Origin of the sequence: Specibacter sp. NPDC078709 (assembly GCF_040686795.1) — a bacterium.
GTDB lineage: Bacteria > Actinomycetota > Actinomycetes > Actinomycetales > Micrococcaceae > Specibacter.
This window is the reverse complement of record NZ_JBFBLU010000001.1, coordinates 170,813-286,155: the sequence shown is the minus strand read 5'-3', so window position 1 is coordinate 286,155 and position 115,343 is coordinate 170,813. Positions and strand designations below refer to the sequence as shown.

The 115,343-nt window shown below is 62.1% G+C and carries 89 protein-coding genes, 1 pseudogene and 1 riboswitch (1 of these 91 cut by a window edge); of the genes and pseudogenes, 54 read left to right on the top strand and 36 right to left on the bottom strand.

The window, feature by feature from the left end; genetic code table 11:
* Positions 1-198, top strand: the 3' portion of a protein-coding gene (locus AB0P14_RS01260; RefSeq protein WP_363836729.1) for a type II toxin-antitoxin system Phd/YefM family antitoxin. Its footprint begins 69 nt before the window's first position; 198 of the gene's 267 nt are visible here — the last part of the coding sequence; the start codon falls outside the window, past its left edge; the stop codon is at positions 196-198.
* Positions 191-454 (top strand): type II toxin-antitoxin system RelE/ParE family toxin, encoded by a 264-nt coding sequence (locus tag AB0P14_RS01255; protein ID WP_363836727.1) that lies wholly within the window; start codon positions 191-193, stop codon positions 452-454. Before AB0P14_RS01260 ends, AB0P14_RS01255 begins: the two co-directional genes overlap by 8 nt.
* A 17-nt stretch (positions 455-471) precedes the next feature.
* On the opposite strand, the gene AB0P14_RS01250 is transcribed toward AB0P14_RS01255, so the two are convergent.
* The 3 genes from AB0P14_RS01250 to AB0P14_RS01240 all read right to left on the bottom strand — a co-directional run bounded on the left by AB0P14_RS01250 (position 472) and on the right by AB0P14_RS01240 (position 3,674).
* On the bottom strand, positions 472-882 hold the full coding sequence (locus tag AB0P14_RS01250) for a DUF779 domain-containing protein (RefSeq protein WP_363836726.1): 411 nt from the start codon (positions 880-882) through the stop codon (positions 472-474).
* Between the two features lie 74 nt (positions 883-956).
* Positions 957-1,967 carry an alcohol dehydrogenase AdhP gene (gene adhP / locus AB0P14_RS01245; RefSeq protein WP_363838111.1) on the bottom strand — a complete coding sequence of 337 codons (1,011 nt, stop codon included), beginning with the start codon at positions 1,965-1,967 and terminating at the stop codon, positions 957-959.
* 183 nt (positions 1,968-2,150) lie between these two features.
* A complete protein-coding gene (locus tag AB0P14_RS01240; RefSeq protein WP_363836724.1) occupies positions 2,151-3,674 on the bottom strand; it encodes an aldehyde dehydrogenase family protein in 1,524 nt (507 codons plus the stop codon).
* Positions 3,675-3,830: 156 nt separating this feature from the next.
* Between AB0P14_RS01240 and AB0P14_RS01235 the strand changes: the two genes are divergently transcribed.
* Both AB0P14_RS01235 and AB0P14_RS01230 read left to right on the top strand, forming a co-directional pair.
* A complete protein-coding gene (locus AB0P14_RS01235; RefSeq protein WP_363836722.1) occupies positions 3,831-4,217 on the top strand; it encodes a hypothetical protein in 387 nt (128 codons plus the stop codon).
* 9 nt (positions 4,218-4,226) lie between these two features.
* Positions 4,227-4,820, top strand: a complete 594-nt coding sequence (locus AB0P14_RS01230) for a hypothetical protein (protein ID WP_363836720.1) — start codon at positions 4,227-4,229, stop codon at positions 4,818-4,820.
* 38 nt (positions 4,821-4,858) lie between these two features.
* Here AB0P14_RS01230 and AB0P14_RS01225 read toward each other — a convergent pair whose 3' ends face one another.
* The 8 genes from AB0P14_RS01225 to AB0P14_RS01190 all read right to left on the bottom strand — a co-directional run bounded on the left by AB0P14_RS01225 (position 4,859) and on the right by AB0P14_RS01190 (position 15,493).
* Positions 4,859-6,151, bottom strand: a complete 1,293-nt coding sequence (locus tag AB0P14_RS01225) for a transcriptional regulator (RefSeq protein WP_363836718.1) — start codon at positions 6,149-6,151, stop codon at positions 4,859-4,861.
* A 211-nt stretch (positions 6,152-6,362) separates the two neighbouring features.
* The gene (locus AB0P14_RS01220; protein ID WP_363836717.1) at positions 6,363-9,029 is read right to left on the bottom strand and encodes an MMPL family transporter; all 2,667 of its coding nucleotides are present in this window, start codon (positions 9,027-9,029) and stop codon (positions 6,363-6,365) included.
* Between the two features lie 53 nt (positions 9,030-9,082).
* Complete coding sequence (locus tag AB0P14_RS01215; protein WP_363836715.1) at positions 9,083-9,727, bottom strand: TetR/AcrR family transcriptional regulator; 645 nt, start codon at positions 9,725-9,727, stop codon at positions 9,083-9,085.
* Between the two features lie 93 nt (positions 9,728-9,820).
* Positions 9,821-10,201, bottom strand: coding sequence for a YbjQ family protein (locus AB0P14_RS01210; protein WP_363836713.1), 381 nt, complete (start codon positions 10,199-10,201; stop codon positions 9,821-9,823).
* A gap of 175 nt (positions 10,202-10,376) precedes the next feature.
* Positions 10,377-11,801, bottom strand: coding sequence for a dicarboxylate/amino acid:cation symporter (locus AB0P14_RS01205; RefSeq protein WP_363836712.1), 1,425 nt, complete (start codon positions 11,799-11,801; stop codon positions 10,377-10,379).
* Positions 11,802-11,904: 103 nt separating this feature from the next.
* Positions 11,905-13,629 carry a DUF885 domain-containing protein gene (locus AB0P14_RS01200; RefSeq protein WP_363836710.1) on the bottom strand — a complete coding sequence of 575 codons (1,725 nt, stop codon included), beginning with the start codon at positions 13,627-13,629 and terminating at the stop codon, positions 11,905-11,907.
* A 56-nt stretch (positions 13,630-13,685) separates the two neighbouring features.
* Positions 13,686-13,913: an acyl-CoA carboxylase subunit epsilon gene (locus AB0P14_RS01195; RefSeq protein WP_363836708.1), complete on the bottom strand. Its 228-nt coding sequence runs from the start codon at positions 13,911-13,913 to the stop codon at positions 13,686-13,688.
* Entirely contained in the window at positions 13,910-15,493 is a 1,584-nt protein-coding gene (locus tag AB0P14_RS01190) for an acyl-CoA carboxylase subunit beta (RefSeq protein ID WP_363836707.1), read from the bottom strand. The genes AB0P14_RS01195 and AB0P14_RS01190 overlap by 4 nt, the downstream gene beginning before the upstream one ends.
* A 721-nt stretch (positions 15,494-16,214) precedes the next feature.
* Between AB0P14_RS01190 and AB0P14_RS01185 the strand changes: the two genes are divergently transcribed.
* The 18 genes from AB0P14_RS01185 to AB0P14_RS01100 all read left to right on the top strand — a co-directional run bounded on the left by AB0P14_RS01185 (position 16,215) and on the right by AB0P14_RS01100 (position 54,281).
* Positions 16,215-17,117: a biotin--[acetyl-CoA-carboxylase] ligase gene (locus tag AB0P14_RS01185; protein WP_363836705.1), complete on the top strand. Its 903-nt coding sequence runs from the start codon at positions 16,215-16,217 to the stop codon at positions 17,115-17,117.
* Positions 17,110-17,721 carry a PH domain-containing protein gene (locus AB0P14_RS01180; RefSeq protein WP_363836703.1) on the top strand — a complete coding sequence of 204 codons (612 nt, stop codon included), beginning with the start codon at positions 17,110-17,112 and terminating at the stop codon, positions 17,719-17,721. Before AB0P14_RS01185 ends, AB0P14_RS01180 begins: the two co-directional genes overlap by 8 nt.
* Complete coding sequence (locus tag AB0P14_RS01175; protein WP_363836701.1) at positions 17,705-18,784, top strand: adenylate/guanylate cyclase domain-containing protein; 1,080 nt, start codon at positions 17,705-17,707, stop codon at positions 18,782-18,784. The genes AB0P14_RS01180 and AB0P14_RS01175 overlap by 17 nt, the downstream gene beginning before the upstream one ends.
* Before the next feature lie 433 nt (positions 18,785-19,217).
* Positions 19,218-25,340, top strand: coding sequence for an Ig-like domain-containing protein (locus AB0P14_RS01170; protein ID WP_363836700.1), 6,123 nt, complete (start codon positions 19,218-19,220; stop codon positions 25,338-25,340).
* Positions 25,341-25,601: 261 nt separating this feature from the next.
* Positions 25,602-31,838 (top strand): Ig-like domain-containing protein, encoded by a 6,237-nt coding sequence (locus tag AB0P14_RS01165; RefSeq protein ID WP_363836698.1) that lies wholly within the window; start codon positions 25,602-25,604, stop codon positions 31,836-31,838.
* Positions 31,839-32,036: 198 nt separating this feature from the next.
* Complete coding sequence (locus tag AB0P14_RS01160; RefSeq protein WP_363836696.1) at positions 32,037-33,008, top strand: MoxR family ATPase; 972 nt, start codon at positions 32,037-32,039, stop codon at positions 33,006-33,008.
* Positions 33,009-33,107: 99 nt separating this feature from the next.
* Positions 33,108-34,439, top strand: coding sequence for a DUF58 domain-containing protein (locus AB0P14_RS01155; RefSeq protein WP_363836694.1), 1,332 nt, complete (start codon positions 33,108-33,110; stop codon positions 34,437-34,439).
* Positions 34,436-37,078 carry a transglutaminaseTgpA domain-containing protein gene (locus AB0P14_RS01150; protein ID WP_363836692.1) on the top strand — a complete coding sequence of 881 codons (2,643 nt, stop codon included), beginning with the start codon at positions 34,436-34,438 and terminating at the stop codon, positions 37,076-37,078. Before AB0P14_RS01155 ends, AB0P14_RS01150 begins: the two co-directional genes overlap by 4 nt.
* A gap of 104 nt (positions 37,079-37,182) precedes the next feature.
* Positions 37,183-39,003: an RDD family protein gene (locus tag AB0P14_RS01145; RefSeq protein ID WP_363836691.1), complete on the top strand. Its 1,821-nt coding sequence runs from the start codon at positions 37,183-37,185 to the stop codon at positions 39,001-39,003.
* A complete protein-coding gene (locus AB0P14_RS01140; RefSeq protein WP_363836689.1) occupies positions 39,000-40,064 on the top strand; it encodes a protein phosphatase 2C domain-containing protein in 1,065 nt (354 codons plus the stop codon). Before AB0P14_RS01145 ends, AB0P14_RS01140 begins: the two co-directional genes overlap by 4 nt.
* Positions 40,057-42,096: an FHA domain-containing protein gene (locus tag AB0P14_RS01135; protein WP_363836687.1), complete on the top strand. Its 2,040-nt coding sequence runs from the start codon at positions 40,057-40,059 to the stop codon at positions 42,094-42,096. Before AB0P14_RS01140 ends, AB0P14_RS01135 begins: the two co-directional genes overlap by 8 nt.
* Entirely contained in the window at positions 42,093-43,901 is a 1,809-nt protein-coding gene (locus AB0P14_RS01130) for a serine/threonine-protein kinase (protein ID WP_363836685.1), read from the top strand. The genes AB0P14_RS01135 and AB0P14_RS01130 overlap by 4 nt, the downstream gene beginning before the upstream one ends.
* Before the next feature lie 30 nt (positions 43,902-43,931).
* Positions 43,932-44,636 carry a hypothetical protein gene (locus AB0P14_RS01125; protein ID WP_363836684.1) on the top strand — a complete coding sequence of 235 codons (705 nt, stop codon included), beginning with the start codon at positions 43,932-43,934 and terminating at the stop codon, positions 44,634-44,636.
* Positions 44,633-49,069 (top strand): FtsK/SpoIIIE domain-containing protein, encoded by a 4,437-nt coding sequence (locus tag AB0P14_RS01120; protein WP_363836682.1) that lies wholly within the window; start codon positions 44,633-44,635, stop codon positions 49,067-49,069. Before AB0P14_RS01125 ends, AB0P14_RS01120 begins: the two co-directional genes overlap by 4 nt.
* Before the next feature lie 142 nt (positions 49,070-49,211).
* On the top strand, positions 49,212-49,475 hold the full coding sequence (locus AB0P14_RS01115) for a hypothetical protein (RefSeq protein ID WP_363836680.1): 264 nt from the start codon (positions 49,212-49,214) through the stop codon (positions 49,473-49,475).
* A 158-nt stretch (positions 49,476-49,633) separates the two neighbouring features.
* The gene (ligA, locus tag AB0P14_RS01110; RefSeq protein ID WP_363836679.1) at positions 49,634-51,940 is read left to right on the top strand and encodes an NAD-dependent DNA ligase LigA; all 2,307 of its coding nucleotides are present in this window, start codon (positions 49,634-49,636) and stop codon (positions 51,938-51,940) included.
* Between the two features lie 12 nt (positions 51,941-51,952).
* Positions 51,953-52,795 (top strand): inositol monophosphatase family protein, encoded by an 843-nt coding sequence (locus AB0P14_RS01105; RefSeq protein WP_363836677.1) that lies wholly within the window; start codon positions 51,953-51,955, stop codon positions 52,793-52,795.
* 175 nt (positions 52,796-52,970) lie between these two features.
* On the top strand, positions 52,971-54,281 hold the full coding sequence (locus AB0P14_RS01100) for a CoA transferase (RefSeq protein WP_363836675.1): 1,311 nt from the start codon (positions 52,971-52,973) through the stop codon (positions 54,279-54,281).
* 184 nt (positions 54,282-54,465) lie between these two features.
* Here AB0P14_RS01100 and AB0P14_RS01095 read toward each other — a convergent pair whose 3' ends face one another.
* On the bottom strand, positions 54,466-55,176 hold the full coding sequence (locus AB0P14_RS01095) for a hypothetical protein (RefSeq protein WP_363836674.1): 711 nt from the start codon (positions 55,174-55,176) through the stop codon (positions 54,466-54,468).
* A 515-nt stretch (positions 55,177-55,691) separates the two neighbouring features.
* Between AB0P14_RS01095 and AB0P14_RS01090 the strand changes: the two genes are divergently transcribed.
* From AB0P14_RS01090 to gatB, 6 genes are all read left to right on the top strand, one after another.
* Positions 55,692-56,189, top strand: a complete 498-nt coding sequence (locus tag AB0P14_RS01090) for a GNAT family N-acetyltransferase (protein ID WP_363836672.1) — start codon at positions 55,692-55,694, stop codon at positions 56,187-56,189.
* A gap of 65 nt (positions 56,190-56,254) precedes the next feature.
* Positions 56,255-57,577, top strand: a complete 1,323-nt coding sequence (locus tag AB0P14_RS01085) for an LssY C-terminal domain-containing protein (protein ID WP_363836671.1) — start codon at positions 56,255-56,257, stop codon at positions 57,575-57,577.
* A gap of 131 nt (positions 57,578-57,708) precedes the next feature.
* Positions 57,709-58,086: a RidA family protein gene (locus tag AB0P14_RS01080; RefSeq protein ID WP_363836669.1), complete on the top strand. Its 378-nt coding sequence runs from the start codon at positions 57,709-57,711 to the stop codon at positions 58,084-58,086.
* A 196-nt stretch (positions 58,087-58,282) separates the two neighbouring features.
* On the top strand, positions 58,283-58,579 hold the full coding sequence (gene gatC, locus AB0P14_RS01075; protein ID WP_363836668.1) for an Asp-tRNA(Asn)/Glu-tRNA(Gln) amidotransferase subunit GatC: 297 nt from the start codon (positions 58,283-58,285) through the stop codon (positions 58,577-58,579).
* 3 nt (positions 58,580-58,582) lie between these two features.
* Entirely contained in the window at positions 58,583-60,127 is a 1,545-nt protein-coding gene (gene gatA, locus AB0P14_RS01070) for an Asp-tRNA(Asn)/Glu-tRNA(Gln) amidotransferase subunit GatA (protein ID WP_363836666.1), read from the top strand.
* Complete coding sequence (gene gatB, locus AB0P14_RS01065) at positions 60,127-61,635, top strand: Asp-tRNA(Asn)/Glu-tRNA(Gln) amidotransferase subunit GatB (RefSeq protein WP_363836664.1); 1,509 nt, start codon at positions 60,127-60,129, stop codon at positions 61,633-61,635. The genes gatA and gatB overlap by 1 nt, the downstream gene beginning before the upstream one ends.
* A gap of 206 nt (positions 61,636-61,841) precedes the next feature.
* Here gatB and AB0P14_RS01060 read toward each other — a convergent pair whose 3' ends face one another.
* Positions 61,842-62,804 (bottom strand): LysR family transcriptional regulator, encoded by a 963-nt coding sequence (locus AB0P14_RS01060; RefSeq protein ID WP_363836663.1) that lies wholly within the window; start codon positions 62,802-62,804, stop codon positions 61,842-61,844.
* 178 nt (positions 62,805-62,982) lie between these two features.
* Here AB0P14_RS01060 and tdh point away from each other — a divergent pair, with 178 nt between their 5' ends.
* From tdh to AB0P14_RS01040, 4 genes are all read left to right on the top strand, one after another.
* Complete coding sequence (gene tdh, locus AB0P14_RS01055) at positions 62,983-64,032, top strand: L-threonine 3-dehydrogenase (protein WP_363836661.1); 1,050 nt, start codon at positions 62,983-62,985, stop codon at positions 64,030-64,032.
* Between the two features lie 107 nt (positions 64,033-64,139).
* Positions 64,140-65,351, top strand: a complete 1,212-nt coding sequence (locus AB0P14_RS01050) for a glycine C-acetyltransferase (RefSeq protein ID WP_363836660.1) — start codon at positions 64,140-64,142, stop codon at positions 65,349-65,351.
* A gap of 146 nt (positions 65,352-65,497) precedes the next feature.
* Complete coding sequence (locus tag AB0P14_RS01045; protein ID WP_363836658.1) at positions 65,498-66,316, top strand: hypothetical protein; 819 nt, start codon at positions 65,498-65,500, stop codon at positions 66,314-66,316.
* Complete coding sequence (locus AB0P14_RS01040) at positions 66,313-67,302, top strand: hypothetical protein (RefSeq protein WP_363836656.1); 990 nt, start codon at positions 66,313-66,315, stop codon at positions 67,300-67,302. The genes AB0P14_RS01045 and AB0P14_RS01040 overlap by 4 nt, the downstream gene beginning before the upstream one ends.
* Positions 67,303-67,346: 44 nt before the next feature.
* On the opposite strand, the gene AB0P14_RS01035 is transcribed toward AB0P14_RS01040, so the two are convergent.
* Positions 67,347-68,369, bottom strand: a complete 1,023-nt coding sequence (locus tag AB0P14_RS01035) for a formylglycine-generating enzyme family protein (RefSeq protein WP_363836654.1) — start codon at positions 68,367-68,369, stop codon at positions 67,347-67,349.
* A 133-nt stretch (positions 68,370-68,502) separates the two neighbouring features.
* Here AB0P14_RS01035 and AB0P14_RS01030 point away from each other — a divergent pair, with 133 nt between their 5' ends.
* From AB0P14_RS01030 to AB0P14_RS01020, 3 genes are read left to right on the top strand one after another with little or no spacing between them, the layout of a single operon-like run.
* The gene (locus AB0P14_RS01030; protein WP_363836653.1) at positions 68,503-69,051 is read left to right on the top strand and encodes a GNAT family protein; all 549 of its coding nucleotides are present in this window, start codon (positions 68,503-68,505) and stop codon (positions 69,049-69,051) included.
* Positions 69,052-69,097: 46 nt separating this feature from the next.
* Positions 69,098-69,349 (top strand): hypothetical protein, encoded by a 252-nt coding sequence (locus AB0P14_RS01025; protein WP_363836652.1) that lies wholly within the window; start codon positions 69,098-69,100, stop codon positions 69,347-69,349.
* A gap of 31 nt (positions 69,350-69,380) precedes the next feature.
* Complete coding sequence (locus AB0P14_RS01020; RefSeq protein WP_363836651.1) at positions 69,381-69,965, top strand: DinB family protein; 585 nt, start codon at positions 69,381-69,383, stop codon at positions 69,963-69,965.
* Positions 69,966-70,023: 58 nt separating this feature from the next.
* Here the strand turns inward: AB0P14_RS01020 and AB0P14_RS01015 are convergent, their stop codons facing one another.
* Together AB0P14_RS01015 and AB0P14_RS01010 are read right to left on the bottom strand one after the other, a co-directional pair.
* Positions 70,024-70,512, bottom strand: coding sequence for a GNAT family N-acetyltransferase (locus tag AB0P14_RS01015; protein ID WP_363836650.1), 489 nt, complete (start codon positions 70,510-70,512; stop codon positions 70,024-70,026).
* A gap of 54 nt (positions 70,513-70,566) precedes the next feature.
* Entirely contained in the window at positions 70,567-71,190 is a 624-nt protein-coding gene (locus tag AB0P14_RS01010; protein ID WP_363836649.1) for a maleylpyruvate isomerase family mycothiol-dependent enzyme, read from the bottom strand.
* 198 nt (positions 71,191-71,388) lie between these two features.
* Here AB0P14_RS01010 and AB0P14_RS01005 point away from each other — a divergent pair, with 198 nt between their 5' ends.
* Both AB0P14_RS01005 and AB0P14_RS01000 read left to right on the top strand, forming a co-directional pair.
* Positions 71,389-71,562 carry a hypothetical protein gene (locus AB0P14_RS01005; protein ID WP_363836648.1) on the top strand — a complete coding sequence of 58 codons (174 nt, stop codon included), beginning with the start codon at positions 71,389-71,391 and terminating at the stop codon, positions 71,560-71,562.
* Between the two features lie 304 nt (positions 71,563-71,866).
* The gene (locus tag AB0P14_RS01000; RefSeq protein ID WP_363836647.1) at positions 71,867-72,955 is read left to right on the top strand and encodes an FAD-dependent oxidoreductase; all 1,089 of its coding nucleotides are present in this window, start codon (positions 71,867-71,869) and stop codon (positions 72,953-72,955) included.
* 35 nt (positions 72,956-72,990) lie between these two features.
* On the opposite strand, the gene AB0P14_RS00995 is transcribed toward AB0P14_RS01000, so the two are convergent.
* Positions 72,991-73,635 (bottom strand): LysE family translocator, encoded by a 645-nt coding sequence (locus AB0P14_RS00995; RefSeq protein ID WP_363836646.1) that lies wholly within the window; start codon positions 73,633-73,635, stop codon positions 72,991-72,993.
* Positions 73,636-73,760: 125 nt separating this feature from the next.
* On the opposite strand from AB0P14_RS00995, the gene AB0P14_RS00990 reads away from it, so the two are divergent.
* On the top strand, positions 73,761-74,984 hold the full coding sequence (locus tag AB0P14_RS00990; RefSeq protein ID WP_363836645.1) for an amidohydrolase family protein: 1,224 nt from the start codon (positions 73,761-73,763) through the stop codon (positions 74,982-74,984).
* A gap of 282 nt (positions 74,985-75,266) precedes the next feature.
* Here the strand turns inward: AB0P14_RS00990 and AB0P14_RS00985 are convergent.
* Positions 75,267-75,479: pseudogene (locus tag AB0P14_RS00985) on the bottom strand (hypothetical protein); the annotation flags it as partial.
* A 148-nt stretch (positions 75,480-75,627) separates the two neighbouring features.
* On the opposite strand from AB0P14_RS00985, the gene AB0P14_RS00980 reads away from it, so the two are divergent.
* The 5 genes from AB0P14_RS00980 (at position 75,628) to AB0P14_RS00960 (ending at position 80,350) form a co-directional block, all read left to right on the top strand.
* Positions 75,628-76,533 (top strand): SIS domain-containing protein, encoded by a 906-nt coding sequence (locus tag AB0P14_RS00980; RefSeq protein WP_363836644.1) that lies wholly within the window; start codon positions 75,628-75,630, stop codon positions 76,531-76,533.
* Between the two features lie 172 nt (positions 76,534-76,705).
* Complete coding sequence (locus AB0P14_RS00975; RefSeq protein ID WP_363836643.1) at positions 76,706-77,677, top strand: ROK family protein; 972 nt, start codon at positions 76,706-76,708, stop codon at positions 77,675-77,677.
* Positions 77,674-78,654, top strand: coding sequence for a hexose kinase (locus AB0P14_RS00970; RefSeq protein ID WP_363836642.1), 981 nt, complete (start codon positions 77,674-77,676; stop codon positions 78,652-78,654). Before AB0P14_RS00975 ends, AB0P14_RS00970 begins: the two co-directional genes overlap by 4 nt.
* A 12-nt stretch (positions 78,655-78,666) precedes the next feature.
* Complete coding sequence (locus tag AB0P14_RS00965; protein ID WP_363836641.1) at positions 78,667-79,518, top strand: class II fructose-bisphosphate aldolase; 852 nt, start codon at positions 78,667-78,669, stop codon at positions 79,516-79,518.
* A 34-nt stretch (positions 79,519-79,552) separates the two neighbouring features.
* The gene (locus AB0P14_RS00960; RefSeq protein WP_363836640.1) at positions 79,553-80,350 is read left to right on the top strand and encodes a DeoR/GlpR family DNA-binding transcription regulator; all 798 of its coding nucleotides are present in this window, start codon (positions 79,553-79,555) and stop codon (positions 80,348-80,350) included.
* A gap of 64 nt (positions 80,351-80,414) precedes the next feature.
* Here AB0P14_RS00960 and AB0P14_RS00955 read toward each other — a convergent pair whose 3' ends face one another.
* On the bottom strand, positions 80,415-81,116 hold the full coding sequence (locus tag AB0P14_RS00955) for a response regulator (protein WP_363836639.1): 702 nt from the start codon (positions 81,114-81,116) through the stop codon (positions 80,415-80,417).
* Positions 81,113-82,798 (bottom strand): ATP-binding protein, encoded by a 1,686-nt coding sequence (locus tag AB0P14_RS00950; RefSeq protein ID WP_363836638.1) that lies wholly within the window; start codon positions 82,796-82,798, stop codon positions 81,113-81,115. Before AB0P14_RS00950 ends, AB0P14_RS00955 begins: the two co-directional genes overlap by 4 nt.
* A 155-nt stretch (positions 82,799-82,953) precedes the next feature.
* On the opposite strand from AB0P14_RS00950, the gene AB0P14_RS00945 reads away from it, so the two are divergent.
* Complete coding sequence (locus tag AB0P14_RS00945) at positions 82,954-84,357, top strand: cation:dicarboxylase symporter family transporter (RefSeq protein ID WP_363836637.1); 1,404 nt, start codon at positions 82,954-82,956, stop codon at positions 84,355-84,357.
* 113 nt (positions 84,358-84,470) lie between these two features.
* Here the strand turns inward: AB0P14_RS00945 and efeB are convergent, their stop codons facing one another.
* The 4 genes from efeB to AB0P14_RS00925 form a co-directional block, all read right to left on the bottom strand.
* Entirely contained in the window at positions 84,471-85,760 is a 1,290-nt protein-coding gene (gene efeB / locus AB0P14_RS00940; RefSeq protein WP_363836636.1) for an iron uptake transporter deferrochelatase/peroxidase subunit, read from the bottom strand.
* On the bottom strand, positions 85,761-86,996 hold the full coding sequence (gene efeO, locus AB0P14_RS00935; RefSeq protein WP_363836635.1) for an iron uptake system protein EfeO: 1,236 nt from the start codon (positions 86,994-86,996) through the stop codon (positions 85,761-85,763).
* 107 nt (positions 86,997-87,103) lie between these two features.
* Complete coding sequence (efeU, locus tag AB0P14_RS00930; protein ID WP_363836633.1) at positions 87,104-88,708, bottom strand: iron uptake transporter permease EfeU; 1,605 nt, start codon at positions 88,706-88,708, stop codon at positions 87,104-87,106.
* Between the two features lie 170 nt (positions 88,709-88,878).
* Entirely contained in the window at positions 88,879-89,556 is a 678-nt protein-coding gene (locus tag AB0P14_RS00925) for a phosphoglycerate mutase family protein (RefSeq protein ID WP_363836631.1), read from the bottom strand.
* A gap of 289 nt (positions 89,557-89,845) precedes the next feature.
* On the opposite strand from AB0P14_RS00925, the gene AB0P14_RS00920 reads away from it, so the two are divergent.
* Positions 89,846-90,562 carry a type II CAAX endopeptidase family protein gene (locus tag AB0P14_RS00920; protein ID WP_363838109.1) on the top strand — a complete coding sequence of 239 codons (717 nt, stop codon included), beginning with the start codon at positions 89,846-89,848 and terminating at the stop codon, positions 90,560-90,562.
* A gap of 146 nt (positions 90,563-90,708) precedes the next feature.
* On the opposite strand, the gene AB0P14_RS00915 is transcribed toward AB0P14_RS00920, so the two are convergent.
* Positions 90,709-91,347, bottom strand: a complete 639-nt coding sequence (locus AB0P14_RS00915) for a VOC family protein (protein WP_363836630.1) — start codon at positions 91,345-91,347, stop codon at positions 90,709-90,711.
* A 129-nt stretch (positions 91,348-91,476) separates the two neighbouring features.
* On the opposite strand from AB0P14_RS00915, the gene AB0P14_RS00910 reads away from it, so the two are divergent.
* From AB0P14_RS00910 to AB0P14_RS00900, 3 genes are all read left to right on the top strand, one after another.
* Positions 91,477-94,023: a Tex family protein gene (locus AB0P14_RS00910; protein WP_363838106.1), complete on the top strand. Its 2,547-nt coding sequence runs from the start codon at positions 91,477-91,479 to the stop codon at positions 94,021-94,023.
* A 356-nt stretch (positions 94,024-94,379) separates the two neighbouring features.
* Positions 94,380-94,496, top strand: a riboswitch (SAM riboswitch).
* Between the two features lie 77 nt (positions 94,497-94,573).
* Positions 94,574-95,890, top strand: coding sequence for a bifunctional o-acetylhomoserine/o-acetylserine sulfhydrylase (locus AB0P14_RS00905; protein WP_363836628.1), 1,317 nt, complete (start codon positions 94,574-94,576; stop codon positions 95,888-95,890).
* Positions 95,891-96,000: 110 nt separating this feature from the next.
* A complete protein-coding gene (locus AB0P14_RS00900; RefSeq protein ID WP_363838103.1) occupies positions 96,001-97,086 on the top strand; it encodes a homoserine O-acetyltransferase in 1,086 nt (361 codons plus the stop codon).
* A 98-nt stretch (positions 97,087-97,184) separates the two neighbouring features.
* Here the strand turns inward: AB0P14_RS00900 and AB0P14_RS00895 are convergent, their stop codons facing one another.
* Positions 97,185-97,616 carry a hypothetical protein gene (locus tag AB0P14_RS00895; RefSeq protein ID WP_363836627.1) on the bottom strand — a complete coding sequence of 144 codons (432 nt, stop codon included), beginning with the start codon at positions 97,614-97,616 and terminating at the stop codon, positions 97,185-97,187.
* A 139-nt stretch (positions 97,617-97,755) separates the two neighbouring features.
* On the bottom strand, positions 97,756-98,604 hold the full coding sequence (locus AB0P14_RS00890; protein ID WP_363836625.1) for an SGNH/GDSL hydrolase family protein: 849 nt from the start codon (positions 98,602-98,604) through the stop codon (positions 97,756-97,758).
* 117 nt (positions 98,605-98,721) lie between these two features.
* Here AB0P14_RS00890 and AB0P14_RS00885 point away from each other — a divergent pair, with 117 nt between their 5' ends.
* Entirely contained in the window at positions 98,722-99,372 is a 651-nt protein-coding gene (locus AB0P14_RS00885) for a phospholipase (RefSeq protein WP_363836623.1), read from the top strand.
* A 74-nt stretch (positions 99,373-99,446) separates the two neighbouring features.
* On the opposite strand, the gene AB0P14_RS00880 is transcribed toward AB0P14_RS00885, so the two are convergent.
* The 3 genes from AB0P14_RS00880 to AB0P14_RS00870 form a co-directional block, all read right to left on the bottom strand.
* Entirely contained in the window at positions 99,447-99,677 is a 231-nt protein-coding gene (locus AB0P14_RS00880; protein WP_363836622.1) for an RNA-binding S4 domain-containing protein, read from the bottom strand.
* 174 nt (positions 99,678-99,851) lie between these two features.
* The gene (locus AB0P14_RS00875) at positions 99,852-100,382 is read right to left on the bottom strand and encodes a DUF1700 domain-containing protein (protein ID WP_363836620.1); all 531 of its coding nucleotides are present in this window, start codon (positions 100,380-100,382) and stop codon (positions 99,852-99,854) included.
* Entirely contained in the window at positions 100,379-100,726 is a 348-nt protein-coding gene (locus tag AB0P14_RS00870) for a PadR family transcriptional regulator (protein WP_363836618.1), read from the bottom strand. The genes AB0P14_RS00875 and AB0P14_RS00870 overlap by 4 nt, the downstream gene beginning before the upstream one ends.
* A gap of 113 nt (positions 100,727-100,839) precedes the next feature.
* On the opposite strand from AB0P14_RS00870, the gene AB0P14_RS00865 reads away from it, so the two are divergent.
* From AB0P14_RS00865 to AB0P14_RS00850, 4 genes are all read left to right on the top strand, one after another.
* Positions 100,840-101,925 carry a beta-propeller fold lactonase family protein gene (locus AB0P14_RS00865; RefSeq protein WP_363836616.1) on the top strand — a complete coding sequence of 362 codons (1,086 nt, stop codon included), beginning with the start codon at positions 100,840-100,842 and terminating at the stop codon, positions 101,923-101,925.
* A gap of 330 nt (positions 101,926-102,255) precedes the next feature.
* Positions 102,256-103,641, top strand: coding sequence for a glycine--tRNA ligase (locus AB0P14_RS00860; RefSeq protein WP_363836614.1), 1,386 nt, complete (start codon positions 102,256-102,258; stop codon positions 103,639-103,641).
* 2 nt (positions 103,642-103,643) lie between these two features.
* The gene (locus tag AB0P14_RS00855; RefSeq protein ID WP_363836612.1) at positions 103,644-104,633 is read left to right on the top strand and encodes a GNAT family N-acetyltransferase; all 990 of its coding nucleotides are present in this window, start codon (positions 103,644-103,646) and stop codon (positions 104,631-104,633) included.
* A 275-nt stretch (positions 104,634-104,908) separates the two neighbouring features.
* Positions 104,909-106,225, top strand: coding sequence for a YibE/F family protein (locus AB0P14_RS00850; protein ID WP_363836611.1), 1,317 nt, complete (start codon positions 104,909-104,911; stop codon positions 106,223-106,225).
* On the opposite strand, the gene AB0P14_RS00845 is transcribed toward AB0P14_RS00850, so the two are convergent.
* Genes AB0P14_RS00845 through AB0P14_RS00835 form a run of 3 tightly spaced genes read right to left on the bottom strand, consistent with a single transcriptional unit; the run spans position 106,169 to position 109,284 of the window.
* Positions 106,169-107,350 (bottom strand): NAD(P)/FAD-dependent oxidoreductase, encoded by a 1,182-nt coding sequence (locus AB0P14_RS00845; RefSeq protein WP_363836609.1) that lies wholly within the window; start codon positions 107,348-107,350, stop codon positions 106,169-106,171. The two genes, AB0P14_RS00850 and AB0P14_RS00845, sit on opposite strands and share 57 nt — an antisense overlap.
* The gene (locus AB0P14_RS00840) at positions 107,343-108,077 is read right to left on the bottom strand and encodes a class I SAM-dependent methyltransferase (RefSeq protein ID WP_363836608.1); all 735 of its coding nucleotides are present in this window, start codon (positions 108,075-108,077) and stop codon (positions 107,343-107,345) included. Before AB0P14_RS00840 ends, AB0P14_RS00845 begins: the two co-directional genes overlap by 8 nt.
* On the bottom strand, positions 108,070-109,284 hold the full coding sequence (locus AB0P14_RS00835; protein WP_363836606.1) for a type III polyketide synthase: 1,215 nt from the start codon (positions 109,282-109,284) through the stop codon (positions 108,070-108,072). Before AB0P14_RS00835 ends, AB0P14_RS00840 begins: the two co-directional genes overlap by 8 nt.
* Positions 109,285-109,901: 617 nt before the next feature.
* Between AB0P14_RS00835 and mgtE the strand changes: the two genes are divergently transcribed.
* Complete coding sequence (gene mgtE / locus AB0P14_RS00830) at positions 109,902-111,260, top strand: magnesium transporter (protein WP_363836604.1); 1,359 nt, start codon at positions 109,902-109,904, stop codon at positions 111,258-111,260.
* Positions 111,261-111,354: 94 nt separating this feature from the next.
* Here the strand turns inward: mgtE and AB0P14_RS00825 are convergent, their stop codons facing one another.
* From AB0P14_RS00825 to AB0P14_RS00815, 3 genes are all read right to left on the bottom strand, one after another.
* Positions 111,355-111,927, bottom strand: coding sequence for a TetR/AcrR family transcriptional regulator (locus AB0P14_RS00825; protein ID WP_363836603.1), 573 nt, complete (start codon positions 111,925-111,927; stop codon positions 111,355-111,357).
* A gap of 100 nt (positions 111,928-112,027) precedes the next feature.
* Positions 112,028-114,376 carry a YhgE/Pip domain-containing protein gene (locus tag AB0P14_RS00820; RefSeq protein WP_363836601.1) on the bottom strand — a complete coding sequence of 783 codons (2,349 nt, stop codon included), beginning with the start codon at positions 114,374-114,376 and terminating at the stop codon, positions 112,028-112,030.
* Positions 114,377-115,153 carry an ATP-binding cassette domain-containing protein gene (locus AB0P14_RS00815; protein WP_363836599.1) on the bottom strand — a complete coding sequence of 259 codons (777 nt, stop codon included), beginning with the start codon at positions 115,151-115,153 and terminating at the stop codon, positions 114,377-114,379.
* Between the last annotated feature and the right edge of the window lie 190 nt (positions 115,154-115,343).

Below are 115,343 nucleotides of genomic sequence, written 5' to 3'. Positions count from 1 at the left end.
CCGGTGAGCATCACGAGCCATGGCCGAACCATCGCGGTTGTCATGGATCCGGACCTTGCCCAACGAGCGCTCGATGCCCTCGAGGAGCTGGAGGACATGGCCGACGCAGATGCTGCCCTGACAGACGTGGCAAATGGCGGCCGAACATATACGTTGGCGGAAGTCGCTGCAGAGCTCGGCATTTCACTAAATGTCTGAGAAATATCTGGTCGAGTTGACGTCTGCCGCGCGAAAACAACTGCAGAAGTTGGACGGGCGAACACAGGAACTGATTCTCGGTTCCCTTGAAATGCTGGCGGAAGTGCCACGGCCTCCTGGAGCAAAAAACCTCTCAGCCAGACCGGGGCAGTTCAGGGTGCGGGTCAGGGACTTCCGCATCATTTATTCTGTTGACGACGGCAGGCTGCTTGTCCTAGTGATCAAGATCGGACACCGGCGGCACGTGTACAAATAATCTGGCCGCCGGAGTGGCTAGTCGCGTTCAAAGCCCTCCACCAGGCGTGATCGGATCAAGAATCGTTTTCCTTCGGGTGCTTCCACGGAGAAGCCGCTGCCGCGCCCGTCGACTACGTCCACCGTCAAATGGGTGTGCGACCAGTAGTTGAACTGCTCCTTCGACATCCAAAACTCCAGCGGCCCGCAGTCAGGTAGTTCAAACAGTCCCAACAAGATGTCCGCCTCAGCCGTAATGAACTCGCCCGCGGGATAGCACATGGGGGAGGAGCCGTCGCAGCAGCCGCCCGACTGGTGGAACATCAGCGGCCCGTGCCGCTCCCACATTTTCTGGAGCAGTTCAACGGCCGTGCCGGATAGGGCAACACGTGATGCGGTCTCACCCTCGATGGTGATGGCGGCATCCAGAACCTTGGGAATGGCGTCCATGAAACTGCTCCTTGTATAGGGGGTGGATCCCGGATCCGGGCCGAAAGGGAGGACGGCCCGGATCCGGGGAGTATTTAGTACTTGATGACGACGCGGCCGTCGATCTTGCCGGCGCGCATTTCGTCGAGGACCTCATTGATTTCGCCCAGGCTGCGGGTGGCGACCGTGGGGTGGATCAGGCCGCGGGCGTAGAAGTCGATTGCCTCCTCCATGTCCTGGCGGGTGCCCACAATGGATCCGCGGATGGTCAGGCCCTTGAGCACTACCTCGAAGATCGGTGCGGGGAAGTCGCCCGGGGGCAGGCCGTTGAACACGATGGTGCCGCCGCGGCGGGTCATGCCGATGGCCTGGCCGAATGCTGCCGGGTGCACGGCGGTGACGAGCACGCCGTGGACGCCGCCGGTTTCGCGCTGAATGGCCTCCACCGGATCCTCGTCGCGAGCGTTGACGGTAATTTCCGCGCCATGCTTGCGGGCCAAGGCCAGCTTGTCGTCCGCAATGTCGACGGCGGCCACGCGCAGTCCCATGGCCACGGCGTACTGGACCGCGATGTGGCCCAGACCGCCGATACCGGAAATGACAACCCACTGGCCGGGGCGCGCCTCGGTCATCTTCAGGCCCTTGTAGACGGTGACACCGGCGCAAAGCACGGGTGCGATCTCCACCGGGTCGAGGCCGTCGGGGATGCGTGGGGCAAACTCGGCATCCACGAGCATGTACTCGCCAAAGGAGCCGTCCACACTGTAACCGCCGTTTTTCTGGGACTCGCACAACGTCTCCCAGCCGGTGCGGCAATATTCGCAATCACCGCACGCGGTCCACAGCCAGGCGTTACCCACCCGGTCTCCCACGGCGAGGGAGGTGACGCCTTCGCCGATGGCCACCACGTCGCCCACGCCTTCGTGGCCAGGCACGAACGGCGGGGAAGGCTGGACGGGCCAGTCGCCCTCGGCTGCGTGGAGGTCGGTGTGGCAGACGCCGCTGGAAATCAACTTGACCAGGGCCTGTCCCGGGCCGGGTGTGGGAATCGGGTATTCCTCAACGGTGAGGGCGGTGCCGAATTCCTTTACTACTGCTGCTTGCATCGTTGTCATGAAGTTCTCCTTTGAACTGATTGACTGCGTAGAGTGCGCCGGGCACCCAGGGTGAGTGCCCGGCGTCGACCATTGAAGCTAGGGGGATAGCGATCCCCCGAATCACGCCATTGCTGCGCTAGCGTCGAGAAGAAAGCCGCCATTGCTGCGCTAGCGTCGAGAGGTGGGGAGGGCTTAGAAGAAGTCGAGCTTGTCCTCGCTGTAGCTGACCAGCAGGTTCTTGGTCTGCTGGTAGTGATCGAGCATCATGGCGTGGTTTTCACGGCCGATGCCCGAGGACTTGTAGCCGCCAAACGCAGCACCGGCAGGGTAGGCGTGGTAGTTGTTGACCCACACGCGACCGGCCTGGATTTCGCGGCCGGCACGGTAGGCGACGTTGCCGTTGCGGGACCAGACGCCAGCGCCCAGACCGTAGAGGGTGTCGTTGGCAATGTGGAGGGCGTCGGCGTAGTCGTCGAACTTCGTCACCGCGAGGACGGGGCCGAAGATTTCCTCCTGGAAGATGCGCATGTCATTGGTGCCCTCGAAGATGGTCGGCTTGACGTAGTAACCGCCGGCCAGATCCCCGGGGAGGATGTTGCGCTCGCCGCCGGTGAGCAGCTTTGCGCCTTCCTGCTTGCCAATGTCCATGTAGGACAGGATTTTTTCCATCTGGTCATTTGAAGCCTGCGCCCCAATCTGGGTGTCGGTGTCGAGCGGATTGCCTTGGATGATGGCTTCGGTGCGGGCAATGGCGTCCGCCATGAAGGAGTCGTAAATCCCAGCTTGCACCACGGCGCGCGACGGGCACGTGCACACCTCGCCCTGGTTGAAGGCGTAGAGCGTGAAGCCCTCCAGTGCCTTGTCGTAGAAGGCATCGTCCTGATCGGCGACGTCATTGAAGAAGATATTCGGGCTCTTGCCGCCCAGCTCCAGCGTGACCGGAATCAGGTTCTGGCTGGCGTATTGGCTGATCAAACGGCCCGTGGTGGTCTCACCGGTGAATGCGATCTTGCGGATGCGCTTGGATGAGGCGAGTGGCTTGCCCGCCTCGATGCCGAAGCCGTTCACCACGTTGATGACACCGGCCGGCAGGATGTCGGCGAGCAGTTCCATGAGGACCAGAATGGAGGCCGGCGTCTGTTCCGCTGGTTTAAGCACGACGGCGTTTCCCGCAGCGAGTGCCGGTGCCAGTTTCCAGACGGCCATCAAAATGGGGAAGTTCCACGGAATGATCTGCCCCACCACGCCGAGCGGCTCGTGGTAGTGGTAGGCGGTGGTGTTCTCGTCGATCTGGGTCAGGCTGCCTTCCTGGGCGCGGACCACGGAGGCGAAGTAGCGGAAGTGATCTGCTGCGAGCGGGATATCAGCGTTGAGAGTTTCGCGGATGGCCTTGCCGTTGTCCCAGGTTTCGGCGACGGCGAGCAGCTCCACATTCTCATCGATGCGGTCTGCAATCTTGTTCAGCACGGCTGCGCGTTCCGTGGCCGAGGTTGCGCCCCAGCTCGGCGCTACCTTGTGTGCGGCATCTAGCGCTAGTTCAATATCCTCGGCCGTACCGCGGGCCACTTCGCAGAAAACCTTGCCGGTGACGGGAGTGATGTTCTCAAAATATTCGCCCTTGACGGGGGCAACCCATTCGCCGCCGATCCAGTTTTCGTAACGGTCCTTGAAGGTGACCTTGGATCCATCGGTACCGGGTTGTGCGTAAACAGCCATTGTTCAAACTCCATTGCGGTCGGGGCCAGTGGTGCGGGACATCTGCGTCCTTGTTCGCAACAGTACGGTTAGCAACGTTGCAAGCACGTTGCATGATGCAGATCACACTATTGGTGCTGCGTGGGGTCTTAGGATGCTGCGCCGTAGGGTTGAACCATGGGGGATGATATGTGGTTCTTTGGACTGTTCGTTCTGGTGGCGATTCTGACCGGCGGGATCCTGGTGATCGGCGTCCTGCTGCTGCGGGCTATGCCGGGTGTGCGCGGCTGGAATCTTTACCTGGCTGCGGTGGCGGTGACAGTCCTTGGACTGCTGTGGGCCGGCGTAGAGATGAACCTGCGCTGGGAGCTTGCTGGCATGCAATCAACGGACGGTATCCCGCTCAGCGATGAGGCAGAACTCCGAATCAGCCCCTACCTCATGGCCCCCTTCGTCTGCGCGTTGGGTGTGTTTGTCGGGGGCTTGCTGCTGTTTTTCCTAGGCCGGACCGCTGCAACGGACCGAGCCGCGCAAAGCGCCGCTGCACAAGACCGAGGCGCATAGGATGGTGGCTTGGAACTTATAGTTATAGCACTCCTGATCGTGGCCGCCATTTTGCTCATTTGGGGGCAGTTGCTCAAGTCCCGACGCCTCAATCGCCAGCGCCAACTCAACGGCTACCAGCCCGTGAAATCAACCTACGAGCCAACCTTCGAGGATCCCGCTGCAACTGCGGGACCGTCACAAGGCGCGGCCGCAGCGCCTGAAACCGCAGCGCCTGAGACCGCAGCGCCTGGATCCGCAGCGCCTGAATCTGTGGAAGATGAAGCCCGGGAAGCCGCCGAACGGATGGCGCGCGACTTGTCCGCACTTCTGCAGTCCAAGACTGCTGGCAGCGTCAGTTACGAAACGACCGTCACCACCACAACAAGCGCCCCAGCCCAGTGGGCAACGACCACGAGCCACACAGACTTCACAGCCCCGCCCCGGAATGGCACCACCTACACGGAGCGGTCCATCTCTCTGACGGAGGAAACGGCCAGTCGCGTCAAAGCCCTGGCCCTAGCGGGAAAGCGGGGCGAGGCTCTGGAGCTGCTCGCCGCCGAAACCGGTATGGACGGCAAGGGTGCGTTCATGATGCTGGAGATGATTGTGGAGCAGTATTAGGCGCCCTGTCCACCGTTTTCTGCCCACCGCCCCTGACGTTATCCCTCCAGCGCCTCCACATGGGCCACGACGGCGGACCTCCTGGGTGAGCGCGGCGGCAGGAGGCGCAGTGCTGTGCGCCAGGCTTCGACGTCGTCCGCTGCCTCGGGAAGGCGCAGGTAGGCGAGCAGCACGTCCGGGCTGGCGTCATTGAGGATTGCCTCGCGCAGCTGGACGGCCACGCGGTTGCGGATGGTTTCGATGGCGGGGGCCAGCGAGCGGGGCATAACAGCGCCTCGGTAAATGTTCAGGGCCAGCCGGTGCGCGCCGCGGTCCAGGTAGTTGCGGACCTGCTCGGCATCGACCACCAAGGCGCGGGGGAGCCGGTAGGGACGCGATTCCGGCACCAGTGTGGGGGCCACGGACGCCAGCAGCTTGCGCAGGCGCACCATCTCCGCTCTGATGCTGGTCAGCGACGTGCCCTCCGGATAGACCCTGTCCGTGAGCTCCTCCGCGGTGAGGCCGTCCGGGTGCAGGGCCAGCATGGCAAGGATTTCGGTGTGCCGCTCACTCAACGTGATGGCCTGGCCGGCCACGTGCAGCAGGCCCTGGTCGCGGCCCAGGATCTGCAGGCTGTCCCGGTACAACGGCTTGACGGATGTGGGGGTGGATGTGCCGGTGGCTGTGGGGGAGTTCCGGGTGCGGCGACTTACCGGGACACGGCTTTCCTCGGCGCGGCGCACCAGGCGCTCGATGCGCAGCTGGGCTTCGGCCGCGGCCACCGAGGCCTGCACCAATGAGAGCGTGTTGGCGCCCACGGCTTCGGGGCCGCCCGTGATGTCCACAATGCCCAAGATGGAGCCGGAATCGGGATCGTGGAGCGGCACCGCCGTGCAGCTCCACGAATGGACAGCGGGGTTGAAATGCTCCTCACCCATGATCTGCACGCTCCTGCCCAGGACCAGTGCGGTGCCGGGGGCGCTGGTACCAGCGACCGTCTCGGACCAGTCGGCCCCTGTGGCGAAGTTGATTTGCTCTCCATTGCGCCGGGCTGCGGAATCGCCCTCGACCCACAAAAGCCGCCCGTGTTCATCGCCCACTGCGATGAGCAGGCCGGTGTCATGGCTGGGCTCCACCAGCAGCTTGGTGATGACCGGCATGATGGCGGCCAGCGGGTGGTTGCGGCGGAATTCCGCAAGTTCCCGGTTCTCCAGCACAACCGGCGGCGCCAACTGATCTGCGGCGGCCCGGCCGTCCGGGGCGGCCAACGCCTCCAGGGAACGCTGCCAGGATTCAAGCACCAGGGAACGCATGGCCGGCAGGCCCTCCAGGAGCCGGTGTTGCGAGGACATGGGTACTCCAACAATCGAGGGGAACGAATCACTGTGCGGATGAGCCGCAACATCCACGTGTGCCGTGAATCACCATCCTAGTGCACGCAAAGGGCGCCGCGTCCGGAGCGTGAATGGTCTTCGCCATGGGCCATGGCGGCCAAACACGTTCCGAACACGGCGCCCTGCCATGCGCGGTGCTGATGCTGCGGTGGTTCCTACAATGAGGTTCCTACAGTGCGGAATCCGCCTTCTCCTTCAATGCCGCGGCGTCCTCGGGCACATCAAGGTTTGCCAGCTTGGCACCCTCAACGTCCACGTCCGGCAGGATCTTGTCCAGCCACTTCGGCAGCCACCAGGCCGATTTGCCCAGCAGGTGCATGGCCGCCGGAACGATGGTCATGCGCACCACAAACGCATCGATCAGCACGCCAAACGCCAGCGCAAAGCCGAGCGGACGCACCATGGTCAGGTGGCTGAAGATGAAGCCGGAGAACACGCTGATCATGATGATCGCCGCAGCCGTGACAACGGGAGCCGCATGCTTGAATCCGGTGCGCACCGCCTGCTTGGCATCCTGGCCGTGCACATAGGCCTCCCGCATGCCCGAGGCAATGAACACCTGATAATCCATGGCCAGGCCAAACAGCACACCAATCAGCAGGATGGGCAGGAAGCTCAGCACGGCCCCCGGGTTCTCCACGCCGAAGATGCCGCCCAGCCAGCCCCACTGGTACACGGCCACCACGCCGCCAAACGCCGCAACGAGCGAAAGCAGGAAGCCAGCGGTTGCCAGCAGCGGGACCAGAATGGAGCGGAAGACCAGGATCAGCAGCAACAGGGAAAGTCCGACGACGATGGCCAGGTACGGGGGCAGCGCCGCTCCCAGCTTCTCCGAGACATCGACGTTGCCCGCGGTCATGCCGGTCAGGCCCAGGCTCACATCAAATTCGGCCTTGACGGCGGGGACCTCGGCACGAAGATCGTGAATCACCTGGACGGTGCTTTCACTGGCCGGTCCCTCGGCGGGGATGATCTGGTACAGGGCCGTCTGGCGGTCCGGGCTCATGATCTGGGGTGCCGCGGCCATGACATTGGGGATGTCCCGCAGTGAATCCAGCACGTCCAAATTGAGTTCCTGGGCCTGGGTTTCACTGAGCCCGGCCGGCAGGGAAGCCACCACCATGATGGGGCCGTTCATGCCCTGGCCAAAGTTCTTCTCCGTCAGCGAATACGCCTGGAAGGCGCTGGAATCGCTTGGTTCGGAGCCGCCGTCGGGCAGGGCAAGGCGCAGTCCGGTGGCCGGAATGGCAATGATTGCCAAGGCAACTACGGCGGCAACCAGGGAGATGGCAGGGTGCTTGGTGACCAAGGCGCCCCACCCGCGGGCGCTGCGGGCAACGTCTGCGGCGTCGTCAGCCGCAGCCTTTTCGGTGTCGTTCAAGCCCTCGAGTGCGGTGGTGTGCTCAGCGGTGGAGGCCTGGTTCTTGGCCCACGCCTTCTTCGAGATCACGCGGGTGCCCATGAGAGAGAGCAGCGCCGGGGTCAGCGTCAAGGCGACCAAGACGGCAATGGCAACTGTGGCCGCAGCTGAAAGACCCATGACGGCCAGGAACGGAACGCCCGTCACGGTCAGGGCGGCCAGGGCAATGACCACTGTCAAGCCGGCAAAGGTGACGGCATTGCCCGAGGTGCCGGTGGCCTTGGCAACGGATTCGCGCATGGCCATGCCGGCCAGCAGCTGCTGGCGGTGGCGGTTGACGATGAAGAGCGAGTAGTCGATGCCCACGGCAAGGCCCAGCATCAAGGCAAGCATGGGGGAGACGGAGGACATTTCAATCACCGTGGTCAGCGCCATGGTGCCGCCAACGCCCACACCAACACCCACAATGGCCATGAGCAGGGGCAGCCCCGCGGCAACAAAAGTGCCCAGCATGATTAGCAGAACAGCTGCGGCAACGGCCACGCCCACAATTTCGGCCACGCCCACAACCTCGGAGATGTCCTCGACGATCTCCTTGCTGAAGGAAACCTTGACCCCGGAGGCCTCAGCCTGGTTCAGGACATCCTGCACCTCCTGGCGGGTCTCGGGAGTGACAGCGTTCATGGACTCGGCAAAGTTCACCCGGGCAATGGCAGCCTGGCCATTTTCGGAGACGAACAAGATCTCCGAGGTGGAGGTGAGGAGGCGTTCATTGGTGGTCAGCTGGAGCCGGCCTGCGGTGGCCTGCGCCAATCCTGCGTCGTACTCCTTCTGGCCCTCTGCCAGTGCCTTGGCGCCGGCATCGAGCTGGGCCTTGGCGGCATCGAGCTGTGCTTGGCCCTGCGCAAGCTGGGCCTGCGCGGCGTCAGCCATGGGCGTCCCCGCGGGGATGAGTGCCACCTGGGCGGCCTGTGCGGCCAAAGTTGCGGCACCGTCGTCGTACTGCTTTTGGCCATCAGCCAATCGCTTGGTGGCGGCGTCCAGCTCTGTCTTGGCGGCAGCGAGCTTGGCATCGCCGGCATCGGCCGCGGCAAAACCGGCCTTGAGCTCCGTCAAGCCGCCGGCAATGGTCGCCGTGGTGACAAAGGGATCCAGCGAGCCGGTGACTGTGGGAACTTCCTTCACTTCCGTCAGGGCGGCCGAGATGGCCTCTTCCTGGGAGGGGGTGAACTTGGTGCCGTCCGTGGTGCTGAAGACCACGCTGCCAACACCGCCGGCAGCTTCAGGAATCTCGGCCTGCAGCTTGTCGGCCATCTGCTGGGTTTCGGTCCCGGGCAGCTTGAAATCGTTGGTCATGGTGCCCATGAACAATGCGGCTGCACCACCCACCAGGCCGATGATGGCGGCCCAGCTGATAATCACCAACCATGCGCGGCGGGCGGACAACCGTCCCAATTTATAGAGCCAAAGGGCCATGATGCTTCCTTTTGTTGAATACCGGCGCGGTAGGCGCCTTGGTGGAGAAAAAGTTAGGCGGAGAACCCATTGCGGATCTGGGTAATGGTGGCGCCCAGGAGTTCACGCAAATCGGCTATCGATTCGGGGGTGGTGTTGGTGCCGTGGCGCTGGAACCAGACGATGAAGGCTGCGCGGCAACTTCCGACCAGGGCGCCCACCAAGGTGTGGATGTACAGGTCGTCGGTGTCATCCGGGAGTTGCTGGCGCGCCACTTCGGTGATTGTGAGGCTGCATTCGTCCCAGGCCTGCAGCTGGAACCGGCTAAGTTGGGGGTCTTGGGTCAGGGCAAACACCTCGGCCAGAACGGTCAGCTGCTGGTGGCTGCCCGCAACTGAGAGTGCGATTTGTGCCGATTCCAGCAGCGGCTCATCGGCCGGGCGTTCCTTGAAGGCAGCAATAATGGCGTCAAGATACGTCTGCGTGAAACTGGCAATGGCCGCTTCAACGGAGGAAAAGTAGTTGAAAAAGGTGCGCCGGGAAACTCCGGCGGCGGCAGCGACGTCGTCGACCGTGAAGGACCCCAGTTTTCCGCTGCGCAGGAAGACCAGGGCAGCGGAGGCGATGGCTTCCCTGGTGGCGGTTTTGTTCAGCTCGCGGCGGGAGGCCCGTGGTTCCGGAGACGGAGAGGATGGTGGGGGAGATGCGTTAATGCTCACGCATCTACACTAAGTGCAAGTTTGCACTTTGTGCAAACTGTGCGGCGGGCGGAGCAATTCTGCAGACCCGCCGCACAGGCGAAGCCGAGGGTTTTAGCGCTGCGGATTCTGCGTCAGGTAGATGGACTGGCCGGTGGCGCCCGGCTGGCCTTCGCCGAGGGGGATGGCGAAGACGGCGGTGCCATACACGCAGACCTCGGTCCATGTTCCGCCCATTTCGGAGGTGTCGAAGCGGGTTGCGACGATGGCGTTGGCACCCTTTTGCTGAGCCTCGGTGACCATGCGGGCCACCACTTCCTGGCGGCTCTCATACAGCGCCTGCGTCATCTCGGGCAGTTCGCCGCCGCCTAGTGAACGGAAACTAGCGGTGAACTGCGCACCGACGTGGCGCGAGCGCACGGTGAGGCCCATGACCTCACCGAAGACGGCGTCGATCTTGTAGCCCGGCAGATCGTTGGTGGTGACGATGATCATTTGTAGTCCTTAATTCACTTCTGGAAACTTGTATCGTAGGCATCCTACTGTGCCACACTGGGTGGTTTCCCCTCCTGAGAAGCCGGCCCGCAAGACAAAAATCCCGTCAGGGCAGTGGTCCTTTGACCAGGCCCTGACGGGATCTTAGAAAACAGCAACCGTTGCTTGGGGGAACTTAAGCGTTGGCCGGTTCCCGCTTCGGATCAACATCATCTGCGCCAGTGGCATTTAGTTCAGCCAGTGCATCGTCGGAATCGTCCGCGAAGGGGTTGCCGTTGCGGGGAGCGTTGTAGAGCTCCTCGTCGAGGATGCCCTGGCGTTTGGAGACAATGGTGGGCACCAGTGCCTGACCTGCCACGTTCAGGGCGGTGCGGCCCATATCCACGATCGGGTCAACAGCCAGGAGAAGTCCGACGCCGGCCAGCGGCAGTCCCAGCGTGGACAGCGTCAGGGTGAGCATCACGACGGCGCCGGTGGTTCCCGCGGTTGCCGCGGAGCCCAAGACGGAGACCAGAACAATCAGCAGGTACTGGCCCAGATCGAGCTCAATGCCGAAGAACTGTGCCACGAAGATGGCGGCGATGGCCGGGTAAATCGCGGCGCAGCCGTCCATTTTGGTGGTGGCGCCCAGCGGCACGGCGAAAGATGCGTAGGCGCGGGGTACGCCCAGGTTGCGTTCGGTGACGCGCTGAGTCAGGGGCAGGGTGCCGATCGAGGAGCGCGAAACGAAGCCCAGCTGAACTGCCGGCCAAACGCCGGAGAAGTACTGTTTGATCGACAGGCCATGAGCCCTGACCAGTACCGGGTAGACCACAAACATGACCAGAGCCAGGCCAACGTAGATGGCAATAGTGAACTTGAGCAAGGACCCCATGGTGGTCCAGCCGTAGCTGGCCACGGCGTTGCCGATCAAGCCCACGGTGCCGATCGGGGCTAGGCGGATGATCCACCACAGCACCTTCTGGATCACGGCGAGGGCTGAACCATTGAGCTTGAGGAAAGGCTCGGCGGCCTTGCCCACCTTGAGTGCGGCAATGCCCACAACAATGGCAATGACCAGGATCTGCAGCACGTTGAAGCTGACGCTTGTGGTCAGGGCGCCGGATTCAGCTGCCTTCGTGGAAGCGCTCAGGCCCAGGAAGTTGGAGGGGAACAAACCAATCAGGAAGGACCACCAGTCGCCGGACTTGCCGGTGTAGTCCGAAGGGGTTGCCGTGCCGGTGTCGGCGCCCGGCTTCAGCACCACACCCAGGACGATGCCGATGATCACGGCGATCAGGGAGGTGATGGCAAACCACAGCAGCGTGTTCCACGCCAAGCGGGCAGCGTTGGTGACCTGGCGGAGGTTGGCAATGGAGGACACAACCGCCGTGAAGATCAACGGGACAACAGCTGCCTTGAGGATTGAGACATAGCTGGAGCCGATGGTGCTCAGGGTGGTGACCAGGCCGTTGGGATCAGTCTTGGGGTCGCCGCCCAGCTGACGGGCAAGCAGCCCAAGTGCCAGACCGACAATCAGGGCGATGATGATTTGAACGCCGAAGGAGCCGGCCCATTTGGGCAGCTTTGACACTGGGGGAGCGGTTGCTGTGGAAGTCATTGCTCAAAGGTAAGTGCGGCACAATAGCACCAGGAAATTTGTGTTTCCTTTTATTACGCGCAAAATCTGGATTTATTACGCGCGCCCCCGGAACTGCGGGCCGCTAGTCCAGCAACGCAGCCTGCAACGTGTCAAGACCCACAGAGCCGAGGTTGAGTGCCTGTGTGTGGAAGTCCCGCAGGGAGAAGGCGTCCCCGTCGCGTGCTGCCCGGGCATCGCGGATGTCCTCCCACAGCCGCTGGCCGATTTTGTAGGACGGGGCCTGCCCCGGCCAACCCAGGTAGCGGTGGAATTCAAAGTCCAGCTGACCCTCCGAGATATCAAGGTTGGCGCGCAGGAACTCCAGCCCGGCCTCCGCTGTCCATACCCCGGACCCCCAACGGGCAGGGATGGGTAGCTCCAAATGCACGCCAATGTCGAAGACCACCCGAGCGGCGCGCATGCGCTGGCCATCGAGCATGCCCATCTTGTCGCCGGGGTCGCTCAAGTAGCCCAGATCGTCCATGAGCCGTTCTGCGTACAGGGCCCAGCCCTCGCCGTGGCCGGAAACCCAGCAGACGTTGCGGCGCCAGTTGTTTAGCAGCACCGACTGGTACGTGGCAGTTGCTACCTGCAGGTGGTGGCCTGGCACACCTTCGTGGTAGACGGTGGTTGTTTCGGCCCAGGTGGTGAAGGAGTCCTCACCCTCAGGGACGGACCACCACATGCGGCCCGGACGGGAGAAGTCATCCGAAGGGCCGGTGTAGTAGATGCCGCCATCCTGCGTGGGGGCAATGCGGCACTCCAAGGTGCGCATGATCTCCGGGATGTCGAACTGCGCGCCAGCCAGCTCGGCAACGGCCGTGTTGGAACGTTCCTGCATCCAGTTGAGCAATTCATCCGTACCTTGGAGTTGCCGGGCCGGATCGGCGTTGAGCAGGGCTTTGGCCTGTGCGATCGTGGCACCTGGCTGGATTGCCTGCGCCACGGCTTCCTGCTCGGCAATGATGCGGTCGAGTTCCGCCACGCCCCACGCATAGCTTTCGGCCAAGTCAATCTCGGAGCCCAGAAATTCTCTCGACGCCAAGGCATAGCGCTCCGCACCCACAGCATCCTTTACGGGAGCAGCGGGCAGGAGTTCCTCCCGTAGGAAAGAGGTGAGGAGCGCATATGCACCGCGGGCCAGCTCCGCATTCCTGGCCAGCGCCTCGGTGAGGGAGGCTGGGAGAGGGGTGCCGGCGTCGCCCGTTTCATGCGACGTGATGGGCGCATCCAAGGTGGCGTTGGCGGCCAATGAGGTGAAGAATCCGTTGCCGGCGGCGTGCCGCTCACACTGCTCGATCACCGCAGCGACTTGACGGCGGGCGGCGAGTAGACCACGCGCTGCGCCGGCCCGCAGTGAATCGATGTAGCCGTCAATCGCCGCGGGAACATTGGCCAGGCGGCCCGAAATGTGCTCCCAGTCCGTGACGGTGGCTGTTGGCATGAGGTCGAAAATGGCTCGAATGCCTTGGGCGGGCGAGGCGATGTTGTTCAACTCTGCGAGGGGCCAGCCCGTCGCGTGGAGTTCCAACTCAAGGCCCAATCGCTCACGCATGGCGTGCAGGGTGACGGTGTCCACGCTGTCCGCCGGTTCCAGTGCCGCGAGTTCCGCCAAGGCAGTGCGGGCGGCCTCTGCGAACGCTTCCAAACCGGTGGGGGAATGATCGCGATATTCCGTTTCCCGGCCCGGATGCCCCAACTCGGTGGCAAATCCGGGATCGAGCTCAAGCAGCCGTGCGGTGTAGCGGTTGGCGGCCGCATCGATGGCAGTGGTGAGGCGGGAGGCTGGGCGCGCGGGCAAAGTCATGCCCACGAGCCTACCTGCCCGCACCCGTCGCTGTCCCTACCTGCCCGCCGCCGGAATTAACGGACCGAGCGGCGCCAGGAACCCGTGCCTGGCTTGGGTGGCAAATTCAAGTTCACCCTCCTGGCCCAGTGCCGGGTGGGGGCCGCTTTGCCGTCACTATCCGCGCCCGCTTGCAGAGCAAGTACGACGGCGGTCACGGCAGCCAGCTCTTCGGCGGTGGGATTGCCGCGGGTTACGTTGAGCAACGGCGCGTTCTCGGGGCTGGCTGTGTCTGTGTACGTCACAGCGGGATGTTCCCGTGCTTCTTGGCGGGCAAGCTGGCGCGCTTATCGCGCAGGGCACGCAGACCCTTGATGAGCTGGATGCGGGTGTCGGACGGTGCGATGACGGCGTCCACGTAACCCAATTCAGCAGCCTGGTACGGGTTGAGAAGTTCATCTTCGTAGTCACGCACAATCTCGGCGCGGCGGGCCTCAACGTCGCCACCCTCGGCATCCACTGCCGCAAGATCGCGGCGGTACAGGATATTGACCGCGCCCTGGGCGCCCATGACGCCGATCTGGGCGGTGGGCCAGGCGAGGTTCAAATCAGCGCCGAGCTTCTTGGAGCCCATCACAATGTACGCTCCGCCGTAAGCCTTGCGGGTGATAACCGTCAGCTTCGGCACAGTTGCTTCGGCGTAGGCGTAGAGCAACTTGGCGCCGCGACGGATGATGCCCTGGAATTCCTGGTCCTTACCGGGGAGGAAGCCGGGGACATCCACCAAAGTGATGATGGGGATGTTGAAGGCATCGCAATTCCGAACAAAACGTGCAGCTTTTTCGGATGCGTTGATGTCCAAGGTGCCGGCAAACTGCATGGGCTGGTTGGCGACGATGCCCACCGTGTGGCCCTCGATACGGCCGTAGCCGATCATGACATTGGGAGCGTACAGGGCCTGCATCTCCAAGAAATGACCGTCGTCCAGGATCTGCTCGATGACGGCACGCATGTTGTACGGCTGGTTTGCCGAGTCAGGGATCAGAGTGTCCAAGGCGAGGTCGGCGTCGTCGAGTTCCAGCTCCTGCTCATGCTCGGTGACGGGCGCCTCGGCCAAGTTGTTGGAGGGCAGGAAGTCGAGCAGTTCGCGGACAAACTCAATGGCGTCTGCTTCATCCGTGGCCAAGTACGTGGAAGTTCCGGTGGTGGTGTTGTGCTGGCGGGCGCCACCCAGGGTTTCCATGTCCACGTCTTCACCCGTGACCGTCTTGATGACGTCCGGACCGGTGATGAACATGTGGCTGGTCTTGTCCACCATGACCACATAATCGGTCAGCGCGGGGGAGTAAGCGGCGCCGCCGGCGCACGGGCCCATGATGAGCGAGATCTGCGGAACTACGCCTGATGCGTGAACGTTGTTGCGGAAGATATCGGCAAACATGGCCAGGGAGGCCACACCTTCCTGGATGCGGGCGCCGCCGCCGTCGTTGATTCCGACGACGGGGCAACCGTTGCGCAGTGCAAATTCCTGGACTTTGACGATCTTTTCGCCGTTTACCTGGCTCAGCGAGCCACCGTAAACGCTGAAATCTTGGCTGTAGACGGCGACCAAGCGGCCATCTACCGTGCCGTAACCGGAGACCACCCCGTCTCCCAAAGGCTTCTTCTTCTCCATACCAAATGCTGTGGAGCGGTGCACGGCCAGTGCATCAAACTCCACGAAAGAATCCGGATCCACCAGCAGGTCGATGCGTTCGCGGGCCGTATTGCGTCCCTTCGCATGCTGCTTCTCAACGGCAGCCTCGCCAGAAGGTATCGCAGCCTGAGCCATCCGGTCACGGAAATCGGCAATCTTGCCTGCTGTTGTCGATAGATCGTGGCTCATTGACACTCCGGATCAATAGTGTGGATACTTGCAGCTCTTCATAGGAACCGCACAAAAGGGAAAACTCTACTGACAGTCTAATAACGATATGGACCCCTGCATGTGTAGGAACCCTACAAAGTCGTCCGAAAAGTATCTGGCGTTTGGCCCAGTTCTTACCGTTTAGCCTGGTTTGTCGTCACCGTGGTGTTTTGGAGACCGTGATGGAAGTTGTTGCGGAGTTTTGTTTGATTCGGGTCGACAGCCCACGGCGGTGCAGCAGGGAAAGGGGAGCTGGTTCAACCGGCTTCCCCGCCGTTGTGTTCATATAAATATTCTACTGGGGACCACTGACATCGAAGTTTCCTAGGACGGACTCTGGGTACAACAAACCACCTGCACCCCCTGTGGAGGAAACAACACAAGTGGACAACGCAATTTCGGCGGCTCAAATCTCTGTTCAAACGCCGGCTCCTATCCCGCCCCCACTCCGTTTCAAACCATTGCTGATTTCAAACCATTGCTGAACTGAGGTCCCGACCACAGTTTTGGCTTCGGCCCAGACCGGGACTCGGTTCTCACCCCAGAGGCGGATTCATCCGTTGCTAGGCCCGATAGGATTGGAACCATGAACGGCGCCGCAACAACCCCTGAGCAGAATGGTCAGAGTCGACCCCAGAAGCTGTCAGCAGCTCCGATCGATCCCGTTAATTTAGACGCTGCCCTATTAAGGACTGCGTTGATGCAGCCGCAAGGGGTATTTGCTCGCGTAGACGTGGTGGACTCCGCAGGTTCAACCAACATCGATCTGGCTGCCGGTGCTGCCGATACTGGACAATTCTTTCCGGACTTGAGCGTTTTGATTGCCGATGCCCAGCCTGCTGGCAAAGGTCGGTTGGGTAGAGCGTGGGAGGTTCCCGCCGGCGCTGCCATGATCTCCAGTATTCTTCTCTGGCCAGAAGAACAGTGCCTCACAAGCGGATCCGGCAAGGACTTTGCTCCCACGGGTTACGGGTGGCTTTCCATCCTTGCCGGAGTTGCTCTGTGCCAGTCGTTGCGCACACACACGGACGTCGATGCCACTTTGAAATGGCCCAACGACGTAGTGATCAAGGGCCGCAAACTGGCAGGAATCTTGGCCCAGGTGGTACCTGCAAGGTCAGCAACAGCCCCAGCCATCTCAACGATGGCGAGCTCGGGCACTGAGATGGGTCCCGGCGTCGTGGTTGGGGTCGGTGTCAATGTCAGCCTGCAAGAAACAGAGCTGCCCACGGACAGGGCTACCTCTTTATTGGTGGAGGGCGTGCCAGCGTCCGGGCTCGACAGAAACCAGTTGCTGCCCGAGTACTTAAACAACTTCGCCAAGCTGTATCAGGACTTTGCGGCGGCCGGTGGGGACGCGCACATGCCGCTGTCCGGCGGGGCGAGTGCTGTGGAGTTGGCCCGGGATCTCATGAGCACGTTGGGTCAGCAAGTGCGGGCTGAACTGCCCGGCGGGACCATGCTTTACGGCACAGCCGTGGATTTGAACAGTGACGGTAGTTTGCGGTTGCGTGATGCCCTCGGCCAGGAACATAATGTCAGCGCCGGTGATGTGCTGCACCTGCGCAGGACTGGCCCGGGCGGTGCTCTGGGCTATGCGTAAGTTTCTGCTGGAAAAGGAACAGGTGGAGATTCGCTGCCGGCCGCATTCCAGGATTCTGCTGTGGCCCATTTCGGTGGGACTGCTGGCCATCATGGTGGGCTCGGCTGCGCTGGCAAAACTACAACCCGACACATTTTATGAATGGGCTCCTGGCGCAAGTCAGTGGCGCGATGTCTTGGTGCTAAGCGTGGTGGCACTGGTGACTTTGGTGCTGTTGGCGTATCCAATCAGGCGAGTGTGGCGCTGGGCCGGGACCATCTACACCTTGACCAATCAGCGTCTGCTGGTGCGCAGGGGGTTAGTATCTAGACGTCTGCAAATTCTTGATCTGGCTCAGATTCATCAAATGCAGCCAGTGCAAAACTGGCGCCAACGCTTGGTGGGCTCCGGGGATTTGCAACTGTTTTTTCACTCGGACATACACTCTGACAAAGTAGTGACGGTGAATGAAATACCGTACTGGAGTGAGTTCAACCAAGATGCCCAACACTTCTGGGCCAAGGAGTTCCGGGCGTACATGCAGCAAACACTCCGGGAATCGGACTACGCTGGGGTCGTTGGGATGAGCGAAAAGGAGCTGCGCAAGCTTGGAAGAGACCACTGATCCACCCGAGCCGTTGTTGACGCCTGCCTCGCACAACCAAACCAAGGCATTGGAAACGCAACTTCTTGGTGGCGAACGGACCATGAAGCGCCGTGATGTCGCCGCAGGAGTAGGCGTTTCATTGCTGTCTGCACGCAAAATTTGGCGCGCCATGGGCTTTCCTAACCTGGGTGATGAAGACGTGGCCTTCACCGAACGGGACCAAGAGGCGCTGCAAATAGTAGTAACGATGGTCCGCGAAGGGCTTTTGACGGAGGAAACGGCAATTTCCGTTACCCGTTCCATCGGTCAGATGACGGATCGAATGGCCGTCTGGCAGATTGAGGCGTTGGTTGAAGACTTAGTGGTGGAGCACGGTGTCAGTGACGCCGAGGCCCGTCGCGCCGTAGTTTCCGAGCTTCCTAATCTGATCGCCCCTTTGGAAGAGCTGCTGGTGTATTCCTACCGTCGCCAGCTTAACGCCGGCATCCAGCGCCTCGCAGTGCGTGCTGAGCAGGGCTTGGCCGCCAGTGAATTAGGGCGCGACGGCGATGAGGACGACGCCCCGCTGCCCCTGGCCCGCGCCGTTGGCTTCGCTGATCTGGTCAGCTACACCTCCCTCTCACGCCGCATGAATGAGAAGACGCTAGCCCGCCTGGTGCAGCGCTTTGAAAACATCTGTGCCGAGATCATCAGCGTCGGCGGTGGCCGTCTGGTGAAAACCATTGGTGACGAAGTGCTGTTCAACTGCGAAACACCTGTGGCTGGCGCCCAGATTTCTCTGGCCCTTGCAGAAGCCATGGCCGCCGACGATTTCCTTCCGGAAGCCCGCGTCGCCATGGTGTGGGGCCGGGTGCTCTCCAGACTGGGCGATATTTATGGTCCAACCGTAAACCTGGCCGCCCGCCTGACCTCGCTCGCAGAACCAGGAACTGTACTGATTGACTCGGTCACGGCCTCGGCATTGACCGGCGATGATCGCTTTGTACTCACCCAGCTGCCGGTGGAGAACGTTCGCGGCTTCGGCGAAATTGCGCCGGTACTCCTGAGCCGGGGAACGGGCAAGGGCTTAGTAGTCGACTAAAACTGACACGTACGACGCCGGGTCCCGGCTGCCGCAGCAATTCGCGGCTACCAGCGGTAGGACTCGGCTGTGTGCCCGGCCGCGTTATGCGCGTTATGGTGGTCAGCCAGTTGCAGCAATGATTCAAAATCTGGATCGGCGTGGCCCTCTAGCAGCGTCTTTCTGAAGGCGGCGTAGAGAGCATGCCAGCGGGTCCGTTCGCCGCCGTCCAAGCCTGGTTGGAGCACCCCTGACCCCGGCTTGCAAAGCCTGACCCCGGCTTGCAAAGCCTGGCCCCGAAACACTGGATGGATTCGTCCAAAACAGTAGATCCGGAAAATTAAGCCATCATATGGATCAACCGGGTATTATGGCAGAGGCCTCCGTGTGCTAGCGGCCGGTCTGTCTAGTTGGTACCCGAACTTTGCAAGTTGGGGATAAGCAAAGGTTTTTCATGGCTCTGAGCGATCTGTTTTCTAGAACCGCCAGTAAAAAAAGATTCTTCACGGCTTCCATGGCTGCAGCTGCGGCGGCGGCAGTGATCACGGGCGCCATTGTGTACCCCGGCTTCACCACCGCCGATGTTGACCTGAACGACGGTAGCGTCTGGGTGACCAACCGTGCTGAGGGCTTGGTGGGTCACCTCAATGACCAGTCCAAGGTTCTTGATGGCGGCTTCGCAGCAACCACCACCACCTTCGACGTCATCCAAAACGGCAGCAACGTTTTCATGAGCGGCGACGGCGGCAGCATCCTGAGTTCGGTGAACGTGCCCATGATGGCCATGGCCGCGGAGGCTGCTCTGGGCGGCGGCAAACAGACCTCACTAGGTACCCGGATCATTTCCTTGACCGACTCCGGCGCCGGCAAGGTCTGGGCCATGGGCAACCAGGAAGTGTCCGGCTTCAGCGAGAAGACAACCATCCCGATTCTGAAAGAGCTGCGCAGCGCCATCTCCGTGACGGCACCGAACGACACCATTTTCACCGTGGATTCCGAAGCCGGTGAACTCATCACCACAACCATGGACGACGCCGGCAAGGTCGCCACCCAGGAGCGGGCCACAGTTGAGGGGCTGGCTGGGACCAAGGATGCCCAGGTCACAGTTGCTGGCGGATCACCCGTGGTGTTCTCGGCAGCTTCCGGAAAACTCTACTTGCCCGGCGGCAAGAGTGTCACCGTCCCCGATGCGCAGGGTGCGTTGCTGGCTCAGCCCACGGCTGAAGGTAACTTTGTAGCGTTGGAAACCGGAACTGCGCTGTTCACCCAGCCGCTGGATGGTTCCAGCGCCAAGGTTCTGCAATTGGGAACCAGCGGCAAGGCAGTGGCTCCTGTTATTCAAAACGGCTGCGTTCACGCAGCCTGGTCTGGCGCCAACAAGTACGCACTCTCCTGCAACGGCGCAGGGGAACTGATCGAGATTCCCAAGGCCTCCGCCAAATCAGAATTCGTTTTCCGCAAGAACCGCGATGTGGTGGTCCTGAACGACATCAACTCCGGCAATGTGTGGCTGGTCAACCAGAACATGCTGCTGGTCAACAACTGGGACGATCTGAAAACGGATCTGAAAAAGGCTGACAACGCCGACAAGGATTCCGCCGATCCCAACGTGGTCAGCACCTTGCCGGACCGCACCAAGCCCAACCGTCCACCTGTTGCTACCCCGGACAGCTTTGGCGTCCGGGCAGGGAAGACCACGATTTTGCCGGTCCTGTTCAATGACTCCGATCCGGACGGCGACGTGCTCACGGTGGAACCTCCCGCCGTCGAACCTGGTCTGGGCACTGTGGACTCCATCTACGACGGGACCGGGCTGCAGATCAACGTGGCCGTAGATAAAACTGGTGCTGGACCGTTCCAATATGACGTGAAGGATGGCCGCGGCGGCACAGCCAAGGGCAGCGTTGATGTGCGGGTGGTGCCGGAGAGCGAAAATTCTCCGCCCACAACCATGCGCAGCACCACCTTGGTCGTGGAGCAGGGCCAGACCATGAAACAAAACGTGCTGGCGGACTGGATCGACCCCGACGGTGACGACATCTTCTTGACCGGTGCTGTCTCTGACGATGAAAGTGCCGTCATCAAGACCACCCCCAACGGTGAGATGAGCTACACCGACGACGGTGAAACGGCCGGGATGAAAACCATGACGGTTTCCGTCTCCGATGGCCGCGAAACGACCGAGAAGCAGCTCAAGGTCAACGTCAAGTCGCCCGGCGGCGTGCCACCCGTGGCCAACGCCGACTTTATCCGTGCCGTAGCCGGACAGCCGGTCGTGCTGGCCCCGTTGAAAAATGACCAGGACCCGGCCGGCGGCACGCTCCGTCTCGCCAGTGTTTCCCGACCCGCCAACACCACCGTCTCCGGCATTGCCGACAACGGCACCGTGACCTTCATGTCCGAAACCGTGGGAGTGGTGTACCTGGAATATCAGGTAACCAACGGGCCCATGAGCGCCACCGGTTTGATTCGCGTCGATGTGGTGGAACCGGATTTGCAGGGCCTGCCCATCGCCGTGAAGGACCTGGTCATGCTGCCATCGGGTGGCTCCGCGCTGGTGGATGTGCTGGGCAATGACTCAGATCCGGCCGGTGGAGTCCTGGTGATTCAGTCGGTGGAACTGCCGGCGGGATCGCCCGTTTCGGCAACCATTGTTGAGCGCAGCATTATCAAGGTCACCGATCTGCGCGGACTCAAAGACAAGCTCGTCATCAAATACACCATCTCCAACGGAGTAGGTAGCGCCACAGGTGAGATTTCCCTGGTGCGGATCCCTGCCCCGGACAAGCTCATGCCGCCACGGGTGGAACCGGACACCGCAATTGTGCGGGTGGGGGACGTGGTCAGCATCCCGGTGTTAGCCAATGACACCGACCCGAACGGTGAAGTGCTCAAATCACCGGCCGTGGTGGAGAGCCCGGATACCGAATTCGGTAAGTTGTTTACCGACCAGAACCAGTTGCGCTTCATCGCCGGCCCCACACCCAAGACGGTGCAGGGGGTCTACAAGGTCGCCAACAGCACGGGCCAGTTCGACTCGGCACAGGTGACCATTACGATTGTGGCGGCAGATCCCGAACACAATCTTCCGCCGGCACCGAAGAACCTGACCGGCCGCGTCATTGCCGGGGACCAAGTGCGCATCCCCGTGCCGCTGAACGCGATTGATCCCGAGGGGGATTCTGTTGAGTTGGTGGGCATCGACAAGGGCCCCGCCCTGGGTACCGCCGAAACCGGCAACGGCTACATCTTCTACACGGCTGGCGGCAGCTCGGCCGGCACCGACACCTTCAGCTACCGGGTGCGTGACCGGCTCGGAGCCGAGGCTGTGGCGCGCGTTGACGTGGGTGTAGCACCGGTGCAGGCCGTGAACCATCCACCGGTGACCGAGGACGATTACATCACGATGCGTCCGGGGCGCAAGGTTTCCCTGGACGTCATGCTCAACGACTCCGACCCCGACGGCGGCAAGCTGGGCCTGGTCGAGGCCGGCTTCAAGGGGCCGGAGGAAATGCAGCCCTCGGTGACCGATAAGGGTAAGGTCCTGGTGACCTCACCCGCCGAGACTGGCATCGCGACCATGATGTACACCGTGGCAGATAAATTTGGCTCCACGGCCACCGGCAACATTCGCATGACGGTCACCCCGGATGCGCCCTTGAAGGCCCCCGTTGCCCGCGATGACCGAGTCACCGTTGCCCAGATGCTGGGTAAGAACACCGTCGATGTGCCGGTTCTTGAGAACGACGCCGATCCCGACGGTGTCACCGAAGATTTGAAGCTGAGCATTGAATCGGTCAACGGCATCAGCACGGAGACCGCGTCAGTGACCAGCAACGGTGCCGTGCGGATCGACCTAGGCCCGCTGGATCAGATGGTTCCTTACACTGTCACGGATCAGGACGGCCAGAAATCCACGGCAGTCATCTGGGTTCCGGGACTGGACAAGCAATACCCGGTGCTCAAGAGCAAAGAGATTATCCGCCTCACCGCCGGTGAGAGCGCCGTCATGGAGCTCTCCGACTACGTTCAGGTACGGGAGGGTCGGACCCCGCGGCTCACCGAAGCGTCGAAGATTTCACTCGTGGGCGCCAGTAGCGAGAACGTCATTGTAGGCGAAGGTGCCGGCGTCAACTATGCCGCAGACATCAAGTTCTACGGTCCCGGTTCCATCACCTTTGAGGTCACCGACGGCTCCGGCCCCGATGATCCCGAGGGTCTGAAGTCCACCCTGACGGTCATGACGTTGGTGGATCCGGCCGTGGCCGGGCCCAAGGAAGAAGAAAAGAAGAACACCCCACCCACTTTCACAGGGTCTTCCTTGGATGTGCCGCAGCAAGAAACCGTCACCCTCGACGTCGGGCCCATGGCTTTCGATATCGATCCAGGGGACAAGGAGAAATTCAGCTACGCACTGTCCGGTAACAAGCCTGGCAACTTTGACATTGACTTCTCCGGCACCGTGCTGACGGCAACCCAAAAGGACGGTACCCGAGTTGGCGAGCAGGCCACGGTGCAGCTCTCCGTCTCAGACGGAAGTAATGACCCGGTGACGGCAGCTGTGGTGCTGCGGGCGACGTCGTCGCCCTTGCCATTGCCCGTGGCGAACGAGGACACTGTCCTCGACGCCCACGCAGGGCGGGCTGAAGTCGTTGAGGTCCTGGGTAACGACGTCAACCCGTTCCCGGATACGCCGCTGCGTGTGGTGGAGACCATGGTGGAAAGTGGTAGCGCAGGTATTTCCGTCACGCACACAGACGGTGCCGTCACCGTCAACAGTGACGCCGAGTACAAGGGCACCGTGCTGGTGCGCTACACGGTGGAGGACAAGACCAAGGACGTGGCACGCCATGCCACGGGCCGCATTAAGATCACCGTCAAGGGCAAGCCGGATGCTCCCAGCAAACCGCAGGTGGTTGAGGAACTCGACGAGGCTGTGCTGCTGAAGTGGGATCCGCCAGCAGATAACGGTTCTCCCATCAGCAAGTACACGGTGTCTTGGGCTGGCGGCAGCCAAGACTGTGACACCAACACCTGCACCATTACCGATCTGACGAATGCTCAGAAGTACAGGTTCACGGTGACGGCCACTAACGCCGTGGCTACCTCGGCAGCGTCGGTGCAGTCGGTCGAAGCAACGCCGGACCGCAAGCCTGATGCGCCAGCAGCACCCACCACCACCTTTGGTGACAAGGCTGTGACGGTGGACTGGGTGACACCAGTGGGACCGTTCTCCGCCGTGACCAAGTTCAATGTGGAGATCTCCCCGGCACCTGCGGGGCAGAACTCCCAGCAGAGCGGGGTCACCGGGAACACCTTGACGTGGCCCGGCCTAGACAACGGTACCGAATACCAATTCCGGGTACAGGCCATCAACAACGCGCCCAACCCCTCGGACTGGGGTGCGTATTCGAAGTCAGTTGTGCCCGCTGGTGTGCCTGCTGCCCCGGCTGCTCCGACGGTGCAGGTGCTAGAGCGCGTTGGCTCGCAGAACCAGATCTCGGTGCAGTGGAATGAACCGTTCCTCAACGGCGCCGCCATTACCTCGTACACTCTGACCCAGTCCGGGGGCGGTGATGGGGTGAAGACGTACACACCCAAAACCAATAGCCAGACGGTCACCGTGGGCAACTCCACAGCGCCTTATACCTTCGCTGTGGTGGCCACGAACAAGGCCGGCAACAGTGCCTCCAGCGCTGCTTCCACACCGCAACGCGCGGTGGGCAAGGTGGCAACCATGGCGGCTCCGGGCATTGCCATCGCCAACCAAAACGCTGCCGGTGGCCGCGTCACGGTGAGCTATGCGGCGCTCAACACGGCACAACTCAATGGCTATGCGGCCAATGAGGTGACGTATTGCGTGGTGCTTTCCACTACCGGAGAGCAGTGTGGTGTGGCCTCGGGGGCGTCCCTGCCTTCACCCAACGGCGGCCCGGTCTTTGCCACCGTGTACGCCAAGGCTGCAGCGGGTTCCTTGTCTTCCAACGGTGACGCCTCACCGGCTTCGGGATCCGTCACCCCGTACGGCATACCGGGCTCCGCATCGGTGGGCGGCAGTAACGGCGCCCAAGGTTCGCACAATGTGAGCTATTCATGGGCATTCCCGGGTGGGGCTGTGGATGCTGCTGCGGTTGAGGTCAAGGTTGGCAGCGGTGGTTGGTCTACGAAGTCCGGCAATGGTAGCGATACCCACAACACCGGTGGTTACGACACATCGGTCAAGATTCAGGTTCGGGCCAGGAACTCTGTTGGAACTTACGGGCCGGTGGCTGAGCGGACCTTGACCAGCGGATCCAATCCGCCACCCACCAGCTGGACCGTCCGGGCATCACCTTGGCGCTCTTGCTTGGAAAAGACCACCGGCGGTGACCATTACACCAACAATGGCACTCCCGCATGTTCCTCACAGTGGCTCAATGCCAATGTGCCGGTGCAGGTGAACTGCTGGAAGTACTGGGGCAGCATGAATTCCGGTGACCCGTGGTACCACATCACCACCGGCGGCTACGGCAACTGGCCCTACGTGAAAGTTAACACCACGGACCGGACGAGCACATCGGGCATTCCCCGCTGCTAAGCTAGCCAGCCCGTTCCACCCGCAATAATTCACCAGCCGTGGGGAGTACTCCTGAGAGGGGAGTACTCCCCATTGCCGTTGTGGGTCCCATAGCAGATGCTAAAGATGGCGAATGGTGCCATGGAGACCCGCAGGGGCTCACCCCACGGGTTAGTCCATTCGGCGTATGATAATTTGGTGCGTCACTTGCCCGGGCGGCTGGCTCACCTTTTTGGCACCGCAAAAAGTCCCGCTAGCAGTTAATCTTTTGGAGTTTGGCACATGGCATTGCAGTCGATTACGGGCCGTACATTGCGTAAGAAGGATGTCCTGGGGATCTCCGGAACGCTCGTGGTGGCCGCATCTTTGGTGACCGGTGCCATTGTCTACCCCGGCTTCACCACAGCGGATGTGGACCTCAACGACGGCAGCGTTTGGGTTACCAACCGCGCGGACGGCCTAGTAGGCCACCTCAATGACCAATCCAAGGTCCTCGACGGCGGTTTCGCCGCCACTTCCACCACCTTTGACGTGGTGCAGAACGCTGGCAATGTTTTCATGAGCGGCGACGGCGGCAGCCTCCTGAATCCGGTCAACATCCCCATGATGGCCATGGCCTCGGAAACAAATATCGGTGGCGGAAAGCAGACCTCACAAGGCACCAACATTGTCTCGCTGACCGATGCCGGAACTGGCAAGGTCTGGGCCATGAGCAACCAGGAAGTGCCCGGCTTCAGCGATAAGACCACTGTCCCGATCCTTTCTGGTGTGCACAATGCGGTCTCCGTCACGGCACCCAATGACACCATTTTCACCGTTGATGCGCAGACCGGTGAACTCATCACCACAACCCTGAACACCCTGGGTAAGGTAGCCACCCAGGACCGTAGCAAGATTGATGGGCTGTCCAACACCTCCGATGTTCAGCTCACTGTTGCCGGCGGCAAGCCTGTTGCCTTTTCCGCTGAAAGAGGCACCTTATTCCTGCCCGATGGCAAGAAGGTAGCGATCCCGGATGCCAAGGGCGCGCTACTGGCACAGCCCACGGATGAGGGTAAGTTTGTGGCGCTGGAAACCGGAACTGCTTTGTACACCGCGCCGTTAGACGGATCGGACGCGAAGGTTCTGCAACTGGGGACTACCGGCAAAGCCGTAGCGCCAGTCATCCAGAACGGCTGTGTTCACGCCGCCTGGTCAGGGGCCAATAAGTACGTGCTCGCCTGCAATGGTGCAGGGGATCTGGTGGACATTCCCAAGGCCGCTGCCAACTCCGAATTCGTGTTCCGCAAGAACCGCGATGTGGTGGTCCTGAACGATATCAACTCCGGCAATGTGTGGCTGGTCAATCAGAACATGCTGCTCGTGAACAACTGGGACGATCTGAAAACGGATCTGAAAAAGGCCGACAACGCCGAAAAGGAATCCGCTGATCCCAACGTGGTCAGCACCCTGCCTGACCGGACCAAGCCCAACCGGAATCCGGAAGCTGCCCCGGATAGCTTTGGTGTCCGCGCAGGTAAGACCACCATTTTGCCGGTTTTGTTCAATGACTCCGATCCCGATGGCGACGTGCTCACGGTGTCTCCTCCCGGGGTCGACCCTGTCTTGGGGACGGTGCAATCCATCTATGGCGGCACCGGGCTGCAGATTAATGTGCCAGCGGAAAAGTCGGGCGCGGGGCCCTTCAGCTACACGGTCAACGATGGCCGCGGCGGAACGGCCAAGGGCGATGTGAATGTGCGGATTGTGCCGCCGAGCGAAAACTCTGCGCCCAAGCCCATGCGTGATTCGCCGATGGTGGTGGAGCTGGGCCAGACCATGAGCCAGAACGTGCTCACCGAGTGGATCGACCCCGACGGTGACGATATCTTCCTGACGGGCGCCGTTTCTGACGATGAAAGCGCCGTCATCAAGACCAGCCCCGACGGCGAGCTCAAATACACCGACGACGGCGAAGAAGCTGGCACCAAGACCATGACCGTCACGGTCTCTGACGGTGTTGACAGCACCGAGAAGAAGATCAAGGTCAACGTCAAAACCGGTGGCTCGGTGCCGCCGGTAGCCAACGCAGACTTCTTCCGTGCCGTGGTGGATCAGCCCATTGTGCTGGCTCCACTGCGCAATGACCAGGATCCTTCCGGAGGGACACTGCGCCTGGCCAGTGTCTCCAAGGCGCCGAACGCCACGATCTCGCGCATTGCTGACAACGGCACAGTCACCTTCACTGCCAGCACCCCCGGCGAAATGTACCTGGAATACCAAGTCACTAACGGGCCCATGAGCGCCACCGGCCTTATTCGCGTGGACGTGGTTCCCGAGAACACCGCGGGGCTCCCGGTCGCTGTGAAGGACTTGGCCATGCTGCCAGCCGGCGGCTCGGTCCTGGTGGATGTTTTGGGCAATGATATGGATCCGGCCGGGGGAGTGCTGGTCATCCAATCCGTGGATGTTCCCGGCGGCGCACCTGTCTCGGCCACCATCATTGAACGCAACGTCATCAAGCTCAGTGATGTGCGCGGACTCGTTGGCTCCATGAGTATCAAATACACCATCTCCAACGGCGAAGGCAGCGCCGTGGGCGAGATTTCCATCATCCGCATTCCGGCGGCCGATAAGATCCTGCCTCCACGCGTGGAACCCGATACGGCAGTGGTGCGCGTAGGCGACATTGTCAGCATCCCCGTCTTGGCCAATGACACTGACCCCAACGGCGAGGTGCTGAAGTCCCCGGTTGTTGTAGAAACAGTCGATGCTAAGGCTGGCAAGCTGTTCACCGATCAGAATCAGCTGCGCTTCATTGCCGGGCAGACCCCCGGGAAATTCACCGGCGTGTACAAGGTGGCCAATAGTTCAGGCCAGTTCGATTCAGCTCAGGTTGCCATCACCGTCGTGGCCGCCGATCCCGAACACAACCTGCCCCCGGCTCCCAAGAACCTGACCGGGCGCGTCATCGCAGGCGATGAGGTCAAGATCCCGGTGACCCTCAACGGCATTGACCCCGACGGCGACTCCGTGGAACTGGTCGGCATCGACAAAGCACCCATGCTCGGCACGGCAGAAACCGGCAATGGTTACATTTTCTACACGGCTGGCGGCAACTCGGCCGGCACCGACACCTTCAGTTACCGTGTCCGCGACCGGCTCGGAGCCGAGGCCATTGCCCGCGTGGATGTGGGTGTTGCCCCGGTGCTGAACATGAATCACCCACCGGCCACCGAAGACGATTACATTACGATGCGTCCGGGGCGTAAGGTCTCCCTGGATGTCATGCTCAACGATTCCGATCCTGACGGCGGCCAGCTGGGTCTGGTCAAGGACGGCTTCAAGGGGCCAGAAGAAATGCTGCCCACCGTCACGGACAAGGGCAAAGTCCTGGTGACCTCGCCGCTGGAACCGGGCATTGCCACCATGATGTACACCGTGGCAGATAAGTTTGGTGCCAAAGCCACCGGCAACATCCGGATGACGGTCACCCCGGAAGCGCCCCTCAAGGCGCCTATCGCCCGTGATGACCGGGTCAGCGTCAAGCAGATGTTGGGCAAGAACACAGTAGACGTACCGGTGCTGGAGAACGATGCAGACCCCGACGGTGTGACCGAGGAACTCAAGGTTGCTGTCGAAGCGGCTCCCGGTGCCGCCGCCGGCGATACCTCCATCACGTCCGAAGGCGCGGTGCGTGTTGTTCTGAGCGCTGAGGATCAAATGATCCCGTACACCGTGACGGACCAAGACGGACTCAGTGCTACGGCGGTGATCTGGGTTCCGGGCCTGAACAAGCAGTACCCCGTGCTCAAAAGCCATGATGTCATCCGCCTGACCGCCGGTGAGAGCGCCGTCATGAAGCTCTCCGACTACGTCGAGGTGCGCGAAGGCCGCAAGCCGCGCCTGACCGAAGCCTCCAAGATCTCCCTTCTGGGCGCCCCTAACGACGATGTCATTGTCGGTGATGGTGCAGCCATTAACTACGCTGCCGACATCGCCTTCTATGGCCCCGGTTCCATCACCTTTGAGGTGACCGACGGCTCCGGCCCGGATGATCCTGAAGGTCTCAAATCGACCCTGACGGTCATGACTTTGGTGGACCCTGCCCCGGTCAAGGAGCCCGAGGCCAAGGACGAGCCCAAGAAGGGCGATCCGAAGAAGGAAGACCCCAAGGAAGAAGAAAAGAAGGAAGAGGAGAAGAAAAACACTCCGCCAACCTTCACCGGTTCCATGCTGGATGTTCCGCAGCAAGAAACCGTAACCCTCGACGTCGGGCCCCTCGCCTTTGACATTGATCCGGGCGATAAGGACAAGTTCAAGTACGCCATGGTGGGCGGTGCTCCTGCAGGGTTCAAGGTGAAAATCGATGGCACCGTGCTGACCGTTTCACTTGAGAGCAACACCAAAGTGGGTGTCACGGGCACCATCAAGGTGCAGGTGGAGGACGGCAGCAACGATCCCGTTCCGGCCGACGTGCTCCTGAAGGCCGTTTCTTCCTCCGAGCCGCTGGCCGTGGCCAATGAGGATATTGTCCTCGACGCCCATGCTGGCCGTGAGGAAGTGGTCAAGGTTCTGGAAAATGATGTCAATCCCTTCCCTGACACGCCCCTGAAGGTGGTGGGAACCTCGGTGGAAACCAGCAGCGAGGGCATCACCGTGACGAACAAGGATGATTCGGTGGCCGTCAAAACCGCCGACGATTACAAGGGCACGGTGATAGTTCGTTACATCATCGAGGACAAGACCAAGAATGAGGACCGGCACGCCAACGGTCGCATCAAGATCACCGTCAAGGGCCGGCCGGATTCCCCGACCAAGCCCCAGGTGGTCGAGGAGAAGGACTCGGCCGTGGTGCTGACGTGGGATCCGCCAGCTGACAATGGCGAACCCATCACCAAGTACACGGTTGAGTGGACTGGCGGCAGCCAGGACTGTGAAACCAACACCTGTACCATCACGGATTTGACCAACACCAAGGAATACAAGTTCAAGGTCACTGCCACGAACGACGTCGGCACCTCGCCGCCGTCGCCAGCCTCCGTGGGTGCCACCCCGGACCGCATGCCGGACGCACCGCTGGCTCCGACCACTGTGTTTGGTGACAAGTCGGTTCAGGTTCGCTGGGTGACCCCGGTGGGCGACTACTCCGCGGTGACCAAGTTCAATGTGGAGATCTCTCCGGCACCTGCCGGGCAGAATGGTCAGCGGGCGGCGGTCACGGGCAATTCCTTGACGTGGAGCGGGCTGAGCAATGGGACCGAATACCAGTTCCGGGTGCAGGCCATCAATAAGGCGCCAAACCCGTCCGAATGGGGCAAGTATTCGGCGTCGGTGGTGCCCGCAGGTATTCCGAACGTGCCTGGTGCCCCTACTGTTCAGACGCAACGAGCCGTGGGTACCAACAGCCAGGTCAGTGTTTCCTGGGCCCGGCCGTTCATCAACGGTGACCCCATTTCCGAGTACCAGGTTGAACGCTCCGGTGGTGGGCAGCCTGCTACCACGCAGACCGTCACAGGCTTGAGTGCCACCTTCTCGGTGAGCACCTCCACGGTGGGGTATCAGTACCGGGTGCGCGCCACCAACAAGGCAGGCACCACTGCTTGGGGTGCCTTGTCGGCGCCGCAACGGGCCCTGGGTAAGATCACTGGCGTGCCGGCAGCACCCACCATTGCCTTGGTGGGTACCAACGGAGCCGGCGGGCAGGTCAAAGTCAGCTACGCTGCACTCGCACAAAGTCAGCTCAACGGCTACGCCACGAGCGAGGTTCAATACTGTGTGAAGCTAACCCCTGGCGGGCTCAGCTGCGGGGTCCCTTCGGGCGTCGTGTTGAACTCCCCGAACGGTACCAATGTGTACGCCAATGTGTACGCACAGCCAACCGCCAATGCTGGGGACAGGAGCGATACCTCGGCGGCATCGGCAACGGTTAAGCCTTATGGGGTTCCGGGGCAGCCCGGCGTGAGTGGATCCACTGCTCCGGCCCAGCAAAAGACCGTGAGCTGGAGCTGGAGCGCACCCGGGAACAACGGCAGTGGCATCGCCCGCTACGAGATCAGCCTTAATGGGGCAGCCTGGACCTCGAATGGAACAACCAGGAGCTACTCCACCGGAACGTCCGGCTTCAGCCAGTCCCACACCCTCAATGTCCGGGCCTGTAACGCCGGTGGTTGTGGCGCCGCGTCAGGTAACGTCACCTCCAAATCGGGAACGGCCCCGCCGCCCCCGCCGCCGCCCGTGACGGAATGGAGCATGACGCACAGCATCGGCTACCGGACCTGCATGGATGCCTTGGGAAGCACTAACTGGCAGGGTGGATCGTGCTCGGGTGGGCACTGGCTGAACCCGGGAAATACCATCGTGAGCAATTGTTATGTATGGCGCTCCGGTTCCATGCCCGGCAACTGGTTCCGTCAGCAAAGCGGACCCAACGGTGCCAACAACGGCCTGTTTGCCCGCTGGGACGCCTTCAGCGGCGACTCCGGCTGGAAGCCCAGCGCTTCGATGCCTGCATGCGCGCAGGGACCGGGTCAGTGGTAGGCCGCAGTTGCTACGACCACTGGAACCTGATCCCAAAGGGACCCAATTCAACGGGCGAATAGCCGCACAAGCTGCCACCGGCGTCGAAAGTTAGCGATTTTCTGCCCCTAATGGCTAGTAACACCAACTAGTGGATAAACTAATGCAGGTTTTGCTGCAAACGATGCACGAACATAAACAATCGAAAGAGGATGAACTATGTCCATGACGCCCGAACAGGCCACGTGGTTTGCAGGAACATTTGAGAAGTTGGTGGCCAACGTTGGACAGGCGATCTTGGGCAAGTCACAGGTGATCAGTCTGACCCTGGCAGCCATGCTTGCCGAGGGTCACGTGTTGTTTGAGGATGCTCCGGGCACGGGCAAGACCATGCTGGCCAGGGCGTTGTCGGCCACGGTGAAGGGCACCAATAGCCGTATCCAGTTCACCCCTGACCTACTGCCCTCGGACGTCACCGGTGTCATGATTTACGACCAGAAGACGCAGGCCTTCGAATTCCACAAGGGCCCCATCTTCGCCACCATTGTGCTGGCCGATGAAATCAACCGTGCCTCCCCGAAGACGCAGTCGGCGTTGCTGGAAGTCATGGAAGAATCCCGCGTGACCATGGACGGCACCACCTATGAAACGGGCCGCCCGTTCATGGTGTTGGCTACCCAGAACCCCATTGAGCAGGCCGGAACCTACCGCCTCCCCGAAGCCCAGTTGGACCGCTTCCTGGTCAAGACCAGCATCGGCTACCCGGACCACGCCTCCACCGTACAGTTGCTGGCCGGCTCCAGCCAGCGCGACCGCACCACCTCCTTGCAGGCCATCATCACCCCGCAGGCTGTTTCGGAGATGGCCGATCTGGCCGCCACCACGCACGCCGACGCGGCCGTGCTGGAATACATTTCCCGCCTGTGTGAAGAAACCCGCAACGCCCCGGAAACCCGCTTGGGTGTTTCGGTGCGTGGCGCCATCGCCATGGTTCGCATTGCCAAGGTTTGGGCCGCTGCCAAGGGCCGCAACTACGTGCTGCCGGACGATGTCAAGGAATTGGCGCCGTACGTGTGGACGCACCGTTTTGTCATGGACCCGGAAGCTGAATTCGCCGGCGCCACCGCTGAAGCCGTGCTGAGCCGCGTCATGGCCGAAGTTGCCGCACCGCAGCAGCGCAGTTCACTCTAAATAATTGCCCGGCTTGCGTCCGCCGCTATCGCTATTGCGCGGGCTGCAACACCGTTACAACGTGGCTACAGCTACAACACCGTCATCCGAAGGTAAATCATGAGCATCAAATCCAGCGCAGGGAAGGTGAGGGACTTCCTCTCACGTCCCTTCCATCGCGGCGGAACCCCCACCCGTCTACACCCTGCCTCGCTCACTCGCGAGGCAGGGAAAGTGGCCACCATCTATGTGGGTCCCGTGTGGTCCAAGGTAGCCAGCTGGACCAAGCGCTGGATCGCCCCGGCCGTGGCTACCATCAGCACTTTGGGCTGGATAGTGCTGAGCGCCGCGGTGCTCTTGTGGATCCTCGGTGTCAGTTTTGGTTGGCAAGAGGCCAAGGTGGCAGCCCTGCTGGCGCTCTTGTTGATGTTGATTGCCATCGCGTTTGTGCTGGGCAAAGCCATGTACGCGGTCAAACTGGACTTGGCCCGCACGCGGGTTGCCGTGGGCGATAACGCCGTGGGCAGCATTGCCGTGGCGAACACGTCTCCGCGCAGCGTCCTGCCAGCCGCCCTGGAACTGCCGGTTGGCCAGGCCACGGCACTGTTCCACCTGCCACGGATGAAGCCCAACGAGATCCACGAGGACCTCTTCACCATCCCCACCACGCGCCGAGCGGTCATCACGGTGGGCCCGGTCCGCTCGGTGAGCGCCGATCCGCTGCACCTGCTGCGCCGCCAAATGCTGTGGACGGATCCCACGGATTTGTATGTGCACCCCCGCACCACCGCACTTGATGGTCCGGCCGCCGGATTCCTGCGCGACCTCGAGGGCCTGACCACCCGCGATTTGTCCAGCTCCGACATTGCCTTTCACGCTCTCCGTGACTATGTCCCGGGCGATGATCGCCGGCACATCCACTGGAAGACCACGGCCCGCACCGGCAAGCTCATGGTGCGTCAATTCGAGGAAACCCGCCGATCACACATGGCTGTGGCCCTCTCCGTCAACTCGGATGAATACGAGTACGACGACGATTTCGAGTTGGCGATCTCCGCGACAGCATCGCTGGGCCGCCAAGCCATTCAGGAAAGTCGTGAGCTGAGCATCATCACCCAGCGCGGGCCCATCCGCTGTGAAACCGGCCGGAACATGCTCGATGAGATGACTAAGCTGGAGTCCTATAACCGTCGGGGCAGCTCGGTGGATCTAGCCCGGACTCTCTCGGACTTGGTACCCAACGCCTCCGTGGTGTTCTTTGTTGTTGGTTCCAAAGTGACGCCTGCACAACTGCGCAGCGCAGCCGCCTCGGTGCCGCCGGGCGTACGCGCCTTCGCGATCCGCTGTTTCACAGGGGCCCAACCGGCCCGTGCAAATATTGCCGACCTGACTGTCCTGACGCTGGGTGAACTCAGCGATCTGGCAGCAGTTTTGAGAAAGGCCGTCGCGTGAACGCCCGCCGGAGTGCGGCAGCAGCGCCGCAACAAGAACCCGCCGCTGGACAGGATGCTGCCAGCACCCGTGCCGGACGCCGCGCCCAGCGTCAGGCCCAGAGCAATCAGAGCCAGAGCAATCAGAGCCAGAGTAGTCAGAGCCAGAGTCGACGGCAGGGTGGAGCGGCGCGGCCAGCTGCGCAGCACCAGTTGTCGGCGTTTGCCGGGGGCCGGCTGTGGTGGCATTTTGTGATCGACGGTGCTGTGCTGGCCATTGTGCTGGGAATCTCCGTCCTGGGTTTCGGCCCCACTTTTGGTCACGACCCGCAGTATTTGGTGGCTGGGTTCGGTGCCATTGTGCTGGGTCTGGGCGTTGCAGCACTGGGGGCGCATTGGCGTCTGGGCCTGATCTCCATGGTGGGTGTGGCCTTCTTGGTCTACATGCTCTTTGGCAGTGCCTTGGCCGCACCGCATGAAGCGTTCCTGGGTTTCCTGCCCAGCTTTGATTCATTGCGCGGGTTGTTGCTGGGCATCATGCTGTCCTGGAAGCAACTGCTCACCTTGGCGCCGCCCGTTGGTACCAGCGTTGATGTCATGGTGGTTCCGTACCTGTCCGCCTTTGTGGCGGCAGTGGTGGCCGGAACCTTGGCATGGCGGCTGCGTCAGGCACACTGGGCCCTGATCCCGGTGGTAGCCCTCTTCGTCACCGCCATCCTCTTTGGTACTGCCGAAGTATTCCTTCCCGTACTGCGCGGTTCCCTGCTAACCGTCGGTGGCATTGCCTGGCTGGCTTACCGTCACGAACTTTTGCGCCGAGAAATGGCCGGTTCCATTTCCGCAAACCAGCAGGTGCAGGATACGGCAGGTGCCCGCACGGCGTTGCTGCGCCGCATCGGCATGGCGGCCGGTGTCATCCTGGTGGCGAGTGCCGTAACCATGGCCGCTGCCCCGGCACTGACACAATCCAACGATCGCGATGTGCTGCGTGACACCGTCATCCCGCCGCCGGATTTGCACGCTCTGCCCTCGCCGCTGACCAAGTTCCGTGACTACGTCAAGAACCAAAAAGATACCGTGCTGTTCACCGTTGACGGGCTCCCCAAAAATGGCCGCGTTCGTATTGCAGCCATGGACAACTACGACGGCGTGGTGTTCAATGTGGACCCCAATAGCTCCGCATCCTTTGCCCCGATTGGTGACCCGAAGGCGCTGAATCAGGGCACGGAAGGTGACGGAGCCGCCGTCGAACTTGCCATTGATGGTTACGAAGGCGTCTGGATTCCCAACGTGGCCGTGGCTGGCAGCCTCAATTACCAGAGTGCTCAGGGTGGGACACCCACGCTCTACCTGAACAAGGAGTCCGGCACCGCACTGAAGCTAGATGGTGTGGGTCAGGGCGATTCGTACTCCATGGATGTTGCGTTCCCGCAGGTCGATGGCAATAAGTTGGCCGCCTCTGACTTTGGCCGATTGAATCTGCCCAAACTTGAGAATGTGCCGCAGGTGGTGGGTACCAAGGCCAACGAAATTGTTGGCGAGGCGGACACGCCGCTGAAAAAGGTGCAGGCGCTCGAAGGTGCCCTGCAACGTGAGGGTAAGTTCAGCAACGGCCTGGACGGTCAGACGCCGTCCAACTCCGGCCACAGCGCGGCGCGCATCACCAAGCTGCTCAGCGGCAAGGAGATGGTGGGCGACGACGAACAATACGCCACAGCCATGGTGCTCATGGCACGCCATCTGGGCATTCCAGCGCGCGTGGTCATGGGCTTCTATCTGGATGAAAAGGACAGCAATAACGGAGCTGACAGCATCAAGGTGATGGGCTCCGACGTCCACGCTTGGGTCGAGGTCAACTTCTCCGGGCTCGGTTGGGTGACGTTTAACCCGACGCCGGATAAGGACAATGTGCCCAACCCGCCGGAGCCGCAGAACGCTTCCAAGCCCAAGCCGCAGGTACTCCAGCCGCCGCCCCCGCCGCAGGAGCCGGCCGATCTTCCGCCGGACAGTGCACCGGACGCCTTAGATACTGATCCGAAGAAGGACAAAGAAGCCGGAATTTGGGGCACCATCTTGTTGATCGTTGGGGTGGCTGCCATTCCGATCCTCATTATTGCCTTGCCGCTGATCTTGATTGTGGTGCTGAAAACACGGCGCCGGAAGAAGCGGCTAACAACCGGTCTACCCACGGATAGGGTCGGCGGTGGTTGGCAGGAAGTCATGAGCCTGGCCACTGATTTAGGTGCCGGAATCAATAGCACCGGAACCCGCCGGGAAACTGCCGTCTCGCTGTACAGCGCCTTCCCGGCAACGCAGGGCACCACGGCGTTGCTGGCTGAACGCGCCGACGCCGCCATCTTCGGACCGGGCCAGCCCAGCGAAGAAGAAGTCGCCACATACTGGCAACATGTGGATCATTCCGTGCAAGGGATGAGTGGGTCGGTAGGATTCTGGAAACGGCAACGAGCAAAATTCTCACCACGTTCATTGCTGGCCGATGCAAAGGCTCGAGCCCAAAGCCGAGCGTTTAGCAAGGAACTGAGCAAGGCAGAAGCACAGAATAAGGAACAGGAACGCAGCCTCATGGCCAGCGATTCTGACGATGGTCAAGGCGGAGCAGGCATGCGCTCCAAACTGACGAAGTTGATGAAGAAATCCTAAGAAGGGTACTTAAGGAAATGGCGCAACAAATGGCGGAACCCTGCCGGAATTGTGGTGCACCCCTTTCGCAGGGAGCAGCATTTTGCACGATCTGCGGCGGTACGGTGTCCAACCGGGCCGCCTCCCCGGCGCCATCTTCGGTTCCCTTGGGCAGCACCGGCTTCTCCGGCGGGCCTGGCCTTTCCAGCGGGGCCGGTGGAGCTGGCCAGCCGCAGTATCAGGGCCAGCAGCAAGCGCAGCAGAACCCAGCGCAGCAGTACCAAGGGGGGTACCAAGCGCAGGGCCTGCCGGGCATCATCAACGTCGACCCGTCGATGGGTGGACCGTTGCTTCCCCCCGTTCAGGTGGGGGATGATCCGCGCGGAGCGGCCGCAAGGGCACTGTCCAACGCCGGTGCTGGCCGCCGTCTGGCCGCCAAGATCATTGACGGTGTTCCGCCTGGAATCTTGTTGGGCGCAGCCTCCGGTATTGGAGCAGCCTTGGTCTCCACGACGCCTGTTGACGGTGGTACCCAGCTGAACCTGACATGGTTGTTGGTCCTGCTGGGTGTTGGGTCGTTGCTGTCACTTGCCTATGTTGTGTGGCAGTGGTTGTGGGAGGCCAAGTCGGGTAAGACTCTGGGTAACCTCATGCTCGGTATTCGCACCACCAATATGGACGGCCACCCGGCCGGGCTGCTGGCGATTTTCTTGCGCTCCTTGATGGTCAGTCTGAGCAGTGTGGTGCCCACAGTTGGCCCGATCCTGATGTTGATCTCCAATACGTGGGACAAGAATGGTAAGCGTCAGGGTTGGCACGACAAGGTAGCCCACACCTTGGTGTTCAACGTCAAGAATGGTCGCAATCCGCTGGAAACCGGTGGCATTGCCGAACGGGAGAAGTTCACCCCGGCTGAGGTATCCACCATTTCTCCGGTGCATTCGCCGATGGCCCGCACCGTTAACAAGCCTGGGGCAGGAGCCGGTGTTTCTGCGGCCGCTGCGCCTTCCACAACACCGGGATACGGACAAGGTTCTGCCCAGGGTTCGCAACAGGGCTCGCCCGTCGCATTCACCGGATCGTTCCCGGGCGCCGAGGCCTCTTCCGCAGCGCCTGCCCCTGCACCGGCAGTCAAGGGTGGACGACGCAAGAAGAAGGGAGCCGCACCCGATCCCTTCGCGCCTCCCGCCATCGCCTTCCAGAACCAGCCGAACCAGCAGGCTCCTGCCATCCAGTTCCAAAGCCAACAGCAGGGCCAACAGGGGCAGCAATTCCAGAATCAGCAGCAGTTCCAGCAGTTCCAGCAGAATCAGCAGGGCAATCCCTTTGCGCCTCCTGCCTCTGCGCCTGCCTCGGATCTTCCGGTGGCTTCGGGACCCATCACCAATGTCCCAGGAATCACTCGACCGCCGGTTGCTTCTCAAAGCAACCAGCAGTTCGGGCAGGCTCAGGGCTCGCAGCAACAGAACTTCGCTCAGGCACCTCAGACAACGCAAGAATTCGGGCAGGCCCCGCAGGCCCACCAGGCCCCGCAGGCGCACCAGACCCCGCAGGCTCCGGCTGCGCACGCCGACGACGAGGCGGGGGAGACCCGAGCCCGGCCACACAGTTCCAGGACTGCCCTTCGGTTGAGTTTTGATGATGGGCGCACCGAGGATTTGGCAGCTACGGCGCTGATTGGCCGTAACCCCGCCGGTTACGATGGTGAGATGATTTCGCGTCTGATCTCCGTCCAAGACTCCACCCGATCGGTGTCCAAGACTCACCTCCACCTCCGTGCTGCGGCCGAAGGCCTGTGGGTTACCGACCGTAATTCCACCAACGGTAGTGCCATCTCAACCCCCAATGGGGCCAAGAGCCCGCTGGTGGGTGGCTCCCCAGCCTTGGCTGAACCCGGATCGCGGGTGCATTTCGGCGACAGGTCTTTTTTGGTGGAGAAAGCATGAGTTCTTCGGATGGACATGAGAACGAGACCAAGTCCGGGGTCCGTTTAGGTTTTGGTTTTGGCACGGACCGCGGACTGCGCCGGGAACTCAACGAGGATTCCTTTCTGGCCGCCGATCCGCTCTTTACCGTCGCCGACGGTATGGGAGGGCATGAAGCCGGCGAGGTCGCCAGCCGTGAGTGCATTGAGGTACTCAGCAACCAGCGATTGCTAAGCGCGGGCTCCCGGGAGGCAACGGCGTCGGACTTGCAACAGGCACTGCGCCAAGCCGATGCCAGGATCAGGGAGCTGACCAACGCCCGGGCCGGCACTACTGTCAGTGGAGTGGTGCTGGTGGAAGAACGTACCGTGCCGTACTGGCTGGTGTTCAACGTGGGCGATTCCCGCACATACCGTCTGAGCCAAGGCGTCTTTTCGCAGATCAGTGTGGACCATTCTGAAGTTCAGGAAATGGTCGACGGCGGGCTGATCACGGCCGAGGAGGCCCTGGTACACCCGCGCCGGCACGTGGTGACGCGCGCCCTGGGCACCGGATCGGACACCGAAGCTGACTTCTGGCTGGTCCCTGTCGAAGAAGGTGACCGGATTTTAGTGTGCTCCGATGGCCTCTCGGGAGAGCTGGGAGACGAGCAGATCCACCGCGTCCTGAGCACGCTGCGCCATCCGCAGGACGCCGTGGATTCGCTCATTCAGGCGGCCCTGCGCTCCGGCGGGCGGGACAACGTCACGGTCATCGTGGTGGATGCCAGCAATGTCTTGGGCAGTACGGGCGAGGAAACCCTGAACAACCCCAAGAGCGCAGACACCGTCCCCGAGGACACACTGCCGCGCATGCCCGTGGTGGAGGACGTCCTTGAATCCATTCCGGAATCCGTTCGAACTCCGGCGCTAGAAGCGGCTCCCGGAACCGAGACCCCGGAATCAGAACCATTTGAGCCTGAGACTGGGCAAACGCAGTCGCTACCATTGCGGCTGCAACCACCGGAGCACGCACCAGCAGTACCGGCCATGGCAGTTCCTGCCCACGCCGCAGCATTTTCAACCGAGGAGAATCATGGTTAGCAGCACGTACCGCACAGGCTCATGGCTTGGCATTGTGCGATCCGGCTCTGTCATCGTGCTGGAGAGCAACACCAACCCGGAGATCGTGAACCGGTTGTGGGACTTCCTCGGCGAGGACCCCACCATCCACGGCGTCCTGAATGAGGTCACCGCCTCCTTCGGCACCGGCCTCACCGGCCTGCCCAGCTTCGCCATCCTGGTGCAGCGCGATAAATTGCACGCGATCCTGCGTGGGGACATCACACTCCTCGCCCAGAAGGATGGCGCCTCTGAGCTGGTTTCTGGCCGCGACGTCACCACCTGGAGCGAGCGTTCCCTCCCGCTTCCGGATGCCCTGGAACTGACCCTGGCAGAAGCAGAATCTGACTCAGCGGCCACCGAGGTGGAGCTTCCCGTAGGCGAGGCCGTGGTCCGCATGCAGTCGCTGCGCTTGCCCATCTCGGGAACGTTCACGGCTGCGGTGCCGTTGGCTGGTGCCTCCACCACTGAAATGGACGACGCCGGTGCCCCCGCCACTGCTTGGGCTGCTGGCGAAAACGCCACCACTTCCACTACGGCCAGCCACGCCAGCGACGCCAGCGCTGGAGCTTTTGTCCCGGTTGCTGTGCCGGAAGCAGGGGAGGATGGGGCACCCGAGTCCGTGCCCGCCGTCGAACATGATCTGGATTCTGAAGCTGCGGATTCAGCGCACACCTCGGTGCAAGAATCTGCCGATCTCGCTGAGGATTCCAGTGCGCAGACTCCGGCCGTATCACTGGCCAAGGACGATCCCTTTGCGCCCGCGGAGCAGGCTGCTGAACCTGAAGAGGATGCCTACGCCAGCTTCGCGATGGCTGCCGAGGCGGCGGATGCCGAATGGAGCGCCCAGTTGGAGCCCGTCCAGGCAAATGGTGAGGATGATATCAACGACCTCAACCTGACCATTCGCCCCGATCTGCAGGAGGAAGAGTCTGCTGCCCATGCTGGCGAAGCCTCGGCGTCAGAATTCGATGGAGAGTCCAGCCAGGAGCCTTTGGTTGGGAATGAATCTGAGCTGCATGATTCTGACACGGAAGAGGCTGGTGATGCTGAGGCTGGCCAGGCGCAGTCCGATCAGGACGGTGACCCGTCAGTGGGTGAAGATGCGCCGGCGGGTTCTTCTGCTGATGAGGCAGCCTTCACCACTTCCTACGACCACTTGTGGGGTCCCACCGTGGCCCGGAGTGTGGAAGATGCGGCTGTTCGCCTCGATGAGAATGGTCAACCCATCGCCGCGGTGAACGCCGATCCAGTAGTTCCCCCCTTGCCGTCCCTGCCGCCGCTGACTGGCAACGGCTCACAGGGTGCCGACTCTGAAGCTGCTGGCTCACCTGACGATGCCGCAGAAACGCCGGCCGATTCAGGTCAGGGTGGCACGGAATCTCTCATGATTGACTCGGTGCCGTGGGGTGCTCCTGCTGCCCAGAGCCAAGAAGCTCCAGCAGCATTCGAGGAGCCCTTTGACCCTGACCATGATGGCCAGACCGTCATGAGTGGTGATCTTCAGCGGGATCTGGCCCCCGCCGCGGCGCCGCTGGAATCGCGACCACCCACCGGGCCCATGGTTTTGGCGCGCCTGTGCTTACACGGTCATGCCAACCCGCCCAGCCGTTCACAGTGCTCGGCTTGCGGTGCACTGCTCAACTCCGAACCCCGTGAAGTGGGCCGTCCGCGACTGGGCATTATGCACATTTCCAGCGGTGAATCGGTGGAGCTGGACCATTCACTCATCATTGGCCGCCAGCCTTCGGTGTCCCGTGTCATGGGCGGTGCCATGCCCCGATTGGTTCAGGTCAAGAGTGGCAACGACGATATTTCACGCTCCCATGTGGAAGTGCGCCTTGATGGCTGGGATGTGCTCTTGGTGGATCTGAAAGCCACCAACGGTACTGTCTTGGTGCGCGAGGGCCAGGCTCCGCGTCGTCTGAGCCAGGGCGAGCAAGCCATCTTGCTCAATGGGGATATTGCCGAACTGGGAGACGGTATCTCCCTCCTCTTTGACGGCCTGCTGTGAGCAATAGGCGAGCAGCTGCGGCGCCCCCGCAGCTCCCGGGCTACACCTTTATCTCCGGTCTGGGCTCCGGCGGCTTTTCCGAGGTGTACCTGTACGAACAGGAACGTCCTCGGCGCAAGGTAGCTGTCAAGGTCCTCACCGCAGACTTGAAGACCGCTGGTGCCAGGACCCGCTTCGAGTCCGAGGCGAACCTCATGGCGGAGCTGTCCGCGCACCCGTACATCGTGACGATCTACGAGGCCCAGATCACTGATTCCGGTCACTCCTACCTGGCCATGGAGTACTGCTCACGCCCCAGTCTGGACATACAGTTCAAGCAGGGCCGTTTCAGTGCTGACAAGGCCATGGAAATTGGCATCCAGGTGGCCTCCGCCGTGGAAACCGCCCACCGTGCGGGCATTGCGCACAGGGATATTAAGCCGGCTAACATTCTGGTCACCGACTACAATCGGCCGGCCCTGACCGACTTCGGTATCTCCGGAACCACCGATCCCCAGCAGGACGACGGCGGCGGCATGTCTGTGCCGTGGTCGCCACCTGAGTCATTTGGCTCGGGAGCAACGGACGGCGTGAAGGTCGATATCTGGGCTCTGGGCGCCACTATTTATACATTGTTGGCCGGACACTCGCCGTTCGTCATTCCGGGTGCGGAGAATTCGTACCGCATCATTGGCGACCGGATCGCCTCCATGCCGTTGCCCAAATTGGGCCGGGCGGACATTCCCGAAGCCTTGGAAATGGTCTTGGCAACGGCCATGGCCAAGCACCCGAGTTCGCGCTACAGCAGTGCCAAGGATTTTGCCCGGGCACTCATGCGCGTGCAGGCCGATTTGAACTATTCCGTGACGCCCTTTGAGGTGCAGGAAGACGTGGTTGTCCATGACGGTCGGCCCAGCAATTCTGATGACTATTCAGAGGCCACCCGGGTGCGCTCCATCGTCTCCATCGATCCAGATGCGAGTACCAGCAACCCGACGTTTCCGTCCCGGAACACCTCCGGGGGTCAGCACTCCACAGGTCCCGGAACTCCGGCCGGAGGGAACTCATTCACGGCGCCGCCGCACATTAACACTGTCCCCGGCGTAACGGGGTCCAGCACTGGCCTGACCCGCAATGGCCAGACCGTCCCATCACAGGACACCACCGGTGGTCCCACCGTCCGCAAAAGCTACTCGAACATCGCCTCGGCTACGTCCTGGAATGATACGGCCGTGCGCAGCCCGGCCCAGAGCCAGAACCAGAATCAGAGCCAGAGCCAGGGGCAAAACCAAGCTGCCCAGAGCCAGCTCGCCCAGCGGCACATCCTGGAACAGACGGTGGGGCGCAGCGAAGTGCTGGCCCCTGCCGCAGACGCTCACGTTCCCACGCTGGAACCGGCGAAGAAAAAAGGCAAGTGGCTGGGGCTGATCTCCGGGCTGCTACTGGTGGCCGGCGTCGTCATTGGCATTATTGTGTTCCTCAATGTTGGGGCACCGGAACAGGCCAGCCCAAGCACTGATCCCTCCACCCCGCCGCCCACGGCGTTGGTGGTGGGCACGGAGGTTCCGCAAGTGACTGATTTGACGGCCAAGCCCATCAATGGCGGGGCCGAATGGACGTGGACAAATCCGGAACCGCTGGAGGGCGACCAGTACATGTGGGCCGCCGTCAGCGTGGTTGATGCCGGCGAGTTCAAGAGAATTACTGACAATAAAGTTTTTGTGGTCAATGACGCCAATGGCTCATCGTGCATTGCCGTCAAGCTGCTGCGCAAGAACGGGCAGGTCTCAGAAGAGATTCGGAAATGCTTTAGCAGTGACTACTGAGAAATTTGAACCAACTAGGGGGCTGCCGTCATGGCTGAACTGACCATTGATTTTTGTGGCGAATGGTATGAACCGTCGCCCGAGGACGTCTTTAGCATTGGCCGTGAAGGCGATATTGAGGTTGACGACAACCCGTATCTGCACCGGAAATTCTTGGAAGTCAGCAAGTATGACGGCATCTGGTGGCTGACCAATTCCGGCACCATGCTCAGCGCCACGATCGCCGATGCAGCCGGTGGCATGCAGGCGTGGATGGCCCCCGGTGCGCGCATCCCACTCGTGTTCGCGCAGACGAATGTGATTTTTACGGCCGGACCCACCACGTACGAGTTCTCCGTGCACTTGGCATCGCCGTCGTTCATGACCCAAAGCCGGGAAGATGATTCCGCCGGGTCCACCACCATTGGTCCGGTGGTCTTCACACCCTCGCAGAAGGCCCTCATTGTGGCGTTGGCTGAGCCCATGCTGCGCCGCGGCGGAACCGGTTTTAGTTCCATCCCGTCATCGACTCAGGCTGCCAAACGGTTGGGCTGGGCACTGACCCGCTTCAACCGCAAGTTGGATAACGTGTGCGACAAACTGGACCGCGTGGGAGTGGTGGGGTTGCGAGGCGGTGGCGGGAAGTTGGCCACCAACCGGCGCGCCCGGCTCGTGGAACACGCTGTCACCTCCCACCTAGTCACCCCCGATGACCTCCCCTTGCTGGAAAGCCAACGCGGAATGGATGATGAATGAGGCTGCGACTGACGCTCCGGCGTGAACCGCAAGAGGACACCAACCTGGCCGTCACCGTGGATGGTTTGGCCTCGGTGGGGGACATCGCCACGGAGTTGTTCCTGTCCGATCCTTCGCGCAAAGGCGCGCAGGCGCCGCCGAATCTTTCCCTGTTGGTGGAAGAGTCCATGGTGGGCGGCGTTCAGGGCCGCACCTTGCCGCCGGAGAGCAACCTGTTGGAGTCCGGGCTACGTCCCGGGGCTACGGTTTCGCTCACCCAGGTCAGCGAAAGTTTTGCCCTGCCCAACCAGGACAGGGGACCGGCAGCGGCCACACTGCGCGTCATGGCCGGCCCGGATGCGGGCAAGGAATTCGCGTTGCCGCAGGGCACCAGCTATGTGGGTCGCGACTTTGACGTAGACGTGCGCCTCAGCGACCCCATGACCTCCAAACGCCATGCCCGCATCACGGTCGGTGAAACGATCGAGATCGTTGACACCGGATCAGCCAACGGGCTGATGATGGAAGGGATCCAGATCTCCCGGGCCATGCTCGGTTCCTCCGACGAGGTGACTCTGGGGGAGACCACCATCTCCGTGGTCAGCCTCGGCCGCGGCTCACAAGCCGGGCCCACCAGTCCGCTGGTGGAATTCAACCGCTCACCGCGGGTGGTGCCTCAGTTCAAGATAGAGAAGCAAACAGTTCCCGCAGGCCCCAAACGCCCGCGCAAGGAACGCTTCCCCGTGGTCATGCTGATTGCCCCCGTGCTCATGGGTGGTGTGATGTTCGCGGTGACCCAAAACCTGTTCAGCATCATCTTCATGGCCATGATGCCGCTGATGATCATCGGCAGCTACATGGACCAGAAGTTCAACGCCAAACGTGAGCTGCGCGAGTCCATTGAGCAGTTCCGTGGCGCCGTCCAAGAGTTCCGTCGCCAAATGACCGCACGGCAACAACGGGAACGCGCCATCCGCCTCGCCGAAAGCCCCTCAACGGCAGAAACCGTTGACGCAATTTACAAACTGGGCCCGATGATGTGGACGCACCGTCCCGAGCACAGCGCCTTCTTGTCTCTGCGTTTGGGCATTGGCCGTCAGCCTTCCCGCACACCCATTGAAGTGGGCGACAGCAACGACACGCTCCCTGAGTACATGGAAGAAGTTCAGGAGATCAAGGCCGAATTCTCCGATATTGACGCTGTTCCCGTGGTGGCACAGTTGCGCAATAGCGGTGCCTTGGGCGTGGCCGGACCTCGCGGCGTGGTGGACGATGTAGCCCGGGCTCTGGTGCTGCAGGCCGTGGGGCTGCATTCTCCGGCTGAACTAGCCGTTGCAGCCATGACCTCCGCAGATTCCAAGCAGCGCTGGGAATGGCTGCAATGGCTGCCGCATGTGGACTCCGTCCATTCACCTCTTGGCTCCGACCACTTGGCGTCCGGCAGCGGCGCCGCAAGCGTTTTGCTGGCCGCACTCGAGGACCTCATGGTCACCCGTGGCGTAAACCTTGCCGCGCACGGCGCCGCGCACCGCGGCATCATGGACCCCAGCAAGGCCGAAACCCCTCCGCCGGCCACCCCCGTCATGCTGGTCATCATTGAAGATGACGTCAAGGTGGACCGGGCTCGTCTGACCCGCCTGACCGAATACGGCGCCGATGCCGGCATTCACATCCTGTGGGTTGCCGGTTCGGTGGAAGCACTGCCGGCTCCCTGCCGCGACTTTGTCCATGTGGCCGAAACTGCCACCACCGGCCAGGTCCGGCTGGGACAGCTCACCTACCCCGTGAGCTGCGAGAGCGTCAGCGTGGAGCTCGCCTCCCAGCTGGCCCGCATGATGGCCCCCGTGGTTGACTCCGGCAAGCCGGTCGACGACGACTCCGATCTTCCGCGAAGCGTGTCCTATGTGGCACTCGCCGGGCACGACATCGTGGAAAGCACCGCCGGAATCGCCGATCGCTGGTTGGAAAACAACTCGGTGGCCTCCCGCGCCGTGAAGAACCGTAAGTACCAGGGCTCCTTGCGTGCCCTGGTCGGTTCCAAGGGTGTGGAACCGATGTACCTGGACTTGAAAACCGAAGGCCCGCACGCCTTGGTGGGTGGCACCACCGGTGCCGGAAAGTCCGAGTTCTTGCAGGCCTGGGTGCTGGGCATGGCGGCCGCCTACAGCCCTGATCGGCTCTCCTTCCTCTTTGTTGATTACAAGGGTGGCGCGGCTTTTGCTGACTGTGTGCAACTGCCCCACACCGTGGGTTTGGTGACAGACCTTTCCCCGCACTTGGTGCGCCGGGCCCTGACCTCGCTGCGTGCCGAACTGCACTACCGCGAGCACCTGCTCAACCGCAAGAAAGCCAAGGACCTGCTCGCCATGGAGCGTGAAGCGGATCCCGAGGCGCCGCCGTCGTTGATCATTGTGGTGGATGAGTTCGCCGCACTGGCCAAGGAAGTGCCGGAGTTCGTTGACGGTGTGGTGGATGTGGCTGCCCGTGGCCGCTCCCTGGGCTTGCATCTGATCCTAGCCACGCAGCGCCCCTCCGGTGTCATCAAGGACAGCCTGCGCGCCAACACGAATATGCGTATTGCCTTGCGCATGGCCGATGTGGATGACTCTCAGGACATTTTGGGTGAGCCCACCGCCGCCTACTTCAGCCCATCTATTCCCGGGCGCGGGGCTGCCAAGACCGGCCCTGGCCGGATTCAGGGTTTCCAAACCGGTTATGCCGGGGGCTGGACCACACGTACGCCGCAACGTCCCCGGATCGACATTGTGGAGATGGACTTTGGTGCCGGTGCCGCGTGGGAGCAGGAGCTTGCCGCGGCTCCCGTGGAAGAGTCGGCCGGTCCCAACGACATCGCCAAAGTGGTGGCCAATATTTCCTTGGCCGCCGTGGAACTGGGTGTCAAACCGCCCCGTAAGCCGTGGCTGAGTGAACTCCCGGAAATTTACGACTTCTCCAAACTGCCCAACCCGCGCACGGATGAGCAACTGGTGTTGGGTGTCATGGATGATCCCGAGCATCAGGCGCAGCCCACGGTGTTCTTTGAGCCCGATCGTGACGGCAATATGGCCATCTTGGGGGCCAGTGGCTCCGGTAAATCGGCGGCACTGCGCACCATTGCCATTGCCGCGGCCATCACCCCGCGCGGTGGTCCCGTGCAGGTCTACGGCATCGATGCGGCCTCCAACGGGTTGCAGATGCTCGAGTCGCTCCCGCACGTAGGTGGCATCATCAATGCCGAGGACGCTGAGCGTGTGGGCCGGTTGCTGCGTTACGTGCGCGGCCTCATCGAGGAGCGGGCCGAGACATTTGCCGCCGTGAAGGCTGGCAGCATCGCCGAATACCGCCGCCTAGCCAATAAGCCCAACGAACCGCGCATCATTGTCATGGTGGACGGGCTGGCCACCTTCCGCGAACTGTACGAGTTCCGGGTCGGCATGAACCAGTTCGAAACCTTGCAGCAGATCGCCACCGACGGCCGTCCCATGGGCGTGCACATTGTCATTGCCGGTGACAGCCCGAAGTCGCTGCCGGCGTCGTTGGCGTCCTCGGTGCAGCGCCTGCTGGTGTTCCGCCTGGCCACGGTCGATGACTATTCCAACCTGGGCCTGCCGCGCGACGTCCTCGACCCCGCCTCGCCTCCTGGCCGTGGCATGATCGACGGCGGCGAAATTCAGATGGCGATCTTCGGCGGGACCCCCAACCTGGCCCTGCAGGCGCGTCAGGTGGCCAGCCTGGGCGAGACCATGCGCCGTCAGGGTGTGCCGCAGGCGCCGCGGATCGAATCGTTGCCGGAAAACCTGGACCTCAACGTCCTCCCGGTTGCCACCTCCGGGAACGTCATCATCGGTGTGGACGATTACAACCTGGAGCCGGCCGGGCTGCAGGCCAGCGGCGCGCTCATGCTGACCGGGCCGCCGTCATCCGGGCGCACCACCGCCCTAGTCACCTTGGCTGAGGCTCTCAAACGGTCGACGCCGGGGACGCGCCGCGTGTACTTCGGCTCACGTCGTTCGGCGATCGCCAACCTGCCGGTATGGGATGAAGCGATTGTGACAGCGGCCGGGTTGGAACCGGAGCTGCAGCGTTTCATCGACCTGGTGGAGAGCGAAACCACACCGGTGGCGTTCTTCATTGAAGGCGTCACCGAGTTTTCCGATTCCGAGGCCGAAATGGATCTGGTCACCCTGATCAAGTCGGCCATCAAGGCGAACTACTTTGTGGTGGGAGAGGCCGAAACCTCCACATGGGCGGCCGCCTGGAATCTGGCCGGACTGTTCAAATCCGGCCGCCGTGGGCTACTGCTGAACCCCAGCGACATTGAGGGCGACACCTTGATGAACACCTCCCTGGGCCGGTTGTACAACAATAAGTTCATCCCGGGCCGCGGCTTCGTCGTGGGCCGGGGCAAGGCGTTCCAATTGCAGGTGGCCACCACCATGGACCACGAACGGTAACTTTTGGGCGGACCCCAGAGTGCTTTGGTGGGCTTGGGTAGTTGTCCCCATCGCACTCTAGAAATGTAGTTGTTAGATTATTCATAGTCGCCCAGTTGGACAAGCCAACACCGGGTCTCTTCTTCAGTAAAGGATGAACATCATGGCAATGCTAGGTAGCGATCCCCAGGACATGGCAGAACTGGTTTCGAAGTTGGCTTCAGCCATCGACCAGATCACCTCTGCAATGAGCACCCTTGACGGCAAGGCACAGTCCGTCCGGTGGGAAGGCCCCGACGCCAACCGCTTCAAGGGCACCACGTGGCCCACGTCCAAGAAGCAGCTCAACAGCGTCATCAACGATCTGACCCAGGTCAAGACCTTGGTGAACAAGCAGAAGATGGAACAGATCTCAGCTTCACGCTAGTCCCCACTCGCCGGCCACAGAAATCGCTGACGCGATTTATGTGGAACCTGGCGAGCGTGGGCCCAGACCGGCTCCCAATTGCGGGGGTCGGTCTGGTATTTAAGGGCCGCTTGAGCTGATTGGTGCGCTGGGGCGGCTTCGTGGGGCAAGATAGAAGCGTGAGCAGCGAGAACGTAGAAAATCAGCCCATTCCCACCGACGCAGACCGTGAACGCTACGGCGTCCTAGTGGATGAGATCCAAAAACACCGGGCAGCGTATTACAACGAGGACGCACCGCTGGTTTCTGACTCGGTGTTCGATCTTTTATATAGCGAGTTGGAAAAGCTTGAGGCGTTGCACCCGGAGTTGGTGACCAACGATTCCCCAACCCAGCTGGTAGGTGGGGATGTCTCGGTGGCGTTTGCCGCCGTCGACCATTTAGCCAGGATGTACTCGCTGGAAGATGTCTTCTCCCTTGCGGAGCTCGAGGCGTGGCTGGTGCGTGCCGCCGCTTCGGTTCAGAAGCAGGGCGGGCAGGCGCCGAAGTGGCTGACCGAGCTGAAGATTGACGGGTTGGCCGTGAATTTGTTGTACCGCGACGGTGTGCTGGTGCGGGCGGCAACGCGCGGCGATGGCACCACGGGTGAGGACATCACGCACAATGTGGCCACCATCAAGGACATTCCGCAGAAGTTGCATGGCAATAATTTTCCTTCTGAGGTGGAGATTCGCGGCGAGGTTTTCATTGCCTCGAAGGACTTCGCCATTCTGAACGAGCAGATGGTGGCGGCCGGTAAAGCGCCGTTTGCGAACCCTCGGAACTCCGCGGCCGGCTCCCTGCGCCAGAAGGATCCGGCGGAGACGGCCAAGCGTCCGCTAAGCATGTTTGTCCACGGGATCGGCGCCCGTGAGGGGCTGTCCACGGCCACCCAGTCGGAAACGTATGAGCTGCTGAAATCGTGGGGCATGCCCATCAGCCCCTACTACAAGGTGCTCGATACGCTGGCTGAAGTCATGGATTTCATCGCCTACTACGGCGAGCACCGGCACGATCTGATTCACGAAATTGACGGCATTGTGGTCAAAGTTGATGACCTGGCTACCCAGCGGGGTCTGGGCCATACTTCACGCGTGCCGCGGTGGTCAGTGGCGTACAAGTACCCGCCGGAGGAAGTCCACACCAAGCTGCTGGACATCCGGGTCAACGTAGGACGAACCGGGCGCGTCACCCCTTACGGCGTCATGGAACCGGTAAAAGTGGCCGGTTCAACGGTGGAAATGGCCACGCTGCACAATCAAGACGTAGTCAAGGCCAAGGGTGTCATGATTGGCGACATCGTCGTGCTGCGAAAAGCAGGAGATGTGATCCCTGAAATTGTGGGCCCTGTTATAGCTCTGCGAGAGAAGCAGAACCCGCCCGTCCATGAGTTCATCATGCCAACCGAGTGCCCGTCCTGTGGCACGCAGCTGGCGCCAGCCAAGGACGGCGATATTGATATTCGCTGCCCCAATGCCCAGTCATGCCCCAGCCAGCTAACAGAACGCGTGGCGCACCTGGCCGGTCGCGGCGGCTTTGACATTGAAGCCTTGGGCTATGAGGCTGCTCGGGCTCTGACGGCCGGACCCGGACCTGACCCAGCTGAAAACTCAGGGATCATTGCCCCCGCCGGCCCCGGCCCTCTGACGAGCGAAGCGCAGGTGTTCGACATCGCCGAACTGGACCTGTCCGGCGTCGTTGTCTGGCGTGAAAAGCGGCTGAAGGGAGAACGCTCTGGCAAGTTCGAGTTGGTGCCGTACTTCTACAGCAAACCGACCGCGAAGAAACCTTCGGCGCCCAAGAAGACGACCATGGATCTGTTCCAGGAGCTTGATAAGGCTAAGACGGCGCCGCTGTGGCGCGTGCTGGTGGCGCTGTCGATCAGGCATGTTGGGCCTACGGCGTCGCGCGCGCTGGCCACCCGGTATGGATCCATGGAAGCGATCCGGGAAGCCCTCCGTGCTCCCGATGTGCGAGAGCAACTAGCCAATGTCAACGGAGTGGGTGCCATTATTGCCGAGGCTCTGATCGAGTGGTTCGCCGTGGACTGGCACCAGGAAATCGTTGACGCGTGGGCTGCCTCGGGTGTGCTGATGGCAGATGCCGAGGACGAATCCGTGCCCCGGACTCTGGAAGGCCTGACCATTGTAGTGACTGGAACGCTCCCAACGCTCAGCCGCGATGAGGCCAAGGAAGCCATCATCACCCGGGGTGGAAAGGCAGCCGGATCGGTTTCCAAAAACACCTCCTACGTGGTGGCTGGCGAGGCCGCCGGCACCAAACTGGACAAGGCCGAGGCGCTGGGCGTTCCCGTGCTGGATGAGGACGGGTTCCGGCAATTGCTGGCGACCGGGCCTGTTCCGGCTGCTGAGGTTGATGCCGAGGGTGATGCTGAGGTTGCCGAGGTTCCCGCCGAGGCCGCCGAGCTCCCGACCGAGACTAACTAACTAAGGATTCCCATGAACCCGTCTGCCGTGACCGTTGATGAACTTCTCGAAGTGGCACTGCGTGCCGCTGCCGCCGGTGCCGCCATACTTGCCGTGCGGGATCCGGCAGGTTTTGCCGCCGCGGAGAAATCCTCCGACGCCGACTGGGTGACAGCCTTTGACGTGGCCGCCGAGAACGCGGTCCGGGCAGTCATTGCCGATGCCCGCCCGCATGACGTCATCACCGGTGAGGAGCTGGCGCCGGCGCTCCCGGCTGAGGCGTCCGGGTACCGGTGGAGCATCGACCCGCTCGATGGCACCATGAACTTCATCCGCAACATTGCCTACTATGGCACCTCGGTCGCCGTCATGGGGCCCGACGGCGAATGGCTCGCCGGGGTGGTCAACGCGCCGGCGCTGCGTCGGATCTATTTCGCGTCCAAGGGCGGTGGCGCGTGGCTGGATGAAACCCGTGCCGACGGCCTGCAGAGTACTCGCCAGCTGCGTGGCCCTGTGGAGTCACGAGGCGGCACGCTGTTGTCCACGTCATTGACGTATGACCCCGATGTGCGGCGCCGGTTGGTTTCAGAACTTGACGGGCGTCTGGACCACTTTGGCGATTTCCGTCGGCTGGGCTCCGCCGCTCTGGAGTTGTGTGCGGTGGCAGAAGGATCGGTGGATGCGTACTTGGAGTATGGCCTGTTCGAGCACGACTTTGCTGCTGGTGGTCTCATTGCCGAAGAGGCCGGGGCCTGGGTGCATCGTCCGAGACTCAGCCCAGCTGTGAACGGTCTGCCCTCGCGCGAAGAGGTGCTTTCCGTGTGGACCGGTGCTTGTGTTCCGGGGCTGGAAGGCAGCTTCGCCCCGGCGGAGTAACGGTCCGGTGGTTTCCGCTGGCGTTCTGGGTTGAGACTGCAGCTGATGCGATAATTTGGGCGGCATTTCTATCACATCAGGTGCAGTTTGGAATCGATGGATGCAGGGTTGACCGCACGAGCTGCTGTTTCGAATTTGATGCTCGGCTGCCAGCATCAACGAAAGGGGTATCGCCATGAAGATCACAGGTACTGGAGCGTTATCCTCGGCGTTTGACGTCACCGGGCTCGCGGTTTCTGCAATGGCAGCGGCCGGGCAGGCTGTGGCTGATCTTGCTCAACGCCTCGGTGTCGCCCCTGCGGAAGTATCCGTCGATCGAGATCTGGCCTCGCTGTGGTTCGGCATGTCGTTCACGCCCAATGGTTGGGAACTGCCACCCGTCTGGGATCCCATCGCTGGCGACTACCGTTGCGCGGACGGCTGGATCCGTCTCCACACCAACGCCCCACACCACAAGGCCGCCGCCCTCGACGTGCTGGGGCTGGGACCTGACGCTGACCGCGCAACGGTGAGAGCCGCCGTCGAACTTTGGGATGGGGAGGCGCTGGAAAACGCGGTGGTTACGGCGAATGGCTGCGCAGCCTTCATGCGATCGGCCGAAGCGTGGCTTGCACATCCGCAGGGCCAGGCTGTTGCTGGTGAACCACTGATTGCGTGGGGTGTTCCGCGCCGAATAAACGACGGCGGGACGCGCCAAGTTGCCCCGCCCGCCACGGCGGAGCGTCCGCTGGCAGGTGTTCGGGTGTTGGATCTGACCCGGATCATTGCCGGACCTGTGACCACGCGTTTTCTGGCGTCGTACGGTGCGCAGGTGTTGCGGATCGATCCGCCGGATTGGGAGGAGCCGGTCCTTGAGGCTGAGCTCACCGTGGGGAAGCGCTGTGCCAGGCTGGACCTGAAAACTGCCGAGGGAATTGCTGCGCTTCATGAGTTGCTCCGCGACGCTGATATTTTCATTCACGGTTACCGGGGCGATGCGCTGGATAAATTGGGTTTGTCGGCGGATGAGCTGGCCCGTCGATATCCCAATCTGATTGATGTGGGGTTAAACGCTTATGGGTGGAGCGGGCCTTGGGCGCATCGGCGCGGTTTTGATTCGCTGGCGCAGATGAGCTGTGGCATTGCAGAAGCTGGAATGGCGCATTTTGGCTCGGCGGAGCCGCACCCCTTACCGGTTCAGGCGCTGGACCATGCCACGGGATATTTGTGCGCAGCTGCCGCCATCAATGCGTGGCGGGACCGCCTCGACGGGACAGTGCGTAGTGCGCGTCTTTCGTTGGCCCGGACGGCGGTGGATTTGATGTGGACGGCGCCCTCGGATCCATATGCGCTTCCACCGGAAATGGACTCGTCTCTTTTGCTACCGGAGGACACTGCGTGGGGACCTGGGTTGCGGCTGCCACCGGCGGTCCAAATTTCAGGCATGGAACCATGCTTTGAAGTTCCGGCTCTGGGCTTGGGTTCGGCCGCGCCGCGCTGGAATTGAAATAGCAGATCAGGAGATTTCTACCGACCCTCCCGGTTGAGGCCCACCCTCTCGGTTGAGACTGCGGCTGATGCGATATGAATCGTGATTTTCTCGCTTCAAGTGCTGTTTGGAATTGGGCCAGAGATCGGATTTGTTCCGGCCCTACTCTCTGTCCCGTCGCCTGGGTAGAAATCAGGGGTGGTTACCCGGGCCACCCCTGAGCCCGGAGCGCGTGCTTGAACATTTGGACGACGTACGCTTCGCCCCTGCGCATATCAGCCTTGTACACTTTGACCTGCAACCAGCCACGCTCGGCCGTTCTCTCATCGCGGTTACGGTCGTATAGCTGTTTTTGCGGTGTCTGATGAATTTCTCCCTCATACTGGCCGCTGGCCTTGAACTCTTCGCAGGCCAGATCAGGCCATACTTCTGGATCTCCAGGAATAGCGTAGTTGGTGGTGAATTCAGGTAGGCCTGCACGCTGAAGGATGAGGCGCAGCCGCGATTCCGGACGTGAATCCACGCCAACGCGCATTAGGTCCAAAGCGGCTCGGGCCTTGACTAGACCCCTGACGTGGTGCCGGTTCAACACATAGGCGCGCAGTTTCTCAGCCGAGACCACTGGTGGCTTGGGTGGTTCGAAAGCCCTGTCGTGTTCACAGATCAAAAAGTCGGCTACGGCCACCAAATCGTCCAGACTCAACAGAGCACTAAGGTCCAGAAATGTCCGTTCTGGCGATGTGACCGGGATGTCCTCGATCAGCATGATGTCGTTTGATACAAGTGCGTTGCTGTGGCCGATCACGCTTTTGCGCCGGATTTGGGCCGACTTCGCTGGGCGCGTGACATGAATTGTCTTGATTTCATCGTAAAACCAAGGCAGCGGGAACCCATGCAGTTGTGCTGCAGTCACGTGGGAGATACAGCTCGAGTCGCACAACAACGTGTAGGGACGCACCCGGTCGAGGAGTGTCTGCTGGATGCCGAGTGGAACACGGACACTCCTACTAGGGGTGCTGAGCGTGGAGGCGCGCAAATGGCTTCGCGTCGCACCGACCGCCAGCCCCTCACTGAAAGTGAAAGACCGCTGGATCAGCTGTTGGAATTTCCTCGGGCGGGCGACCATAAGCCAAGTCTGGCGCATTTTGGATTCCGACGTCCGTAGTTATCCACAGGTTGCCACGCCTGAACCTTGAAGGGCCGATTCCAAATAGCAGATGATGCGAGTCACCGCGGATGCATCTAATCCAGACTGCAGCTGATGCGACAAATTTGCCGGATTTGCCGCATTAGCTGCAGTTTGGAAACGCCACAGGCAAGTTCCGGCGCCGGACTTGTACCAAGAAACAAGCCAATAAACTGGACCAAGAAACAAAACACGAACCAAACCAAGAACCAGCGCCCGGAAACCACCAGAAAGCCACACGTATGAGCACCACAGTTCGCCCCATCGCCGAAGAAGACTTCAACGCCGTTGCCCGGATTACGGCCGATGCCTACCTCGGTGCCGGATACTTTGACAGCGCCGAGTATCCGTACATGCAAAAGATCATGCAGGTGGGGGAGCGGGCAGCAGTGGCCCCGATGATCGTGGCGGAGCGCAACGGTGAGGTGATTGGCTCGGCGACTCTGGCCGTTTATGGCGATGAGTGGGCGGACATTGCACTGGAGAATGAGCTTGAATTCCGGCTCCTCGTGGTGGATCCCGCCGTGCAGCGAAGCGGTGCCGGCCGGGCCATGGTCGAGTGGATCGTGGCGCACGCTCGCGGGCTAGATGGTATCCGTGCCGTGAGCCTGACCACGGGCGATGACTGGCACGGCGCCCACGCACTCTACCAAAAGCTGGGCTTTACCCGTGCGCCTGAACGTGATTGGCCCATTCCCGAAAACGGCAAGATGCTCAGGGTGTATCGAATGGCTCTCTAAGGCCAGCAGTATGATGACCGTATGTGGCATGTCGCGTCCACACCAGGCGCCCCGGGTTCCCGGAAGTGAGCGCGCCGGCGAAAGTAAAAGAGGCCGGTAGCTCCTGGCGTGCACGGCGCCAATCCCTGAACTCGATCGTGGACTATGCGGCATTCATTTTCGGTGCCTTCGCAGCTCTCTGGCTTGCCTATCTGGTACTTTCCGAAGGCTTTTTCAGCGGCTGGTACATGGTCTCCTTCCTGGTCCTGTTCTGGATGGTATTGGCGTATCTGGTCTTGCCGCGGCTGCACCGGATCCTGACCAAAATCTACGTCCCCGACTACTTCATCGGCCGTGCCCGAACCATCGACGGTCTGCTGGGGGACCCCATCAACCTGGCAGTCGTGGGCAGCGAGGCGCAGCTCCATGAGGCGATGATTCGAGCTGGTTGGATCAGGGCGGATCCGATCACGCTGCGTACGAGCTGGCGCATTGTCACCTCCACGATCCTGAGGCGAAGCTACGATGAGGCCCCGGTCAGTCCGCTGTTGCTCTTTGGACAGCAACAGGACCTCGCCTATCAGCAGGAGGTGGCCGGCAATCCCGCCAAACGCCACCATGTCCGGTTCTGGTGTTGCCCCGACGGCTGGATTCTCCCGGGCGGCTACCGTGCCGATTGGGTGGCGGCCGGTACCTTTGACCGCGCCGTGGGTTTCTCCCTCTTCACCCTGCAGATCACGCACAAAATTGCCCCCGATACCGACCGTGAACGCGACCATATTGTGCATTCGATCCAAGAGGACGACCCCGATATTGAGGTGCGTGTCATCAAGGATTTCTCCAGCGGCTACCACTCTCGTAACGGGGGAGGGGACTCCTTAGTTACCGATGGAGACTTACCCGTGGTCGACGTCGGACATGTCACCCTCGCGCCCGACGGTGACCCGATGGGTCCTGATACCGACGCCCGGCGGGCGGAAGCGGCGAACCGGCGCCCCATACCAACCGCCCTCGGAGTGCTGCTCATGGCGCTTCGTTTTGTGGTGGGGATCGTGACGATCGCCTTGATGGTCAAGGACTGGAACGCGGCCGTTGCCAGCACCGCCGCCAGCCTAGACACGGCGGATCAACAAACTATCAGTGCGGTTCTGGCGGTGGTCATTGGAATCTCCGGTATTGCCTTCCTTATATACGGGCTGCTGGCGGTGTTGATTCTGCGCGGCAGCAAATGGGCAAGAATTGCTACATTGGCGTTTAGCGTCGGCTTCGTTATTCAGGCTGCCCTCACGCTGTTGCACGGTGGAAACGTCTCGCTGGCGGAGAATCCGCTGGGCCTGCCACTGGATATCCTGGTGCTGCTGGCACTCTCGGCCCGCAGTTCCCGCCTCTGGGCGCGGCGCGAGCGCTAGGCGAGAAAAGCTGTCACGGAACAGGCGCCGCCGTCGAAAAACGCAATGAAATCCACGGGTGGGCACTCTTGCCTTTAGAGTGGTGGCTCCAATATTCGGGTGCAACGCCCACAACGCAAGAGGACAAACACGTGCGCAAAATTTATGGTTCTGGCTCCAGCTGGGAGAAGACCCTTGGCTACTCCCGCGCAGTGCAGGTCAACGACACCCTTTACATCTCAGCGACCTCGGCTGCCGGCCCGGACGGGACCGTCGTTGGCGAGGACTTTTACGGCCAGAGCGCCTATATCCTGAGCAAGCTGGAGGCTGTGCTGGCCGAGGCGGGGTTCTCTTTTGCCGACGTGGTTCAATCCAAGATTTACCTGACGGACATCGCCGCTTGGGAAGAAGCCGGCCGTGCCCACGGTGAGATTTTTGGCGAGATCCGTCCCACCATGGCCTTGGTCCACGTGCTGCCGTTCCTTGACCCGGCCATGAAGGTCGAGATCGAACTCGTCGCCCAGCGCTAAAAGAACGGGCCAACGCGGGGGCGTGCCACGGGAGACGGGGCACTCACCTGTACTTGCGGGTGCCCCTCGCAGCGTTCCCAAGGAAGTAACCCTGAACGCTCAGCAGAGACAGGCATCTCATGACAGGCGGGATTTGCGTTGCGCCATGAGAGATAAGCTAGTGTGGACAACTTTTTCTTTTTTGTAGGGGAGATCCATGGCTGCGATCAACCGTGACGACGTGGCGCATTTGGCGCAACTGGCTCACATTGAGATGAGCGACGACGAATTGGACCGCATGGCCACTGAGCTGGCAGTAATTGTGGATTCAGTTAAGAGCGTCAGCGAGGCTGCAGGGGCCGATGTGCCCGCCACCTCGCACCCGATTCCGCTGACGAACGTCATGCGTGAAGACGTTGTGGGCCACGTGCTCACCGTTGAAGAAGCACTCTCGGGTGCCCCGGATGCTGCTTCCGGCCGTTTCAAGGTTCCCGCAATTCTGGAGGAGAGCTAATCCATGAGTGCATCTGAATTGATCCGCTCCAGCGCCGCCGTCATGGCCGCCAAGCTGGCCGCCGGCGAAATCACCTCCGTTGAACTGGTCCAGGCTCACCTTAATCGCATTGCCGAGATCGACGGCGGTGAGCGCGGCATCCACGCGTTCTTGCACGTCAACGGCGAAGAGGCGCTCGCCGTCGCTGCCGATGTTGACGCCCGCCGCGCCGCAGGCGAGGAGCTCCACGAGCTCGCCGGTGTGCCGATCGCCATCAAGGACTTGATCGTCACGAAGGGCCAGCCCACCACGGCTGCCTCCAAGATCCTCGAGGGCTGGATGAGCCCGTACGACGCCACCGTCATCAAGAAGATCCGCGCCGCACGCATGCCGATGTTGGGCAAGACCAACCTCGATGAATTCGCGATGGGTTCCTCCACCGAGCACTCCGCGTATGGCCTGACCCGCAACCCCTGGGACCTGGACCGGATCCCCGGCGGTTCCGGCGGTGGCTCGGCTGCTGCTGTTGCCTCCTTCGAAGCTCCGTTGGCGCTGGGTACAGACACCGGCGGCTCCATTCGCCAGCCCGGTTCAGTCACCGGAACCGTTGGCGTGAAGCCCACCTATGGTGCGGTTTCGCGGTACGGTGCCATCGCCATGGCATCTTCACTGGATCAGATTGGCCCGGTATCTCGCACGGTGCTTGACTCGGCTCTGCTGCAGGAAGTCATTGGCGGCTATGATCCCCAAGACTCCACCTCCCTGACCGATCCCTCCACCGGCCTCGCCGACGCCGCCCGCTTGGGCAACGTCAAGGGCATGAAGATCGGTGTCATCAAGGAACTTCACGGCGAAGGCTTCCAGACCGGCGTCGAGAACCGTTTCAACGAATCCTTGGAGCTGTTGCGCGAAGCGGGTGCCGAAATCGTTGAGGTTTCCTGCCCTAACTTCGGCTACGCTCTGGGCGCCTACTACCTGATCATGCCTTCCGAGGCGTCTTCCAACCTCGCCAAGTTCGACGGCGTCCGCTTCGGTACGCGCACTTTACCCACCGAAGGCCCGCTCACCATTGAGCGCGTCATGGGTGCCACTCGCGCCGCCGGCTTCGGCGACGAGGTCAAGCGCCGCATCATCTTGGGAACCTACGCCTTGAGCGCTGGTTACTACGATGCCTACTACGGCTCAGCCCAGCGCGTGCGCACCCTGGTGCAGCGCGACTTCGAAGCAGCATTCGCTCAGGTTGACGTGCTGATCTCCCCGACCACACCCACCACGGCGTTCAAGCTCGGCGAGAAGCTCGATGATCCGCTGTCCATGTACCTTCAGGACGTTGCCACCATCCCGGCCAACCTGGCCGGTATCCCCGGTCTGACCCTGCCAGGCGGTCTTGCTGACGAAGACGGCCTGCCCGTAGGCATTCAGCTGCTGGCCCCGGCCCGCGAAGACGCCCGCGTCTACCGTGTTGGTGCTGTTCTGGAATCCCTGCTCGAAGCCAAGTGGGGCGGCCCCATGCTGAACCAGGCTCCGGACCTCGCATCTACAGCTGTTGCAGCCGAGGAGGCTAAGTAATGACTACTGAAACCATTTTGAGCTTCGAAGAGGCCATGGAAAAGTACGAACCCGTTCTCGGGTTCGAGGTGCACGTTGAGCTGAACACCAAGACCAAGATGTTCTCCTCCGCACCCAACGTGTTTGGCGACGAGCCCAACACCAACGTCAACGAAGTCTGCCTGGGTCTGCCCGGCGTCCTTCCGGTTGTGAACAGACAGGCCGTTGAGTCATCAATCCTGATCGGCTTGGCACTAAACTGCAAGATTGCCCCGCACAGCACCTTTGCGCGCAAGCAGTACTTCTACCCGGACACACCGAAGAACTTCCAGACCTCGCAGTACGATGACCCCATCTGCTACGACGGCTGGATCGACATTGAGCTCGAAGACGGCACGGTTTTTCATGTCGAGATCGAACGCGCACACATGGAAGAAGACGCCGGAAAGCTGACCCACATGGGCGGTTCCACGGGCCGCATCCAAGGTGCTGACTTCTCCCTGGTGGACTACAACCGTTCAGGCGTGCCGCTGGTTGAAATCGTCACCAAGACCATCGAGGGCGCCGGTTCACGTGCCCCCGAGCTGGCCAAGGCCTATGTTGCGGCCATCCGTGAAATCGTGAAGAACTTGGGCGTTTCCGAAGCCAAGATGGAGCACGGCAACGTCCGTTGCGACGCCAACGTTTCCCTGCGCCCGCACGGCCAGGAAAAGCTCGGTACCCGTACCGAGACGAAGAACGTGAACTCGTTGCGCGCCGTCGAAAATGCCGTGAAGTTCGAGATCCAGCGCCACGCTGCCGTCTTGGATTCCGGCACGCCGATCACGCAGGAAACCCGTCACTGGCATGAGGACACCAAGTCCACCACCTCGGGCCGTCCCAAGTCTGACGCTGATGACTACCGCTACTTCCCGGAACCGGACCTGGTGCCCATCGTCACCAGCGCCGCCTGGGTTGAAGAACTCCGCGCCACCTTGCCCGAGCCGCCGGCCGAGCGCCGCAAGCGCCTGCAGGCTGACTGGGGCTACAGCGATCTGGAGTTCCGCGACGTTGTCAACGCCGCTCTCTTGGACGAAATCGAAGAGACCATTGCCGCCGGTGCCACCGCCGCAGCAGCGCGCAAGTGGTGGATGGGCGAGATCGCCCGCCGTGCCAAGCTGGCCGATGTTGACCCCGCAGCGCTGGGTGTCACGCCCGCCGTCGTGGTTGAGATTGAAAAGCTCATCGCAACAGGTGCCATCAATGACAAGTTGGCCCGCAAGGTGCTCGACGGCGTCCTTGAGGGTGAGGGTACGCCCACCGAGGTTGTGGCCAAGCGTGGCCTGGCTGTTGTCTCCGACGACGGCGCGCTGCAGACCGCCATCGATGAAGCTCTCGCAGCCCAGCCTGACGTGGCGGAGAAGATCCGTGGCGGCAAGATCCAGGCTGTTGGCGCCATTGTTGGTGGCGTGATGAAGGTGACTCGCGGACAGGCCGATGCGGCCCGCGTGCGCGAGCTGATCCTGGAGACGCTCGGTGTAGAGGGCTAAACACCCCGCCCGAAACAGCGTTACCAAGAGCCGCGACTTCTCTCAGGAAGTTGCGGCTCTTGGCGTCTGGGCTGCAGAAACCTCTGGGCTGCAGAAACCTCGTGCGCGCCGACGAGAGCTGGAGTTAGCCGCGAGATCGGTGGTTACACTGCGGTTCTGGTGGCTAACCCCAGCTCAAGTTGATATTCCAGTCCTCACGGAGCCCCCTATGCAGCGGAGGCTACGAGCTCCGCCATGACTTCTTGCATCGCGTGGGCAGCCAGCTGGACCGAGGCCCGCCGCAGATTCTCCGGCCGAGCCAGCAGGTCAATTCGGCGCCGCGTATTGATGCCCGTCAACGGCCGCAGCACCACAGTAGGGTTGGTCCCGCCGCCAGGATTTAGCACCGGACCGGAGGTGTACCGCGGCAGCAATCCGATGACCTCACCCGTGGATACCAGCGCAGCGGCTGCCGAGTAGTCGTTGATCCGATGCAGCACCTCAACGGGATGGCTGGCCATGGCGCCCACGGCCACCAGCACGTCCGCGGGGGAGTAGCCGCTGCGGCTGCTCACCCATGGATAGCGCACGACGTCGGCCGCGGACACCGCCGCTTTGGCGGCCAGTGGGTGGTCAATCGCCACGGCAACGTCGAGTGGTTCGCGGGCCAGCGGGATGACGCGGAGTCCCGGCTGTGGCCACGGCGGGCTGTGATCCATACGGTGTGCCAACACCAGATCGTAACGGGCCGTCAAGGCCGCAAAGTCCTGCTGCGCCACGTCCTCATCAGAAAAGCGCAGCTGCGGCACAGTGGCAGTACCGCCCACCCCACCCGCGGCGCGGCGTGCCGCCAGCTTCCGGACCAGCGGCGCGAAGAGAGCCTGCCCGGCGCTGTGAAAACCACTGATGGTGACGGTTCCACTGGTGTCGTCCTGATAGGCGCCGATGGCGGCCTGCGCCGCGGCCATGGCGTCCATGACTTGCGCCCCGGCACTGGCGAGCACCTTGCCCGCCTCGGTCAGCACCAGATTCCGGCCATCGCGGCGAGTCAACGGAGTGTCTATATGGCGCTGTAGCAACGCAATTTGCTGAGACACAGCCGACGGCGTCACGGACAGGGTATCGGCCACGGCCTTGACGCTACCCAGCTCGCCCAGCTCACGCAGCATATGCAGTTGATGGAGTTCCATGCCACCAGCCTACAGTTTAGGTTTTACTTAATCCACGATGGAGAAATTATCGATTGTCCTAAACGGTTTTGCGGGTTCTAATGGACACTAAGCCTCCTGAAAATGACGCAATGAAGCACGTAATCCACCCAGCATCGGACATTGACGTCCGCACCACCGCACCACGAAAGAGCTGCCCATGAAAGCACTGTACAAATCCGGTCCACACGCTGGGTTCGAACTCGTTGAACGCCCGGAGCCGGAAGCCGGAGACGGCGAGGTGAAGATCCGCGTCCACACCACGGGCCTGTGCGGAACAGATCTGCACATTCAGGCATGGGACGCCTGGGCCGCAGCAACCATCAACGCCCCACTCATTGCCGGCCACGAATTCTACGGTGAAGTGGTGGAAGTGGGTGCCGAGGTCAATGACGTCAAAGTGGGGGACAAGGTCTCCGGCGAAGGTCACGTGGTGTGCGGTTTGTGCCGCAACTGCCGCGCCGGCCGCCGCCACATGTGCATCAATACGGTCTCCGTAGGCGTGCAGCGTGATGGCGCCTTCGCCGAATATGTGGTCATCCCCGAATCCAATGTTTGGGTGCACAAAGACCCCTCCATCACCCCTGAACTCGGCGCCATCTTCGATCCGCTGGGCAACGCCGTCCACACCGCCCTGAGCTTCGGCCTGGTCGGCGAAGACGTCCTCGTCACCGGCGCTGGACCGATTGGACTGATGGCTGTGGCCGTGGCTCGCCACGCCGGCGCCCGCAAGATTGCCATCACCGATGTCTCCGAACCGCGCCTGGCCATGGCCGCCGCGATGGGTGCCGACCTCGCCGTCAACGTCGCCACCACCCGCGTGAAAGATGCGCAGCTGCAGTTAGACATGTGCGAGGGCTTTGACATCGGCCTGGAAATGTCCGGCCACCCCACGGCCCTGCAGGAAATGATCGACAACATGAACCACGGCGGCCGCATCGCCATGCTGGGCCTGCCCAGCTCAGCGATCGACATTAACTGGGGCAAAGTGGTCACCCACATGCTCACCCTCAAGGGCATCTACGGGCGCGAAATGTTTGAAACCTGGTACGCCATGTCCGCTATGCTCTCCTCCAACCCCGTGCTGCGCGCGGCCGTGGCTAGTGTTGTCACTGATGTTCTGCCCGCCACCGAATGGGAGCAAGCCTTCGAGATCGCCCGCTCCGGCCGCGGCGGCAAAGTGGTCCTCGACTGGACCGTTTTCGCCTAAAGTAGCTCCGTTTTCTTAAGCACGACGGCGTCAGGCGCCTCCCGCCGTCGTCCATCCCGCCACTGTACTCGCCACCACAGACCACTCGCACCAGACTAAGGAATCCCATGTACACCTCCATGAAAGATGAGCTCACCGCCGAACTGGCGCAGATCCGCACCGCGGGACTGTTCAAGACCGAGCGCAAGATCAGCTCCGCGCAGTCCAGCCACATCACGGCCGGAGCGCTGGACGGCGAGGGTGCGCCCGTGCTGAACTTCTGCGCCAACAACTACCTGGGCCTGGCCGATCACCCGGAGATCATCGGCGCCGCCAAGAACGCCATGGACAGCCACGGCTTCGGCATGGCCAGCGTGCGCTTTATCTGCGGCACCCAGGATCTGCACCTGGAACTGGAAGCGGCCGTCTCGAGGTTCCTGGGCACCGAGGACACCATTCTGTTCTCCTCGTGCTTTGATGCCAACGGCGGTGTGTTTGAGTCCCTGTTCGGCTCAGAGGACGCCATCATTTCCGACTCCCTGAACCACGCTTCCATCATTGACGGCATCCGCCTGTCCAAGGCTGCGCGCTTCCGTTACGCCAACCAAGACATGGCCGATTTAGAAACCCAGTTGCAGGGCGCCGCAGCACTGCGTGATGGTGCAGGGGCCCGGCGCACCATCATCGTCACCGACGGCGTATTCTCCATGGACGGTTTCCTGGCCCCACTTGAAGCCATCTGCGACCTCGCCGAGCAGTACGGCGCCCTGGTCATGGTGGATGATTCCCACGCCGTGGGCTTCATGGGCGCCACCGGTGCCGGCACACCCGAGCACGCCGGCGTCTCCGACCGCGTGGACATTTACACGGGCACCTTCGGCAAGGCCCTGGGCGGCGCGTCGGGCGGCTACGTCGCCGGCCGCGGCGAAATTGTCGCGATGTTGCGTCAAAGGGCGCGCCCTTACCTGTTCTCCAACTCCTTGGCCCCCGCCATTGTGGCTGCCACGCTCAAGGCGCTGGAACTCGTGGCCGGCTCGGCCGAGCTGCGCACGAAGCTGTTTGAGAACGCCGCCCTGTTCCGACGCCGCATGAGCGAGGAGGGCTTTGAACTGCTCCCCGGCGAGCACGCCATTGTCCCGGTCATGTTCGGCGACGCCGTGGAAGCCGCTCGCGTGGCCGATGCCATCTTGGCGCACGGCGTGTTCGTCACGGCCTTCAGTTTCCCCGTGGTCCCGCGCGGTGCCGCCCGCATCCGGGTGCAGCTTTCGGCCGCGCATAGTGCGGACGACGTCGAAACGTGCGTACGCGCCTTTGTCGCCGCCCGCGGGGTGGTGGCTTAACCTGTATACGCACCATTCATTGTTACTGGTGCGTATGAGTGTTCATACGCACCAGTAACAATGAATGGTGCGTATGAGTGAGCCATTTTTGCGCACCAGGTCAGGCCCTGGCCGTCTGCGCCCCGGTGGCGTGGCAGGATGAAACCATGACCTTTATTTGGGATATCCGGGCCCGCGTCCAGTTTGAGGGCGATGCCCATGTCCTGGAAGACAGTTGCGGCTTCAACGGTCCCAATGCCTGGATCATTGACGGCGCCACGAGCCTGCTGGATCCCTTGAACCTGCCCGCAGCCTCCGATCCTCAGTGGTTGGCCCAGCAATTGTCCATGATTCTGGCGCAGGTTTCCAGCGATCCCAGCGTTTCCAGCGATCCCAGCGATCCCCGCAGTGCAACAACAAGTAGACACGGCGTGCGGGCTCTGCTGGCGGACTCTCTGGCCGCGATCGACTCCGCCGGAACAGTCTTAGTCGGCCCGGAAATGGTCCGCTTCCCCAGCGCCGCCATCTCCGTCGCCCAGCTCACGAGCCGTGGCGTCGAGATTGCTAGCTTGGCAGATTGCTCCGTGGTGGTGCGCACACAGGACGGCGCCACTCACCTCGTCCGCGCCGAGCTCGCCGACGCTCGGATTCCGGAGGGCACCCCGGAACAGCGGCTGGCCAAGCTGCGGCAGGACCGCGAACTCCGCAACACCCCCGACCGGCTGTGGGTGGCGCGGCGGGAACCCGAAGCGGCAGACTACGCCCACGTGGTGCAACTAAGCCGGCCCGAGATCATGGTGATGGCCAGCGACGGAGCCTGGCGCGCCGTCGACCTCGGCTTGGTCAGCGGCCCCGAAGAATTCCTAGCCCGCACCTCCACCACCGTGGACGCACTCGGCCTCATGCACGAGCTCCGCGTCCACCAGGGCCGGATCGGCGAAGTAGCCGACGACGCCACCGTGCTCACGCTCGCCCCGCACCCATGAATCAGCGCATCACGTGGTCCCAGCTGCCACAGACGGTTCGCGACGGTGTGGAGAACATCTTGGGTGAAGCTGTCACCGAAGCCGAGTCCCAGCCGGGTGGATTCTCGCCCGGCTCGGCGGACAGGGTGCAGCTGGCCTCGGGCCGGCGGGCGTTTGTGAAGGCCGCCAGTGCGCTGCACAACGCCACCACACCGGGGCTGCACCGCCGCGAGGCCGCCGTCACCGCGGCGCTCCCGCCTGGTGTGCTGGTGCCGGATTTCCTCGGGATGTACGACGACGGCACCTGGGTTGCGCTGGTCCTCGCCGATGTTGCGGGCCGGCACCCGCAGGAACCATGGGCGGCACACGAGGTGGTGCAGGTACTGGATGCTTTGGTCAGCGTGGGGCAGCTTGATCTGCCCGCTGAGCTGGAATTGCCACGGTACCAAGAATCCCTGCAAGGCGCTTTTCTGGGATGGGAAAGACTACGGTCGCGGCCTTTGGAAACAATGGGTTCGTGGGCTGCCAGTCATCTGGATCAGCTGGTGGAAGTGGCGCAACGGGGCACCTTGGAGCTGGCCGGGGATACGCTGGTTCATGGGGATCTGCGCGCGGACAATATCCTCTTGACCGGTCAGGATCCTGGCGCCGGTTCGTGGCACAGCCGGGGGCAGGATGCTGGCCGTTTTGGTAATGGTACTGGCCGTGGCGTGGTGTTTTTGGACTGGCCGTGGGCTGCCCGAGGAGCCGCCTGGGTGGATGGGCTCAGCGTGCTGATCAACGTGAAGACGCTCAATCCTTCAGCGCAGGTGGATCAGTTCTTTGAAACCCATCCTGTCTTTGCCGGAACCAACGCTCACGCCATCACCGCCGTCATGGCCGGATGGGCCGGCTATTTCCTGGACATGTCCCGGCGCCCGGCGCCCGCGGGCATTCCCACCCTGCGGCCGTTTCAGCGTCAGCAGGCCGATGCCTTGATCGACTGGATTCAAAGCCGCGGACTGTGAAGCCGGAGACTGTGAAGCAGCTGACAGTGAACTAGTGAACTGGTTTAGAGTGCGACGGTCCTGAAGCCAAGATTTCCACTCGCGGACTCGGGGGAGTTGGAGCTGCGTGCTGCCAAGCGGTAGCGGTTGCAGTAGGAGTCGTGGCAGAGGTAGGAGCCGCCGCGCATGACACGGCCGCGGCCAATCGTAGGGCCGGGAGGATTTTCCACGGTGCCTTTAGCTAGACAGCTCTTGTAGTACTTGGGCAGAAACCAGTCCGCGCACCATTCCCAGACATTGCCGCTGGTTTGGAACAGACCGTAGGCATTGGGCTTGAAACTGTCCACGGGGGCGGTGGTGAGGTATCCGTCGTCGCACGTGTTTTCGGTGGGGAAGGTGCCCTGCCAGATATTGCAGTGGTGCACGGCAACACCCTCGGAATCCGTGCCGTGAAGTTCATTGCCCCACGGGTAACGCGAGGCAGCCAGCCCGCCGCGGGCAGCGTACTCCCACTGGGCCTCGGTGGGGAGGGTGCGGCCAGCCCAGGCGCAATAGGCCAGTGCATCCGTGTGTGAAACCTGGGTGACAGGATGATTGGCGATCTCCTCCCAGTGGGAGCGCGGACCGGCCGGGTGTGCCCAATCGGCGCCGCGGACATTGAGCCACCAAGGAGTCCCGGCAGCTGTGCCCAAGATGTCGGGCTTGTCAGCCTGGACGGCCAGATGAAAAACGGCGGAGGTGCCGTAGGTCTCGGACTCGGTGCGGTATCCGGTGGCGTCGATAAAGGCGGCGAACTCGGTGTTGCTCACGGCCGTGGTGGAAATGCTGAAGGCGGAGATGGCAACCTCGTGGACGGGGGTTTCGCCGTCGGCCGGGTAGCCCTCGTCAAAGGGATCGCCCATGGAAAAAGTGCCACCGGTGATGTGGGCGTCGCCGTGTAGGGGCTGTGCAAGCTGGGGCGGTGCATGCTCAGACAGTTCGCGCGCAGGAATTTGCGCAGACGGAACGCTCAGGGAAAAGACGTGGGGGGCGGCTGTGATGCCGGGGGAGTGGCCATCTCGGCCTTCGGGACTGCAACAGCTGGACATGGGCTCACCTTGACGCGGGAAATTGCGGACACTTCCACCATTCTATGCAGAGGTGAGCTATCGGCTTGCAGGGGTGGGTTGCTCCTGGCGCGGATTAGGATTGAGCCTTGGCTTTGGAATGAATAGGTGAATCATGAGCAGTTCAACGATCTATCCCTCCGGACCCCGACTGGGCTTGCGCGACTTTGATGTGAACGACATTGCCGACGTTCATGAGTACACCGCCGATCCGTTGGTGTCCCAGTTCTCTACGTGGGAGCCTAATGCTCTGAAGCAGACAACGGCCTTTGTTGAAGCCGCCGCGCAGGAGCACCTAGACCCGGACCGAACTGCTTTTTCCCTGGCGGCTGTTTTGGATGGCAAGGCCATTGGATCGGTAGCTATCTGGATCACCGATCCGCATGATCGCAACGGCGAGCTTGGCTACACGTTCCACCGAGACTACTGGGGCAAGGGGTACTCGAGTGAGGCCGTGTCCATGCTCCTGAGTTTCGGCTTCAACAGCCTTGGACTTGAACGCATCACAGCCACCTGCCATCCGGAAAACCAGGGGTCAGTTCGAGTCCTGGAAAAGAGTGGATTCGCCTTGGAGGGGCGGCTGCGTTCGCATCGACGGATCCGGGGGCAGCGGCGGGATTCCATGCTCTATTCCATCCTGCGAGGAGAATGGTCACTAGCGTAGGATGTGGATCCCTACGCTTTTACTCTCGTCTCAGGAGTTGGCAGCCATGCAGGAAACTCGAAACATACCCCGCTGGGCAATGATTTTTTCCTCGTGCGTGGCAGTCATAGCCATGACGTTTGCGGTCATCGGAATCGTTGATCTACTGACAAGTGCCAGTGCAGACAAGCTCGCCCTCGAGATCCTAGCCGTGGCTGCATTCGCGTTTGCTGCGTGGGCCATCGCCGTCAAGGGGAACCCCGCCCTTTCGCGACGTCGAGATGAAGCGCCCAACCGTCGTAGTCCTCTGGAGTGGTGAATGCAGCACCGCCAGCCGACAGCCGGTACCCATGAGTGATGTTGCCAAGGCTGAACTGTGCCGATATTTGCAAGAGGGCCGCGATGCCATGGTGTGGAAGCTTGCCGGCCTCTCTGACTATGATCTGCGACGTCCGCTAACATCCACTGCTACAAACCTGCTCGGTCTGGTGAAGCATCTGGCAGGGATCGAAGCCCAGTATTTTGGTGCGGTCTTCGAGAGGCCCTTCCCAGAGAATCATTCATGGATGGCAACAGATGCTTCGGCGAATGCGGACATGTGGGCCACTCCCGAAGAGTCGAGTGTGGAGATCGTGGCACTCTACAAGCGCGTGTGGGCACATGCAGACGCGACGATTTCCGAGCTCCCTATGGATGCCGCCGGTCAGGTGCCTTGGTGGCGCGAGGCGAGTAATCCGGTGAGTCTGACCCGCATCTTGGTGCATGTCACAGCCGAAACAATGCGGCATGTTGGCCACGCGGACATCGTGCGTGAGTTAATTGACGGCAGCGTGGGACATCGGGACGACAACGACAACATGGCTGAGGGGAACCCGGCCTGGTGGCGCAGCTATCGCGAGACCTTGGAGACGGTTGCCCGCAGCTTCCGGGACTAAGTTAGCGTCGAATCCCAGCTGAGTTTCGGCAGCTGGGCCTGTCGGCGGGGAGCTCTGCCTAGAGGAATAGTTTGAAGCCCACATGAGAGGCTGTGAAACCCAGCCGCTCGTAGAAGCGATGCGCATCCTCACGGGCCTTGTCACTGGTCAATTGGACCAAGGCGGCGCCACGCCGTCGTCCTTCTTTGACAGCCCACCCCATCATGGCCGATCCCAGCCCATTGCCACGCAATTTCTCATCAACTCGCACAGCTTCCACAAGCAACCGTGTGGCGCCCAGGCGGGCAAGGCCCGGAATAACTGTCAACTGCATCGTGGCAACCACCTTTTCCGCGTCATCAGCAACCACAATCAGCAACTGCGCCGGGTCGCGGTCAATCGCGCTGAACGCCGCCATATAGGGCGCGCGGTCTTGGGAAGCAGCAGAGTTCTCCGCTGCTCGAAGTGGATCGTTGTTCATGAGCTCAATGATGGGCACGACGTCGGACTCGACTGCCCTGCGTAGGCTGAAGTTTTTACCGGACAGGGTGAAGTGTTCCAGGACCATGGTTTTATCCTTTCATGGCCGGCAGCGAGACCAGGGCTGCCAGGCCTACCAGGCCTACCAGGGCGAGAGAGATGTTGCCGCATCGAGCGGCCCTCGGCCTGCAAGCCAGGCCATGAAAGAACGGCGATCAGCCAGCGACCCCAGCCGTTGCGGGACAGTAGCGAGCAACTCTGAAAGGTCCCATGCCACGTAGTCTTCTGGCCAATCCGAGGGTGTGTAGCCCAGCCCGAGATCCACGTGGTGTATTTCCACTTCACGTAGCCTGTGCGCCGGGCATGCGGACGCACCATACTGCCCACCGCCCAGCAATTGGCCGTTGGGCCATCCGGCCGCCGAGCACAGACTGAAAATCTCTTCCAGATGAATCATGCTGGCATTGAGGTCCGCGAGGATTTCTGCGGCCGGACGCGTGGCACCAGCCTCGATTTCTTGCCGACGCTGCTCCTCACCACCGGCATATTTTGGAACGTCTACACCTTCCAAGGCGCCTGACAGACGGCGTGCATGGCCGTCGGCATTGCGTGCCAAATGGGTCAAGACGTGGCCAACACTCCAGCCGGGAAGGAGGCTGGGTGAGGCGATGTCTTGCTCGCTTAGCTGCGCAACGCGGCCAGCTAATCGCAGCTGTGCTTCGCGGCACAGTTGGGATGCGTGATCGGGATCTTTCTCAAGGTTCACAGGAGCATCAGCCTTTCTTGCCTAGTTCTATCGTGGGGAAGCGCTCATTGCTTAGCGTTCCATGATCTGCGTACGGACGGCAATTTCATGATTCGAGGAGGACCGGTGGGGGAGAAGCTCCAGAGAGGGGAATGCACTTACGTTCCGTGCAGGGATTTGTGAGGGGCTCTGGGTACAGCTCTATGCAAGACTCTGTTGATGACTGAGATTTCTATGGGCACGTTGCACCATATTGAACTGTGGGTTCCTGATTTCGCTCGGGCCACTGAGGAATGGGGATGGCTGCTGGCCAACCTTGGCTACGAGGCCTTTCAAAGCTGGCCCAAGGGAAGTAGCTGGAAGCAGGGCGCCACTTACATTGTTCTCGAATAGGCCCCGGCCCTGAGCGCTCGCAGCCCTCAGCGCAAGGCACCGGGATTAAACCATCTGGCTTTCCATGCCGACTCACCCGAGCATGACGACGCGCTCTTCGCTGCCGGGATGGGCCATGGCTGGAAAACACTGTTTGCGGACAAATATCCCTATGCTGGTGGCTCCGGACACTACGCCGCGTACCTGGAAAATTCTGATGGGTTCGAAGTGGAACTGATTGCCAGCACGTGAAGCCATTGCACCCAGGGGGCCAGCCGCCCGCCCTGGTTGGCGCAGGCGCCCCAGGGTGTGTAACCATAACGCCATGGATACGCATGTACTGATCATTGGCGGGGGAATTGCCGGGTTGTCTCTGGCTTGGCGGTTGGCCGCGGCCGTCCCCGTTGTCCTGGTGGAGGCCGAGCAATCACTGGCCTATCACACCTCCTCGCGCTCGGCGCGGCAGATGCAGCCCAGCTACGGGCCTGCTCCTATCCAGGAATTGACCCACCGGAGCATTGCCCGCGTGGAGCAGATTTCTGCCAGCCTGCCCTCGCCCATTCTCATGCCCCGCCCCATGATGACCCTTGGCACGGTGGCGCAAGTTCAAGCTCTTGTGGACACTCACACGTCCTTGACCGCGCTCGATCATGCCCAGACGATGCGCCGCAGTCCTGATCTACGCCCGGCGGGTTTTGAGGCCGCAGCGCTCGATGAGACAGCCCGCGAAGTGGACGTCCCCGCCCTACTGGACTTTTACCGCCGTGAGGCTGTGGCAGCAGGTGCTGTGGTCCTGACCTGGCACCCCGTCAGTGTGGCTGAAGCCACGGGTGCTGGCTTCAGCGTGACGGCCGGCGGCCAGATGATTACGGCCCGCATCGTTGTCAATGCCGCCGGCGCTTGGGCCGATGACGTGGCGGAGATAGTGGGTGCCCGGCGACGTGGCCTGACCCCGTACCGGCGCAGCGTGGCCATCGTTGCCACAACGGCACCGGTGGATCCGGCCGGTCCCATGGTGGAGCCGGCGGATGAGTCCTTCTACTACAGGCCCGACGCCGGACACCTCCTGATCTCCCCGTGCGAGAGTGTCCGTGCCGAGCCAGGCGACGCACAAGTAGTGGAGGCAGAGATCGCCGAGCTGATCCACCGCATTGAGGCCGTGACCGCTTTGGGGATCACCGGCGTCGTACGTGCGTGGACGGGGCTGCGCACCCAGCCGGCCGACGGTCTGCCCGTGGTGGGGTTCGATGCCGAGGTGCCGAACTTTTTCTGGCTGGCAGGGCAGGGCGGCTACGGTATTCAAACATCGGCGGCACTGGCAACTCTGGCCGCACAGCTGGTCACCGGGAATCTGCCTGAGCAGGACGAACCATTGGCCGCTGCGCTGAGTCCGCAGCGTGCGGGACTGAACTAGCGGGAGGCTCTAGCTGGCGGCGCCAGCTGCAAGAACTAGCTGGCGGCGCCGGAGGCCACGACGCCCACGCCCAACACGGCCAAGACGCCGCTGCTGATGCGTTCAATGAGGGTGTTGACCTTGGGCTTGCGCAGCCACTTCATGGCCCGGTAGGCGAGTACGGCAATCGTGGCCAAGTACAGAAAACCGATCACGGCAAGAGTAAGCCCCAAGATCATGGCCACGGCCAGAGTGTTGGCGCCGTGGGGGATGAACTGGGGTACTACAGCCAGGTAGAACAGGCCCACTTTGGGGTTGAGCAGGGTGGATACGACGCCGGCGGCATAGCCCGCGCGTTTGCTGTAGACCAACGGTTGATGACCGTCGCCACCGGCGGCAATCCCGGCCTTGGCAGCTTTGCGTGCCTTCAAAAATGAGGAGATGCCCAGGTAGAGCAGGTACAAACCACCGGCAATCTTGATCCAGCGGAAGACCTCTGCGGACTGTTCCAAAATGGCGGCCAAGCCAAAGCCCACCAAGGCAGCCCAGACCAAGGCGCCCGTGCCGGAGCCGGCTGCCGCGGAAATGCCCGCGCCTACCCGGCTCAGGGAAATGCGCAGCACCATGAAGGTGTCGGGCCCGGGGATGAGGGCCAGCATGAGGCACAGGCCAGCGAAGGCCAAGAGGGAAACAAAGGTCATGAAGTCCATTGTCCGGCCAACATTCCCACCCCCGCAAGCTGAGGAGGATCTCGGTGTCCGCTATCCCAGACTCAAGCTGCCGGTGAGGCGCCCAAACCAGCCCAACGACGTCGTACGCTAAGGGCATGAGCGAACTGATCAGCAACATTGGCGAACTGATGACTCAAGACGGCGAGCTAGGCACCATGAGCGATGCGGCCATGGTCCTTGAGGGCGAGCGGATTGCTTGGATTGGCCGCAGTAGTGACGCGCCGGCCGCCGATAAGCACACGGACGCGCAGGGTCGGGCGATCCTGCCGGGATGGGTGGATTCGCATTCGCACCTGATTTTTGCCGGGGACCGCACGGCCGAATTTGAGGCGCGCATGGCCGGGGAAAGCTATAGCGCGGGCGGAATTGCCGTCACTATGGAAGCCACGCGCGCCGCCACCGACTATGATCTCACCCGCTTAGGCTTGGGCCGCGTGGCAGAGGCGGTGGCTCAGGGAACCACTTATCTCGAGACAAAAACCGGCTACGGCCTGGACGTCGAGCAGGAAGCCCGCAGTGCCAGAATCGCCTCCACCGTGGCCGATCAAGTCACCTATTTGGGCGCACATCTGGTCCCCAACGGTATGGACGCCGACGCCTACACCGAGCTGGTCTGTACCGACATGCTCGACGCCGTCCGCCCCTACGCTGACTGGGCCGACGTCTTTTGTGAGCGCGGCGCCTTCACCCCGGAACAGTCGCGCGCCGTGCTCACCGCCTGCCGCGACGCCGGGTTGGGACTGCGCGTGCACGGCAACCAGCTGGGCCACGGCGCCGGCGTTGAGCTCGCCGTGGAGTTCGGTGCGGCTAGCGTTGACCACGTCAATTTCCTGACCGAGCACGACGTTGCGCTCCTTGCGCAGTCCTGGTCCGGCTGGGATGGGGGAGCCCATGCGGCTCGCGGGGACGGGGTCCGAGGCACGGTCGCCACGGTGCTTCCCGCTTGCGATTTATCGACCCGAGCGCCCTTGGCTCCGGCCAGGACTCTGCTGGATGCTGGCGTGCAACTGGCCATTGCCTCCAACTGCAATCCCGGGACGTCGTATACCTCCTCGATGGCATTTTGCGTGGCCACTGCCGTGCTGCAAATGGGACTCAGTGTGCACGAGGCTGTTCGAGCTGCAACCTATGGGGGAGCGTTGGCGCTGGGGCGTGAATCCGGTCGCGACGCTGATGGGGAGCGGGCCGTCGGTTCGCTCGCTGTGGGACACCGGGCTGATTTGCACATGCTGCGGGCACGCTCGGCAACGCATTTGGCGTACCGTCCGGGTATGCCGCTGACTGCCGGTGTGTGGCGGGCAGGGGTTCGGAAGGCGTAGCCGCGGCGGCGGCCTTGCCGTTCTTGTCGGTGCCGGTGTCGGTGCCGGTGCCGGTGACAACCCGGGCAGCAGCGGTAGCCGAGGTTGTCGGCCTCGTACTCCAGCCTGCAGGTAGCTTCAACGTGACAGCCGCGTTGGAGATGGAAGTCGGCTCATTGGAGACCAGCGTAGTGGTGAACTCGTTATCAGCACCCTGCCCAATGATGGGTCCGGTCTGGCCACTCGAGAGCTGTGCACAAGCCCGGTGCGCAGCAGGCCCACGTCACGGATCAGTAGGCCCACGTAGCTGTCGCCGCAGGCGGAAGCCGTGAAGTTCTGCACCCAGCGGGTGCTTTCATGCTTGGCCGGGAACGGGGTGGACTGCGTTTGCACAGCACCTGCGGCACCGTCATAACCGCCAACCCACGCGTACTCATTCGCCTTGGTCGACTGGTAGTCGAAGGAGATCGCGTAGTCGTGACCCGGCTCAACTGCCATGGTCGCCGGAGTGGCCATTTCTGCGAACGAAATCTCAGCCAAATGATTGTTTATGATGTTTTCATCGTGGTTACAATCAGATTGTGTTAGGATTGGGCTAGAAAAATAACTTCTCCGGATGCCTTATTGCGCCCAGGGAAGCTCTTAGTCAAGGAGAATGCGCAGTATGAGCGAGAACACCCAGCTTGGTCCCTTCATGGATGCCGAACTCACCAGCCAGCCCGAGGTCTGGGCTCAGGCGATTGCCCAGGCTAAGAGTGAGAACCTGCTGCCCACCGATGGTCAGCGTGTTGCTGTCATTGGCTGTGGCACCTCGTGGTTCATGGCGCAGAGCTACGCCACTGCCCGCGAAGCTGCCGGCAAGGGAGTCACCGACGCCTTCGCAGCCTCGGAAGCTTTCCTCGGTGCCGAGCGCGGCTACGACGCCATCGTTGCCATCACCCGCTCAGGGACCACCACCGAAGTGCTAGAAATCTTGACAGCTATTAAGGGCACCGTGCACACCGTTGCATTGGTGGGCGATGTGAACTCGCCGATCATGACCTTGGCTGATGCCGTCGTCGAACTTCCCTACGCCGATGAGCAGTCAGTGGTCCAGACCCGCTTCGCCACCACCGCGCTGACGTACCTGCTGACCAGCGTTGGCATGGATTTGAGTGCGGCTGTTGAGGACGCCAAGACTGCCGTAGTTGCCCCCGTTGAGCAGGAGCTCATTGACGCCGAGCAGTTCACGTTCCTGGGCACCGGCTGGACAGTGGGCCTGGCGCACGAGGCCGGCCTGAAGATGCGTGAAGCCGTGCAGGGGTGGACCGAGTCTTACCCGGCTAAGGAATACCGCCACGGCCCGATCTCCATCGCCGCCCCGAACCGCGTCACCTGGATGTTCGGCGAGCAGCCCGAAGGCCTGGATCGCGATGTTGCCAAGACCGGTGCGCTGTACGTGAACACCACCACTCATCCGCTGGCAGAACTGGCCCGCATCCACCGCGTCACGCTGGAGCGCGCCCGCGCCCGCGGCATGAACCCGGACCTGCCGCGCAACCTCACCCGCTCGGTCATTCTGGAAGACTAGTCCGCACAACAGCCCGCTAAGGGCCTCGCTGCTGGCTAAAATGTTAGGCACCCCACTTTCTTGCCGGCTTTCTTGAGAAGTTACTTGAAAACGTGAGGTGCCTGCCGTTTGCTTCCGACCAGGCCCGCACAGCACAGATGCCCGCGGGTGCTGCACGCCGAAAGAGACTTTCATGAACACCTTGACCAACCGCGTTGGCGATACCGGCGCCCAGCCCACCCCCGAGCTGGTGGATGCCGTCCTGGCCTTCGACATTGGCGGCACGGACATGAAATCCGGGATCATTCTCGGCGACATCACCAGCGGTGGCGTGGAGGTCTTGGATGTCCAACGCAACCCCACCCCGCTGGACGGTGCCCGCTCCGGTGAGAGCGTCTGCGCCCGGATCGTGGAGCTGACGGCAGCGTACCGCGCGGCTCATCCCGAGCTGAATATTTCCGCCGTGGGCGTGACGGTGCCGGGCATTGTGGATGAGGCCGCCGGCGTGGGCGTCTTCTCCGCCAACCTGGGGTGGAAGGATTTCCCGTTCACGGCGACGTTGACGCAAGCGCTCGGTCTGCCTGTGGGATTCGGGCACGACGTCGGCATGGCCGGGGAAGCCGAATTCCGTATCGGCGCCGCTGTGGGCAAGAAGGATGTGCTCATCTTGGTCATTGGCACCGGCATTGCCGGAGCTGTTTTGTGCGACGGCGCCCGCGTAGTTGGCGGCGGATATGCAGGCGAGATTGGCCATGCTCTGGTTCCGGCGCCCGATGGCTCCTTGGTCATCATGGAATCGCTAGGCTCCGCCGGTGCCGTAGCCAGACGCTACACCGAGGCCACCGGCATAACGGTGGCGGGCGCCCGGAATGTGGTGGCTCTCGCCGCCGAAGGTGATGCCGCAGCCAGCGCAGTGTGGCGCGATGCCATCAACGCCCTGGCGTTCAGCATCGCCCAATGCGTCTCCATCCTGGGCACCGAAACCGTGGTTCTGGGAGGTGGACTCTCCATGGCCGGAGCGGCCCTGTTCGAGCCGCTGGCCGCCCGCGTGGATGAACTGCTCACCTTCCACCGCCGCCCCGAATACCTGCATGCGGCGCTGGGCGAAAACGCTGGACTCATCGGGTCGGCGCTCAAGGCACGGAGTCTGGTGGCGCAGGCATGAACGCGAACAACTCAGCCAACAACGTAGTCCTGACCGTCACGCCGAACCCGGCCGTCGACGTCACCTACACAGTTGCCGGTGTGCATCTTGGCTCCTCGCACCGGGTTTCCACACCGTTGAGCCGCGCTGGTGGCAAGGGCCTGAATGTCTCACGTGTGGCGCACCAGCTGGGTCACCCCACCCTCGCTATTGCCACCGCCGGGGGGCCTACGGGGGAGCAGTTGCGCGCGGATTTGGAAGCTGCCGGGATCTGGCACCGGCTGGTTCCCGTGTTGGCCCCCACCCGCCGCACCATCGCCTTGGTCGATACCGCTGCGAACAACACCACCAGCATTTTCAATGAGCTCGGCCCGGCCTTGGCCGCCGCTGAATGGGAAGCGCTGGCGGCCGCCGTGGTGGATAACCTTGCCGGTGTCCAGACGCGCGACGGCGTGCGCCGGCCAGGCGTCCTAGTGGGCTCAGGTTCCCTCCCGGACCAGGCGCCGGCTGATTTCTACCCTGCGTTGGTGGCTCTGGCCCACGCGGCAGGCGTGCCCGCCATCATTGACACATCCGGTGACGGTATTCTGGCCGCCGCCAAGGCTGGCGCGGACCTCCTCAAGCCCAATAATCACGAGCTGATGGAAGCTGTGGGGGAGAGCGATCTCGTTACCGCTGCCCGAACCCTCATACGCCTCGGCGCCAAACGCGTGCTGGTGAGCGTGGGCGAAGACGGCATGCTGGCCTTCAGCGCCGACGCCCCCGGCCGCTACCTCCAAGCAAGGCTCCCCGCACCGTTGAGCGGAAACCCCACCGGCGCGGGAGACGCGGCGGTGAGTGCGGCCGCCGTCGCTCTTGCCAACGGAGAAGAAGACCTGCGGGAAATCCTGCGCCACGCCACAGCCTGGAGTGCTGCGGCAGTCCTCATGCCTGGCGCCGGTGAAATTTCGCCCACGTACGCCGAGTTGGCCAGCCAGCTCATTTTCACTGACCACTAAGGAACACATTTCATGGCTTTGACCAACACGCGCGACATCATGGATCTAGCGGCGAAGGCCGGCACGGGGCAGGGCGCGTTCAACGTGATCCACCTGGAGACCATCGAAGGTCTCATTGGCGGGGCGGAAGCCGCCGGTCGGCCTCTCATCTTGCAGATCTCCGAGAACTGCGCCAAATTCCACGGCGGCTTGGAGCCGGTTGCTTTGGCCACCTTGGCTGCTGCCCGCAAGGCCTCCGTGCCGGTGGCCGTGCATCTGGACCATGCCGAGGACGAGACGCTGGCATACCAAGCCGTTGACCTGGGCTTTGGCTCCATCATGTTCGACGGCGCGCACTTTGAGTATGCGCAAAATGTTGAGGTCACGGCCCGCGTTGCCGCTTATGCTCACGAGCGTGGTGTGTACGTTGAAGCTGAGCTGGGCAAGGTGGGAGGCAAGGACGGTGCGCATGCTCCGGGTGTGCTGACCGATCCGGTCGAGGCCGTTGCGTTTGTGGCTGCCACCGGTGTTGATGCCCTGGCCGTGGCGGTGGGTTCCTCGCACGCGATGACTGAGCGGTCCGCCGCACTTAACTTGGACCGCATTGCCGAGTTGAAGACTGCCCTGGAGGTGCCGTTGGTGCTGCACGGTTCATCCGGCGTGTCCGATGAAAACATCGTTGCAGCCATTTCCGCCGGCATGACGAAAATAAACGTCTCCACACACTTGAACGGGTTCTTCACGCGCGCTGTGCGCAGCTACCTAGATGAGAATCCGGCTGTGGTGGACTCCCGCAAGTACCTGGGTGCAGGCCGGGCAGCCCTGATTCCAGAAGTTGCACGTCTGCTGGAGCTTTTTGCCGGCGCGACCCACACCCACAACTGAACGCGGTGGCCGGTTCGCCGCCTAGGATTGAACAATGAACAGAAATGAACGGCTTACCGCCATCTTGGACATCCTGGCGGCGGACGGCCAAGTGGAAGTGGACGAGATCGTTGAGAAGCTGGGTGTCTCCCCGGCAACGGCTCGCCGCGACTTGGATTCACTGGCTAACGAGCGCCTGCTGACACGTACACGCGGTGGAGCCAGGAGCGGTTCTGTTTCTTACGATCTTCCCGGGCGGTACAACCGTGATGACCATGCCGAGGAAAAGCAGCAGATCGCCCACGCCGCGAGTGCGTTGATCCCCCAAGGCGCCGTGATTGGTTTGTGCGGTGGTACGACCAGTACCGCGTTGGCTCAGGTGTTATCCACCCGTGAGGACTTGATGGTCCAATCGAACCGGCCCACCTTGACAGTGGTTACCAACGCCATCAACATTGCCGCTCAGCTAGCCATCCGCCCCAACTTCAAGATTATGGTCACCGGTGGCATCGTGAACCCACGCTCCTACGAGCTGGTGGGACCGTATGCGGACACTATTTTGCAACGGGTGGCACTGGACTTCGCCTTCATTGGTGTCAATGGGATTGAACCCGGCGCAGGCCCCACCACCAATGATGAGGGAGAGGCCTCGGTGAATTCCAAGATGGCACGCCGCGCCTCGGAAGCCTATATTTTGGCCGACGCCTCCAAGATTGGCAAGCGCGCCTTCGCCACCATGCAAGAGCACGAATTCCGCAACCTCATCACGGATTCACGCATCACCGACGCTCAGATGGAGGCGTTTCGCGAGGCCGGTACCCACGTTATTGTGGCGCCTAAACTGGAGCACTGACCCCGAGCACTGACCTGGAGCACTGACCCCGAGCACTGACCCGGAGCACTGAACGGTGCTCTGCCTAGCGGGGGAGTGGCCAGTGGTATTCCAGTTCTGGCCGGCCGGGCGAACCATGCCGTGGGGCCTTTAGCGCTGAGCCGGTTTCCACCAAATAGTCCAGATAACGCCGCGCTGTCACACGGGACATGGCCAGTTCGGCAGCGGCCTCGGTGGCAGACGCCGGTTGCCCGTGAGCGCGTAGCCAATCGGCGACGGTGCGGAGGGTCTCCGGCAGCATGCCTTTAGGCAGCACCAATTTTCCGGTGGGCCGCAGTTGTGACAACGCCCGGTCAATGGCGTCCTGGGAGGTTTGCGCTCGGTCCGTCAACAGTGCGTGGTAGTTGAGGTAGTTCTCCATCTTTTCCCGGAACGCAGCAAAGGTGAACGGCTTAATAAGATAGGCCGTAATGCCCAATGCAATGGCCGAACGCACCACCTGGACATCGCGCACCGCCGTGATCGCCACGACGTCCGGGACCAGCCCCAGCCCGTGAACGCGTCGGAGCAGATCCAGGCCGTGCCCGTCAGTGAGGTTCATGTCCAGCAGAATCAGCTGCACGGCAGGAGTGGCGGGATCGTTCAGTGCCGCCAACGCCGCCTGCATCCCGTGCGCTTCGGCCACCACCTCAAAACCGTTCAACCGGCGCACATAGTCCGCGTGCGCGGCCAAGGCGATGGGTTCATCGTCCACCACGAGCACCCGGATGGGAGAAGAATTGCTCATGATGCGCCTCCTGTTGATGGCGGTGGTGTTGATGGCGGTGGTGTTGATGGTACGTGGGCGGCTAGTGCGTCAACGGGGATCACCGCGGTCATGACGGCGCCGCCGTCGTTCTCGCCAGTGATGGTGCCACCGAGGGCGGCGGTTGCGCGGCGGATCAAAGCCATGCCGTAACCGCGTCCGCCGGGTGCCACGGAGGCTTTGTCCGTGGTGCCTATTCTGCCAAGGACATCCAGATCGGTGGTGGGCAGGCCGGGGCCGTTATCCGCGACGGTGAGGGTCAGGTCGCCGTCGGCCACTAAAAGATCCACCCACACGGTGGGTTGTTCCGCGCAGCTGGCCGAGGCTTCTATGGCGTTGTCCACGAGGTTGCCCAGCAGGGTTATGAGTTCGCGCGGATCTAAGGTGTCGGGCGGCAAGGTTCCGGCCGCTGTCAGCTCCAGGCTCACGCCGCGCTCATCGGCTTGGGCACGTTTGCCTAGCAGGAGTGCGGCGAGGAACGGTTCATCGAGGACTTCGACAAATTCGCCTCCCAACCGAATGCTCTCAGTATGTTCGGCTGTGGCGAAGTTCAAAGCATCACGGGGTCGGTCCAGTTCAATGAGGGAAATGATGGCGTGCAGTCGATTTGCATGCTCGTGGGTCTGGGAACGCAGCGCTTCCACCAGGGTTTGGGTGCTGCTGAGACTGCTGGCCAAAGCCGTCAGCTCGGTGTGGTCTCGTAGGGTGGCTACCGTGCCGGCCGGAGTGTTGCTTCCGGGGGTTTGGGCAGGGCGTTGACTGACCACCAGGAGGTGGTCGCCGGCTAGATGGACCTCATCGGTGGCCGTACGGCCACTCTCCAACAATTCCCGGAGCGAATCCGGTAGCCCCAAGGAATCCAAACTGGGCTGCGCTGCCGGCGTCTGCCCTCTCTGTCCTGCTTGCTCGGTAGAGGGGGCTTTGATCCCCAAGAGAAGTGCGGCGTGGTCGTTGTGGAGCACCATGGTGCCGCGGGTATCCACCAGCACCAAGCCCTCGCGCACCGAGTGCAGCACCGATTCGTAGTACGTGAACAGCTGTCCCATTTCTTCAGGTCCCCAACCAAAGGTGACGCGTTTGAGGTACCTACCCAAGGCCCAAGCCGCCAGGGAGCCAGCCAGCAAGAGCGCCGCCGCCAGCCCCGCGACCGCAGGGAGCCTGCTCGCCACCAGCACCTGGACGTTGCCCACCGTGGTGCCGGCGGCGACCATACCCAGCAACGTCCCTTCCGCATCATGGATGGGAACAATCACGCGGACCGATGGCCCCAAAGTACCGGTTGTGGTTTCAAAATAGTTGTTCCCGGCCTGTGCTTGGGCGAGGGACCCCACGTACTGCTTGCCGATTTCTTGTGGGTCAGGGTGCGTCCAGCGCACGCCCTGCGGCGACATCATGGTGATGAAATCGACGTGAGCATCAGCCATGACGGATTTTGCAAACGGCTCCAGGATAGCGCTCGGATTGGGTTCCTTAGCCGCAGCTACTACGGCAGGTGAGTCGGCGAGCGCGGTGGCGACGGCAAGCATCCGCTGGCGGGTCTGGTCATAAGTGCGGGAGCCGGCGTCGTACACCATGAAGGTGGCCAGCCCGGCGGTCAAGAGCACCACATAAATCAGGTTGGCAACGAACAACCTGCGGGCAATACTCCAGCGGCGCCACAGCATGAACAACCTTTCGTGCGACCAATATGAACACAACGGTGAGCTAAATCACGTTGCGGGGCAATCTTATGTGAGGCGGATCGCAAGCCTCACCAACCAATGCTAATCATCAGCCGCGCAGACCAGCAAAGCAAAAAGCCCATAAGCAAGGAGTCACCATGAGCTCTCAAGGACGAGGGAACCTCAGCACGGCCAAGCCGGCAAAACGTAGGCTGGATAAGACCCATTGGCTCTACATTGCGGTCATCGCCGCCGTGGTGTTTGGTGCAGCGATCGGACTGCTGGCTCCTGAAGTGGGCAAGTCGCTGAAGCCGCTCGGGACCATGTTCATTGCGCTGATCAAGATGGTCATTGCGCCCATCATTTTCTGCACCTTGGTGATTGGTGTTGGCTCCATTGCCAAGGCCGCCACCGTGGGCAAGGTGGGTGGCCTGGCTCTGCTGTACTTCATGACGATGTCCACCGTGGCGCTGGCGATCGGTCTGCTGGTGGGCAATATCATTCATCCGGGGGCCAGTTTGCACCTTGAGCCGTACAAGGCAGGTGGCGGCGCCGAGGAGAACTCCACGGTGAAGTTCCTGATGGAAATGATCCCCGGTGACATCCCCGTGCTGCCCACCCTGGTGCTGGCGCTCATGGTTGGTTTCGCCGTGCAGTCCCTGGGCAAGGCCGGCGAGCCGGTACTCAACGGTGTCAAGCACATTCAAAAAGTAGTGTTCAAGCTGATGACCATGATCATGTGGCTCGCTCCGGTCGGTGCCTTTGGTGCCATCGCCGCAGTAGTAGGTGCCACGGGCTGGGCCGCCATTGGTTCCATGGCCATCCTCATGGGCGCCTTCTACCTCACATGTGCACTGTTCATCGTGGTGATTCTGGGTTCGATCCTGCGCCTAGTGACGGGTCTGAACATCTTCACCCTGATGCGTTACCTTGGCCGCGAATACCTGCTGATCTTCGCAACCTCTTCTTCTGAATCTGCCCTGCCGCGACTGATGGCCAAGATGGAACACGCCGGTGTCTCCAAGCCTGTTGTTGGCATCACCGTCCCCACCGGCTACTCCTTCAACCTTGACGGCACTGCCATCTACCTGACCATGAGTGCACTGTTCATCTCCACCGCCATGGGCCTGCCGATGAACCTCGGCGAGCAGATTGGCCTGTTGATCTTCATGGTCATCGCTTCCAAGGGTGCTGCCGGTGTCACCGGTGCTGGTCTGGCCACACTCGCCGCCGGTCTGGCCGCGCACAAGCCGGTTCTGCTCGATGGCATGGGCGTGATTGTGGGCATCGACAAGTTCATGTCCGAGTGCCGCGCCCTGACCAACTTCACCGGCAATGCCGTGGCCACGTTGCTGATTGGCAAGTGGACCCACGAACTGGATATGGATAAGGCCCGGGAAGTTCTGGCCGGGCGTGACCCCTTCGATGAAATCAACATGGAGGACGACGACCACGGCTACGGAGCGTCCGCTGCTGCTGGCGGTACTGCTGCTGCCGGTGCTGCTACCGGTGCTGCTGCTGCCGTCCCCGCTCAGGACGACCGCGTCCCCGTAACCGTCTAGTTCCTGGTTGCACCACCCGTTCTGACACATCGACCCGTTAGATAATGCCGCTTAGAAGCTTCTAAGCGGCATTATCTAACGGGTCGATGTGGGAATAGCTGAGTCGGAGCGTCTTAGGCGAAGAACTCCTTGCCGTAGTAGCTGCCAGCGGCGGGCAGACCGGCGGGAACGGCGAATACGCCAGAGCCCACGTGGCGGATGTATTCGTTGAGGCGATCCGATTTCCCCAGCTTTCGCTGCAGGGCAATAAATTGCTCCGGGCTGCGTTGGAAGCTCAGGAACATGAGGCCGGCATCGAGGCGTCCCACCGAATCCAGCCCATCCGTGAAGTTATAACCCCGGCGCAGGATCTTGGTGCCGTTGTTGTTTTCGTGAGCGGTCAAGGCCACGTGCGAGTTCGTTGCAATGACCGTCTGATCAGCCGTGCCACCTGCCACTGTCGCATGGAAGTCCGGGACGTCATGCTCCTTGGTGCCAGTGAGGGGAGCCCCCTCCTTCTTACTCCGGCCAAAAATGGTTTGCTGATCGCCAATGGGGTCTTCGTCCCACGTCTCGATCAGCATGTGGATCTTGCGGGCCACGAGGTAGCTGCCACCTACCATCCACGGCTGGCCGGCCTCCTCGCCAACCCATACCTGATCGGAAAAATCGGCCGGATCTTGGATATTGCGCGTGCCGTCCTTGAATCCCATGAGGTTTCGCGGCGTGGCCTGATTAGCTCCGGCCGAGGCGCGGCCAAAGCCCAGCACAGTCCACTTGGTCCGCACCGAGGTCCGGGCCATGCGGGCCAGGTTTCGCACAGCGTGATACGCCACCTGGGGATCGTTGGCACAAGCCTGAATACAGAGATCGCCGCCGGTGAAGGCCGGATCCAACGACTCCCCAGCCATGGCGGGGAGGTCCGCAAAATCCACTGGTTTGAACTTCTCCAGCCCAAACCTGCCGTCAAATAGCGATGGCCCAAAGCCCAGCGTCAGCGTCAATCCCTGAGGCCCCATGTCCGTGGCTTCACCCGTGTCAACAGGAATGCCCTGCTCACGTTCGGGCTGCACCTTGCCTACGGGGGAACCGGCCGTCAGCTCGGACATGGCTGCCGACCACTTGGCCAACACCAGCTGCAATTCCACGGCCGTCAGCGCAGTGACGTCAAAAGCGGTGAACACCAGATGGTCCTGCGGAGGAGTGTCAATTCCGGCCTGATGCTCCCCATAAAAGGGGTACTTCAGTGAAGCCCGCTCAGCCAAACGGTCAGCTTCAGAGACTGACTCAGGCGCGGTCGCGGCGGCAACAGCCGCACCGCCGGCGGCGCCCAGAACCAACCCGCCGGCACCGGCCACGACAGCCGATCCGCTAAAGAAGGTGCGCCGGGAAAGCTTGTCCGCAGCGGGAGTGCTCTGCGTCATTTAGACCGTGGCTACTTTCTCAGCGATCTTTGCCAGCGGTGCCTGCAACGACTGAATCAGGGCGGTGAGCTTGGCGGCGTCGGACTTCTTCAACTCATCGGTGTACGCCTTGAATCCACCTAGCGCGTTAGCATCCTTGTAACCATTAAGTGCCGTGTTGACAGTCTCGAACTGGCCGGAAATCTGCTTGGTCAGGACGGGATCAATCTCGGTCAGAGCCGGCTTGAGGTACTCAAACGCCTGCTGTGAACCTTCGATATTGGCAGCAAAATCCACCAAATCCAGCTTGGAGTAGGCCTCTTCTTCACCGGTGATCTTGGAGGACTGAACCTCTTCAAGCAGACCGCTAGCACCGTTGGCCAGCTCCTCCGGCTTGTAGGAGGCGTTGGTCTCCAGCTCGGCCGTCAGCGTCTTCAGCGTGGCAACATTCTTCACAATGCCAGCGGCCAGAGCCTTGGCGGAAGCCGTGATGGCCTTGGCCTCGAACAGCTCCTTTTCCAACGGGTGGAAGCCGGTCCACTCTGTGCCAGGTTCGACGTCGGCCACGCGCAAGTCGAGCGCGGGGTCCAGATCGGGGAAGCTCTCCGCGACCGGTTCGATCCTCTCGAAGAACGGGCGAGCCTCGGCGTACGCCTTCTGGCTGGCCGCGACATCGCCGGAATCAACGGCACTCTGCAGTGCGGCCGCTGCCAGAACCAGGCTGTCCACCTGGCCGGAGACATACTTGGCGTAGCCTTCGGTGCCCTGTTTGAGTAGATCGCTCACACCGTTGGCGGCGGCCGATGCCGCTGCACCTGTCACAGTGAACGGCTGGTATTCCTTGCTAGCGCCGGGGCAGTACAGCTGGTACTCGCCACCGGTGAGCGTGACGGTGAAGCTCACCGACTTCAAGCCGGGGATCACGTTTTCACGCTCACCCAGGATGCGCTTATCGCTGAGCAGCTCGACTTCGCTGACACCGGAAGCGTCCTTGTTAGCGATGGTGAACGTGACAGGACCTGCCGGGGCCGAGTCGAAATCGGGGACGCAAGAATCCTCGCCGTCGACCTTTTCAACGCTGAGCGCGATCTGGGCTGCGCCATTGCTCACTGATGCTGTGCCACCCTTGGCGGCGTCGGCGGCGTTCTCAGTGGGTGCTGCGCTGCCGCACGCTGACAAGGAAAGGGTGAGAACTGCCATGCCGGCCAGTACTGCCGGTGCCGCTGAGCGGAAGGAACGGGGGGCGAAGGTAATCATGAAAGTCCTTGAGGTAGGGATGAAAAGTAGGGATGAAAAGGAGGAGCAGAATAAATTTTGGGGAGCCCAAAGAGGCGTTTGGCGTAGGCCAAGCGCGTCAATGATGCTTACGGGGAGGGTGCGGTGACCAGCAGCTGGCGCCGGTTGCGGCGGGCCGAGAAGAGAAGAGCCAAGGCGGCAATGATGAACACGCCGGGAAGGTAACGGGACCACAGCACGTTTTCGGTGCTGGCCGTTTCAAAGCTGTTGAGCTCGGTGACGGCGGCCGTGACGTCCTCTTCGGGCACCAGCCAACCGTCCTGTCCGGACATGGCGATGGTGCGCGGGGTATTCAAACCGCCGCCGCTCAGAGTCAGCGTGGCGCTTTGTGTGTTGGCGGCATCGATGATGGCGTCGTTGACGAGCCAGACGGAGATTTTGCCCTTGTGGGTCCATGCCGCTGTGAACGGCCCGGGGTTGCTGGAGCTGCTGATACCTACTGGCATCCGACCGCCGTTGAGCTCTGTCAGGGCATCCACACTCAGGCTGGCAGGTTCGCCCGCTCCAGCAGTGGTCGCGACGGCTGTGTAAGCCGAGACGGTGCGTCCGGCGTGGGATTCGGTGCCATGAGCGGTGAGTGGGTAGCTGCTCTGGGTGCCGTCGGCAGCTGTGACAATGAGTGTCTTCTCGGCGGTTGAGGCGGCAGCGCCGTGGTCAGCAGCGCCGGCAGCAAGGGCCGCGCTGGCGGCGTCGCCCGAGGTGAGTTGGAGCGTAACGCCCGCCTGACCGGAGGAGGTGATGGCCGGCGTCGTACTTGTGGGTGATAGGGGATTGGCGGGGATGGCAAGGGGTGCGGCGACGATCAACACAATCGCGGCTGCCCCGAGGGTGCCGGCCGCGATGATTTGCACGCGCGGCAGGGCTGCGGCGGACGGGCGCCAGGTGCGTGGCCACAGGATGAACGCCAGCATGGGGACAAGATAGAGCGCCCAGCCCAGGACTTCCACCACGCGCGGATCGCTGGGGATGCCCAGAACGCCGGTCAGGATTGCTGCCCGGGCGCTGCCGTTGGGGGCCAGCCACGCCAGGCTGACGGTGGGATCTTGGCCCACGTTGACCCAGCCGGCCTCGTGCGCTGTGCGCAGTGATTTCATGACCAGGCCAGCGGCGACGAACACCAAAAAGACGCCCGTGGCCTTGAAGAACTTGGCCAGGTTGAGTTTGATGGCGCCGCGAAACAGGAGGAAACCCACGCCCGCGGCGATGGCCAGGCCCACTACGGCGCCGGTTCCGGCAGCGATTGGGCTCAGTGAGGATTGGAACGCGGCCACCATGAAGACGGCGGTTTCCACGCCTTCGCGCAGGACCGCCAGGAAGGCCATGGTGGCCATGGCGACCACGGAGCCGCCCTTGATGGCCGATCCGGCGTGGGCTTCGAGCGTGGATTTCATGGAGCGGGCGTTCTTGCTCATCCACAGAATCATGAACGTCACGATCACCACAGCCACTACACCAATAATGGTTTCCATGGCTTCTTGCTGCTGCTGGGGGAGTGCGGCGGAGACGATCTCCAAGATGATGCCCACCACTGCGCTAAGCACTACGGCTGCGCCAATGCCGAACCACATGGGCTTGAGCGAGACGGAATTGCGGCGCAGGAAAGCGGCGATCATGCCGACGATCAATGCGGCTTCGAGCCCTTCTCGCAGGCCGATAACAAGTGTTGCAAGCACCCAAGTACTCCGGGATTCCATTGACGCTAAAAACTGGGGTGTGCCTCAGCTCTCAGGCAAGGCTACCCTTAGATTCCCCAAAATTTATAATTAGGCCAGCCAAGTGTTGCCTATTGAGAACTGTCGGTGCGTGGCTGGAAAGTGCGCGGCTGGGACGTCCACGGCGTGGTTCACCAGATGCGGGTGGGGGCATCCAGCACGGTGGTCCCGGGGTCCGCCTGGGTCCACTGTGCGAACGGGGTGTCCAAAACGTACCGATCCCCGGTCTTGATCAAGGTCCGTGTCGCGGCGTTCTCCGGGTTATTCAGCGATTCGAAGTACTCCACCGACCAGTGGAACCAGCGCATACAAAACAGTCGCATCGTCAGGCCATGTGTCACGAACAAGGCGTTGGGAGCGGCGTCGGGCTTGGCCCATTGACGGAACAGAGTCTCCATGAAAGAGGACACCCTGTCATACACATCGGAGCCCGATTCGCCCTCGCGGAACCGGTAGAAAAAATGTCCGTAGGCGTTGCGCAACTCCTTCTGATCGGCGATCTCCGCCGGATTCTGGAAGTTCGCCCAGTCTTGCTCGCGCAACCGCGGTTCCTCCATGGTGGAGTCAATTAGATCGCCCAGGTCCATGGCTTCCAAGGTCTGGTAGGCGCGCAAATAAGGGGAAACATAGACGCGCACCTTTTTGCCGTTGAGCTGGCGCCGAACCTTTTCGCCGGCCGCCTTCGCCTGCAGCACGCCGAGCTCCGTGAGCGGGATCCGATAATCCGGAATTTGGTTATAAATGGTCTGGTCAACGTTGGCGGCCGACTGCCCATGCCGCACCATGATGATCTGTTCAGGGGCTCCCATTCCCCGAGTTTACCGATCCCGCATGCACAATCGCGTCAAGGGCGGCATGATTGCGTGTATGACTGAACCTGTGCCTGCTATTTCCAAGCACTCCAAGCACTCCAAACATTCCAAGCACGACGGCGTTGCTCCCGGCCGCGCGGGCGTCGCCGCAGCGGCCGACTCGCCAGCGGGCGGTCCAGCGGGCGACTCGCCAGCGGGAGCTGCGCCAACGGGTGCTGCGCCAGCGGCGAAAGGTGCCGGATCCGGCGTCGAGCATCAAGGATGGGGGACTAAGTCCCGGAAGCGGCTGATCATTGAAGTGCTGCTGGTGCTGGGGCTTTCGATCGGTCAGTCGGCCGTGTATTCGGTGGTGTCGCTGCTGGACAAGCTGAGTCGGGCGCCCATTTCCCAGGGGACCTCCACGCTGAACGCGGTGCGCAACAACCGCGAATTCTTTGATTTCACGTACCAAATTCTGGACATCTTCTTTGCCCTGGTGCCGGTCATGCTGGTGTTTTATCTGCTGGCCGAGCCCGGGAAATCCGTGTTCCGCAGCATCGGGCTGGACTGGCGGCATCCGTTGCGCGACTCTCTAGCTGCGCTGGGGCTGTTGGTGGTTATTGGGGTGCCGTCGCTGGGGCTTTATGCGGCTGGACGGGCTATGGGGATCACGACCGAGATCATTCCCAGCGCGCTGAACCAGTATTGGTGGACGGTGCCGGTGTTGGTGCTTTCGGCCATTCGGGCGGGCGTGCTGGAGGAAGTGATCCTCAACGGTTACCTGCTGGGGCGGCTGGCGAAGATTGGGCTGGGCCCGTGGGCGGCGATTGTTCTGGTGGCACTGCTGCGTGGCAGTTACCACCTCTATCAGGGGTTCGGGCCGTTCATTGGAAACTTCGTCATGGGGTTGTTGTTCGGCTGGGTGTACAAGAAGTGGGGGCGGGTGGCCCCGCTAGTGGTGGCGCACGCGCTGGTGGATATTGCGGCGTTCACGCTGGGTCCGGCGCTGGGCTTCGGCGGCTGAGCCCGCACATCACCGTCCGTTCGGCACTTCCTCCGTTCGGCGCATTCTCGGTCAGCCCGCCGTTAACGCAAGCGAGGGGGTAGCTGTTCTCTTTCGCCCCCGGCATGCCACGGACGAAAGAGAACAGCTACCCCCTCAACTCAAAACTAGATCGTCACCTGGCCGTTAGCCGTTTCAAAAGTGACGCTCATGATCCCGGGGGTACCGCGCGGTGCGATCCACTCCACGGCGACATCGTTCAGCGGCGCCTCGACGGGCTCGCCTAACCATTCAGTGACGCGCTCAGCGCTGCCGGCGATGGTCAGCGAGGAGAGGCGCACCGTGGACGGGCGGGCTTGTGAGGGATGCAGCGTGGGATCGCCCTCCCACTTGAGCATGTAGGGGACCTGCGGATCCGCGATCAGGCCCTTGATGCCGATCTGCTGCCAGATCAGCTCCTGGCCATCGGGAAACTTGCGGTTTCCGGGGACCGCACTGCGGCCGAGGCGTTCCTCGAAGGGGGCCAGGTCGTCAACCGCAACGCACCAACCCATCCAGCCGCCACCGGCAGCGGAGCGGGCCTGGACGGCCTGACCGAACGGTGCTTTGTCGGAGGCCGGGTGGTTGAGGCACTCCACAATTTCCACATAGTGGTGGTCCGTGAGGGGGATGATCATATTGCGGGTACCGAAGCGCGGATGCACTCCGCCCTTGACCGCCTTGACCCCAAGGGCTGTTGCGATTCGCTCCGAAGTGGCAGCCAATCCGTCTGATTCACTGGCGTAAGAAACATGATCCATTCGCATAGCTTCATCTTGGCACTTTGTGATCAGGCTCTCGACTTAGTGTTACCTAAGGCACATGGGACGTGTGATGTGAGCGGGTCCGCGGGAGGCCGTGCAGTGGGGCAGAATTGAAGGGTGAATGAGAGAGCCGTGCCCCTGAATCTGCCCACCGTTGCCGCCCAGAACGAGCGCATCATCAACACCATCGCTGCCGAGTTGGGTGTGCGCCCGGCTCAGGTCCGTGCCGCGATTGGACTGATGGACGACGGCGCCAGTGTCCCCTTTATTGCCCGGTACAGAAAAGAAGCCACCGGTACCCTCGACGACACCCAGTTGCGTGAGCTCGAAGAGCGCCTGCGGTACCTGCGCGAATTGGAAGCCCGCCGGGTGGTGGTGTTGGAAACCATCCACGGCCTAGGGAAACTCAGCGATACCCTCCGCCGCTCAGTGGAAGCCGCCACCACGAAGTCCGAGCTGGCAGATCTGTACCTGCCGTATAAGTCCACGCGAAAGACCAAAGCCGACGCTGCACGCGAAGCCGGACTGGAGCCGTTGCTGGACGCGTTGCTAGCGGATCCTTCGAAGTTCCCCGGCGTTGCAGCCGACGCCTTCCTCAGCTCGGAGCGCGATGTTGCTACTGCGGATGATGCCTTGGCCGGGGCCCGGGCCATCTTGATTGAACGTGCGGGCCAAGACGCGGCATTGGTCGGCGAGTTGCGTGAGCGGTTGTGGAAGACCGGCCGTCTCCGTTCCGCTGTTAAAACCGGCAAGGACAATGAAGGGGAGAAGTTTAAGGACTACTTTGACTTCGCTCAGCCGCCACATACCCTGCCCAGTCACCGGGTCCTGGCCTTGTTGCGCGGTGAAAAGGAAGGTGTGCTGTCGCTGGATCTGGCCGAGGCTGACCCCCGTGACAAGGAAGCGGCGGTCCAGGCCCGGACGGTGTACGAAAATGCTGTGGCTCGCTCCTTGGGCATCTCCGATTCCGGCCGTGCCGCCGATACTTGGCTCATGACCGGAGCCCGTTTGGCGTGGCGGACACGTATTCTGACCCGGTTGTCAGTGGATCTGCGCGTCCGGTTGTTCCAGAGTGCCGAAGAGGAGTCCGTGCGCGTATTTGCCGCCAATCTGCGCGATGTTCTGCTGGCCGCTCCGGCCGGAAACCGCTCCACCCTAGGTCTGGATCCGGGGTTGCGCACGGGCACCAAGGTAGCGGTGGTGGACGGCACCGGAAAGGTTGCAGCCACTGAGACCATCTATCCGCATGCACCGGCAAAACGCTGGAATGAAGCCCTCGCCACCTTGGTCTCGCTGTGCCAGCGGCATGACGTTGAGCTGATCGCCATTGGCAACGGGACTGCCAGTCGCGAAACAGACAAGCTGGCTGCTGAACTGGTGGCCGAACTCAAGCGGTTGAACCCTGACCGTTTGGTCACCAAGCTGGTGGTCTCCGAGGCGGGCGCATCCGTATATTCCGCCTCGGCCTTGGCGAGTGCCGAACTTCCCGGCATGGACGTATCCCTGCGCGGTGCCGTATCGATTGCGCGCCGCCTCCAGGACCCGCTGGCCGAGTTGGTCAAGATTGAGCCCAAGTCCATTGGCGTGGGCCAATATCAGCACGATCTCACCCCCGCCAAACTGGACCGTTCTCTTGACGCTGTCGTGGAAGACTGCGTCAACGCGGTGGGTGTGGATCTGAACACGGCCTCGCCCGCGCTCTTGGCGAGGGTGGCCGGCGTCGGGCCTCTATTGAGTGAGAACATTGTGGCTCACCGCAACGAGAATGGCCCCTTCAACAAGCGCCGGGAACTGCTCAAGGTGGCGCGGCTGGGCCCGAAGGCGTTCGAGCAGTGTGCCGGATTCCTGCGGATCACCGGGGGATCGGAACCGCTGGATGCCTCCAGTGTGCACCCTGAGGCGTATGGTGTGGCCCGCAAGATCCTCGTCGCGGCCGGTGCGGGCACTCATGAGATTGCCGGTGGTCTCGGCGCGGTGGCATCCGTGAACCCGGCCGATTTCATCGAGGGTGAGTTTGGTTTACCCACTGTCAAAGACATCATTGCCGAGCTGCAAAAGCCTGGGCGTGACCCCCGTCCGCGCTTTGAAACCGCCACGTTTACCGACGGCATCGAGAAAATCACCGATCTGCGCCCCGGCATGATTTTGGAAGGGACCGTCTCCAATGTGGCCGCGTTTGGCGCCTTCGTGGATATTGGCGTGCACCAAGACGGGCTGGTCCACGTCTCGGCCATGAGCAACAGCTTCGTGTCCGATCCGCACGCTGTAGTTAAGTCCGGCCAAGTGGTGCGCGTGAAGGTTCTGGAAGTAGAGCCCGAACGCAAACGTATTTCGCTCACCCTGCGCCTGGACGATGAGGTGGGTGCCGGTGCCGGTGCCGGCGCCGGTGCCGGTGCGGGCGCCGGCGCTAACTCGCGTGCCCGCAGCAAAGGCGCCAACCCCGGCCAGGGTTCTACCCAAGGTTCCGGCCAAGGCTCAAGTCAGGGCCGCCGGCCGGGTGGGCAGGGTCCCAGGGCTGCAGACGTGCAGAGCCCACGGGGTGCCGGCGCGCAGAGTCCCCGGGGTGCAGGCGCGCAGAGCCCCCGGGGTGCCGGCGCGCAGGGTCGTCCCAATACCGCGGCACCGTCGGCCAATACAGCCATGGCCGAGGCGCTGCGCCGGGCAGGGCTGGGCAAGTAGCGCCACAAAGCAGTCCGGCGACGTTGCAGCTGCGCTTGGTTGCGACGTAACCACGCGCCCGTCCAAAGGACTGGCGGCCACTGCGTGAACTCATACGCACGACTGAACGTTACTGGCGCGTATAGACACTCATGCGCACCACTTGCGGCCAGTGGTGCGTATGAGTTTGCTACTCCTACGCAACCCAGGCGGCCCAACCCAATCAGCCCAATGGAAGGGGAGTGTCCGGCGTCGTTCATCAGTCAGAAATTTGGACAAGGGCACCTTTGTCGCGAAAATTCAAGGACATCTTCGGCCAAAGTCATAAACTCGTCACAATCTTGCAAGCGCGCGGAGATTCTTTCACACTGGATGCAGGTCATGAGTGTCAGCGCACAGCCCCGGCTTGCTGACCGGCAACCCTCCTTCCGCGGTGGGGTGCCCCGGGTGAGGACCTGGCATCGAGCCATCCGGCTCCGGTGCAAGCGCGGGCCATCAGCAACGCAACCCTCCGCGCATTGTGCGCAGGAGGCTTCGCAGGTGCAGGCCTCTAGTGTTAAAGGAAACAGCCATGAGCAACGGTTGGTCATTTGAAACCCGTCAGATCCACGTAGGCCAGGAGCCCGACGCCACCACCGGCGCCCGTGCATTGCCGATCTACCAGACAACTTCGTTTGTGTTCCCGTCGGCAGAAAGTGCCGCGGCACGGTTCGCCTTGGCCGAACTGGAACCCATCTACACCCGCATCGGCAACCCCACCACGGATGCCGTGGAGCAGCGCGTCGCCAACCTCGAAGGCGGCGTCGGCGCACTCCTGCTGGCATCGGGGCAGGCGGCAACCACCTTCGCCATTTTGAACATTGCAGAAGCCGGCGACCACATTGTCTCCAGCCCCAGCGTGTACGGCGGCACGTTCAACCTGCTGGCCCACTCGCTGAAGAAGCTCGGCATCGAGACCACCTTTGTTTCGGACCCCGACAACCTGGACGAATGGCGTGCGGCCGTCAAGCCGAACACCAAGGCGTTCTTCGGCGAGACGGTCTCCAACCCGCGCCAGGACGTGCTGGACCTGGAAAACATCAGCGCCATCGCCCACGAAGCCGGCGTGCCGCTGATCGTGGACAACACCCTCGCAACGCCGTACCTGCTCCGCCCGATTGAGTGGGGTGCCGATATCGTCATCCATTCGGCCACCAAGTACCTGGGCGGTCACGGCACAGCCATCGGCGGCGTGATTGTTGACAGTGGAAACTTCGACTTCGCGGCAAACCCGGAGAAGTTCCCCGGCTTCAACACCCCCGACGAGACGTACAACGGCCTGGTCTATGCCCGTGACCTCGGCGTGGGCAGCGCACTCGGTGCCAACCTGGCCTACATCCTCAAGGCCCGCGTCCAGCTGCTGCGCGACCTCGGATCCGCCATCTCCCCGTTCAACGCCTTCCTGATTGCCCAGGGCATCGAGACGCTGAGCCTGCGCGTGGAACGCCACGTCAGCAACGCCGTCACGGTCGCCGAATGGCTCGAAGCCAACGAGAACGTTGAAGCCGTTGCCTACGCCGGCATCCCTTCAAGCCCTTGGTTTGAGCGTGGCCGCAAGTACGGTCCCAACGGTGTTGGCGCCATCATCTCCTTCGACATCAAGGGCGGCATCGAGGCTGGCAAGCGCTTTGTGGACGGCCTCGAGCTGCACTCGCACGTGGCCAACCTGGGCGACGTCCGATCCCTCGTGATCCACCCGGCCTCCACCACCCATGCCCAGCTCTCACCCGAGCAGCAGCTTGCCGCGGGTGTGCGGCCCGGAGCCGTTCGGCTGTCCGTCGGCCTGGAAAACGTCGCCGACATCATCGCAGACCTGGAAGCCGGATTCCGCGCCGCAAAATCGGCGTGATCCCAGTGGGACACACGGTGGACAAGGGCTTGTTTTCCTCCGGGTTCGCACCAGCTGCAGCTGAACCCGTTGGTGCGGACTTCTGCGCGGCTGTAGGACGGGGCGGTGGTGTGTTGCGCTCCATCCAGATTGGCGCACTCCCGCTGGAAGCCGGGGGCGAGCTGCCGTCGGTGACCATGGCCTTTGAATGCTGGGGCACCCTGAACGCAGCCGGCGACAACGCTGTACTCATCCAGCACGCACTGACCGGCAGCACGCACGTTAGCCGCGGCGATTCCGAAGAAGATGGCTGGTGGGAAGGCTTGGTGGGTCCCGGCGAAGTCATCGACACCAACAAGTACTTTGTGGTGTGCGCCAACATGATTGGTGGTTGCTATGGCACCACCGGGCCCTCCAGTATTGCCGCGGATGGCAAGCCCTACGGTTCTCGCTTCCCGTTCATCACCATCCGCGATTCTGTCGAGGCCGAGGCGCTCTTGGCCGAGAAACTGGGCATCGCCTCCTGGTTCGCTGTCATTGGCGGATCCATGGGCGGCGCGCGGGCCTTGGAATGGGCGCTCATGTACCCGGACCGTGTGCGGCGCTGCGCCGTGGTGGCCTCCTGCGCCGCCAGTACCGCTGAGCAAATTGCCTTTGCCCAGGCGCAGGTGCTCGCCATCCGGCAGGATCCCCACTTCGCTGGCGGGGATTATTACGACGGCGCCGCTCCCACCACCGGGCTGGGGCTGGCCCGGCGCATCGCCCACATCACCTACCGCTCTGAGGCTGACATGGGTCAGCGTTTTGGTCGCAAGGCCCAGGACGACGGCGGCACCATCAGCCATGCGCGTCTCGGCCCCGACTCCGGGGGTAGGTTCGCGATCGAAAGCTATCTGGACCACCAAGCACACAAATTGGTGGGCCGTTTCGACGCCAACAGTTACATTGTCATCACCGAGGCGCTCATGAGCCATGACGTCACGCGTGGCCGTGGCACGTTGGAAGAGGCGCTGGCGGTGACAGAAAACGTCCAGTTCCTGGTGGCTGCCGTCAACAGTGACCGCTTGTATTTCCCTGTTCAGTCGCAGGAGTTGGCAGCGGCGCTTCCGGCTGATGTTGTCGTGGGAACCATTGATTCCGACATCGGCCATGACGGCTTCTTGACCGAGGTTGCCGCAGTGGGCGCACTCTTGAAGGATGCCTTCTTCTCGGAATAGGTATTCACAGATTAAATAGTTGATGGTCCCGTTCTTGCGGGATCATCAACTATTTAAGGAGCTGCTGAGCTATGGATTCTAGAAGTTCCTGAAGGATTTTAGAAGTTCTTGAAGATTGCCTCGCGGTGCACAGCGTACTGCTCGGCGGTCACCTGGCCATTGCGGCGGGCAACGTCCAGTGCGTCGAGCTGACGCTTGAGCTCGGCCTCGGCGCGCATCCGCTCGTTGGCGAAACCAGTGGTCTGGTGACCGTGAGAGGTGTCGTAGTTAGCCAGCGGAACACCATTGAGCAGCGTTCCTACGTAGGGGACATTTGTGGGCTGGTGGGCAACGCCTGTCCGGCCTGATGGTTTCGCCTGTGTGTAGGGGTTGGCGCGTTGTTCACGCTTCTTGCGTGTTGCTGCCTTAATGAAGGAAGTGAAGAGCACCACGCCAATGATGATCAGCACCAAAAATGGTTGGATGCTAAAGCTGCTGCTGGACGATGCGGCAACAGTGCCAGTAGCTAGTGGCTCGAATATGAGCGTCACAATGCACCTCTTCTTGATAGGGCGCAATTGCACACCGCGCCATACTTCATCCTAGTCGTGAAAGCTACGAACCAGTCGTGAAAGCTACGAAGGTACCGAAGGTACCCAAGGCGCCGACGGGATCGCAGCTAGATCGTCGCTAGTCTGACTCCAGTGCTTGGTCGAATGTAGGCGCGTCGAATGCAGGCGCGTCAAACAGCGGCTGGCTGAACACAGGTCCTGGCGTGGGGCGCTTGGCGGTGATCCCGTCACCCGACGACTGGTGCCGCAAACGCCGCAGCACCCAAGGGAACAAGAACTCTCTGGCCCAGACCAAGTCCTCCGCACGGGCTGCCTGCCACTTTTGCGCCGGCAGGGGAGTGGGCTCAAATGGCACCAGCGAGTGCTCCACATTGAGGGCATCGAGGGCCATCATGGCAATGGTGTGATGTCCCAGCGGGGAGAAATGTAGCCTGTCCACATCCCACATTTGGGTGCCAGCGGGCTGCCGCAGCGACCACATGTCGGCAATAATGGCGTCATGCCGTGCGGCGATGGTGCGCAGGTTCTCATTGAAGATGGCGACCCGCCCGCGCACGATTCCCAGAACCGGGGTGTCACGGATGTCTGGACCGTTGAAGAGCAGCACAGTCGCCCCGGTCCCCGCCATTTTGGCCACGGCAGCATCGAGCTGTTCGGCCAAGGCGTCGGGGTCAGAGCCGGGCCGGATCAAGTCATTTCCGCCGGCGGAGATACTGATCAGATCCGGCTTCAGTGCCAGTGCCGGGTCCAACTGCTCGGAGAGAATCTGGCCCAGCAGACGTCCGCGGATGGCCAAGTTAGCGTATTTGAAGTCGTCTGTGCCGTGGCTCAGTTCTTCTGCCACACGGTCTGCCCACCCGCGGTAACCGCCGGGGCTGGAAGGCTCTGGATCTCCGATTCCTTCGGTAAAAGAGTCGCCCAAGGCGACGTAGCGGGTCCAAGGATGCGCAAGGGTTGAATCATTCACCTCTCCATACTGCCCGGTAACATGACATTTTCGCTACCCCGCTTTCTATTCTTCCTATTTTGACGAGCTATTGGGGCAGCCTTTGGGGCAGCTCACCTGCCATGGAAAGATGGAATCATGAATGCAACCCCCACAGTCCTTTGGTCACGTCCGGAAAATGAGCGCGCCGGAACTCCTCTTCTGGTCATTTTCCACGGCTATGGCGCCGATGAAGCCGACTTGTTTTCGCTGGCCGACCAGCTCCCTGCAGAGTTCACGGTCGCCTCGGTCCGGGCACCGCTGCAGGCAGGTCCGGGCTACTCGTGGTTCCCGTTGCGCAACGATCTGAGCTACTCGGTGACGGCTGTGACCGAGTCCGCGGCCGCCGTCGAACTTTGGATTGATACGCTCCGGGAGAATCACACCTCGGTGAGTTTGCTGGGCTTCTCCCAAGGCATGTGCCTGGCCACCACATTGCTGCGTCACCGCCCGGCCGATTATGCCGCCGTCGTAGGGCTCTCAGGTTTCGTGGTGGAGGCCGAGGGCGATCCATACTTCGACGATGCCGCAGTTGCCGCCGTGAAGCCGGAGATTTTCTGGGGCCGTGACCAGGCCGATCCGGTCATTCCGCAGGCCGCTGTCGAGGCCACGAACACGTGGATGCACGGCCACGTCAAGCTCACCAAAGTTCTCTACACGGGCATTTGGCACGGTATCAATGCCCAGGAAATCTCCCATGTGGGTGAGTTCCTGCAGTACAAGGTCCTCAACACGCAGGCTGCTAAGTAGTCCTTTAAGCACGACGGCGGCACCCGCGTTGGGTGCCGCCGTCGTTCGTTTAACCTGTGGTCCCGTCCGGGACGTCAGCCACCGGTGGTGATGCGGACCGTTTCGCCGTTAACCGTGACGGTGTCGCCGGGGTGAAGCTGGCGGCCGCGGCGGTCATCGATCTCGCCGTTGACCTTGACTAGACCGTTTTTGATGAGCTCGGTAGCTTCAACGCCGTCCTCGACCAGGCTGGCTAGCTTGAGCAGCTGGCCTAGGCGGATCATGTCGTCGCGGATGGGGATGTCAATGATCTCGTTAGCACTCATGTAGTTAATTGTGCCGCATGGGGTGGCTTTCCGTTTACCCACTGCCGCGCGCTGCCCCTTTACGGTTGTTTGGTGCCGCGGCGCAGGCCGACCACCAGGAGATAGAGCGCCACGGCGATGGGGATGCACGTCACGGCGATGGTCCAGCCCAAAGGCAAACCAGGGAAGAAGGGGTCAACGACGATGGGGTTCTCTGACGTGGGTGCACGTGGGGGGCAGGGTGATAAGTCGTGACAGGATTTGAGCTCCCACAATCCCGCCGGGCAGCAGCACAGTGCCCATTACCTTTTCCCACACCTTCCAACGGGTGCCCATCCACAGCCCTGCCACGCCGAAGAGCCAGCCGACTCCGGCCAGCAGAATGCCGAAGGGGAGCAGGATGGTTGTCGCGACCACCCAGAGGGTTGAGGCTTGGTGGCGCGGTGCCGGGGCGGATTGCGGTATCTGCTGTCCAGGTACGGGAGCCTGTGAATACCCGGGGGCCTGCACGTCCGGAGCAGCCACACCGGCGGCGATGTCGTCCGGAGAGCCCAATCCGGCCAAGATTTCGGAGGTGGACTGCCTGCCCCGCTCCGTGGCCTCGGCAATGTGCTCGCGAACGCCGAACATGATCTCCTCGGACTGCTCGGTGGGCAGCTGTGCCAGCCGGGCCTCGAGGGCGGCCAGGTAATTGCGAACCTCGGGTGCCTCAATGTCGTGATTCATGGTGTTCCCCCGGTGGTGGATTTGAGCGTGTCGGTAACGGAAGCGCTGAAGGTTTCCCAGACTTCGGCAAAAGCGGCCAGAGACTGCTGCCCTGAGTCCGTCAATGTGTAATAGCGGCGCGGGGCGCCCTGGCTGGATTCGCGCCAGCTGGTTTCCACCAGTCCGTTGCGTCGCAGCCGTGCCAGCAAGGGATACAACGTGCCCTCGCTGGTGAGCAGCCCGCGGCTTTGGAGGCCGTTGGCTATGTCCAGCCCGTACATTTCTCCATCGCCAATCGTGGCGAGGACGCAGTACTCCAGAACCCCCTTCCGGAGGTTGGTGCTGACAGTGTCATTGAGTACCATGCAATGCACAGTACCTTGTGTTGCGCAGTCATGCAACGGTTTTGGGTGGTGGGCGCGGTAGCGTAGACGCAGAATTCCAGCGTGAGAAGACACAACGATCAGGAGAGCCAGCTATGCCCACCACCCCCGAACTGATTGTCAGCGGCTACACCAGGGAAGGTTATGGTGCGGGGCCTGGGATGGTGCGCTACGCGTTGTTGGCTGATGGCACCGTGGGGCAGCAACTGGCACAAGGCACAGCCGTAACCAATCCATCGTTCATGGCCGCCGGCGGCGCCGTTCTGTTCGTTGTTGAGGAGCTGGAACAAGGCAACGTGGTCGCAGTGGATCCATGGTCACTCGAGGTGCTCGGTAGGGTTTCCAGCGGTGGCGCCGACAGCTGCCATGTGGCACTCGTGGACGGTGCGGTGTGGGTTGCCAACTACTCAACGGGAACGGCCACAGTCCTCCCCGCTGAAGATGTTGTGGGTGTGAGCATTAATGCCGGTTCGCACGGAGCACCCGTCCAGCCCATAGTTCTGGCACATCCGGGCAGCGGTCCCGTGTCGGATCGCCAAGGCGAATCCCATGCGCATCAGGTCACGGCCACGGAGTGGGGTACCGTTCTGGTCGCGGACCTTGGCGCGGACAGAGTGGATGAATACTCCGCGGAGTCCCACGTTCGCCTGGGCTCAGCAGAACTACCGCCGGGGACCGGTCCGCGTCATGTTGCCATCAAAGGCGAGTTTCTCCTGGTGGCCGGTGAACTCGATGGCTACCTGCACGTCATGAGGCGGACTGTGCGTGACGCACACGGCGAATACTTTTGGCACTGGCTGTTCAAAGTCCCCTTGGCGGAAAATAGCCAAGCCATAGCGGATGCGGATCAGTTCTTCCCCTCGCACATTCAACTCGCTGAGGACGGCAGTAAACTCTATGCCGCAGTTCGCGGTCCCGACACAGTGGTGGTGTTGGACGTGAGCGGATTGAACGTGCCGGAGAATGCTGATGCGGCTCCCACTCCGCCGCGGCTCCTGCAGCAGCTGTCCAGCGGCGGGACGTGGCCACGACACTTTGCCGTGGCCCACAACAAAATGTACGTTGCCAATCAAAACTCCAACAATGTGGCCGTTTTCGAGGTGGACAGCCAGGGGCTGCTCGGCCAGGAACCCCTCCAATCCGTGGAATTTGGCAGCCCCACGTGCGTTTTGCCGCGCTAACAGCGCAGCGGTGAGCCAACGGCGCACGTCTGGAGTCCGGCGTCGTGCTTCACATAGTCCTTATGCGCTGAACCTGCAACGAAGTTTGGTGCACAAGGCACACGGTGTTCCCTTATGCGCTGAACTGGCAAGCGCGTTTGGCGCATAAAACAACTGGCGTGCTTATATGCGCCAGACTGACCGCGAGTTTGGTGCATGAGGCACCCGGCGCCGGATTCCCGCCCAGTTCAGTGCATAAGGGAACAATTCCCCCGGAATGCTCGCCGAACTGTAAGCTGGAGCGCGGGACGGACCGCACCCAGCGGCCTCGTAAGTAATAGGAGTAATACAGTGGCGCCTCAGTCCAAGCTAGACCAGGTCATTTCACTCGCGAAACGTCGCGGCTTTGTTTTTCAGGCCGGTGAGATTTACGGCGGTTCGCGGTCGGCCTGGGATTACGGCCCCCTCGGTGTTGAGCTGAAGGAAAACATCAAACGCGAATGGTGGCAGTCATTCGTGCGCGGCCGCGAGGACATGGTGGGACTGGATTCCTCCATCATCCTGCCCAAGGCCGTGTGGGAAGCATCTGGCCACGTCGCCACGTTCACCGACCCGCTGGTCGAGTGTACTCAGTGCCACAAGCGCCACCGCCAGGACCACCTCATCGAGGGGTTCGTCGCGAAGAAGAAGCGCCAGCCCGAAGATGGCATGTCCGAGATTGTGTGCCCCGACTGCGGCACCAAGGGTCAGTTCACCGAGCCGCAGCTGTTCTCCGGCCTGATGAAGACGTTCCTTGGCCCGGTCGAAAGCGAGGCCGGCATGGCCTACATGCGTCCGGAAACCGCGCAGGGCATCTTTGTGAACTTCAACAACGTGCTCACCACGTCCCGCAAGAAGCCCCCGTTCGGCATCGGCCAGATTGGCAAGGCGTTCCGCAACGAGATCACACCCGGAAACTTCATCTTCCGCACCCGCGAATTCGAGCAGATGGAAATCGAGTTCTTTGTGCCCGGCGAGGACGCCGAGAAGTGGTTCAAGGAATGGGTCGAGCTGTGCTGGGACTGGTTCATCGATTTGGGCATCGACCCGGAGAACATGCGCCGCTTTGACGTCCCCGAGGACGAGCGCGCCCACTACTCTGCCGGCACCATCGACTTCGAGTACAACTTCGGCTTCCAGGGTTCCAAGTGGGGCGAGCTCATGGGCGTCGCCAACCGCACCGACTACGACCTGGGCTCGCACACCAAGGGCTCCGGCACGGATTTGAGCTACTTCAACCAGGCCACGGGCGAGCGCTTCACCCCTTACGTGATCGAGCCGTCCTTCGGCCTGACCCGTTCCATGATGGCGTTCCTGGTGGACGCATTCGTCGAGGACGAGGCCCCCAACGCCAAGGGCGGCGTGGACAAGCGCACCGTCCTGAAGCTGGACCCGCGCCTGGCCCCCGTCAAGGCTGCGGTCCTGCCGCTCTCCCGCAATGAGGACCTGTCCCCGAAGGCCAAGGAGCTCGCCAACACGCTGCGCAAGCACTGGAACATCGAGTTCGACGACGCCGGTGCCATCGGCCGCCGTTACCGCCGCCAGGATGAGATCGGCACCCCGTTCTGCATCACTGTTGACTTCGACACCCTCGAGGACAACGCCGTGACCATCCGCGAACGCGACACCATGAGTCAGGAGCGCGTGCCCTTGGATCAGGTTCAGGCGTACCTCGCCACCCGCCTTTTGGGTGCCTAGGAATGGCTGAACTTTCCTACCGGCCGTGGCGCGACGGCGATGACCTGACCCTCCTGGAAATCTGGGGAGACGCCGAGTCTGCCCCGGCCGGAGCGTTCCGCGCCGCGCTGGCACCGGAATCTGACAGTGGCCCGTGGCGACGCACCATCGTCGCCGAAGACCAGGGCATCCCGGTCGCGGCCGGCACCGTCTATTCGACCAAATTGCACCCGGCGCGCCTGTGGGCTTTCGTGGAAGTTGCCAAGGACCACCGGCGCGCAGGCGTCGGCGCCACCTTGCTGACCATGTTGCGTCGCGAAGCTGACGGTGCGCTTGCCGCCGGCTTGGTAAGTACGACGGCGTTGCGCACCAAGGTGGCCCCCGGCACCTCGGGCGCGGGGTTTGCTGAGGCAATGGGGTTGGCTGTGCTACAGCGCAACCGCGTGGTTGAGGTGGGCCCCGGCGCACTGAAGCTGCCCATGTTCGGTGAAGGCACCGAGGAGGAAGCCAGCGCACGCGTGCAGGATTTGGCGACCGGCTCGGTGGAACTAACCAATATTGTGGGCCGCTACTACGAGTCCGTGAACCAGTGGGACCCGACCGGTCCGCTGAGCCCTGGCTTGGTTCAGCGCATGTTCCTAGACGATCTCACCGGCGCCCACGGTGCCTTGGTGCTGCGGGCCGAGCCCGCCAGCGCCTTCGGTGCCGGCGTTGCGCCGAGCAAAAAGGGCAAGATTCAAGCCTTTGCGCTCAGCTACTCACAGGGGCACATCGAGGCGTCGGAAGACGTTGCGGCGGCAGCCTCTGAGGTGTTCCTCGGCGTTGAACCGGCACTGGAGAACGATGAGGCAGTGCAGGCCGTCTACGATCTGTTGGCCCTCATTACTCACCAGTACCCGGTGCTGCTGGAATTGGACGACTCCATGGAAGCACTTTCCGCCGTGGTCAACCCGATGATCGCCGTCGGAGCAGCCAAGGTTCGCGGCACCGAAACCCTGGTGCTCGGCGAATAAGTAGCAGCGGACCGGCATTTTTCCGGCGACTATCCGACTCCTCGGCGCGGGCGGCCTGCGAGTCTCCTTTACGTCGCCTACAAAAAATGCCGGCTCCGCCGCTTCGCCGTTGCCGACGTGACTGGCGACGGAGGGCAAGCCCAGCCCCCGGAGCGAGGATGGATTTCTGAAGGCCGCCCGCGGCCGAGGAAATCTTACTGCTCGCGAGGGGGCCGGGTTTGCCCGGAGCCATCCGCCGCACTGAGACCAACCGATACGAAGGACCGATCCAGCCCATGGGCCATTCACATTCGCACGTTGATGAGTCGACCCTGAGCCGTCCGGAGTTGCGACGCCTGAGGGCGATGCGGCGGCGTGCGGTGGTGCTGTTGAGCTGGATTCTGGTGCCCTTAGCCGTGGTGACCATTGTGGCCATGGCGCTCCTGTGGCCTAGCGCCGACAACACGGACAGTGGGCCGGGACAAGCTGGCAACCCTTATGCAGCGGCGCCCGGTGCCAGCATCGATTCCGGAAAAGTACAGCGCACAGCCACGGAAGATTGCTCCTTGAACACCGGGGGCAGCCCGGGGACCAGCTGCTTTGTCGCTTTCATTGCGGGGCAGGGCCAAACTGAAGTTCCGGTGCTGATCAGCCCTGACATCGTGCAAACCCGCGGCGTCCATGTTGGCGACACCATCCGGTATCTGAACCTCTCCGGTTTGTCAGCCGTCACGGGTGTCCAAGCCAACGGCCCCCAGTACGTGTTCATGGACTTCGTGCGGACCTTCCCCATGGGCTTGCTGGCCGTGGTGTACGCCGTCGTAGTTGTCGCCGTGGCACGATGGCGGGGACTGCGGGCCATGGTAGGACTCGCGGGCGCCTTCGGAGTGCTGGCCTGGTTCATCCTGCCAGCTCTTGCACAGGGCCAGCCACCCCTGCTCGTAGCCTTAGTGGGATCATCGGCCATCATGTTCGGGGTGCTGTATTTTGCCCACGGTTTCTCAGCGCGAACCTCCACCGCCTTGTTGGGTACCCTCTTCGGCCTCGGCGTGACCGCGGGGCTCGCCTGGTGGGCGGTCGATGCGGCGGCCTTGGCCGGAAACTCAGGCGAATACGGCTACCAACTGCTGAACATGACGCAGGGCATGTCTCTGTCCGGCATGATCTTGTGCGGCCTGGTGATCTCGGGCCTGGGCGTGCTCAACGACGTCACCATCACCCAGTCCTCGGCCGTCTGGGAACTCTACGAACTCGCCCCCAACACCAGCACACGGGAACTGTTCACTTCGGCCATGCGCATTGGCCGCGACCACATCGCCTCCACGGTCTACACCATCGCCTTTGCCTACGCCGGAAGCGCCATCCCCGTGCTCTTGATGGTCTCCCTGTTTGATCAGGAACTACTCCTGGCCCTCACCGGATCTGAGCTCGCCGAGGAGATCGTGCGCATCTTGGTCGGTTCCATCGGCCTGGTCCTGGCCATTCCTGTCACCACTGCGGTGGCGGTCGCCGTGGTCAAGGCCACCGGCCGGCCCGCGGCGCGATCGGCCCAGGGTTCACCGGAGGCTGTGCATAGTGAAGCGGCGGGCCACAAGGTTATGGACGGCGTCTAGCCGCACCAATCGACCCAGCACCGCATTGCGCCTCTGAAGGTACGACGCCGAGACCTTGCGTCCCAGCATCATGTTCAGCTGCGCTTGCCGGGCCGCCGTGCGGGCGGCTCGCATGCGTTTCTTCTCAAACGCGGCCAGCTTTGTCCCGGTTGGTTTTCCTGCCAAAGCAGCCACCACAATGGGCGCCAACTCGGCGGCATCGAGCCAGCCCAGATTCATGCCTTGCCCGCCAATGGGACTGATTTCATGCGCGGCGTCGCCCACCAAAGCTACTCTGCCAGCAATCATGTGCCGGGCCAGCCGCGTCCGGACAGCAAAGGCGCTGAGCATGCTGTTGGCACCGGCATCCAGAGATACTCCGCTGCGTTCAATGACAATGCGGGCTAGATCAGCTGCCGTCGCATCCAGAAGCAGGGAATCCGTATGTGCCACCCAGCGGCGTAGCCCGCCCGGCAGCGGAAAGGACTCGAGGATCCCGCCCGGTTCCAGGTACAGAATGGCGGCCGAACCATCCGTGCCCGTGTCTGGAAAATCGCCCATCAGATAGGTGTCCGGGTAGTCGCGGCCACTCGTGGGGACGCCCAACAATCTGCGAACGGCTGAACGTGCACCGTCGGCACCCACCACCAGACGGGCCTGAAAATGTTCTGTCCCGAGGCCAGAAAAGGGGGGTGTCTGCGCGTCGTTGTCCCCTCCGGACGGTGAGCCGGACAGCGTGAGGAAAGTCCCGGCGTCGTGCATGGAAGAAACGCAGAAGCCGCGCACCAAGGCTGCCGGATCCAGAGCGTGAAGCCGCGCCTCCAGCAGCGCTTCCGTGCGGGCTTGGGGGAGGGTCAGCACGTACGGATAGTGGGAAGCAAGGGTTGCGAAGGATAGCCGCGCCACCTCGGTGCCGGCGCTGCGGGCGATGCCGAGACCGATCTGCACAGCTTCGGCCACCATCTGGGCCGCGACGCCCGCCTGCTCCAGCGCCGCCAGTGCCGGCGGGTGGATTCCAATGGCGCGCGAATGCGGGCTCGGGCCGGTGCGCTGTTCCAAAATCCGCACGGAGAGGTCCTCTTGCAACAGGAGCGCGCCGAGGAACAATCCCACCGGCCCGGCGCCCACCACGACCACGTCAAACATGCTGCTGCCCGGGCGTATAAAGCAGCAGATTCCGGTACGGTCGCGCAGACTCGACGCGCCACCCCGCAGGCAGAACAGCTTGAAGTTCGACGGGGGTGTAGCTGCGGCGAATGGAGGTCAAGCCGTCGCGCCGAATAAAGGATCCTTTAGCTAGCGGTAGCGTCGCCACGGAGAACAGCGCGTAGCCGAGGCGGCTACGAGCAATATCGCTGTGAATGACGGCGCGCCGTGCCAGCTGGGCCGAATCCTGAAGTAGGGCCTGCAGTTCGGTCGGGGAGAGGTGGTGCAGCATGTGGTTGGAGAGCACGACGTCGAACGTCTCACCTGCCGCCGTGAGGGCGGCGCTGTGGGCTTGGCGAAACTGGACGCCAGCGCCTGCGAAATGTGTGCTGGCGTAGGTGATCGCCCGGGGATCGGGGTCGATCGCAGTGACTTTTAGGTGCAGGTGGTCGCGAGCAGCCCAGCGGGCCAAAGCGGCGGGGATGTCTCCGCCGCCGCAGCCAATGTCCAACAAGGTGCTGCTGCGTGTTGAGGATAGCAGCGGGCGGATGCGTTGTTTGTAGACGCTGTGCCAACGAGCAACCACGCTATTGATCAGCGGAAACTGGGCGTAGGTGCGGGCTAGCATGGCAGGATCGCAATCGGCCCTGTCCATCTCCTCTATGGCGTGCTCGTCGCGAACGGCTAAGAACCCGCCGGTGCCGACAGGGCCAGGATTCTCAGTCATGGACATCCGCGGCAGATGCGGTGGAGACCCACTGTGTGACCTTGGTGAATAGCCCGGTTTCCACCGTGAGACCGGGACCAAAGGCCATGGCGCAGATGGTTTCCCGCTCTGATGCCGGTCCTCCTGCTGGCCCCAACACTGGCCCCACTGCTGGCCCCGATTCCATGGGCTGTTCCAGGATGTGTTTGAGCACAAACATGACGGTCGCGCTGCTCATGTTGCCAAAGTTGCGTAGTGTTTCCCGGGCCGGAATGAGTTGTTCGTCGCTGAGTTCCAACTTGCTCTGGACCTTGTCGAGAATGCTGCGCCCGCCGGGGTGAATGGCCCAGTGACGGATGCTGGAGTATGGCAGTCCCTGAAGACCTGGAGCGGAAGCCAGCAGTGGTTCCAGAGCGCCCACAATGTGCTCGTCGATGATCTTGGGAACGTAGCTGTCGAGCACCATTTCAAAGCCGTGATCGCCAATGTTCCACGCCATGGAATCTTCGCCTACCGGGGTGAGTACCGTTTCAAAATGATCCAATTCAAGAACCGGCCCACCGCCTGGCAAGCCCCGCGCCGTGACAACCGCAGCCGCTGCGCCGTCGGCAAAGAGGGAGGATCCCATGATGGTGTCGGGATTATTGGAGGTGCGCACATGCAGCGAACACAGTTCCACACTCACCACCAACACGACAGCTTCGGGGTCTGCCTCGCAGAAGGATTTGGCTGCCCGCAGCGCCGGAAAAGCGGCATAGCAGCCCATAAATCCGAGGTGGTAACGCTGCACTGACGGGTTGAGCCCGAGGGCACGGACAATCTTGTAGTCGGGCCCCGGGTTGAAGAATCCGGTGCAGGATACGGTGATGACATGCGTGATATCTGCTGGAAGCAGCCCCGGGCAGGCGGCTACCGCCTTACTGGCCGACTCGATGAACAGCGCCGTTGCGGCGGTGGCAAAGAGATCGTTGCGATCTTTGGTGGTGGGGTTGAGCAATAGTCCGGCGATGCCGTCGTAAAACAGGGGATCGGGACCCCGGAAGTCTAAGCTCATCTCCGTGACGGCGGTGTGGCGGGTATCGATCGCGGCCGAATCGAAGCAGGTGCGCACCAGCCGCTGGCCCAGTCGGGTGAGGCCAGGTTGGGCGGCAAACACGTCGCGGGCTTGTTCCTGGATCAAGATTGTGGGTGGAACAGCTGTTTCGAGAGACCTCAAGGTGACCGTCATAGTCCATTCTTAGAGGCTCCAGAGACATAACACAATACATAGAACACATTGGTGTGGGCACCTGGGGAGCGCCGGCAGAGCGCCGTGGAGCATCCGAGAAACCCGGGCGGAGCGCCTGATTGGTGGTTCACGCTGCGGTTGGCCTAGGATGAGAGGGACGCCCGGATTCCTCAGGAATCCCTTGTAAGGGCAGTACATACGCCCGGGATGGGCCTTGGAATGACGGAGGTGAGCCGCACATGGAAGACGGACATAGTCGATCTACGTCACCGCGCGAGCCTCGCCTGCGCCACCGGAATTCACTCTCCTCGTAGTCTGCACGATCTGCGTTGTCTGCACGATCTGCGTAGTCTGCACGATCTGCAGAGTCTGCCTCAGTTCATTACCCCACACGCGTAGCCTTTTCTGCGACGTGGTGATGGCTGCCTTGACACAGCTGCCGTGACACAGATGAATCGCCTGCCACTGTTCAGGCGGTGATGGAGTATTCCACCGGCATCGGGTTCGTGCGGTAGACACTTCGAGCACAGCACTGCGCCACACACCCAATTTCTGCACACGCCCACGGCTAGCGCCGCGTCATACCCGCGTGTGTTTTTACCGGAGGGATTCGGATCATGATCAAGTACCCAGTTCAAACTTTTGAGGACAGCGCAGAGCTGCTCGGACGCGCCTTGAGCCAGCACGATCTGGCCGCCATTTCCAGCGCCCTCTTGCCCTTGAACACGGCCGAAACATTGGAACAGCTGGAACGGCTGAACACCATTGAGCGGGCTCTGGCCTACCGCACGCTGTCCAAGGGCCGCGCCATTGAGGTCTTTGAGCGCCTCGATGCCGCATTGCAGGCCGATCTTGTGGCAGGTCTTCAAGACGTCGAAGTTGCCGAAGTTTTTGCCCAGCTGAGCCCGGATGACCGGGTGGCGCTGCTGGACGAGCTGCCAGCATCAGTTGCGAACAGGCTGATTTCTGGGCTGGATGAGAAGGAACGGGCGCTCACCAGTACGGTGCTGGGCTACCCGCAAGGTGCCGTGGGCCGTTACATGAGTCCCGAATTTGTCACCACCCATCCGCATTTGACCGTGGCGCAGACGTTTGCTCGTGTACGGTCCCAGCTCGATGATGCCGAGAGCGTTTACACCATTCCGGTGACGGATGCTGGCCGCCACTTAGTGGGTGTAGTCTCATTGCGCGATGTGCTGCGGGCCGATGATGCGGTTCTGGTTGGCGAGATCATGAAGGCCCCGCTAAGCTTTCCCGCCACCGAAGATGTGGAGGAAGCTGCCCGTTACTGTGCCGACGCCAAAATTCTGGTGCTGCCCATCGTTGACGCCGAGGACCGCTTGGTAGGTATCCTGACCGTGGACGACGCCCTGCAGATCCTTGAGGATGCCGAAACCGAGGACGCCGCCCGCTCCGGCGGCACCGAACCGTTGCGCAGGCCGTATCTGGCCACGCCCGTGGGCACGATTGTCCGCGCCCGGGTGGTCTGGTTGCTGGTCCTGGCAGTGGGTGCCACGTTGACGGTCCAGGTCATTGGCGCGTTTGAAGCCACGCTGGCCGAACAAGTGGTGCTTTCGCTATTCATTCCCCTACTGATCGGCACCGGCGGCAACACCGGCAACCAAGCGGCCACCACCATCACCCGTGCCCTGGCCCTAGGTGATGTCCGCCCGCGCGACTTCCTCAAAGTCTTCGCCCGAGAGGTGCGCGTCGGCGCATTCCTAGGTCTGTTGCTGGGCACCTTGGGATTTGTGATCGCCTCCCTCGCTTTCACGGTGCCGCTGGGCTGGGTCATTGGGCTGACGCTGCTGGGTGTGTGCACCATGGCGGCCAGCATCGGCGGGCTCATGCCGTTGCTAGGTAAAGCTGTTAAGGCGGATCCGGCCGTGTTCTCCAATCCGTTCATCTCCACATTTGTGGACGCGGCCGGGCTGATCATCTATTTCCTGATTGCCACCAGCATTCTGGGCCTCTAACCCGAAGGAAGTACGACGCCGGGAGGTCACCTTTGTGCGCGAAGGTGACCTCCCGGCGTCGTTCTCTAGCCCAGTCAGGCTATGTAGTTCGACTCTAAGAAGCGAGCTTTCCCGAGAACGTGAACAAGATCGCGGCGGACACCTCTGCCGCCGGCGTTTCGGGGCTAAAGAGCAACCATTCCAGCCCACCTACCAGGGTGGCTCCGAAGATCCCGCCGGCCATCAACAGCCGGCTACTCTCGGACGTTCCGGCCGGAACCAGAGGCAGCAAAGCTGCGCCGATCTCGGTGACGGCCTCCCGGCGCAGCGCAGAAACAGCTGTTTGCCACGCCCTGTCGGTGCGGAAAATCTCTGCCGCCATGAGCTTGGCCAGCGCCCGGTTATCGGCGATCAAGATCAACATGTCAGAAACCATCGCCTCAACGGCGGCAAACCCAGAGGCACGACCACGTGCCGCCGCCAGATTTTCGGCCAGCGAGCTGACGCCCGTGGTCAGCAGCTCTTCAAACAGCTTGTCCTTCGAGGAAAAGTTGTAATAGACGCTGCCCTTGGCCACGCCAGCGCGCTCCGCCACCTCGTCCATGGTGGTCCCGGAAATCCCGTGCAGCGCACCGAGCTCCAGCGCGGCGGCCAGGATGGCCTTCTTAGTGGGGGAGATGCGAGGCACTTAGATTCCTTGGGTGTTCGGGGAGGGCTGGCTTCTGGTGGACAAAGACATGGACGACGGCGGATGGGGCGCCTTGCGCTATTGGCGGCGCCCCAGTTGGCTACATCTCCAGTTCCGGATGCAGCCGCTTGATGGAGAACACCCTCTGGCGGCCGGCGCAGAATGCGCTAACTGCCACGGAGCCCGCCGCAAGCACGGCGAGGAAAGTGATGGAGATCCACAGTCGGGAGTCTATTCCACCAGTCATCAGCTGCCGAAGTCCATTCACCACATAGGTGGCTGGCATATACGGGTGCAGGGCCTGGAAGAAACCGGGTGTGGTCTCCACCGGGTAGGTGCCACCGGAGGAGCTCAGCTGCAACATCAGCAGTACCAGGCTTACGACCCGGCCCGCAGCGGTGCCGAAGACGATGATGAACATTTGCTGCAGTGCCAGGAACGCCACGGTGGTCAGGTAGATGAACGCGGCAGTGGCCACGGGGTAGACAGGTTTCATATCCAGACCCCACAACAGGACGGCCACCATGATCAGCACCTGACCCAGACCAATGGCCAGAGCAGGGAGCAGACCAGTCAGCACGCTGCGCAGACCGCTCGCACCGGCAGCCAGTGCGCGGGTGGGAAGTGCTCGCAGCAGCAGCCAGGAAATCAGGGCGCCAACAAAGGTCGCCAAGGCGATGAAGAACGGGGCAAAACCTTCGCCGAAGCCACCCGACTCATTGGACCACTGCTGATTCACGGCCACGGGATTGGCCAGCACCTGTGACTTTTCATTAAGCAAAGTGGAGGAGTCGTTCGGGATTGCCGCTCCGCCGTCGTGGAGCTTGTCGGTCAAGGTGTGGCTGCCGGTGGAGAGCTTCTGAGCCCCGTCAGCCAGTGTGGTGCCGCCGTCAAGGAGCTTGCCGCTGCCCTCGGCCAGATCCGAGCTGCCCGTGCTCAGAGATCCGGCGCCCGTGGCCAATGCCGCGGCACCGTCCTTCGCCGTTCCAGCACCGTCGGCCAGCGCAGATGCGCCACCAGCCAATTCGGAGGCGCCGGCGGCAACGCTTGAGGACCCTGCGGCGGCGCTCTGGGCGCCCTTGGACAAGGTGGTTGCGCCCGTATTCAACGTAGCGGCACCCTGGGAGAGTTTCCCGGCACCGGTAGCTGCCTCGCCCACGCCAGCGGAAAGCTTCGTGACGCCCGTGGCGACCGAGTCGGCGCCAGCGGCGAGTTTCGCAGCACCGTCGGACAGCGGAGTGATGGCCTCAGTGGAGAGCTGGTTTGCGCCAGCTGCCAATTTGCCGGCACCTGCTGCCAGGGGTGTGGCTGCCTCACTTTGTAGTTGCTTCAAGTTCCCCAGGATGGAGCTGGCAGGGGTGTCGGCCGGCATGGACTCCACCGCGCTGATCAGGGCGGTTAGTTGCCTAGCTGTTTCGCTGGCGCCCGCGGCTACGTCATCGGCGCTCCCAGCCAGGGCTGATGCGGACGTGGAAACCTTGGCGGCGCTCGCCGACAAGGTGCCAGCGCTGGAGGAAACCGAGGCGGCACCCTGCTCCAGTGCCTTGGCATCCGGGACGGCATTGGCCAGCGATGTTGCCAGCTCGGAGGTCCCGACGGCGAGGGTGTTGCTGCCCTTGGCCAGTGAGGCGGCACCGGTGTTCAGTTCCGATACGCCGGTTGCGAGGGAACCGGCCCCCGTGGCGAGAGAAGCTGCGCCGGTATTCAAGGTGGTGGCTCCGCCGGCGAGGGTGGTGATGCCATCGGAGAGGGTGGTAGCGCCGTCGGCGAGCTGGAACGCGCCGTCCTTCAAGGTCACCGAGCCTGCCGTCAGGTCTTTCATGCCGACAACCAGTTTGCCAGCACCATCCTTGGCGCTGTCGATGCCTTTGGTGACCTCGGCGGAACCTGACGCTGCGGTGCGTAGTCCTTCTCCGGCGTCGTGCAATCCCACGAGGAGGGCGGAAGAGGTTTGTTCACCCAACTGCTCGGCGACAGCATCGCGCACCTGTGCCATGGCCTGCTTGCCCAGGACGCTGGAGAGGAAGTTATTGGAGTCGTTGAACTCGACGTCGATCATGGTCTGGGCCGGGGAGTCTGTGCCCACCGAAACGGCGTTCTTGGAGAAGTCCGCAGGGATGCTCATGGCAAAGTAGTACGTGCCGTCGGCGACACCCTGAGCGGCGGTGGCGGCATCGGTCTGCTCCCACGAAAGCTTCATGCCATCGATGAGTTCGGCGGCGAGGTCATCACCGGCATGCACGGCTTCGCCGTCCTTCGTGGCGCCGGTGTCCTGGTTGACAAGGGCCACGGGCAGGTTGTTCATGTGCTGGTCCGGGGCCTGGAAAGCCCACAGATAAAGGGCGCCGTAAATCAGCGGAATGAACAGCATGACAGCGACGGCAATCTTGGGAAGCTTGCCGCGCTTGAACCGGCCCAGCTCCGTTCCGGAGGATAAAAAGGCAAACATTTAGTGGGACTCCTTGATCAGTTCATGCTGGGCAATCAGTTCATGCTGGGCTGCCGGGATTTCTTCGGTGCGCAGAGAATCGGTGGGTGCGTCAGCGTCAGTCTTTGGCTCGATCGGCAGGTTCATGTCGATCACCTGCGGGGTGAGGTCCAGTTCATCCCAGAGCAGTTCATCCAGGGACGACGCCGAGACCACCACGTCGGTGCCGCGCGCCGCCAAATGCCCCAGCCGGGCCCAAACGACGCGACGGGCGTCGGTGCTGCGCAACTGCTCAATGTCATCCACGAAGAGCACGTCCGGGTTGCTCATGGTGGCCAGTGCCAAGCGGAGCAGGAACTGCGCGGTGTCATCCAGATCCCAGATGACGGTGTCGGCGTGGGGGATGGATTCGCTGCCGAAGGCGGGTGCGCAGAGCCTAGCGACCTCCACGTCGTTGGGCCGGCGCACCATGGACCACCAGGGTGCCAGCCAGGCGCGGCGTTCACGCAAGGCGGCGCCTACGGTTACGGATTCCTCAAGGCTGTCGATGCCGGCGAATCCGGCCACGGAGCTGATCTTCTGGACGGCGCGCAGATTGCGGGGGAGCTCATGTCCGCCCACGGTGAGAGTGCCGGCGTCGGGCTTCATGCGCCCGCTCAAGGTGAGCAGCAATGAGGTTCGGCCGCTGCCGGGATCCCCGCGGAGTACCGTGAGCCCGCCGCTGCTTTCAAAGGTGAGGGGGCCGTAAACAGGGCCGCGGCCTGCTGACAGCGCGAGGTTGTGGGCGGTGATCTGCACAGGGGTTCCTTTGCTGGTGGTGATTCAGGAGCTGAGGGAGCGGCCGCCGAATCGTGTGAAACGACGGGACCGCCACGCTCTAGCTGCCTTCTCAATTCTTTGTACTGACCAGTCAGTTTAGCAGGATGTTCGGGACGGAAAAGTCCGCTCCGGGTGAGGAGATTCTGTGAGCTTGTTCACGGCCGGGTTT

Bases quoted from the DNA above. Each gene is read 5' to 3' on its own strand.
- AB0P14_RS01255 (WP_363836727.1), top strand. From the start codon at position 191: ATGTCTGAGAAATATCTGGTCGAGTTGACGTCTGCCGCGCGAAAACAA.
- AB0P14_RS01250 (WP_363836726.1), bottom strand. From the start codon at position 882: ATGGACGCCATTCCCAAGGTTCTGGATGCCGCCATCACCATCGAGGGT.
- adhP (WP_363838111.1), bottom strand. From the start codon at position 1,967: ATGCAAGCAGCAGTAGTAAAGGAATTCGGCACCGCCCTCACCGTTGAG.
- AB0P14_RS01240 (WP_363836724.1), bottom strand. From the start codon at position 3,674: ATGGCTGTTTACGCACAACCCGGTACCGATGGATCCAAGGTCACCTTC.
- AB0P14_RS01235 (WP_363836722.1), top strand. From the start codon at position 3,831: ATGGGGGATGATATGTGGTTCTTTGGACTGTTCGTTCTGGTGGCGATT.
- AB0P14_RS01225 (WP_363836718.1), bottom strand. From the start codon at position 6,151: ATGTCCTCGCAACACCGGCTCCTGGAGGGCCTGCCGGCCATGCGTTCC.
- AB0P14_RS01220 (WP_363836717.1), bottom strand. From the start codon at position 9,029: ATGGCCCTTTGGCTCTATAAATTGGGACGGTTGTCCGCCCGCCGCGCA.
- AB0P14_RS01210 (WP_363836713.1), bottom strand. From the start codon at position 10,201: ATGATCATCGTCACCACCAACGATCTGCCGGGCTACAAGATCGACGCC.
- AB0P14_RS01205 (WP_363836712.1), bottom strand. From the start codon at position 11,801: ATGACTTCCACAGCAACCGCTCCCCCAGTGTCAAAGCTGCCCAAATGG.
- AB0P14_RS01200 (WP_363836710.1), bottom strand. From the start codon at position 13,629: ATGACTTTGCCCGCGCGCCCAGCCTCCCGCCTCACCACTGCCATCGAT.
- AB0P14_RS01190 (WP_363836707.1), bottom strand. From the start codon at position 15,493: ATGAGCCACGATCTATCGACAACAGCAGGCAAGATTGCCGATTTCCGT.
- AB0P14_RS01185 (WP_363836705.1), top strand. From the start codon at position 16,215: ATGCAGCCGCAAGGGGTATTTGCTCGCGTAGACGTGGTGGACTCCGCA.
- AB0P14_RS01180 (WP_363836703.1), top strand. From the start codon at position 17,110: ATGCGTAAGTTTCTGCTGGAAAAGGAACAGGTGGAGATTCGCTGCCGG.
- AB0P14_RS01170 (WP_363836700.1), top strand. From the start codon at position 19,218: ATGGCTCTGAGCGATCTGTTTTCTAGAACCGCCAGTAAAAAAAGATTC.
- AB0P14_RS01165 (WP_363836698.1), top strand. From the start codon at position 25,602: ATGGCATTGCAGTCGATTACGGGCCGTACATTGCGTAAGAAGGATGTC.
- AB0P14_RS01160 (WP_363836696.1), top strand. From the start codon at position 32,037: ATGTCCATGACGCCCGAACAGGCCACGTGGTTTGCAGGAACATTTGAG.
- AB0P14_RS01155 (WP_363836694.1), top strand. From the start codon at position 33,108: ATGAGCATCAAATCCAGCGCAGGGAAGGTGAGGGACTTCCTCTCACGT.
- AB0P14_RS01140 (WP_363836689.1), top strand. From the start codon at position 39,000: ATGAGTTCTTCGGATGGACATGAGAACGAGACCAAGTCCGGGGTCCGT.
- AB0P14_RS01135 (WP_363836687.1), top strand. From the start codon at position 40,057: ATGGTTAGCAGCACGTACCGCACAGGCTCATGGCTTGGCATTGTGCGA.
- AB0P14_RS01125 (WP_363836684.1), top strand. From the start codon at position 43,932: ATGGCTGAACTGACCATTGATTTTTGTGGCGAATGGTATGAACCGTCG.
- AB0P14_RS01120 (WP_363836682.1), top strand. From the start codon at position 44,633: ATGAGGCTGCGACTGACGCTCCGGCGTGAACCGCAAGAGGACACCAAC.
- AB0P14_RS01115 (WP_363836680.1), top strand. From the start codon at position 49,212: ATGGCAATGCTAGGTAGCGATCCCCAGGACATGGCAGAACTGGTTTCG.
- AB0P14_RS01105 (WP_363836677.1), top strand. From the start codon at position 51,953: ATGAACCCGTCTGCCGTGACCGTTGATGAACTTCTCGAAGTGGCACTG.
- AB0P14_RS01100 (WP_363836675.1), top strand. From the start codon at position 52,971: ATGAAGATCACAGGTACTGGAGCGTTATCCTCGGCGTTTGACGTCACC.
- AB0P14_RS01090 (WP_363836672.1), top strand. From the start codon at position 55,692: ATGAGCACCACAGTTCGCCCCATCGCCGAAGAAGACTTCAACGCCGTT.
- gatC (WP_363836668.1), top strand. From the start codon at position 58,283: ATGGCTGCGATCAACCGTGACGACGTGGCGCATTTGGCGCAACTGGCT.
- gatA (WP_363836666.1), top strand. From the start codon at position 58,583: ATGAGTGCATCTGAATTGATCCGCTCCAGCGCCGCCGTCATGGCCGCC.
- gatB (WP_363836664.1), top strand. From the start codon at position 60,127: ATGACTACTGAAACCATTTTGAGCTTCGAAGAGGCCATGGAAAAGTAC.
- AB0P14_RS01060 (WP_363836663.1), bottom strand. From the start codon at position 62,804: ATGGAACTCCATCAACTGCATATGCTGCGTGAGCTGGGCGAGCTGGGT.
- tdh (WP_363836661.1), top strand. From the start codon at position 62,983: ATGAAAGCACTGTACAAATCCGGTCCACACGCTGGGTTCGAACTCGTT.
- AB0P14_RS01050 (WP_363836660.1), top strand. From the start codon at position 64,140: ATGTACACCTCCATGAAAGATGAGCTCACCGCCGAACTGGCGCAGATC.
- AB0P14_RS01045 (WP_363836658.1), top strand. From the start codon at position 65,498: ATGACCTTTATTTGGGATATCCGGGCCCGCGTCCAGTTTGAGGGCGAT.
- AB0P14_RS01040 (WP_363836656.1), top strand. From the start codon at position 66,313: ATGAATCAGCGCATCACGTGGTCCCAGCTGCCACAGACGGTTCGCGAC.
- AB0P14_RS01035 (WP_363836654.1), bottom strand. From the start codon at position 68,369: ATGTCCAGCTGTTGCAGTCCCGAAGGCCGAGATGGCCACTCCCCCGGC.
- AB0P14_RS01030 (WP_363836653.1), top strand. From the start codon at position 68,503: ATGAGCAGTTCAACGATCTATCCCTCCGGACCCCGACTGGGCTTGCGC.
- AB0P14_RS01025 (WP_363836652.1), top strand. From the start codon at position 69,098: ATGCAGGAAACTCGAAACATACCCCGCTGGGCAATGATTTTTTCCTCG.
- AB0P14_RS01020 (WP_363836651.1), top strand. From the start codon at position 69,381: ATGAGTGATGTTGCCAAGGCTGAACTGTGCCGATATTTGCAAGAGGGC.
- AB0P14_RS01015 (WP_363836650.1), bottom strand. From the start codon at position 70,512: ATGGTCCTGGAACACTTCACCCTGTCCGGTAAAAACTTCAGCCTACGC.
- AB0P14_RS01005 (WP_363836648.1), top strand. From the start codon at position 71,389: ATGACTGAGATTTCTATGGGCACGTTGCACCATATTGAACTGTGGGTT.
- AB0P14_RS01000 (WP_363836647.1), top strand. From the start codon at position 71,867: ATGGATACGCATGTACTGATCATTGGCGGGGGAATTGCCGGGTTGTCT.
- AB0P14_RS00995 (WP_363836646.1), bottom strand. From the start codon at position 73,635: ATGACCTTTGTTTCCCTCTTGGCCTTCGCTGGCCTGTGCCTCATGCTG.
- AB0P14_RS00990 (WP_363836645.1), top strand. From the start codon at position 73,761: ATGAGCGAACTGATCAGCAACATTGGCGAACTGATGACTCAAGACGGC.
- AB0P14_RS00980 (WP_363836644.1), top strand. From the start codon at position 75,628: ATGAGCGAGAACACCCAGCTTGGTCCCTTCATGGATGCCGAACTCACC.
- AB0P14_RS00975 (WP_363836643.1), top strand. From the start codon at position 76,706: ATGAACACCTTGACCAACCGCGTTGGCGATACCGGCGCCCAGCCCACC.
- AB0P14_RS00970 (WP_363836642.1), top strand. From the start codon at position 77,674: ATGAACGCGAACAACTCAGCCAACAACGTAGTCCTGACCGTCACGCCG.
- AB0P14_RS00965 (WP_363836641.1), top strand. From the start codon at position 78,667: ATGGCTTTGACCAACACGCGCGACATCATGGATCTAGCGGCGAAGGCC.
- AB0P14_RS00960 (WP_363836640.1), top strand. From the start codon at position 79,553: ATGAACAGAAATGAACGGCTTACCGCCATCTTGGACATCCTGGCGGCG.
- AB0P14_RS00955 (WP_363836639.1), bottom strand. From the start codon at position 81,116: ATGAGCAATTCTTCTCCCATCCGGGTGCTCGTGGTGGACGATGAACCC.
- AB0P14_RS00950 (WP_363836638.1), bottom strand. From the start codon at position 82,798: ATGCTGTGGCGCCGCTGGAGTATTGCCCGCAGGTTGTTCGTTGCCAAC.
- AB0P14_RS00945 (WP_363836637.1), top strand. From the start codon at position 82,954: ATGAGCTCTCAAGGACGAGGGAACCTCAGCACGGCCAAGCCGGCAAAA.
- efeB (WP_363836636.1), bottom strand. From the start codon at position 85,760: ATGACGCAGAGCACTCCCGCTGCGGACAAGCTTTCCCGGCGCACCTTC.
- efeO (WP_363836635.1), bottom strand. From the start codon at position 86,996: ATGATTACCTTCGCCCCCCGTTCCTTCCGCTCAGCGGCACCGGCAGTA.
- AB0P14_RS00925 (WP_363836631.1), bottom strand. From the start codon at position 89,556: ATGGGAGCCCCTGAACAGATCATCATGGTGCGGCATGGGCAGTCGGCC.
- AB0P14_RS00915 (WP_363836630.1), bottom strand. From the start codon at position 91,347: ATGCGAATGGATCATGTTTCTTACGCCAGTGAATCAGACGGATTGGCT.
- AB0P14_RS00905 (WP_363836628.1), top strand. From the start codon at position 94,574: ATGAGCAACGGTTGGTCATTTGAAACCCGTCAGATCCACGTAGGCCAG.
- AB0P14_RS00885 (WP_363836623.1), top strand. From the start codon at position 98,722: ATGAATGCAACCCCCACAGTCCTTTGGTCACGTCCGGAAAATGAGCGC.
- AB0P14_RS00880 (WP_363836622.1), bottom strand. From the start codon at position 99,677: ATGAGTGCTAACGAGATCATTGACATCCCCATCCGCGACGACATGATC.
- AB0P14_RS00875 (WP_363836620.1), bottom strand. From the start codon at position 100,382: ATGAATCACGACATTGAGGCACCCGAGGTTCGCAATTACCTGGCCGCC.
- AB0P14_RS00870 (WP_363836618.1), bottom strand. From the start codon at position 100,726: ATGGTACTCAATGACACTGTCAGCACCAACCTCCGGAAGGGGGTTCTG.
- AB0P14_RS00865 (WP_363836616.1), top strand. From the start codon at position 100,840: ATGCCCACCACCCCCGAACTGATTGTCAGCGGCTACACCAGGGAAGGT.
- AB0P14_RS00855 (WP_363836612.1), top strand. From the start codon at position 103,644: ATGGCTGAACTTTCCTACCGGCCGTGGCGCGACGGCGATGACCTGACC.
- AB0P14_RS00850 (WP_363836611.1), top strand. From the start codon at position 104,909: ATGGGCCATTCACATTCGCACGTTGATGAGTCGACCCTGAGCCGTCCG.
- AB0P14_RS00845 (WP_363836609.1), bottom strand. From the start codon at position 107,350: ATGTTTGACGTGGTCGTGGTGGGCGCCGGGCCGGTGGGATTGTTCCTC.
- AB0P14_RS00840 (WP_363836608.1), bottom strand. From the start codon at position 108,077: ATGACTGAGAATCCTGGCCCTGTCGGCACCGGCGGGTTCTTAGCCGTT.
- AB0P14_RS00835 (WP_363836606.1), bottom strand. From the start codon at position 109,284: ATGACGGTCACCTTGAGGTCTCTCGAAACAGCTGTTCCACCCACAATC.
- mgtE (WP_363836604.1), top strand. From the start codon at position 109,902: ATGATCAAGTACCCAGTTCAAACTTTTGAGGACAGCGCAGAGCTGCTC.
- AB0P14_RS00820 (WP_363836601.1), bottom strand. From the start codon at position 114,376: ATGTTTGCCTTTTTATCCTCCGGAACGGAGCTGGGCCGGTTCAAGCGC.